This window comes from Ruegeria sp. BE1, from assembly GCF_056538885.1.
Map to the genome: position 1 here is coordinate 561,396 of NZ_JBQFTY010000001.1, position 113,495 is coordinate 674,890.

General features: G+C 59.5%; 109 protein-coding genes and 1 tRNA gene (2 of these 110 cut by a window edge). 72 read left to right on the forward strand and 38 right to left on the reverse strand.

Features of this window, described 5'->3' with window-relative positions; genetic code table 11:
- From cobS to ACR0J5_RS02800, 3 genes are all read right to left on the reverse strand, one after another.
- Positions 1-480: the beginning of a cobaltochelatase subunit CobS gene (gene cobS / locus ACR0J5_RS02790; protein WP_480650325.1), read on the reverse strand. 507 nt of this gene lie to the left of the window's left edge; 480 of the gene's 987 nt are visible here — the first part of the coding sequence; its start codon is at positions 478-480; its stop codon lies off the left edge, out of view.
- Positions 481-666: 186 nt separating this feature from the next.
- A complete protein-coding gene (locus ACR0J5_RS02795) occupies positions 667-1,176 on the reverse strand; it encodes an NYN domain-containing protein (RefSeq protein ID WP_480650326.1) in 510 nt (169 codons plus the stop codon).
- Positions 1,177-1,331: 155 nt separating this feature from the next.
- Complete coding sequence (locus ACR0J5_RS02800) at positions 1,332-1,958, reverse strand: J domain-containing protein (protein ID WP_480650327.1); 627 nt, start codon at positions 1,956-1,958, stop codon at positions 1,332-1,334.
- 107 nt (positions 1,959-2,065) lie between these two features.
- Here ACR0J5_RS02800 and ACR0J5_RS02805 point away from each other — a divergent pair, with 107 nt between their 5' ends.
- Positions 2,066-2,320 carry a BolA family protein gene (locus ACR0J5_RS02805; RefSeq protein ID WP_480650328.1) on the forward strand — a complete coding sequence of 85 codons (255 nt, stop codon included), beginning with the start codon at positions 2,066-2,068 and terminating at the stop codon, positions 2,318-2,320.
- Between the two features lie 28 nt (positions 2,321-2,348).
- Positions 2,349-2,573, forward strand: coding sequence for a GDCCVxC domain-containing (seleno)protein (locus ACR0J5_RS02810; protein WP_480650329.1), 225 nt, complete (start codon positions 2,349-2,351; stop codon positions 2,571-2,573).
- A gap of 6 nt (positions 2,574-2,579) precedes the next feature.
- On the opposite strand, the gene ACR0J5_RS02815 is transcribed toward ACR0J5_RS02810, so the two are convergent.
- The 5 genes from ACR0J5_RS02815 to pepN form a co-directional block, all read right to left on the reverse strand.
- Complete coding sequence (locus ACR0J5_RS02815) at positions 2,580-2,999, reverse strand: DUF4177 domain-containing protein (RefSeq protein ID WP_480650330.1); 420 nt, start codon at positions 2,997-2,999, stop codon at positions 2,580-2,582.
- Positions 3,000-3,143: 144 nt separating this feature from the next.
- A complete protein-coding gene (gene gatB / locus ACR0J5_RS02820; RefSeq protein ID WP_480650331.1) occupies positions 3,144-4,655 on the reverse strand; it encodes an Asp-tRNA(Asn)/Glu-tRNA(Gln) amidotransferase subunit GatB in 1,512 nt (503 codons plus the stop codon).
- Positions 4,656-4,725: 70 nt separating this feature from the next.
- Positions 4,726-5,931, reverse strand: coding sequence for a hypothetical protein (locus tag ACR0J5_RS02825; RefSeq protein WP_480650332.1), 1,206 nt, complete (start codon positions 5,929-5,931; stop codon positions 4,726-4,728).
- A gap of 185 nt (positions 5,932-6,116) precedes the next feature.
- Positions 6,117-6,545, reverse strand: a complete 429-nt coding sequence (locus tag ACR0J5_RS02830) for a hypothetical protein (RefSeq protein WP_480650333.1) — start codon at positions 6,543-6,545, stop codon at positions 6,117-6,119.
- On the reverse strand, positions 6,542-9,094 hold the full coding sequence (gene pepN, locus ACR0J5_RS02835) for an aminopeptidase N (RefSeq protein WP_480650334.1): 2,553 nt from the start codon (positions 9,092-9,094) through the stop codon (positions 6,542-6,544). The genes ACR0J5_RS02830 and pepN overlap by 4 nt, the downstream gene beginning before the upstream one ends.
- A 205-nt stretch (positions 9,095-9,299) precedes the next feature.
- On the opposite strand from pepN, the gene ACR0J5_RS02840 reads away from it, so the two are divergent.
- The 3 genes from ACR0J5_RS02840 (at position 9,300) to ACR0J5_RS02850 (ending at position 12,883) form a co-directional block, all read left to right on the forward strand.
- Positions 9,300-11,435 (forward strand): malate synthase G, encoded by a 2,136-nt coding sequence (locus ACR0J5_RS02840; protein WP_480650335.1) that lies wholly within the window; start codon positions 9,300-9,302, stop codon positions 11,433-11,435.
- A gap of 75 nt (positions 11,436-11,510) precedes the next feature.
- Positions 11,511-11,936 (forward strand): GlcG/HbpS family heme-binding protein, encoded by a 426-nt coding sequence (locus ACR0J5_RS02845; RefSeq protein ID WP_480650336.1) that lies wholly within the window; start codon positions 11,511-11,513, stop codon positions 11,934-11,936.
- A gap of 167 nt (positions 11,937-12,103) precedes the next feature.
- Complete coding sequence (locus ACR0J5_RS02850) at positions 12,104-12,883, forward strand: gamma-glutamyl-gamma-aminobutyrate hydrolase family protein (protein ID WP_480650337.1); 780 nt, start codon at positions 12,104-12,106, stop codon at positions 12,881-12,883.
- Positions 12,884-12,932: 49 nt separating this feature from the next.
- Here ACR0J5_RS02850 and ACR0J5_RS02855 read toward each other — a convergent pair whose 3' ends face one another.
- Both ACR0J5_RS02855 and ACR0J5_RS02860 read right to left on the reverse strand, forming a co-directional pair.
- Positions 12,933-15,173, reverse strand: a complete 2,241-nt coding sequence (locus ACR0J5_RS02855; RefSeq protein WP_480650338.1) for a xanthine dehydrogenase family protein molybdopterin-binding subunit — start codon at positions 15,171-15,173, stop codon at positions 12,933-12,935.
- A 3-nt stretch (positions 15,174-15,176) separates the two neighbouring features.
- Complete coding sequence (locus ACR0J5_RS02860) at positions 15,177-15,641, reverse strand: (2Fe-2S)-binding protein (RefSeq protein ID WP_480650339.1); 465 nt, start codon at positions 15,639-15,641, stop codon at positions 15,177-15,179.
- Positions 15,642-15,740: 99 nt separating this feature from the next.
- Between ACR0J5_RS02860 and ACR0J5_RS02865 the strand changes: the two genes are divergently transcribed.
- Complete coding sequence (locus ACR0J5_RS02865) at positions 15,741-16,319, forward strand: TetR/AcrR family transcriptional regulator (RefSeq protein WP_480650340.1); 579 nt, start codon at positions 15,741-15,743, stop codon at positions 16,317-16,319.
- On the opposite strand, the gene kynU is transcribed toward ACR0J5_RS02865, so the two are convergent.
- Positions 16,312-17,505, reverse strand: a complete 1,194-nt coding sequence (kynU, locus tag ACR0J5_RS02870; protein ID WP_480650341.1) for a kynureninase — start codon at positions 17,503-17,505, stop codon at positions 16,312-16,314. The genes ACR0J5_RS02865 and kynU overlap by 8 nt on opposite strands.
- A 204-nt stretch (positions 17,506-17,709) precedes the next feature.
- Between kynU and ACR0J5_RS02875 the strand changes: the two genes are divergently transcribed.
- The 7 genes from ACR0J5_RS02875 (at position 17,710) to ACR0J5_RS02905 (ending at position 25,642) form a co-directional block, all read left to right on the forward strand.
- On the forward strand, positions 17,710-18,159 hold the full coding sequence (locus ACR0J5_RS02875) for a methyltransferase family protein (protein WP_480650342.1): 450 nt from the start codon (positions 17,710-17,712) through the stop codon (positions 18,157-18,159).
- Positions 18,160-18,287: 128 nt separating this feature from the next.
- Entirely contained in the window at positions 18,288-19,859 is a 1,572-nt protein-coding gene (locus ACR0J5_RS02880; RefSeq protein ID WP_480650343.1) for a Re/Si-specific NAD(P)(+) transhydrogenase subunit alpha, read from the forward strand.
- 13 nt (positions 19,860-19,872) lie between these two features.
- Complete coding sequence (locus tag ACR0J5_RS02885; RefSeq protein ID WP_480650344.1) at positions 19,873-21,324, forward strand: NAD(P)(+) transhydrogenase (Re/Si-specific) subunit beta; 1,452 nt, start codon at positions 19,873-19,875, stop codon at positions 21,322-21,324.
- A gap of 151 nt (positions 21,325-21,475) precedes the next feature.
- Positions 21,476-21,832, forward strand: a complete 357-nt coding sequence (locus ACR0J5_RS02890) for a VOC family protein (RefSeq protein WP_480650345.1) — start codon at positions 21,476-21,478, stop codon at positions 21,830-21,832.
- Positions 21,833-21,937: 105 nt separating this feature from the next.
- Complete coding sequence (locus ACR0J5_RS02895) at positions 21,938-23,215, forward strand: DUF3422 family protein (RefSeq protein WP_480650346.1); 1,278 nt, start codon at positions 21,938-21,940, stop codon at positions 23,213-23,215.
- A 69-nt stretch (positions 23,216-23,284) separates the two neighbouring features.
- Positions 23,285-24,427 carry an MFS transporter gene (locus ACR0J5_RS02900; RefSeq protein WP_480650347.1) on the forward strand — a complete coding sequence of 381 codons (1,143 nt, stop codon included), beginning with the start codon at positions 23,285-23,287 and terminating at the stop codon, positions 24,425-24,427.
- A 51-nt stretch (positions 24,428-24,478) separates the two neighbouring features.
- Positions 24,479-25,642, forward strand: coding sequence for a M20 aminoacylase family protein (locus ACR0J5_RS02905; protein WP_480650348.1), 1,164 nt, complete (start codon positions 24,479-24,481; stop codon positions 25,640-25,642).
- A gap of 47 nt (positions 25,643-25,689) precedes the next feature.
- Here ACR0J5_RS02905 and ACR0J5_RS02910 read toward each other — a convergent pair whose 3' ends face one another.
- Positions 25,690-27,012, reverse strand: a complete 1,323-nt coding sequence (locus ACR0J5_RS02910; RefSeq protein WP_480650349.1) for a 3-deoxy-D-manno-octulosonic acid transferase — start codon at positions 27,010-27,012, stop codon at positions 25,690-25,692.
- Position 27,013: 1 nt separating this feature from the next.
- Positions 27,014-28,021 carry a GTP 3',8-cyclase MoaA gene (gene moaA, locus ACR0J5_RS02915; protein ID WP_480650350.1) on the reverse strand — a complete coding sequence of 336 codons (1,008 nt, stop codon included), beginning with the start codon at positions 28,019-28,021 and terminating at the stop codon, positions 27,014-27,016.
- Between the two features lie 90 nt (positions 28,022-28,111).
- Here moaA and ACR0J5_RS02920 point away from each other — a divergent pair, with 90 nt between their 5' ends.
- Complete coding sequence (locus ACR0J5_RS02920; RefSeq protein ID WP_480650351.1) at positions 28,112-28,528, forward strand: hypothetical protein; 417 nt, start codon at positions 28,112-28,114, stop codon at positions 28,526-28,528.
- Here ACR0J5_RS02920 and ACR0J5_RS02925 read toward each other — a convergent pair.
- The 4 genes from ACR0J5_RS02925 to glmU are packed head-to-tail and all read right to left on the reverse strand — an operon-like array spanning position 28,516 to position 32,927.
- Positions 28,516-29,205 carry a DNA alkylation repair protein gene (locus tag ACR0J5_RS02925; protein WP_480650352.1) on the reverse strand — a complete coding sequence of 230 codons (690 nt, stop codon included), beginning with the start codon at positions 29,203-29,205 and terminating at the stop codon, positions 28,516-28,518. The two genes, ACR0J5_RS02920 and ACR0J5_RS02925, sit on opposite strands and share 13 nt — an antisense overlap.
- The gene (locus ACR0J5_RS02930) at positions 29,205-29,747 is read right to left on the reverse strand and encodes a pyridoxamine 5'-phosphate oxidase family protein (protein WP_480650353.1); all 543 of its coding nucleotides are present in this window, start codon (positions 29,745-29,747) and stop codon (positions 29,205-29,207) included. Before ACR0J5_RS02930 ends, ACR0J5_RS02925 begins: the two co-directional genes overlap by 1 nt.
- Positions 29,748-29,750: 3 nt before the next feature.
- The gene (gene glmS, locus ACR0J5_RS02935) at positions 29,751-31,571 is read right to left on the reverse strand and encodes a glutamine--fructose-6-phosphate transaminase (isomerizing) (RefSeq protein ID WP_480650354.1); all 1,821 of its coding nucleotides are present in this window, start codon (positions 31,569-31,571) and stop codon (positions 29,751-29,753) included.
- 3 nt (positions 31,572-31,574) lie between these two features.
- Entirely contained in the window at positions 31,575-32,927 is a 1,353-nt protein-coding gene (glmU, locus tag ACR0J5_RS02940; RefSeq protein WP_480650355.1) for a bifunctional UDP-N-acetylglucosamine diphosphorylase/glucosamine-1-phosphate N-acetyltransferase GlmU, read from the reverse strand.
- Between the two features lie 134 nt (positions 32,928-33,061).
- Here glmU and ACR0J5_RS02945 point away from each other — a divergent pair, with 134 nt between their 5' ends.
- The 3 genes from ACR0J5_RS02945 (at position 33,062) to ACR0J5_RS02955 (ending at position 36,288) form a co-directional block, all read left to right on the forward strand.
- Positions 33,062-33,733, forward strand: a complete 672-nt coding sequence (locus ACR0J5_RS02945) for an HAD-IA family hydrolase (RefSeq protein WP_480650356.1) — start codon at positions 33,062-33,064, stop codon at positions 33,731-33,733.
- Between the two features lie 39 nt (positions 33,734-33,772).
- On the forward strand, positions 33,773-34,963 hold the full coding sequence (locus ACR0J5_RS02950) for a DegT/DnrJ/EryC1/StrS family aminotransferase (RefSeq protein ID WP_480650357.1): 1,191 nt from the start codon (positions 33,773-33,775) through the stop codon (positions 34,961-34,963).
- A gap of 161 nt (positions 34,964-35,124) precedes the next feature.
- Positions 35,125-36,288, forward strand: coding sequence for an isovaleryl-CoA dehydrogenase (locus ACR0J5_RS02955; protein WP_480650358.1), 1,164 nt, complete (start codon positions 35,125-35,127; stop codon positions 36,286-36,288).
- A 53-nt stretch (positions 36,289-36,341) separates the two neighbouring features.
- Here the strand turns inward: ACR0J5_RS02955 and ACR0J5_RS02960 are convergent, their stop codons facing one another.
- Positions 36,342-36,947 carry an OmpW/AlkL family protein gene (locus tag ACR0J5_RS02960; protein WP_480650359.1) on the reverse strand — a complete coding sequence of 202 codons (606 nt, stop codon included), beginning with the start codon at positions 36,945-36,947 and terminating at the stop codon, positions 36,342-36,344.
- A 135-nt stretch (positions 36,948-37,082) separates the two neighbouring features.
- On the opposite strand from ACR0J5_RS02960, the gene ACR0J5_RS02965 reads away from it, so the two are divergent.
- From ACR0J5_RS02965 to ACR0J5_RS03125, 33 genes are all read left to right on the forward strand, one after another.
- On the forward strand, positions 37,083-38,615 hold the full coding sequence (locus ACR0J5_RS02965) for an AMP-binding protein (RefSeq protein WP_480650360.1): 1,533 nt from the start codon (positions 37,083-37,085) through the stop codon (positions 38,613-38,615).
- Positions 38,605-39,030, forward strand: a complete 426-nt coding sequence (locus ACR0J5_RS02970; RefSeq protein WP_480650361.1) for a hypothetical protein — start codon at positions 38,605-38,607, stop codon at positions 39,028-39,030. Before ACR0J5_RS02965 ends, ACR0J5_RS02970 begins: the two co-directional genes overlap by 11 nt.
- 106 nt (positions 39,031-39,136) lie before the next feature.
- Entirely contained in the window at positions 39,137-40,741 is a 1,605-nt protein-coding gene (locus tag ACR0J5_RS02975) for a carboxyl transferase domain-containing protein (RefSeq protein ID WP_480650362.1), read from the forward strand.
- Complete coding sequence (locus ACR0J5_RS02980) at positions 40,741-41,166, forward strand: ASCH domain-containing protein (protein WP_480650363.1); 426 nt, start codon at positions 40,741-40,743, stop codon at positions 41,164-41,166. Before ACR0J5_RS02975 ends, ACR0J5_RS02980 begins: the two co-directional genes overlap by 1 nt.
- A 3-nt stretch (positions 41,167-41,169) precedes the next feature.
- Positions 41,170-43,098 carry an acetyl/propionyl/methylcrotonyl-CoA carboxylase subunit alpha gene (locus ACR0J5_RS02985; protein ID WP_480650364.1) on the forward strand — a complete coding sequence of 643 codons (1,929 nt, stop codon included), beginning with the start codon at positions 41,170-41,172 and terminating at the stop codon, positions 43,096-43,098.
- 78 nt (positions 43,099-43,176) lie between these two features.
- Positions 43,177-44,031: a hydroxymethylglutaryl-CoA lyase gene (locus tag ACR0J5_RS02990; RefSeq protein WP_480650365.1), complete on the forward strand. Its 855-nt coding sequence runs from the start codon at positions 43,177-43,179 to the stop codon at positions 44,029-44,031.
- A 3-nt stretch (positions 44,032-44,034) separates the two neighbouring features.
- The gene (locus tag ACR0J5_RS02995) at positions 44,035-44,823 is read left to right on the forward strand and encodes a crotonase/enoyl-CoA hydratase family protein (RefSeq protein ID WP_480650366.1); all 789 of its coding nucleotides are present in this window, start codon (positions 44,035-44,037) and stop codon (positions 44,821-44,823) included.
- 184 nt (positions 44,824-45,007) lie between these two features.
- The gene (locus ACR0J5_RS03000) at positions 45,008-45,373 is read left to right on the forward strand and encodes an NADH-quinone oxidoreductase subunit A (RefSeq protein ID WP_050602775.1); all 366 of its coding nucleotides are present in this window, start codon (positions 45,008-45,010) and stop codon (positions 45,371-45,373) included.
- A complete protein-coding gene (locus tag ACR0J5_RS03005) occupies positions 45,364-45,897 on the forward strand; it encodes a NuoB/complex I 20 kDa subunit family protein (protein WP_170494185.1) in 534 nt (177 codons plus the stop codon). Before ACR0J5_RS03000 ends, ACR0J5_RS03005 begins: the two co-directional genes overlap by 10 nt.
- A gap of 12 nt (positions 45,898-45,909) precedes the next feature.
- The gene (locus ACR0J5_RS03010) at positions 45,910-46,512 is read left to right on the forward strand and encodes an NADH-quinone oxidoreductase subunit C (protein ID WP_480650367.1); all 603 of its coding nucleotides are present in this window, start codon (positions 45,910-45,912) and stop codon (positions 46,510-46,512) included.
- A 3-nt stretch (positions 46,513-46,515) separates the two neighbouring features.
- On the forward strand, positions 46,516-46,692 hold the full coding sequence (locus ACR0J5_RS03015; RefSeq protein WP_480650368.1) for a hypothetical protein: 177 nt from the start codon (positions 46,516-46,518) through the stop codon (positions 46,690-46,692).
- A gap of 1 nt (position 46,693) precedes the next feature.
- Complete coding sequence (locus ACR0J5_RS03020) at positions 46,694-46,816, forward strand: hypothetical protein (RefSeq protein ID WP_480650369.1); 123 nt, start codon at positions 46,694-46,696, stop codon at positions 46,814-46,816.
- Positions 46,816-48,039 (forward strand): NADH-quinone oxidoreductase subunit D, encoded by a 1,224-nt coding sequence (locus ACR0J5_RS03025; RefSeq protein WP_480650370.1) that lies wholly within the window; start codon positions 46,816-46,818, stop codon positions 48,037-48,039. Before ACR0J5_RS03020 ends, ACR0J5_RS03025 begins: the two co-directional genes overlap by 1 nt.
- The gene (locus tag ACR0J5_RS03030) at positions 48,036-48,452 is read left to right on the forward strand and encodes a hypothetical protein (protein WP_480650371.1); all 417 of its coding nucleotides are present in this window, start codon (positions 48,036-48,038) and stop codon (positions 48,450-48,452) included. Before ACR0J5_RS03025 ends, ACR0J5_RS03030 begins: the two co-directional genes overlap by 4 nt.
- Positions 48,452-49,564: an NADH-quinone oxidoreductase subunit NuoE gene (nuoE, locus tag ACR0J5_RS03035; RefSeq protein WP_480650372.1), complete on the forward strand. Its 1,113-nt coding sequence runs from the start codon at positions 48,452-48,454 to the stop codon at positions 49,562-49,564. Before ACR0J5_RS03030 ends, nuoE begins: the two co-directional genes overlap by 1 nt.
- Positions 49,565-49,594: 30 nt before the next feature.
- Positions 49,595-49,816, forward strand: coding sequence for a DUF5337 domain-containing protein (locus tag ACR0J5_RS03040; RefSeq protein WP_480650373.1), 222 nt, complete (start codon positions 49,595-49,597; stop codon positions 49,814-49,816).
- Between the two features lie 12 nt (positions 49,817-49,828).
- Positions 49,829-51,127 carry an NADH-quinone oxidoreductase subunit NuoF gene (gene nuoF / locus ACR0J5_RS03045; RefSeq protein WP_480650374.1) on the forward strand — a complete coding sequence of 433 codons (1,299 nt, stop codon included), beginning with the start codon at positions 49,829-49,831 and terminating at the stop codon, positions 51,125-51,127.
- Between the two features lie 4 nt (positions 51,128-51,131).
- Positions 51,132-51,506, forward strand: coding sequence for a hypothetical protein (locus ACR0J5_RS03050; RefSeq protein ID WP_480650375.1), 375 nt, complete (start codon positions 51,132-51,134; stop codon positions 51,504-51,506).
- Between the two features lie 98 nt (positions 51,507-51,604).
- Positions 51,605-52,009: a DUF5333 domain-containing protein gene (locus ACR0J5_RS03055; RefSeq protein WP_480650376.1), complete on the forward strand. Its 405-nt coding sequence runs from the start codon at positions 51,605-51,607 to the stop codon at positions 52,007-52,009.
- A gap of 3 nt (positions 52,010-52,012) precedes the next feature.
- Positions 52,013-54,034 (forward strand): NADH-quinone oxidoreductase subunit NuoG, encoded by a 2,022-nt coding sequence (nuoG, locus tag ACR0J5_RS03060; protein WP_480650377.1) that lies wholly within the window; start codon positions 52,013-52,015, stop codon positions 54,032-54,034.
- 45 nt (positions 54,035-54,079) lie between these two features.
- Entirely contained in the window at positions 54,080-55,117 is a 1,038-nt protein-coding gene (gene nuoH, locus ACR0J5_RS03065) for an NADH-quinone oxidoreductase subunit NuoH (protein WP_480650378.1), read from the forward strand.
- Positions 55,114-55,281: a hypothetical protein gene (locus tag ACR0J5_RS03070; protein WP_480650379.1), complete on the forward strand. Its 168-nt coding sequence runs from the start codon at positions 55,114-55,116 to the stop codon at positions 55,279-55,281. Before nuoH ends, ACR0J5_RS03070 begins: the two co-directional genes overlap by 4 nt.
- Positions 55,278-55,772, forward strand: coding sequence for an NADH-quinone oxidoreductase subunit NuoI (gene nuoI, locus ACR0J5_RS03075; RefSeq protein ID WP_170397042.1), 495 nt, complete (start codon positions 55,278-55,280; stop codon positions 55,770-55,772). The genes ACR0J5_RS03070 and nuoI overlap by 4 nt, the downstream gene beginning before the upstream one ends.
- On the forward strand, positions 55,769-56,179 hold the full coding sequence (locus ACR0J5_RS03080; RefSeq protein WP_480650380.1) for a carboxymuconolactone decarboxylase family protein: 411 nt from the start codon (positions 55,769-55,771) through the stop codon (positions 56,177-56,179). Before nuoI ends, ACR0J5_RS03080 begins: the two co-directional genes overlap by 4 nt.
- Positions 56,176-56,778 (forward strand): NADH-quinone oxidoreductase subunit J, encoded by a 603-nt coding sequence (locus tag ACR0J5_RS03085; RefSeq protein WP_480650381.1) that lies wholly within the window; start codon positions 56,176-56,178, stop codon positions 56,776-56,778. The genes ACR0J5_RS03080 and ACR0J5_RS03085 overlap by 4 nt, the downstream gene beginning before the upstream one ends.
- Positions 56,779-56,786: 8 nt before the next feature.
- Positions 56,787-57,233, forward strand: coding sequence for a hypothetical protein (locus ACR0J5_RS03090; RefSeq protein ID WP_480650382.1), 447 nt, complete (start codon positions 56,787-56,789; stop codon positions 57,231-57,233).
- The gene (gene nuoK / locus ACR0J5_RS03095; protein WP_005984024.1) at positions 57,230-57,535 is read left to right on the forward strand and encodes an NADH-quinone oxidoreductase subunit NuoK; all 306 of its coding nucleotides are present in this window, start codon (positions 57,230-57,232) and stop codon (positions 57,533-57,535) included. Before ACR0J5_RS03090 ends, nuoK begins: the two co-directional genes overlap by 4 nt.
- A 7-nt stretch (positions 57,536-57,542) precedes the next feature.
- Positions 57,543-59,681: an NADH-quinone oxidoreductase subunit L gene (gene nuoL / locus ACR0J5_RS03100; protein WP_480650383.1), complete on the forward strand. Its 2,139-nt coding sequence runs from the start codon at positions 57,543-57,545 to the stop codon at positions 59,679-59,681.
- Positions 59,681-61,225: an NADH-quinone oxidoreductase subunit M gene (locus ACR0J5_RS03105; RefSeq protein WP_480650384.1), complete on the forward strand. Its 1,545-nt coding sequence runs from the start codon at positions 59,681-59,683 to the stop codon at positions 61,223-61,225. Before nuoL ends, ACR0J5_RS03105 begins: the two co-directional genes overlap by 1 nt.
- A gap of 15 nt (positions 61,226-61,240) precedes the next feature.
- Positions 61,241-62,683 (forward strand): NADH-quinone oxidoreductase subunit NuoN, encoded by a 1,443-nt coding sequence (gene nuoN / locus ACR0J5_RS03110; RefSeq protein ID WP_480650385.1) that lies wholly within the window; start codon positions 61,241-61,243, stop codon positions 62,681-62,683.
- 54 nt (positions 62,684-62,737) lie between these two features.
- On the forward strand, positions 62,738-63,487 hold the full coding sequence (locus ACR0J5_RS03115) for a biotin--[acetyl-CoA-carboxylase] ligase (protein ID WP_480650386.1): 750 nt from the start codon (positions 62,738-62,740) through the stop codon (positions 63,485-63,487).
- Between the two features lie 11 nt (positions 63,488-63,498).
- Positions 63,499-64,278 (forward strand): type III pantothenate kinase, encoded by a 780-nt coding sequence (locus ACR0J5_RS03120; protein ID WP_480650387.1) that lies wholly within the window; start codon positions 63,499-63,501, stop codon positions 64,276-64,278.
- A complete protein-coding gene (locus ACR0J5_RS03125; RefSeq protein ID WP_480650388.1) occupies positions 64,275-65,942 on the forward strand; it encodes a ribonuclease J in 1,668 nt (555 codons plus the stop codon). The genes ACR0J5_RS03120 and ACR0J5_RS03125 overlap by 4 nt, the downstream gene beginning before the upstream one ends.
- A 106-nt stretch (positions 65,943-66,048) precedes the next feature.
- Here ACR0J5_RS03125 and ACR0J5_RS03130 read toward each other — a convergent pair whose 3' ends face one another.
- Together ACR0J5_RS03130 and ACR0J5_RS03135 are read right to left on the reverse strand one after the other, a co-directional pair.
- On the reverse strand, positions 66,049-66,747 hold the full coding sequence (locus tag ACR0J5_RS03130; RefSeq protein ID WP_480650389.1) for an NUDIX hydrolase: 699 nt from the start codon (positions 66,745-66,747) through the stop codon (positions 66,049-66,051).
- A 25-nt stretch (positions 66,748-66,772) separates the two neighbouring features.
- Positions 66,773-67,171, reverse strand: coding sequence for a DUF983 domain-containing protein (locus ACR0J5_RS03135; RefSeq protein ID WP_480650390.1), 399 nt, complete (start codon positions 67,169-67,171; stop codon positions 66,773-66,775).
- A 200-nt stretch (positions 67,172-67,371) separates the two neighbouring features.
- On the opposite strand from ACR0J5_RS03135, the gene ACR0J5_RS03140 reads away from it, so the two are divergent.
- Genes ACR0J5_RS03140 through ACR0J5_RS03155 form a run of 4 tightly spaced genes read left to right on the forward strand, consistent with a single transcriptional unit; the run spans position 67,372 to position 69,270 of the window.
- The gene (locus ACR0J5_RS03140; protein ID WP_480650391.1) at positions 67,372-67,839 is read left to right on the forward strand and encodes an EF-hand domain-containing protein; all 468 of its coding nucleotides are present in this window, start codon (positions 67,372-67,374) and stop codon (positions 67,837-67,839) included.
- Between the two features lie 6 nt (positions 67,840-67,845).
- Positions 67,846-68,457 (forward strand): RNA polymerase sigma factor, encoded by a 612-nt coding sequence (locus ACR0J5_RS03145; RefSeq protein ID WP_480650392.1) that lies wholly within the window; start codon positions 67,846-67,848, stop codon positions 68,455-68,457.
- A complete protein-coding gene (locus tag ACR0J5_RS03150; protein ID WP_480650393.1) occupies positions 68,450-68,800 on the forward strand; it encodes a hypothetical protein in 351 nt (116 codons plus the stop codon). The genes ACR0J5_RS03145 and ACR0J5_RS03150 overlap by 8 nt, the downstream gene beginning before the upstream one ends.
- Positions 68,797-69,270 carry a periplasmic heavy metal sensor gene (locus ACR0J5_RS03155; RefSeq protein ID WP_480650394.1) on the forward strand — a complete coding sequence of 158 codons (474 nt, stop codon included), beginning with the start codon at positions 68,797-68,799 and terminating at the stop codon, positions 69,268-69,270. The genes ACR0J5_RS03150 and ACR0J5_RS03155 overlap by 4 nt, the downstream gene beginning before the upstream one ends.
- Before the next feature lie 5 nt (positions 69,271-69,275).
- Here ACR0J5_RS03155 and ACR0J5_RS03160 read toward each other — a convergent pair whose 3' ends face one another.
- Positions 69,276-70,688 (reverse strand): diguanylate cyclase, encoded by a 1,413-nt coding sequence (locus ACR0J5_RS03160; RefSeq protein WP_480650395.1) that lies wholly within the window; start codon positions 70,686-70,688, stop codon positions 69,276-69,278.
- Between the two features lie 76 nt (positions 70,689-70,764).
- On the opposite strand from ACR0J5_RS03160, the gene ACR0J5_RS03165 reads away from it, so the two are divergent.
- The 5 genes from ACR0J5_RS03165 to ACR0J5_RS03185 all read left to right on the forward strand — a co-directional run bounded on the left by ACR0J5_RS03165 (position 70,765) and on the right by ACR0J5_RS03185 (position 75,139).
- Entirely contained in the window at positions 70,765-71,049 is a 285-nt protein-coding gene (locus ACR0J5_RS03165; protein WP_480650396.1) for a DUF3572 domain-containing protein, read from the forward strand.
- A 27-nt stretch (positions 71,050-71,076) separates the two neighbouring features.
- Complete coding sequence (locus ACR0J5_RS03170) at positions 71,077-71,769, forward strand: HAD family hydrolase (protein ID WP_480650397.1); 693 nt, start codon at positions 71,077-71,079, stop codon at positions 71,767-71,769.
- Between the two features lie 119 nt (positions 71,770-71,888).
- The gene (locus ACR0J5_RS03175; RefSeq protein WP_480650398.1) at positions 71,889-73,448 is read left to right on the forward strand and encodes a trimethylamine methyltransferase family protein; all 1,560 of its coding nucleotides are present in this window, start codon (positions 71,889-71,891) and stop codon (positions 73,446-73,448) included.
- A 108-nt stretch (positions 73,449-73,556) separates the two neighbouring features.
- Positions 73,557-74,144 carry a heme NO-binding domain-containing protein gene (locus ACR0J5_RS03180; RefSeq protein WP_480650399.1) on the forward strand — a complete coding sequence of 196 codons (588 nt, stop codon included), beginning with the start codon at positions 73,557-73,559 and terminating at the stop codon, positions 74,142-74,144.
- Entirely contained in the window at positions 74,141-75,139 is a 999-nt protein-coding gene (locus ACR0J5_RS03185; protein ID WP_480650400.1) for a GGDEF domain-containing protein, read from the forward strand. Before ACR0J5_RS03180 ends, ACR0J5_RS03185 begins: the two co-directional genes overlap by 4 nt.
- A 31-nt stretch (positions 75,140-75,170) precedes the next feature.
- Here ACR0J5_RS03185 and ACR0J5_RS03190 read toward each other — a convergent pair whose 3' ends face one another.
- Genes ACR0J5_RS03190 through ACR0J5_RS03225 form a run of 8 tightly spaced genes read right to left on the reverse strand, consistent with a single transcriptional unit; the run spans position 75,171 to position 82,587 of the window.
- Positions 75,171-75,869, reverse strand: coding sequence for a CbiX/SirB N-terminal domain-containing protein (locus tag ACR0J5_RS03190; protein WP_480650401.1), 699 nt, complete (start codon positions 75,867-75,869; stop codon positions 75,171-75,173).
- Between the two features lie 59 nt (positions 75,870-75,928).
- Positions 75,929-76,861 carry an AEC family transporter gene (locus tag ACR0J5_RS03195; RefSeq protein WP_480650402.1) on the reverse strand — a complete coding sequence of 311 codons (933 nt, stop codon included), beginning with the start codon at positions 76,859-76,861 and terminating at the stop codon, positions 75,929-75,931.
- Positions 76,862-76,903: 42 nt separating this feature from the next.
- Positions 76,904-77,701 (reverse strand): MBL fold metallo-hydrolase, encoded by a 798-nt coding sequence (locus ACR0J5_RS03200; protein WP_480650403.1) that lies wholly within the window; start codon positions 77,699-77,701, stop codon positions 76,904-76,906.
- Positions 77,698-78,504, reverse strand: coding sequence for a TatD family hydrolase (locus ACR0J5_RS03205; protein WP_480650404.1), 807 nt, complete (start codon positions 78,502-78,504; stop codon positions 77,698-77,700). The genes ACR0J5_RS03200 and ACR0J5_RS03205 overlap by 4 nt, the downstream gene beginning before the upstream one ends.
- Positions 78,501-79,619: a DNA polymerase III subunit delta' gene (locus tag ACR0J5_RS03210; RefSeq protein WP_480650405.1), complete on the reverse strand. Its 1,119-nt coding sequence runs from the start codon at positions 79,617-79,619 to the stop codon at positions 78,501-78,503. Before ACR0J5_RS03210 ends, ACR0J5_RS03205 begins: the two co-directional genes overlap by 4 nt.
- Before the next feature lie 10 nt (positions 79,620-79,629).
- Positions 79,630-80,247, reverse strand: a complete 618-nt coding sequence (tmk, locus tag ACR0J5_RS03215; protein ID WP_480650406.1) for a dTMP kinase — start codon at positions 80,245-80,247, stop codon at positions 79,630-79,632.
- Positions 80,244-81,410, reverse strand: a complete 1,167-nt coding sequence (locus ACR0J5_RS03220) for a D-alanyl-D-alanine carboxypeptidase family protein (protein ID WP_480650407.1) — start codon at positions 81,408-81,410, stop codon at positions 80,244-80,246. The genes tmk and ACR0J5_RS03220 overlap by 4 nt, the downstream gene beginning before the upstream one ends.
- A 16-nt stretch (positions 81,411-81,426) precedes the next feature.
- Positions 81,427-82,587, reverse strand: coding sequence for an SPOR domain-containing protein (locus tag ACR0J5_RS03225; RefSeq protein WP_480650408.1), 1,161 nt, complete (start codon positions 82,585-82,587; stop codon positions 81,427-81,429).
- 204 nt (positions 82,588-82,791) lie between these two features.
- Here ACR0J5_RS03225 and ACR0J5_RS03230 point away from each other — a divergent pair.
- Positions 82,792-82,881 (forward strand) — tRNA-Ser (locus ACR0J5_RS03230).
- A gap of 88 nt (positions 82,882-82,969) precedes the next feature.
- Here the strand turns inward: ACR0J5_RS03230 and ACR0J5_RS03235 are convergent.
- The 8 genes from ACR0J5_RS03235 to ACR0J5_RS03270 all read right to left on the reverse strand — a co-directional run bounded on the left by ACR0J5_RS03235 (position 82,970) and on the right by ACR0J5_RS03270 (position 99,944).
- Positions 82,970-86,812, reverse strand: coding sequence for an amino acid adenylation domain-containing protein (locus ACR0J5_RS03235; RefSeq protein ID WP_480650409.1), 3,843 nt, complete (start codon positions 86,810-86,812; stop codon positions 82,970-82,972).
- The gene (locus ACR0J5_RS03240; RefSeq protein ID WP_480650410.1) at positions 86,772-90,881 is read right to left on the reverse strand and encodes an amino acid adenylation domain-containing protein; all 4,110 of its coding nucleotides are present in this window, start codon (positions 90,879-90,881) and stop codon (positions 86,772-86,774) included. Before ACR0J5_RS03240 ends, ACR0J5_RS03235 begins: the two co-directional genes overlap by 41 nt.
- Positions 90,882-90,929: 48 nt before the next feature.
- Entirely contained in the window at positions 90,930-92,084 is a 1,155-nt protein-coding gene (locus ACR0J5_RS03245) for a HupE/UreJ family protein (RefSeq protein WP_480650411.1), read from the reverse strand.
- A gap of 414 nt (positions 92,085-92,498) precedes the next feature.
- On the reverse strand, positions 92,499-93,830 hold the full coding sequence (locus ACR0J5_RS03250) for a nucleotide disphospho-sugar-binding domain-containing protein (RefSeq protein ID WP_480650412.1): 1,332 nt from the start codon (positions 93,828-93,830) through the stop codon (positions 92,499-92,501).
- A gap of 33 nt (positions 93,831-93,863) precedes the next feature.
- Positions 93,864-94,967, reverse strand: coding sequence for a TfuA-like protein (locus ACR0J5_RS03255; protein ID WP_480650413.1), 1,104 nt, complete (start codon positions 94,965-94,967; stop codon positions 93,864-93,866).
- 2 nt (positions 94,968-94,969) lie between these two features.
- Complete coding sequence (locus ACR0J5_RS03260; RefSeq protein ID WP_480650414.1) at positions 94,970-96,181, reverse strand: YcaO-like family protein; 1,212 nt, start codon at positions 96,179-96,181, stop codon at positions 94,970-94,972.
- 11 nt (positions 96,182-96,192) lie between these two features.
- Positions 96,193-96,501: a hypothetical protein gene (locus ACR0J5_RS03265; protein ID WP_480650415.1), complete on the reverse strand. Its 309-nt coding sequence runs from the start codon at positions 96,499-96,501 to the stop codon at positions 96,193-96,195.
- A gap of 143 nt (positions 96,502-96,644) precedes the next feature.
- A complete protein-coding gene (locus ACR0J5_RS03270; protein ID WP_480650416.1) occupies positions 96,645-99,944 on the reverse strand; it encodes an adenylate/guanylate cyclase domain-containing protein in 3,300 nt (1,099 codons plus the stop codon).
- A 194-nt stretch (positions 99,945-100,138) separates the two neighbouring features.
- On the opposite strand from ACR0J5_RS03270, the gene ACR0J5_RS03275 reads away from it, so the two are divergent.
- The 8 genes from ACR0J5_RS03275 (at position 100,139) to ACR0J5_RS03310 (ending at position 108,871) form a co-directional block, all read left to right on the forward strand.
- Complete coding sequence (locus ACR0J5_RS03275; protein WP_480650417.1) at positions 100,139-100,789, forward strand: NADPH-dependent F420 reductase; 651 nt, start codon at positions 100,139-100,141, stop codon at positions 100,787-100,789.
- Between the two features lie 214 nt (positions 100,790-101,003).
- Entirely contained in the window at positions 101,004-102,416 is a 1,413-nt protein-coding gene (locus tag ACR0J5_RS03280) for a radical SAM/SPASM domain-containing protein (RefSeq protein WP_480650418.1), read from the forward strand.
- Between the two features lie 206 nt (positions 102,417-102,622).
- Complete coding sequence (locus ACR0J5_RS03285; RefSeq protein ID WP_480650419.1) at positions 102,623-104,593, forward strand: hypothetical protein; 1,971 nt, start codon at positions 102,623-102,625, stop codon at positions 104,591-104,593.
- A 101-nt stretch (positions 104,594-104,694) separates the two neighbouring features.
- A complete protein-coding gene (locus tag ACR0J5_RS03290; RefSeq protein ID WP_480650420.1) occupies positions 104,695-104,982 on the forward strand; it encodes a hypothetical protein in 288 nt (95 codons plus the stop codon).
- Positions 104,983-104,986: 4 nt separating this feature from the next.
- Entirely contained in the window at positions 104,987-106,069 is a 1,083-nt protein-coding gene (locus ACR0J5_RS03295; protein ID WP_480650421.1) for a hypothetical protein, read from the forward strand.
- Positions 106,066-108,129, forward strand: coding sequence for a glycosyltransferase (locus ACR0J5_RS03300; RefSeq protein ID WP_480650422.1), 2,064 nt, complete (start codon positions 106,066-106,068; stop codon positions 108,127-108,129). Before ACR0J5_RS03295 ends, ACR0J5_RS03300 begins: the two co-directional genes overlap by 4 nt.
- A complete protein-coding gene (locus ACR0J5_RS03305) occupies positions 108,126-108,563 on the forward strand; it encodes a hypothetical protein (RefSeq protein ID WP_480650423.1) in 438 nt (145 codons plus the stop codon). Before ACR0J5_RS03300 ends, ACR0J5_RS03305 begins: the two co-directional genes overlap by 4 nt.
- 92 nt (positions 108,564-108,655) lie before the next feature.
- Positions 108,656-108,871, forward strand: a complete 216-nt coding sequence (locus ACR0J5_RS03310; protein ID WP_480650424.1) for a hypothetical protein — start codon at positions 108,656-108,658, stop codon at positions 108,869-108,871.
- A gap of 6 nt (positions 108,872-108,877) precedes the next feature.
- On the opposite strand, the gene ACR0J5_RS03315 is transcribed toward ACR0J5_RS03310, so the two are convergent.
- Entirely contained in the window at positions 108,878-109,342 is a 465-nt protein-coding gene (locus ACR0J5_RS03315; protein ID WP_480650425.1) for a putative molybdenum carrier protein, read from the reverse strand.
- Between the two features lie 199 nt (positions 109,343-109,541).
- Here ACR0J5_RS03315 and ACR0J5_RS03320 point away from each other — a divergent pair, with 199 nt between their 5' ends.
- The 4 genes in view from ACR0J5_RS03320 to ACR0J5_RS03335 are tightly spaced (each overlapping or abutting the next) and all read left to right on the forward strand, a layout consistent with a single transcriptional unit that may run on beyond the window.
- On the forward strand, positions 109,542-110,504 hold the full coding sequence (locus tag ACR0J5_RS03320) for a hypothetical protein (RefSeq protein ID WP_480650426.1): 963 nt from the start codon (positions 109,542-109,544) through the stop codon (positions 110,502-110,504).
- Positions 110,501-111,376, forward strand: coding sequence for a ThiF family adenylyltransferase (locus ACR0J5_RS03325; protein ID WP_480650427.1), 876 nt, complete (start codon positions 110,501-110,503; stop codon positions 111,374-111,376). Before ACR0J5_RS03320 ends, ACR0J5_RS03325 begins: the two co-directional genes overlap by 4 nt.
- Positions 111,373-112,557 carry a hypothetical protein gene (locus ACR0J5_RS03330; RefSeq protein WP_480650428.1) on the forward strand — a complete coding sequence of 395 codons (1,185 nt, stop codon included), beginning with the start codon at positions 111,373-111,375 and terminating at the stop codon, positions 112,555-112,557. The genes ACR0J5_RS03325 and ACR0J5_RS03330 overlap by 4 nt, the downstream gene beginning before the upstream one ends.
- On the forward strand, positions 112,554-113,495 hold the 5' portion of the coding sequence (locus ACR0J5_RS03335) for a hypothetical protein (protein ID WP_480650429.1). 159 nt of this gene lie beyond the right edge of the window; only the first 942 of its 1,101 coding nucleotides appear in the window; it begins with the start codon at positions 112,554-112,556; the stop codon falls past the right edge of the window. Before ACR0J5_RS03330 ends, ACR0J5_RS03335 begins: the two co-directional genes overlap by 4 nt.

The following is a 113,495-nucleotide window of genomic DNA, read 5'->3' on the forward strand; positions in this document are numbered from 1 at the left end:
ATGCTCCAGCACGCGCTGGATCACGAACATCACGTCGGCGCGGCCCGCATCGTATTCGTCGAAGACGATGGCGACGGGGTTACGCAGCGCCCAGGGCAGGATGCCTTCGTGGAATTCGGTGACTTGCTTGCCGTCACGCAGCTTGATCGCGTCCTTACCGATCAGGTCGATCCGGCTGATATGGCTGTCCAGGTTCACACGCACGGCGGGCCAGTTCAGGCGGGCGGCAACCTGCTCGATATGGGTCGATTTCCCGGTGCCGTGATAGCCCTGAATCATCACCCGGCGGTTATGAGTGAAGCCGGCCAGAATCGCCAGCGTGGTCTCTGGGTCAAACTTATAGGTCGGGTCGATGGCCGGAACCCGGTCACTGCGCTCGGCAAAGCCCTTGACCGCCATATCGCTGTCAATGCCGAACACGTCACGGACCGAGATATCCTCGGTTGGTTTTGCGTTGATGTCGATCGATCCGTCAGCCATGCGCCTTGTCCTTATCCTTTGGCCCGTCTTGCCGGGTTTGAACCCGTGTGTGGTGCAACATATTACGGGCAAGGGCAAGGGAAAGAGAGACCGTGCAGAAGCTGACCAGATGTTTCTTCGAAACTGGAGTTAAGATGACAGCGGGTCGAAGGGGTTTGCCCCCGGGATTACCACATTCTTTGGTCCCTAAAGCGATAACCACAGTTTCCCTTGTTTGAACCCGCCCCGGACCAGGCTGTTTTGGTGCACGCCGGGAAAATGGGTATCCCAATCGCGAAAACGATCATTTGTGACCACGCGTGCCTTGTGATCCTGTGCCGCCCGCAGGATCAGAGGGTCCGCTGGCGTTCCCTTTGGGGCAATCATGACGCAATCGACCGGCAGTTTGAGCAGTCTGGCGAAATCACGGTCATTCAGGTAGCGATCTGCGATCTTGTACCCGGCGTTGGCGTCGAACACGACCGCAGGCCGTAAACCTGCCGTCTTGAGCGCGGCAAGAACTTCGCGCAGCGTCTTGAGGTCGGGTTTTCCGTTCCTCCAATGCATCACATTCGAACCGTCGAGGATGATCCAGTCGCCAGAGGGCCCGCGCTGTTTGCGCCACGCCCGCAGCAGCAGGATCAGGCTTGCCACCGCGCAGGAAGAGGCCAGCAACAGCCATTCGGGCTGAGCGGGCAGGAAAATCGCGGCGGTCATTCCGCAGAGCGACGTCAAAAACAGGACAAAGGGCGTGCGCAATGCCGAACCTCGGGAAAGACAGGATTCAAATCGGTTCGACAATGGGGTTCAAATTCGGGATTTTCCAGCCCGAATTCGATAAAGGGTTGCGGCTTTTCGAAGGCGCCCGGGCCTTACTTAAAGTTCCGGCTGTCCTTGATCTGATCCCAGGCCCAGACGACCTCTTGCAGCTGTTCTTCCTGGCTGCGGTCGCCGCCGTTCATGTCAGGGTGCAGGACCTTGATCAGCTTTTTGTAGGCCTTGCGGACCTCGGCCTTGGACCAGCAGTCATTGGCTTCCAGAATCTCGATGGCACGGCGCTCGGTCGGGGGCAGGCGGCGGCCACCACCGCCCGATGTGCGGCCCTTGTTCTGGGTACTGTTCGACCCCAGAACCTGATGCGGGTCTTCGATGCCCAGACGGGCCCAGGCGCGGGCTTCGGGGTCGCCCATGGGCTTGGTCTCACGCTCCCATACCTTGTCCTTGGAGCGTTGCGCGTTAAGTTCAGCCTCGGTGGTGCCGTCGAAAAAGTTCCATTTCTGGTTATACTCACGCACGTGCTGCTGGCAGAACCAGAAAAAGTCGTCCAGCACATCCGGCGCTTTGGGCGCGCGGTACTTGCCTGGTTCTTCACAACCGGGATGATCACAGATTCGCACCGATGTCTCAGACGCGCCCGACATGCCCCGACGCCCGCGCGGGTTCTTTTTCTTGGCGCTGGAGACGGACATATCGAATCCGAAAGGGTCTGATTTCGTCATGCTGTGATCCTTAAGAACGCATCTTCTCGACTCGGAGGCAGCAGTTTAGTCTAAGCAGCCGAAAGTAGAAGAGGGGGGCGGTAAAATTTTTGCCGCTGAGCGAAAAAATGAGCGTGACCGACGAGATTAAAACCCGCCTGCAAGACGCCTTTGATCCGCATGAGCTTGAGGTGGTCGACGACAGCGAAAGCCACCGGGGCCATGCGGGCTTTCAGGAGGGGGGCGAAAGCCATTTCAACGTTCGCATCCGCGCCGCAGCGTTCGAAGGGCAGTCACGCGTTGCGCGACATCGCGCCGTCCATAAGGCGCTGGGCGATATCGTACCGCGCATTCACGCGCTGGCGTTGGATATCGGCGTGTAGGCGACAATTTACCTTCGGGAGGGGCAGGATGGTTAAAAAAGAGGCTGAGCTTTGTTTCGAGACTGTCCTGACCTGTCCGATTTGCGGCCATGTTGAACGGGAAACAATGCCCACGGATATGTGCCAGTGGTTTTACGAATGCAAATCCTGTCACACAGTGCTGAAACCCCAAAAGGGTGACTGTTGTGTCTTTTGTTCCTACGCAACGGTTCCATGCCCGCCGATACAAAGCGGCGCGGCGTGTTGCGGGTGACCCAGATCAGGGTTTCTCCGGTTGCTCAGCGGGGGCCTCGGCCCCTTTCAGCGACAAAGGCGGCTCTTTGGGGGCGGCGGCAATGGGGGCGGGGGGTGTCACCGCGTCCGGTCCGGGGATCGGTCTTGCTTTTACGACGTCTTCCTCGGTGTCTTCTTCTTGGACCAGTGCGCGCGTAGACACGAAATCAGCCAGGACCTCACGACGAAAGACCAGGACATTGCGCCAGTTCACGGTCGAACTGGTCAGGCCCGAGCGTTCCTCGCTGGGCAGCAACTCGGCGCGCTGGTATTCCCAGCCGTCCTGACCCATTTGGTTCAACACTTGTTCGATGGATGCGGCGAACCGGCCCTCGGCGGTTTTTACGCCCTTGGCTTTGGTGCCTTTTTGCGGGGCGGGGACGACTTTGTATTCGTAGCGCTGCATCGGATCTTCCTGATTGCCGGGTTCACGCAATCTAACATGTTGTTGGTTTTGGGAAAGTCATCATCTGCCAGAAACGGGCGGAAAAGAAAAACGGCGGGGATTTTGTGCAAAACCCCGCCGTTTCAATGTCTTTTGACGCGGTGTTTATCCGCCCAGCTTTTGGCTTACCAACTCGTTCACGGCCTTGGGATTGGCCTTGCCGCCGGTGGCTTTCATCACCTGACCGACGAACCAACCTGCCAGTTTCGGGTTCACCTTGGCCTTTTCGACCTGCGCCGGATTGGCGGCGATGATCTCGTCCAGAGCGGCCTCGATGGCGCCGGTGTCGGTCACCTGTTTCATGCCGCGTTCTTCGACGATCTGAGCCGGGTCGCCGCCTTCGGTATAGACGATTTCGAACAGGTCTTTGGCGATCTTGCCCGAGATGGCGTCCGATGAAATCAGGTCGATGATCCCGCCCAACTGCGCCGGAGAAACGGGCGAGTCGGTGATGTCGTGGTCTTCTTTCTTCAACCGGCCAAACAGCTCGTTGATGACCCAGTTCGCGGCCAGTTTACCGTTGCGGCCTTTTGCGACCTCTTCGAAATAGGCGGCGCTTTCGACCTCGGCAGTCAGAACCGATGCGTCATAGTCGGTCAATCCAAACGCTTCGATGAACCGTGCCTTTTTGGCGTCGGGCAGTTCCGGCAATTTGGCGGCGATGTCGTCCACCCATGCCTGCTCAATCTCAAGCGGCAGCAGGTCGGGGTCGGGGAAATAGCGGTAATCATGCGCTTCTTCCTTGGACCGCATGGACCGCGTCTCGCCCTTGTCCGGGTCATACAGACGGGTTTCCTGATCGACGGTGCCACCACCTTCGACGATGGCGATCTGACGACGGGCTTCGACCTCAATCGCTTGCTGGATGAACCGCATCGAGTTCATGTTCTTGATCTCACACCGCGTGCCCAGATGCGAGAAGTCCTGCGTTTCCTGGTACTTTTCATAAGCCCCCGGCAAACAGATCGAGACGTTCACGTCCGCCCGCAAGTTACCGTTCTGCATGTTGCCGTCGCAGGTGCCCAGATAGCGCATGATCTGGCGCAGCTTGGCGATATAGGCGGCGGCCTCTTCGGGGCCACGGATGTCGGGGCGGCTGACGATCTCCATCAGGCAAACGCCCGTGCGGTTCAGGTCGACAAAGGACATATGCGGGTCCATGTCGTGGATCGATTTGCCCGCGTCCTGCTCCATATGGATGCGTTCGATGCGCACCATGCGTGCGGTGCCATCGCCCATTTCGACCAGCACTTCGCCTTCGCCCACGATGGGGTGGTACAGTTGGGAAATCTGGTAACCCTGCGGCAGGTCAGGGTAGAAATAGTTCTTGCGGTCAAAGGCGGACTTCAGGTTGATATCCGCTTTCAGGCCCAGCCCGGTGCGCACGGCCTGTTCCACGCAATATTCATTGATCACCGGCAGCATGCCCGGCATCGCCGCATCCACAAAGGCCACGTTCGAGTTCGGCTCGGCCCCGAATTGGGTCGACGCGCCCGAGAACAGTTTGGCATTCGATGAGACCTGCGCGTGCACCTCCATCCCGATCACCAGTTCCCAATCGTGCTTGGCCCCGGCAATGGTTTTGATTTTGGGCATTTCGTATGTCAGGTCGAGCATGTCGCGCCTCATATCCGCAGAAGTCTAAGCCTGCGTATTAGGCGCGCTGCGCCAAAGGGGCAAGGGGGAATCAGTGCTGAGACAGTTGCAGGCCGGTGGGCGTAAAGGTCACGTCCATGCCGCTGCGCAATTCCTCGCGGAACAGATCGCCGATGGCACGCAACGCGTCGCGCTGGCCCCGGGCCGCGAACCGCTCGGCCGAGTTGATGCGAACCGAATTGTTGAATCCGCTGGCCGCATGCGCCCAGATCAGGGGATGCAGTTCGGTCATGTGATCGCGGATCAGCCACTGTGCGGCGTCATGAATTTGTGCACGGACAAGATCAGCCTTTTCGTTCAGACCGAGACCGTTCTGAATCGTGATGGCACAATAGGCAGACAGCATGTTGACCGTCTGCTGATCGGGGCGACGATGCAGAATGTCGTGCAACCCTTCCAGGAAGTATTCGACATCCAGCCGCGCGCAGGCTGCGGGGTCTTGCGTAATTGCATCAAACTGAACCCAGGTGTACCCGCCAGCGCCCCAGGTATCAGTGGTCCGGGCCGCATTGCGTAGCGCTTGCAGTTCCAACTCTTCGTAGCTGCCGAACCAGCGGGGCAGCAGGTGCGAGCCCATTGCCCGCATATGTCTGTGGTTCTGCGGGTCCAGTGTGATCAGCTTTTCATACTCATCGGCGACGCGGATTTTGGACTTGCGTTGACCGGCCAACAGGGCGCAGCTGGCCGCGGTCACCACCGGGCTGTTGGGGGCGGCTGCGCGGCACTTGGGCAAAAGCGCCGATGCCCGGTCGAAATGCGCGGCACAGCGTGATCGGTGCAGCGCGGGCAGGGTGGCGTCTGTACCGGTGCCCCGCCATGCCCAGGCCAGATCGATATGGGCCAGCGCAACAACCAGCGTGATCATCGGATCACTTCCATGCGCGCGCATCTCGTCTTCCAGCTCTGAGATACCGCCCAGCAGGTCATATTCGGACAGGGCGCTGCCGTCTGACAGGGCGTGTTCGACTGCCAGAACCACATCTGCGCGGGCCCCGAAAGCCAGTAAATCTGCAATCGGCATTCCGTCTGGCGCTGTGGCCCGGGCTTTGTCCGCCACACGCATCTGACGAGACAACTCGGACCAACGATCCTGTCTGGCCAGAGACCGTCCTTTTTCAATCGAGTCGCGCCCGATCATGTCTTCGGCAGCAATGCTGGCCAGAGGAATGTTCAACTGGCCGTGATCCGACAACATCGGTGCAAGGATGGGCTCTGCGCGCCGCGCAGTGCGTGACATTTGGTGGGAACGGGAAACAGACCGGGCCGATTTGGCCCTCAAAAACCGAAACATGGCAGACTCGAAACTTTTTAAAAACAGGTCGTTCAGATTGATAATTTGAACGAAAATCACTTCAAATTCAAGTTTGTTGACCCGGATTGCGGGGGTGTGATGTTCAATGATCGCGATGTGCTTTGATTGTTTCAAAGCACGTTGAAGTGGTGCCGTTCGGTTCGCAGGCCAGCCTTTTGAAGAATAACCTCAAATTCGTGGTGTGGTGGTGTGGCCTCTTCCGGAAGACGAATTTTTTTGCCGCTGGTCAAAACAACCGATGCGCGCACGGAAAAGTCCCAGCGGGTGTCGAATCGGACGTAATCTACCTCACTCAGCCGGATGTCAGCTGCGCGGCGACCCGAAAACCACGCGATCCGGTCCGCGTCCAAAGTCAGCCCTGCCCTGGTTGCGTGAACTACGTCCCAAAGCGCGGGCAGGGTGGCCAGACCGAACAAGCCGATCAGCCACCATGCCGCATCCAGCAGGACATGCAGGGCCGCAAGCACTATGTACACACAGATCAGGATCACAATGGTTCGCGGTGTCCTGTTGTGGCGTTCGAACGTGTAGGGCGTCATGCGTTCAGGATACGTGTCACCATCTCTGTGGTGTCGCGCGACAGATTGGGTGTATCCGCGATGCGGGTCAGTTGCGCCTGCATTGCGTGCTGACGGTCTGGGTCATACCGTTTCCATGTCTGAAACGCGGTGCACATGCGCGCGGTCGTCTGCGGGTTCACCGGATCCAGCCGGATCAGCCAATCTGCAAGCAACTCGTATCCCACCCCATCCGCGTGATGGAACCCGGCATGGTTCATTGCCAGCGCCCCCATGACGGCGCGGAAACGGTTGGGGTTCTTCCAGTTGAAATCCGCGTGTTTTGTCAGGTCACGTGCAATCCCGGCGGTGGTTTCCGGCGCAGCCGTAGTGACCTGCAGTCCAAACCACTTGTCCATGACCAGCCGGTCATGCTGCCATTGCTCATAGAATGCGGCCAGTTCCCGCTGGCCTGTACCCGACCGCAGTAGGCAGGCGAGGGCAGTCAGTTGGCGGGTCATGTTATTGGCCGCCGCATAGTCCTGAGCGGCCTGGGCACCGCCATCCAGTCTAGAGGTCAGGTACAGCGCGGCCCCGCCAAGCGCCCGTTTGCCCGCCTGATCGGCATCCGGACTAAAGGGGGCATCGATCAGGGTTTCGCTCAGCAAGCGCGGCAGCAGGTCCTGCATGTGTTGCGCCGTGGCCTGGCGCAGGGTTTCCACCGCTGTCCAGATTGCCATCGGATCCGGTGTATCTCCCTCATCAAACAGGGCAGCGGCCAGTTCGGACTGCGTCGGCAGGCCCAGCATCAGCGACCGGTAGGCCGGATCAAGGTCGCGATCGCGCAGCACCGTCAGCATGCCATCCAGATAATCCGTACCCGGTGCCTCGCCGGTGCGGATCATGCGCAGCAGGGTGCTTTGGGCCAGCGACCGGCCCGCTTGCCAGCGGTTGAACGGATCCGTGTCATGGGCCAGCAAAAAGGCGCGCTCGGCATCGGTGTGGTCATGCTCCAGAATGACAGGGGCCGAGAAGTCGCGCAGGATCGAGGCCACGGGCTTGGCCGCCAACCCGGTGAAGGCAAAGCTCTGTTTGGCTTCGGTCAGTTCCAGAACTTCGGTGGTCTGAACCTCGTCCCCGTCGGGGCCCAGCAGGCCTACGGCCACCGGGATCACCTGCGGCCGTTTCTCTGTCTGGCCCGGTGTGGGGGCGGTGTGCTGCGACAAGGTCAGGGTATAGGTGCCGTCGTCCCAACCTTCGTCCACAGTCACGCGCGGGGTGCCGGACTGGCTGTACCAGCGCTTGAACTGGGTCAGATCGCGGCCGGTGGTATCCTCGAACGCCTTGATCCAGTCCTCAATGGTGCAGGCCTGCCCGTCATGGCGGTCAAAATAGAGGTCCAGCGCGATCTTATACGCCTCATCGCCCACCAGACGTTTCAGCATCCCGATCAGCTCGGCCCCTTTTTCGTAAACCGTGGCGGTGTAAAAATTGTTGATTTCCTGAAAGCTTTCTGGCCGCACAGGGTGAGACAGCGGTCCGTTATCTTCAGGGAACTGGCGGGCGCGCAGGTCAATGGCATCATGGATGCGTTTGACCGGGGCCGAGCGCATGTCGGATGTGAACTGCGCATCGCGGAATACGGTCAGTCCCTCTTTGAGGCACAGCTGGAACCAGTCGCGGCAGGTGATGCGGTTGCCGGTCCAGTTGTGGAAATACTCATGCGCGATGATCGCTTCGATCCGTTCGAAATTGGCATCGGTCGAGGTTTCGGGGCTGGCCAGCACAGCCGAGGAGTTGAAGATGTTCAGCCCCTTATTCTCCATCGCGCCCATGTTGAAATCATCGACGGCCACGATGTTGAACACGTCCAGATCGTATTCACGGCCATAGACGTCCTCATCCCATTTCATGGACTTTTTCAGGGCCTCCATGCCGAAGGCACATTTGCCTTCATCGCCGGGGCGCACCCACAGGTTCAGGGCGACATCGCGCCCCGACATGGTGGTGAACTGGTCGGGATGGGCGATCAGGTCGCCGGCAACCAGCGCAAACAGATAGGCCGGTTTGGGCCACGGGTCGGTCCATTCGGCCCAGCCTTTGCCCTGACCGGACGGGTTGCCGTTTGACAGCAATACAGGCAGGTCGCCATGGATACGCACGGTAAAGGTGGACATCACGTCGGGGCGGTCGGGGTAATAGGTGATCTTGCGAAAGCCCTCGGCCTCGCACTGGGTGCAATACATGCCATTGGACATGTACAGCCCCTCAAGCGCGGTGTTGTTGCCGGGCTCGATCTCAACCTCGGCCTCCCAGATGAAGGGCGCGTCGGGGACCTGAGCGGTCAGGCCCTTATCTGTGACGTCGGGGGAAATCTCGGCCCCGTCGACCGCGGCGTGGATCAGGGTCAGATCCTCTCCATGCAGGAAAAAGGTACGGTCGGTGGCGTCCGGGTTGGGGCGGAAGGCCACACGGGACACGACGCGCGTTGCATGAGCGGCCAGATGAAAGGTCAAATGCACGCTGTCTACCAGATAGCCAAAGGGCGTGTAGTCTTTCAGGTAGATCGTCTTGGGGGCGGCGTCGCGCATATGGGGCCTCGCATCGGTTGGTGTCTGGCGCGACGTTATGGGCTGTGGCGGCGGGCTGCAAGCAGTGCGGTTGCAAGCGAAATGGGCGCTTTGGGAAATTTTGGTAAGATTTTTTTACCGAAATACCCCGGCCCATGTTGCCTATCGGAAACTTTCGTTCTAAATGCTGACAGCATACAACGGCGTACACCCGCGGGAGGTAAGGATGACCAGCAGACAAACACGCAGCGGACTTGAGGTTGATACGGTTCTGGCCACGTTCATCGAGGGCAAAGCTCTGCCCGGAACCGGTGTAACTGCTGAAGCGTTCTGGGATGGTCTGTCACGGATGGTGGCCGATCTGGGCCCCAAGAACCGCGACCTGCTGGCCAAGCGGGAAAAGATCCAGGGGCAGATCGACGCCTGGCATCTTGAGCGTAAAGGTCAGGCGCAGGACGCCGCCGCCTATCAGAGCTTTCTGCATGAAATCGGCTACCTGGTCGATGAAGGCGAAGATTTTCAGATCGACACGGCAAATGTCGACCCCGAGATTGCCGCCACTCCGGGTCCGCAGCTGGTTGTACCCATTACCAATGCCCGTTTTGCCCTGAACGCTGCCAATGCACGCTGGGGCAGCTTGTATGACGCGCTGTACGGCACCGACGCGATGGGCGATCTGCCCAATGCTGGCGGGTATGACGCGGCACGCGGCGTGCGGGTGATTGCATGGGCCAAAGCGTTTCTGGATGACGCGGTGCCGCTGGCTGCTGGTTCGTGGGCCGATGTTTCTGACCTGCGCGTCGACGGGGGCGTGTTGGTGCCTGCGTTGGCGGATGCTGCGCATTTTGTGGGGTTCGGCGGTGCGGCCGAGACACCGGATTTCGTGCTGCTGAAAAACAACGGCCTGCATATCAAGATCGTGATTGATGCCTCCAGCGACATCGGTGCTGCTGATCCGGCGGGCATTGCGGATGTCCATCTGGAATCTGCCCTGTCGACCATTATGGATTGCGAGGACTCGGTCGCTTGCGTCGATGCTGCGGACAAGGTCGTCGCCTATGGCAACTGGTTGGGCCTGATGAAGGGCGATCTTGCGGAAGAGGTATCCAAAGGTGGCAAAACCTTCACCCGCAGGCTGTCTGGGGATGTGGATTACACCACGGCGAGCGGCGCGCAGGCCACGTTGAAAGGCCGCTCGCTGATGCTGATCCGCAATGTGGGTCACCTGATGACCAACCCTGCCGTTATCGATGCCCAAGGCAATGAGATCGGTGAGGGCCTGATGGATGCGCTGTGCACCACTCTGATTGCGATGCACGATCTGCAACGTGAGGGCGGGAACTCGGTCACCGGGTCTGTCTATGTGGTCAAACCCAAGATGCACGGTCCCGAAGAAGTCGCCTTTGCGGTCGAGATTTTCGACATGGTCGAAGACATCCTTGGCCTGCCGCGTAATACCGTCAAGCTGGGCATCATGGATGAGGAACGCCGGACCTCGGCCAATCTGCGGGAGTGTATCCGCGCTGCAAAATCGCGGGTGGCCTTTATCAATACCGGTTTCCTGGACCGGACTGGGGACGAGATTCATACCTCGATCGAGGCGGGTCCGATGCTGCCCAAGGGCGACATGAAGGCGACGCCGTGGATTGCCTCTTACGAGGATCGCAATGTCGATATCGGTCTGGCCTGCGGCCTGAAGGGCAAGGCCCAGATTGGCAAGGGGATGTGGGCAATGCCCGACCGGATGGGCGATATGCTGGAACAAAAGATCGGCCACCCGCAATCCGGGGCCACCTGCGCCTGGGTGCCGTCGCCCACCGCAGCGACGTTGCACGCTACGCATTATCACAAGGTTGACGTTCTGGCCCGTCAGGACGAACTGGCCGCAGGCGGTGCGCGGGGCACGCTGGACGATCTGCTGACTGTTCCGCTGCTGGGTGGTCGCAACCTGAGTGCCGACGAAATCACCCGTGAAGTTGAGAACAATGCGCAGGGCATCCTTGGCTATGTGGTGCGCTGGGTCGATCAGGGGGTGGGCTGTTCGAAAGTGCCGGATCTGAACGATATTGGTCTGATGGAAGATCGCGCAACCTGCCGGATTTCCAGTCAGGCGCTGGCCAACTGGCTGCATCACGACGTTGTCAGCGAAGAACAGGTCATGACTGCAATGCAGAAAATGGCTGCGGTGGTTGACCGTCAGAACGAAGGGGACCCCGACTATCGCCCGATGGCCCCCGGCTTTGACGGTATCGCGTTTCAGGCGGCTTGCGATCTGGTCTTCAAGGGACGAGTTCAACCTTCGGGCTATACCGAGCCGGTTCTGCATGCGCGCCGTCTGGAACTGAAAGCAGCCTTGGGCTGAACGGCGAGTGCGGGAGCGAGGGGCCAGCCCCTCGCGCTCCCCGGGATATTTTTGGCCAGATGAAAGGGATCAGGAATGGCTGTTACGTTGCGCAAAGCCCGCACCATCATCCGCAAAGCTTTGGAAGAGGGGCGGCGGTTGGAGTTAAAGCCCCTTTCGGTCGTGGTTCTGGATGCAGGCGGCCATGTGATCGCGTTTGAGCGTGAAGACGGTGCCGCGCCCGGTCGGTTTGCGATTGCGCATGGCAAGGCTTACGGCTCGGTCATGCTGGGCATGGCCGGTAGCGCGCAAATGGCGCGGGCCGAGGCGCAGGCCTATTTCATGGCCGCAGTGAATGGCGTTTACGGCGGGCAGGTGGTGCCGGTTCCGGGCGGCGTTCTGTTGCGCGACAAAAAGGGGGCCGTGATCGGCGCGGTTGGTGTAACCGGTGACACCTCGGACAATGATGCAGCGGCTGCGTTGGTGGGGATCGAGGCGGCTGGTCTGGTCGGTGAAATCTAGGTGCATCGCCCCGCTTCGTGCTTGAAAAATGGGCTGCTGACCCTGTTTTTGGCGCGCTGTGCAGGGGTGAACAAGTACCTGCGCTGATACACAGGCTCTGTGCTATTGCGCGCGAGGGACCCTGCGGCTAGCTTTCCTGAAACCTTTCGTGTTCTAGGAAATCAGCAATGTCTCGGCCCGTCGTCGGTATCATCGGCAACTCTTACCTTATGAACGATGAATACCCGACCCATGCGGGCGGTACGATGAATTCAGATGCGGTTGCAAATGTTTGTGGCTGTCTGCCGCTGCTGATCCCCGCCGACCCGCGCTATGTCGAAGTGGAAGAGTTGCTGGAGGTCTGCGACGGCTTTCTGCTGACCGGTGGCCGGCCCAACGTTCACCCTGAGGAATATGGTGAGCCCGCGACCGAGGCGCATGGTGAGTTTGACCGCGCCCGCGATGCGATTGCCTTGCCGCTGGTACGGGCCTGCGTGGCGCGGGGGCAACCGTTCATGGGGATTTGCCGTGGCTTTCAGGAGGTCAACGTGGCCATGGGCGGGGCGCTTTATCCCGAAATCCGCGATCTGCCGGGGCGGATGAACCACCGCATGCCGCCGGATGGAACGCTTGAGGAAAAATTTGCCCTGCGTCACGTGGTGTCGCTGAGCGAAGGCGGTGTGTTTCACAAGCTTCTTGGTGCGTCAGAGGTCATGACCAACACCCTGCACGGTCAGGGCATCAAGCGGGTCGGGGACCGCGTGATCGTGGACGGATATGCGCCGGATGGCACGCCCGAGGCGATCTATATCAAGGATGCTCCCGGATTTACCCTGTCGGTGCAGTGGCACCCTGAATGGGACGCCATCAACGACCCGGTCTCGCGCCCCTTGTTCGAAGCCTTTGGGGCCGCTGTGCGCGCCTGGGCCGGTGGCACAAATGCGGGTCTGATGCAGCAAAGAGCCTGAAGTTTTTGCGCCGGCCCGCGAGAGGGGGTCTCGGACCGGCGCAGCGCGATCAGATCAGAAGATCGAACTGATTGATCAGCGGTAGAGAACGCGCACGTTCTCCGGTCAGGTCAAATAGCGCATTTCCAAGCGCAGGCATCGAAGGCGGCGTGCCGGGTTCGCCCGCGCCCCCCATATGCCGGTTGGTTTCCAGAACGCGAACCTCGACCTGAGGTGCGGTGTGCATGCGCAGGGCGTCATAGTCGGGGAAGTTAAACTGCTCGACCTCGCCTTCGCTGAACGTGATCTCGCCAAAACAGGCCGCCGACAGGCCGTACATCATGCCACCGAACATCTGCGCCTTGACGTTGTCGGGGTCCAGCGCCAGCCCCATATCGCAGGCGATCCACGCCTTATTGATGCGGATGGTGCCGTCTTCGTCCACCACCTCAATCACCTGAGCGACCGGTGTGCCAAAGCTGTAGGTAAATGCCACGCCGCGTCCGACGCCATCAGGCGTTTGTCCGGTCCAGCCCGACATCTCGCGCACGGCCTCCAGACATCCGGTCGAGGGCGCATGTTCGGATTTCATCAGCGCCAGCCGGAACTCCAGCGGGTCTTGTCCGGCGGCATGGGCCATCTCATCCATAAAGGTCTCATGGAAGAAGCCGTTATGGCTGTTGCCGACCGAGCGCCAGAATCCGACGGGGACATCCAGATTGGCGATGTGACCGGCCATCCGGTAGTTCGGGACCGCATAGGGTTGGTTGAAGAAGCCTTCGACCAGCACCTTGTCCGGGCCCGCGCCGGGCATGCCGGTATAACGCGTCACCGCCTGTTGCGTGCAGGATTGCGCGGCGACTTTGCCGTCGATCAGAACTGCCTTGCCGTCCTGCACCGCGCCGCGCATGCGGGCGATGGCGCCGGGGCGGTAATAGTCGTGACGGGTGTCTTCCTCGCGGCTCCAAGTGGTTTGCACCGGGGTGCCGGGCATGGCCATGGCGACCTTGGTCGCGATCTCGCCAAAGTCCAGTTCACCACGCCGACCAAAGCCGCCGCCCAGATAGGTGGTGTGAATCTGCACCGCCTCGGTATCCAGACCCGCAGTATTGGCCACGCGGAACCGGATCAGGGTCGGGGCCTGGTTGCCGCACCACAGCTCTAGCGCATCGCCGGTGAACAGCGCGGTGGCATTCATAGGCTCCATCGTGGCGTGGGCCAGATAGGGCAGTTGGTATTCAGCCGTGATCTCGGTCGCGCCTTCGGGCGTGACGCTGACATCGCCGTCGTCGCGCATGGTTGAGTTCGGGGCGTCATCGAACGCTTCGGCGATCTTGGCAAAGATACCATCTGTTTCGGGCGGATAGGGGGCATCGCCCCAGTCCACGTCGATGGCTTCGACCGCCTGATTGGCCAGCCATGTGTTGTTGGCGATCACCGCGACTCCGGTGCCCAGATCGACGATTTGTTCAACGCCGGGCATGGTTTTTGCTGCACTGTCATCAAAGCCGTTCATCGCGCCGCCCAGCTTTGGATTCATGCGCACGGCGGCGAATTTCATGCCGGGCAGGCGCACGTCGACGCCGAATTCCGCAGTGCCCGTCACCTTACCAACCATATCCAGACGTGGTTGGGTGCGGCCCAGATAGCGCCACTGGGATGGATCACGCAGCGCGACCTCGACCGGTTCAAGCGCTGCGGCATCCTCCGCCAAATCGCTATAGGCGATCTTGTCGCCATTGGGGACGATCACATGGCCCGAGGCAGTTTTCAACTCAGCCGGTTCAACGCCCAACCGGCTGGCTGCAGCGCGTTTCAAGGTCTCCCGCGCCGACGCGCCGGCCTGACGCATCCGCTCGAACCCGTCTTTCATCGAGGTTGAACCCCCGGTGACCTGCAGGCTGAGCGTTCGGCCCAGAACCCCCAGCATCTCACCCAGATTGTGCTGGAAGTCCGAGATGTCATAGCCCTTGTTGGGCAGACCCTCACCCACGAGGGCCGAGTTGTAGTAGGCCGCAGCAGCAGGTCCGTGCAGAACGGTGATCTGATCCAGATCGACATCCAGTTCTTCGGCGATCAGGGCGGCCCATGTGGTTTTGACGCCCTGACCCATCTCGGCCCGCGGGGCGAACAGGGTCACGCCGTTCTGGTCAATCAGGACAAACGGGTTCAGCGCGGCCTCACCCTTACCGGGGTTCAGAGGGTTCGGGGCGGGGCGGCTGACATAGTAACCACCAAAGGCCACACCGCCGACCACCGCAGCGGAGCCAATCAGGAAGGTGCGGCGGAGGATTTTACCAACAGATGCCATTGTTTACGCCTCCTTCAGCTTGCCAGCCGCATCGTGGATCGCGGCGCGGATACGGGGATAGGTGCCACAGCGGCACAGGTTGCCCTGCATCGCCTCGTCAATGTCAGTGTCTGAGGGGGCGGGGTTTTCGGCCAGCAACGCAGCCGCCTGCATGATCTGACCGGACTGGCAATAGCCGCATTGCGCGACCTGATGATCGACCCAGGCCTGTTGCAGCGCGTTCATCGCATTCGGCGTGCCGATCCCTTCGATCGTTGTCACATTGCCCCAGACATCCGACAGCGCCACCTGGCACGAGCGCACGGCCTCACCATCGATATGCACGGTGCAGGCCCCGCAGGCGGCGACGCCGCAGCCAAATTTGGTTCCGGTCAGGCCGACCTCATCCCGCAGCACCCAAAGCAGGGGGACATCGTCAGGCAGGTCAACCTGATGTTGCGTTCCGTTGATCTTCAGAGTGGTCGCCATGGCGTGCCTCGTTTAGCTGTGGCTGGTTTCTGACATGTTTATCGAAAAGTGTCAGTGTGTCAATTGACAAAATAGACAAAAACTGTCACCAGTTTCCTCATGACTGAGACGATTGACGATTCACGGCAAAAGGCGATCCTGAATTCGGCCTTTCAGGCCTTTGCCGCCTACGGGTACAAGAAGACCTCGATGGACGACATCGCGCGCGGTGCGGGCATGTCGCGTCCGGCGGTGTATCTGCATTACAAGAACAAAGAGGCGATCGTCAGCAAACTGACCGAGGTCTATTATGCTGAAAAAACCCAAGCCGTGGCGCAGGCGCTTGCCGAAGAAGGGCCCGTATCCGAGGTTCTGACCAAGGCCGTTCAGGTGCAGACAGCCGGGATCGCGACGATACTGGCCTCACCTCATGGGCTTGAGATGCTGGATAACACGAAATCCATGGCGGCCGATATTGTCGCCGCCGGAGAGGCACGGCTGGCAGAGCTCTACACAGACTGGCTGCAGCGGAAGGCGCAGGCCGGGCGGGTACGTCTGCTGAACGATGCTGAGGAAACCGGGCGCACGATTGCGGCCACGCTCAAAGGGCTCAAACTGATCGGCGCGGGGGCTGAGGTGTATGAACAACAGGTTGCGCAGATCGCGGCGCTGATTGGCACCGGGCTGGAAGTCAGGTAACCCGCTGACGCACCTTGTATTCCGGCGTGTCCCACAGGCGGTTCTGCATGATGTCGGCCAGAATATCGACGGCGCTTTCCACGTCCTGCTCATCAACATACAGCGGCGTGAACCCGAAACGCATGATATCGGGGGCCCGGAAGTCCCCGATCACTCCGCGCGCGATCAGGGCCTGCATGGCGGCATAGCCTTCGGTGAACCGGAATGAGACCTGACTGCCGCGCTGGTGCGGGTCGCGCGGGCTGGCCAATTCCAGCTCGGGGCAGGTGGCTTCGACGCGGGTGATGAAAAGTTCGGTCAGTTCAATGGACTTGGCGCGCACATCGGCCATCTCGGCCATGTCCCAGATATCCATGGCCGCCGACAGCGCTGTCATCTGAATGATCGGAGGGGTGCCGACCCGCATCCTCTCGATCCCGGTTCCGGGGCGGTAATCCAGATCAAACGCGAACGGAGATTCGTGACCCAGCCAACCGGACAGGGCGGGGCGCACCTGATCGGCCAGACGCGGCGCGACGTAGATAAAGGCAGGGGCACCGGGGCCGCCATTGAGGTATTTATAGGTGCACCCAACCGCGAAATCGGCGTTGCAGCCGGACAGATCCACAGGAATCGCCCCTGCCGAATGGGCCAGATCCCAGACGGTGACGGTGCCATTGGCATGCGCCAACTCGGTCAGTGCCTTCATGTCGTGCATCCGGCCCGAGCGATAGTCGACCTCGGTCAGCATCAGAACGGCGACGTCTTCGGTGATATGTGCCGCGACCTCTTCGGGCGCGACCACGCGCAATTCGTAATCCGGCCCCAGTGACCGCAGCAGCCCGTCCATCATATACAAGTCCGACGGAAAATTCCCGCTATCGGACAGGACAACTTTGCGGTCGGGGCGCAACTCAAGGGCTGAGGCCACGGCCTGATAGACCTTGATCGACAGGGTATCGCCCGTCACCACCGCACCGGGTTCCGCACCGATCAGCCGCCCGATGCGGTCGCCCAATCCAACAGGCAGCCCCATCCACCCGGCCTTGTTCCAGCCGGTGATCAGCATTTGCCCCCATTCTTTGACCAGCATGTCACTGACCCGTTCCCCAGCAGCACGCGGCAAAGGGCCCAGAGAGTTGCCATCCAGATAGATAACTCCGTCAGGCAGATCGAACATGGCTTTGGTTGCTTTGAAGTCGGTCATGAGTGCTCCGCTTTGGTGGTCAGCCTGCTTGTTGAAGATGGCTAACTGATGCGCATTGAACTGTCTACCGACGCATACGTTCCTTACCTGGGCGCAATAAATTGCTGCGACTATCTGGGGTTTTGATATTCGTGTCGGAAAGCGGTAGACAAACTGTCGAAAACGACACTTTCAGCAGAAGTGACACGCAGGTACTACGCACGCATGCAAAAAATTGACATCCCTCCAATCTGGCTTCTGGGGGCCGCGTGCCTTGCGTGGCTGCAATCGCGCTTTCTGCCTATGGGATTGTCTTTAGAGAGTTGGTTCACAGATCTTGCAAGCGGATTGCTGATTGGCGGTGGCATTATTCTGGCAGCGCTGGCAGTTGTCGAATTTCGTCGCCACAAAACAACGGTCTTCCCGCATCAGACACCCTCGCGGATGGTGCAAACGGGTATTTTCAAGCGCAGCCGGAACCCGATCTATCTGGGCGATGTATTGATCCTGACAGGTTTGATCCTTCGGTTCGATGCTGTTCTGTCTCTGGTTTTGGTTCCGATCTTTGTCTGGCTGCTGGAGCGCCGCTTTATCCTGCCGGAAGAGGATCGAATGCGCCGCACGTTTCGTGCGGATTTTGCCCGTTATGAAAAGCAGACGCGGCGATGGATCTGAAATGGACGTTAGTGACACAACGTAACAAATGCTGCAGTTGCGAAATAATCTTTCGCAAGTTAGATGGAGAATTGACTAAAAATGCGAAACGCGCGCGCGAACATATCGAATATTAGGGGGACGCACCGTTGAAGATAGGAACGCCAAAGGAAACTTTTGACGGTGAGAACCGGGTGGCGATGACGCCGGACTCGGCCCGTCAGTTACAAAAGCTGGGCTATGAGTGCCTGATCGAAAAAGGCGCAGGCGCTGCCGCCGGGTTTTCAGATGCAGCTTATGAAGAGGCCGGGGTCGAGGTCATCAAAACTGCGGCTTCGCTTTGGAAAGCGGCTGATATCGTCGCCAAGGTCCGTCAACCCAACGAAACCGAGCTGAAGCGTCTGACCAAGGGCAAGACGCTGATTTCTTTCTTCAACCCGGCCGGGAATGAAGAAGGTATGGAGCTGGCCAAATCCAAGGGCGCCAACGTCATCGCCATGGAGATGGTGCCGCGTATTTCGCGTGCCCAGAAGATGGATGCTTTGTCCTCAATGGCCAATATCGCGGGCTATCGCGCGGTGATCGAGGCGGGCAACAACTTTGGCCGTTTCTTCACCGGTCAGGTGACGGCTGCCGGTAAGGTGCCGCCTGCCAAGGTGCTGATTGTCGGCGCGGGTGTGGCCGGTTTGGCTGCCATTGGGACGTCGACCTCGCTGGGTGCGATCACCTATGCGTTCGACGTGCGCCCCGAAGTGGCCGAGCAGGTCGAATCCATGGGGGCTGAGTTCGTCTATCTGGATTTCGAGGAAGACCAACAGGATGGCGCGGCCACCGGCGGCTATGCCAGCGTCCAGTCCGAGGAGTTCCGTGAGGCGCAGCTGGCCAAGTTCCGCGAACTCGCGCCCGAGATGGACATCGTGATCACCACCGCGCTGATCCCGAACCGCGAAGCGCCAGAACTTTGGACCAAGGATATGGTCGAAGCGATGAAGCCGGGTTCGGTCATTGTGGACCTTGCGGCGGAAAAAGGCGGCAACTGCAAGCTGACCGTGGCAGATGAGAAGATCGTGACCGACAATGGTGTGACCATCATCGGCTATACCGATTTTCCCAGCCGGATGGCTGCACAGGCCTCGTCGCTTTATGCAACAAACATCCGTCACATGATGACTGATCTGACGCCTGAAAAGGATGGTCAGATCAATCACGACATGGAAGATGACGTGATCCGCGGCGCGACCGTGACCCATGAGGGTGAGATCACCTTCCCGCCGCCACCGCCGAAAGTGCAGGCAATCGCGGCCCAGAAAAAGCCCGAGGTCAAGGAGCTGACCCCGGAAGAGAAAAAGGCGCAGGAGATTGCCGCCTTCAAGGCGCAGACCAAACAGCAGTTCACCCTGCTGGGCGTGGGTGGCGTGCTCATGCTGCTGGTGGGGCTGGTGGCTCCGGCCAGCTTCATGCAGCACTTCATCGTGTTCGTGCTGGCGGTGTTCGTGGGCTTCCAGGTGATCTGGGGCGTGGCGCACAGCTTGCACACTCCGCTGATGGCGATCACTAACGCGATCTCGTCGATCATCATCGTCGGGGCGCTTATGCAGATCGGATCGGGGTCGTTCCTGGTCATTCTGCTGGCAGCGCTGTCTGTTTTCATGGCCGGAATCAACATTTTCGGCGGCTTTCTTGTCACCCGGCGCATGCTCGCCATGTTCCAGAAATCTTAAGGAGGCCGGGTAGATGGAAGGCTTTACCACTGCCGCGTATGTTGTTGCGGCTGTTCTGTTCATTCTTTCCCTCGGCGGTCTGTCGAACCAGGAAAGCGCCAAGCGCGCTGTCTGGTACGGTATCGTCGGTATGGCGCTGGCGGTGTTCGCCACGCTGGTTGGTCCGGGTTCCGGTCTGTGGCTGTTGTCGCTGCTGCTGATCGCGGGCGGGGGCTTTATCGGCCAATATGTCGCCAAGCGCGTGCAGATGACCGAGATGCCGCAGCTGGTCGCCGCGATGCACTCGCTGGTTGGTCTGGCTGCTGTGTTCGTGGGGTTCAATGCGCATTTCGAAATCCAGAACGTGGCCGAGGTGTTTGCAATTGCCGATGCCGCAAAAGAGGTCGAACTGTCAGGTCTGGGTGATTTTGCCCAGTTGATCGCCAAGAAAACTCCGGCGGAGCTGGCGATCCTGCATGTGGAACTGTTCCTGGGTATCTTTATCGGTGCGATCACCTTTACCGGATCGGTTGTGGCGTATGGCAAACTGGCGGGCAAGGTGACATCCGTGGCCACGAAGCTCCCCGGCGGTCATGCCTTGAACGCGGCAGCTGCGGGTCTGTCGTTCATCTGTCTGATCTGGTACACCAGTTCGGGCGGGTTCTTCCCGCTGTTCCTGATGACACTTGCGGCGCTGTTCATCGGCTATCACCTGATCATGGGTATCGGCGGTGCCGACATGCCGGTGGTGGTGTCGATGCTGAACTCGTATTCGGGCTGGGCAGCTGCGGCGATTGGTTTCAGCCTTGGCAATGACCTGCTGATCGTTGTCGGCGCGCTGGTGGGCTCGTCGGGTGCGATCCTGTCCTACATCATGTGTAAGGCGATGAACCGTCACTTTGTCAGCGTGATCCTGGGCGGCTTTGGTGGCCCGCAGGGTGAACAGATGGCGGTTGAAGGCGAACAGGTGGCCATTGATGCTGATGGCGTTGCGGCGGCGCTGAACGACGCAGACAGCGTGATCATCATTCCGGGCTACGGTATGGCGGTAGCGCAAGCGCAGCAGTCGGTGTCCGAGTTGGTCCGTAAATTGCGCGCCAAGGGCAAAGAGGTGCGTTTTGCGATCCACCCCGTTGCAGGTCGTCTGCCAGGCCACATGAACGTTCTGCTGGCCGAAGCAAAGGTGCCTTATGACATCGTGCTGGAAATGGATGAGATCAACGAAGACTTTCCAGACACGGATGTGGCCATCGTCATCGGTTCGAACGACATCGTGAACCCTGCGGCGCAGGAAGACCCAAACAGCCCCATCGCCGGGATGCCGGTTCTGGAATGCTGGAAGGCCAAGCAGGTGTTCGTGTCGAAACGGGGTCAGGGTACCGGCTATTCCGGCATCGAAAACCCGCTGTTCTTCAAGGAAAACACACGGATGTTCTATGGCGACGCAAAACAGTCGCTGGACAAGCTCTTGCCGATGATCGACTGATCTGAGGCCGTTATCAAAATGCAAAGGGCGCCTGCGGGCGCCCTTTTCTTTTTTGGTGGTGATGGGGGCTTTGCCCCCAAACCCCCAGGATATTTTTGGCCAGATGAAGCAGGCGGAGTAGTATGGGCGCGTGTCGCGTTAGGAGGGTGGGATGCAGAAGGTGAATGGAATTGGCGGAGTGTTCTTTCGTGCGCGTGACCCTGAGGCTTTAACTGCGTGGTACGAGGAGCATCTTGGTGTATCGCATTACGATCCGGTGCCGTGGCGGCAGCGTGAGGGGTATACGGTTTTTGCGCCGTTTCCCGAGGATACCGATTATTTTGGGCGGTCGGATCAGCAGTGGATGATCAATTTCCGCGTTGATGATTTGGAGGCTCTGAGCAGGCAATTGGAAAGTGCGGGTATCGCGGTTGAAAGCAAGCCGGAATGGGACAGTGAGGTTGGAAAATTCGCCCGTATTCACGATCCCGAAGGCAACCCCATCGAGTTGTGGCAGCCAAATCAATGACCTGATTGGCGTGTATACTGTCGTATTCTCGCAAGTTCATGAAATGGAAGAGAATTGATGTCTCTGGCATTGCTCGTATAGTGCCCGCAGGAGACGGAGCCCTGAATGACGCCTATTGATGATCACCCGCTGCGCTATGCGCTGGCCAATGAACTGCATGCCCGCCCGTTTCCTGTGGCGGCGGCGCCCTGTACGGTGGTTTTTCTGGCGATTAAAAAGCCGGATGCTGCGGTGGCGCGGGACCGGGATCAGGACCTGGCCCATCTGATCCAGCTGCTGGATCGGCATGGCGCACCACATCCGCAGCCCGAGGCCACACATTACGCCGGACAGATCGGGCGGTATTGGCTGAAATGGGAACAGCATACTGAGTTTGTGACCTATACCGCGATTGCGCAAAACGTCAGTGACCGGGCGTTTAACCCGGCAGATTTTGAGGTGTTTCCTGCCGACTGGTTGGCCGCCAGCCCCGGACAACGGTTTACTTCGGCGATGATCCGTGTGGTGGAGCGTGAGGCGGATCAAAAGGTTGAGTCTGCGCTGGCGGATTGGTTTGAGCCCGAAAGCCTGGCCGTGGCGCGCGTATTGGATGATGCTGCGATCTGTGCCAGCGATTTCCGCATCGATCCCGCAGGGCATGTGCGGTTTGCGCTGTTTATCCCTGAGGGGACCGGGCGCCGCAGAACAGGGCGGCTGATCCAGCGTCTGTGCGAGATTGAGACCTATAAAGCGATGTCGATGCTGGGCTTTGCCCGCGTTAAGCAACTGACGCCACGGATCGGAGAGTTGGACGGGCAACTGACCCAGTTGATGGGGCAGATGTCGGGCAACTCGGCGCATCCGGATGAGTTGCTGCAACGGCTGCTGTCGACTTCGATCGAATTGGAGACGCTGTCGGCCCAATGTTCGTTCCGGTTTGGGGCGACAGGGGCCTATGAGGCCATCGTGAACCAGCGGGTCACAGTGCTGCGCGAAGAGCGGTTCAAGGGCCGTCAGAGTTTTGCCGATTTCATGATGCGCCGGTACGATCCGGCGATGCGCACGGTGAAATCGACCGAGCGCCGCCTGCAGGCGCTGTCGGACCGGGCCATCCGTGCGGGTGAGCTATTGCGGACGCGGGTTGATGTGGAACGCAGTGCACAGAACCAGGCGTTGCTTGAGAGTATGGACCGCCGGGCCGATCTGGCCTTGCGCCTTCAACACACGGTCGAAGGTTTGTCGGTGGTGGCGATCAGTTACTATGCGGTCTCGCTGGCTAGCTATCTGCTGTACCCGTTGACCAAGGCGGGGATCAGCAAGGGGATGCTGACCGCGGCGGTGACTGTGCCCGTTGTTCTGGCGGTCTGGTTCGGCATCAGGCAAATCCGTAAACGACTGGAGTGATCCGCGTTTGCCAAACCGGGCGCAAGCTGTAGAACTGACGCAACTGGCGTTGTGTTCAAAGGAAACCCCGTGATCGGACTCTGGGCTGCGTGGCGTGCTGTGGCGGCCATGTTCATTCTGAATGGTGCGCTGTTTGGTATCTGGGCGTCCCGTATTCCTGCGGTACGGGACAGGCTGGACCTGACGCATGAGGCGCTGGGCTATGGACTTTTGTTCATGGCGGCGGGGGCTGTGTGCTCGTTCCCGGTGACAGGGCGGCTGACCGACCGGTTCGGAGCCGTTGCGCTGACGCGGATCATTGCGGTTCTTTACACTGCGTCGTTGATCCTGCTTGCGCTTGCCGATGGGTTCTGGGCGTTGGCGGGATTTCTGTTCATATTCGGGGCCTTTCACGGATCGATGGATGTGGCCATGAACGCCTGGGCGGCTGAGGTCGAACAGACCTATGACAAGCCCGTCATGTCATCCTTTCACGCGATGTGGAGCCTTGGGGCCGGGTTGGGCGCGCTCAGCGGCTATGGTGCAGTGCAGATGGGCCTGTCGGTGATGCAGCACTTTTTACTCGCAGGGGGCGTGGTTGTTGCGCTGGCGCTGGCCTTGTCATGGGTCAGGTGGACGTCCCGTCGGGCTGAAACGCACGGCGGCGCGGTGTTTGCTTTGCCATCCGGTGCCTTGGTTCTGGTTGGCTTTACAGCGCTCTGCGGTGCGCTGGGCGAAGGGGCCGTGGCGGATTGGAGCGCGATTTTTCTGCGGGATGTAACTGGCGCGGCTGAGAGTGTCGCAGCCCTTGGATACGCTGTGTTTTCTGTGACCATGGTGGCGTTTCGATTGGCTGGGGGTTTTGTGATTGCGCGGTTCGGCCCCGTCGTGACGGCTCGTTTTGGCGGTGTTTGTGCAGCGCTGGGGGTACTGGGCGTGGTCACGGCTGCCGAGGCGGGTTTGGCGCTGGCCGGCTTTGCGTTGATGGGGGTGGGCTATGCCATGATCATGCCCTTGGCCTTTAGCCGGGCGGCCAATGATCCGAATGTGCCGCCCGGGCAGGCCATCGCCAGCGTGGCAACGCTGGGTTATGGCGGGTTGTTGATCGGCCCGCCGCTTATTGGGTTTTTGGCAGAGATGCTTACATTACGCTTGGCCTTTGCGGCGCTGCTGCCTCTGGCGGTGCTGATTGTCCTGCTGTCCGGCGCGCTGCGGCCTGCGCCTTTGGATTGACGACTACCCGCCGGGGCGTCTCCGGCGCAATGAACTGACTGGGAGAGACCTATGCCAATCAAAAACCGTTTTGCCGAGTTGCAGAGTGAAATCACCGAATGGCGTCGTGACATTCACGAAAACCCTGAAATCCTGTTTGAGACCCACCGCACCAGTGCCCTAGTCGCCGATAAGCTGAAAGAGTTTGGCTGTGACGAGGTCGTTACCGGCATTGGTCGCACGGGCGTTGTGGGGGTGATCAAGGGCAAGGTTGATACCGGCGGCAAGGTGATCGGTCTGCGGGCAGACATGGATGCGCTGCCCATCCATGAGGCGACGGGTCTGGACTATGCATCCAAGACCGATGGGGCCATGCATGCCTGCGGTCATGACGGTCATACGGCGATGCTGCTTGGGGCGGCGAAATACCTGTCGGAAACCCGGAACTTTGACGGCACCGTTGTAGTGATTTTCCAGCCTGCCGAAGAGGGCGGCGGCGGCGGTCGTGAGATGTGCGAAGACGGTATGATGGACCGCTGGGGCATTCAGGAGGTTTATGGCATGCACAACTGGCCCGGTCGTCCGGTGGGCAGCTTTGCCATTCGCCCCGGCGCGTTCTTTGCCGCCACCGATCAGTTCGACATTGCGTTTGAGGGCAAGGGCGGACACGCGGCCAAGCCCCATGAAACCGTTGATACGACCGTGATGGCTGCTCAGGCAGTTCTGGCCCTGCAAACGATCGCTGCGCGCAATGCGGACCCGGTGGATCAGGTGGTGGTGTCTGTGACGTCGTTCGAAACCTCGTCCACGGCGTTCAACGTGATCCCGCAGAAGGTGCAGTTGAAAGGGACGGTGCGCACGATGAGCCGCGAGATGCGCGATCTGGCTGAGGTACGTATCAAAGAGATTTGCGCGGGCGTTGCCGCGACCTTTGGGGGGGCGGCGGACGTAACCTATTACCGGGGCTATCCGGTGATGGTAAACAGTGATGCGCAAACCGATTTCGCGGCAGAGGTTGCACGCTCGGTGTCGGGCAATTGCGACGAGGCGCCGTTGATCATGGGCGGCGAGGATTTCGCCTTTATGCTGGAGGAGCGGCCGGGGGCCTATATTCTGGTTGGCAATGGCGATACTGCTGCGGTGCACCATCCCGAGTATAATTTCAACGATGAGGCCATTCCCGCCGGGTGCAGTTGGTGGGCTGAGATTGTTGAACAGAGGATGCCTGCGGCTTGAACGGACGCGCCGGGTGGGGGCTCTGCCCCCACACCCCCGGGATATTTTTAGCCAGATGAAGAGGGATCCTGGCGCGTCAGGTCGAGCTGGGCGCATAGGGTTTCCACCACGGCGTCGAGGGCCGATTGTTGGGTGTTGACGCAGGATTTGGCGGCTTGTTGTGCCGTGTTCAGGGCGTTTGGGTCGGAGAGCCAGTCTGACACGGCTTGGGTAAGGTCTGCGGCGGATTGTACTTGGATTGCACCGCCTGCCTTGATGAGAGGCGCGAAGGTCTCAGCAAAGTTGAAATAGCCCGGCCCGGTGATCACGGCTGCTCCGGCCTGGGCGGTTTCAAAGGGGTTGTGGCCTCCGATCTCTTTTAGGGAGCCGCCGAGGAACACGATGGGGCAGAGCGCGTACCATGTGCCGGTCTCGCCCAGCGTGTCGGCCACGTAGATTTGGGTGTCTTTGGTGATTGGGTCGTTTGCGGACCTGAACGCTGTCGTTTGCCCGGCGGTCTGGATCAGCCGTGCTACGTCAGCGCGGCGTTCGGGGTGGCGGGGGATCAGCAATAGCAGCAGGTTCGGCCAGCGTTTGAGCAGGTCCGCATGGGCGGCCAGAACCGTTTCCTCTTCGCCCGCATGTGTGGAACTGGCGATCCAGATGGGGCGGTCGCCAATCTGGGCGTGGATGTCGGACAGGGTGGACTGGTCCACCGGCAGAGGGTCGGACATAGACTTCAGGTTCGTGCCGGGTTGAACGCGCGCGGGCTGTGCGCCCATGTCGATCAGGTTTTTGGCGGTTTTGTCGTTCTGGGTCAGGAACAGGCGAAAGTGGTCCAGAATGAAGCGGGCCGTGTCGGAGCGTTTTTTCCAGCCTGCGACGGATTTATCCGACAGTCGGGCGTTGAGCAGGGCCAAGGGTATCCCGCGCCTCGCGCTTTCAATAATCAGGCGCGGCCAGATTTCGCTTTCGACAAAGATCCCCGCATCCGGCTGCCAGTGATCCAGAAAGCGCCGCACCGGGCCGGGCATGTCAAGCGGCGGGTATTGATGGCGGGCACGCGGTGGCATGCGTTTTTCGATCAGCGCCGCAGAGGTGGGTGTGCCCGAAGTGATCAGAAACGAGGCATCGGGCAGCCGTTCACCCAGCCGCTTGATCAGGCTGATGACCGACAGGGTTTCGCCCACGCTGGCGGCGTGGAACCAGATAATGCGTCCATCGGGGCGGGGCAGGCTGGCATGGCCCAGCCGTTCTTTTTGGCGAACACTGGGGACATCCGCGGCCTGCAGCTTTTTGCGAACCGCGCGCCAGACCAGAGGGCCCGCAACAGCGGTCAGACCGCAATACAGATGGTAGAGCAGCGTCGGTCGGCCAGAAGGGGCGGCCATATCAGCCGCCTGTGTGGCTCATGTGGCGGCTCATCTGGCCGTCGACCGCCTGACGGGAATAGTCGAAATCGTGCCCTTTGGGTTTGAGATTGATCGCAGCGCGGATCGCATCCTCAAGCGGTTGTTCGGTGTCGGGGTGGTCGCGCAGGGCACCGCGCAGATCAGCCATGTCCTCTTGCCCGAGGCACATATACAGCTCACCGGTGCAGGTCAGGCGTACGCGGTTGCAACTTTCGCAGAAATTATGGGACAGTGGCGTGATAAAGCCGATCTTTTGGCCCGTCTCCTCAAGCCGTACATAGCGGGCAGGCCCGCCGGTCCGCTCGGCCAGATCGGACACCGTATAGTGGTTCTCGTATTCCTTGCGCACGTCTTTCAGCGACCAGTACTGATCAAGCCGATCCTCGTTGCCGATATCGCCCATGGGCATGACCTCGATCCAGGTCAGGTCCATGTCACGCTCGGCACACCATTCGGTGATGCGGGGCAGTTCGGGTTCGTTAAAGCCTTTCAGGGCCACCGCGTTGATCTTGATCCTAAGACCGGCCTTTTGTGCAGCATCGATCCCATTCAACACCTGTTTCAGCCGACCCCAGCGGGTGACCTTGGCGAACTTGTCCTCATCCAGCGTATCCAGCGAGACATTTACCCGCCGCACCCCGGCCGCATACAGATCATCAGCAAAACGATGCAGCTGTGAGCCATTGGTGGTCAGCGTCAGTTCTTTCAGCGCGCCGCTGTCCAGATGGCGGGTCATGCTGTTGAAAAACGTCATGATACTGCGGCGCACCAGCGGCTCACCACCAGTGATCCGCAGCTTTTCCACGCCCATCTTCACGAAGGTCGAGCACATGCGGTCCAGCTCTTCCAAGGTTAGCAGGTCTTTTTTAGGGAGGAACTTCATATCCTCTGACATGCAATACACACAGCGGAAATCGCAGCGGTCCGTAACGGAGACGCGGAGATAGGTGATGGCACGTGCGAACGGGTCGATAAGCGGAGCAGTCATGCGTTATAGGTAAAGCCGGGACATGGCTTGGACAAGGGCGAAGTTTCCTTTGCGCTGGTACAGATGCGCACAGGGCGATAGGCTGTTGGTATGAAATATGCGCTAGTTGCCTTGATCGTTCTGCTCGCCGGGTGTGAAACCGTTAGGTCCACCACCGATCGTGTTTTGAAAACCGATAAGACTCCGCCCGAGGCTGAGGAGGTCGCGACCGAAGAGGTTGTCGAACCAGAGCCTGCTGTTGCAACGCGCGAAAGCTGGGTCGGGGCAAAGAAAACAATCGCTGGTTTGGGCGATCCGAGCACACCCGGTCGGTGGCTGCAGACACCACTGGTTGAAACTGAATTCACGGGGCGCGTCGTCGTGCCCAGAACCGGGGCGCAGGCCTACATTACTCTGGTGCCCGTCCCGGGCCCCGAAGGTGGCGGCAGCCGCTTGTCACTGGATGCGATGCGGGCCTTGCTGCTGCCGTTCGATGAACTGGTCGAGCTTGAGGTCTATTCTAACTGATCTTTGAGGTATTTTCCCGCTTCGCGGCGGGCAAAGGGTTTCATGTCCGCGCCGTGCCGGGACAGAAAGGCGATGACGCGGTCTGCGTCGTGCTTTGACAGCTCGCGCAGCCACCAGGCGATTGCTTTCTGGATGAACCAATCGCGATCATGGACGTAATCCGCAGCCCATCCCAGAATGCGATCCCTGCGCGCCAGATCGTCAGGTTTGGGATGGTTTTGTTTGGTCCACGGCAAAGTCGCAACCAGCGCCGCGCGCCGTGTCCACATGTGATCTGACGCCGTCCAGCGTTCGACCTGATCCAGCCGCGCAGGATCGGCTGACAGGCGTTTCTGCATTGCCATGCAGGCGTGGTCGGCCACGGCCCAGGCGTCAAAATCCGGCAGCCAGCTTTGCAACAGATCCCAAACCGCGTCATCCGGGCGAATGCGGGCCTGTGTCAGCAACTTTGCAGCGGCAATGCGGGCTTCGTGGATGTTGGTTTGCCAAAGAGCATCTGCCAGTTCGACCCGCGAGGGCACATCCAGATCCTGACGCCAGCTTTTGCTCAGGTCGTTCAGGATGGGGTTCCCAACGCCCAGATAGGGGCGGTCGACCTTGTGATAGGCGGCCATCTGCGCGCCGCGCTCGGTATCTGCATGGGCCTTGATCTGATTCAGATAGGTTTCAGGCACCATCAGCTTGGAACACCGGTCGGCTTGCCGTCGATCGTCTGTTGGTTCTTTTCCACCCAATAGGCGCGGATGTCGTCATCCGTTTTGCCATCCACCCATTTCTGCATCGTGTCACGCTCGGCCCGGTAGTCCATGAAGGGCACCGCATAACCGCAGGATGTCTGAACCAGATCAATATCCAGATCATAGATTTGCCGCGCGCTGCGGTGGTCCGGGAACAGCTTGGCCAGTGCGTCCCAGCCTTCGTCGCCCGCATGCAGGGTTTGCGCGGTCCCATAGGTGCGCAGAATCAGCGGGCGCGTGGTGAAGGAACACCACATCAATGTCATGCGGTTGACCTCAAGCAGGTGCCCCGCGGTTTCATTGCCGCTGCCGGTGATGTTCATCCACACGATCCGGTTCGGGCCCAGCACCCGCAGGGAATCCATACCCTTGGGCGAGATATTGACCCGCCCCTCTGCCGCCGCTGTGCCGACAAAGAACATGTGCTGATCTTCGATGAACTTGCGCTGTGCGTCATCCAGTGATGGGAACTGCTTGGCCATGTTTCACTCCACGGTTACAGATTTTGCCAGATTGCGGGGCTGATCCACATCCGTGCCCTTGGCGACGGCTGTATGATAGGCCAGCAACTGCGCCGGGATCGAATAGAGGATCGGGACAAGGCTGGGGTGTACATAGGGCATGCGGATCGTGTTCCAGACGCCGTCTTCGGCCTGCGCGATGCCGTCATCATCGGATACCAGAATGACCTTGCCCTTGCGCGCCATCACCTCTTGCATGTTCGAGACCGTCTTGTCGAAAACCGTATCGCTGGGGGCCATGACCACCACCGGCATGTGTTTGTCGATCAGGGCGATAGGGCCGTGCTTTAGCTCGCCCGACGCATAACCTTCGGCGTGTATATAGCTGATTTCCTTAAGTTTCAGCGCGCCTTCCATGGCCAGAGGATACATCAGGCCACGTCCCAAAAACAGAACGTCGCGCGCCTCCGACAGGCGTTGTGCGGATTTCTTGATCGATCGGTTCTGATCCAGAGCGGTATTCAGAACGGTGGGCAATCCACGCAGGGCGGCGGCGTGATCGGCCAGTTCTTCGTCGCTTAGCGTGCCCCGGTCTGCGGCGGCCTTGAGAGCCAGCATCAGCAGCACGCTCAGTTGGCAAGTGAACGCCTTGGTCGAGGCCACCCCGATCTCAACCCCCGCATGAATGGGCAGGGCAATATCGCTTTCCCGCGCGATCGAGCTTTCGGGGACGTTGACCACCGACACGATCTTGTCGGCCTTGCCCTCGCAATAGCGCAGGGCCGCCAGTGTGTCGGCTGTTTCGCCGGATTGGCTGACGAACAAGGCCGCTGTGCGCCCGGTAATGGGAGGTTCGCGATAGCGGAATTCGCTGGCGATATCGACTTCGACGGGCATCTGGGCCAGCTGCTCGAACCAGTATTTTGCCGTCAGGCAGGCATAGAAGGCCGTGCCACAGGCCACCATCGTCAGCCGGTCCAGCTTGGTGAAATCCAGATCGCCGGGCAAGACGACATCATCCCCGCCGGTGGGCAGGTAGGATCGGATGGCTTCGGCGATTACCACGGGCTGCTCGGCAATTTCCTTGGCCATGAAATGCTTATAGCCGCCTTTGTCCGCCCGCGCCTGATCCAGCTTGATCTGCCGGGTCTCGCGATTGGCCAGTTCACCGGCCTCGTTGCGGATTTCCAGCGAGGTTCGGGTCACGACCGCGCGGTCGCCTTCCTCAAGATAGGTGATGCGGTCGGTCAGCGGGGCCAGGGCAATCGCATCCGAGCCTATGAACATCTCACCATCGCCGTGCCCAATGGCCAGCGGAGAGCCCCGGCGGGCGGCCACGATCAGATCGTCCTCACCATCGAACAGAAAGGCCAGCGCAAAGGCCCCGTTCAGACGGTTGATGGTCTCGAAGGCAGCTTCGACAGGCGGTAGCCCGGATTTCAGATAGTGCTCGGCCATCAGCGCCACGGTTTCCGTGTCGGTCTCGGTCACGAAATCCACGCCATATCCGGCCAGTTCGGCCCGAAGCTCGCGGTAGTTTTCGATGATACCGTTGTGAACCACGGCAACCGGTCCGGCCTTATGCGGATGCGCATTGGTCACAGAAGGCACGCCATGTGTGGCCCAACGGGTGTGACCAATGCCGGATTTCCCGGGCAGCGGATCATGCACCAAAAGGTCGCTCAGGTTGACCAGCTTGCCCACCGCACGGCGACGCCCCAGCGCGCCATTGTTGACCGTCGCGATACCCGCGCTGTCATAGCCGCGATATTCAAGCCGTTTCAGCGCCTCGACCAGCGTGGGCGCGGCTTCGTGCTGCCCCAGAACACCTACGATACCACACATGTCTTAGCTTCCTTTATCGCGACGAGCTTTCTTCGCCTTCAACATCTCAAACAACTTGCTTGCATAACCGGGTTTGTTGTCCTGCTTGGCGCGGGCAACGGCCAACGCGTCGGGCTCAACATCACGGGTCACAACCGTACCGGTCGCCGTCATTGCGCCATTGCCGACGGTCACAGGGGCCACCAGCATTGTGTTCGAGCCGATGAACACGTTCTCACCAATGGTCGTCTGATGCTTCATCACGCCGTCATAGTTACAGGTGATCGTCCCTGCGCCGATATTCGACGCAGCCCCGACCGAGGCATCGCCGATATAGCTGAGGTGATTGACCTTGGCGCCTTCGGCGATCTCGGCGTTCTTGATCTCGACGAAATTGCCGATGCGGGTGTTTTCGGCCAGTTCCGCGCCGGGGCGCAGACGGGCATAGGGGCCGACCACGGCACCGCGGCTGACATGGCAGCCCTCCAGATGCGAAAACGCCCGGATCGTCGCGCCGCTTTCGACCGTGACGCCGGGGCCAAAGACCACATTCGGTTCAATGACCGTGTCGCGTCCGATAATCGTGTCCGCCGCCAGATAGACCGTTTCCGGGGCCATCAGGGTCACCCCAAGCTCCAACAACTCAGTCCGGGCGCGGGTTTGAAAGACGGCATCTGCTGCGGCCAGATCTGCGCGGGAATTGACGCCCAGCGTCTGCGCCTCGTCACAGGCCACTGCGGTCACGTTCAGATCACGGCTGCGGGCGATTTCGACGACATCGGGTAAGTAATACTCTCCGGCGGCGTTTTCGTTGCCCACCGCGTCGATCAAAGAGAACAGCGTCTGTGCGTCACAGGCCAAAAGACCAGAGTTACAAAGGGATATGGCGCGTTCTTCTTCTGATGCGTCCTTGAATTCGACGATCCTCTCCAGCCGGTCGCCATCCATGACCAGTCGGCCATAGCGGGCGGGGTCTGCGGCCTCAAACCCCAGAATGACCAGATCGTTTTGCGCGCGCGCCTCAATCATACGCTCAAGCGTGTCGGGCTGCAGGAACGGCGTGTCGCCATACAGGACCACGACGTCGCCGTCGAACCCGTCCAGCGCGGCACGGGCCTGGGCAACCGCATGGGCGGTGCCCAGCTGTTCTTCCTGAACGGCGATCTGCGCAGTTTCATCCTCGGCCTTGGCGACCTTTGCGACGGCCTCGGACCCGTGGCCGGTGACGATCACGGTGCGTTCGGGCGACAGAACAGCCCCGGCGCGCATCGCGTGGACCAGCATCGGAGCCTGAGCGATGGGATGCAGTACTTTTGGAATATCCGAATTCATTCTGGTGCCTTTACCAGCGGCCAGGATGACAAGAGCAGTACTCATGAAAACGATTTCTCTTTGTGTTTTGTTGCGGCCCGTTTTATCCGCTGATGGCAAAGGCGCAAGCGGTTAGCTCATCAAACTAGATTGCCGTTTGCAACATCTTATGGCGGGAACCTGCCGAGCAAGGAGGCACAATGCGCACCGTGATCTTCGATCTGGACGGAACTTTGGCGGATACGTCGGGCGATTTGCTTGCGGCCGCCAATCACTGTTTTCGTGAAATGGGTCATGGCGATGTGCTGGTCCACGGGCAGGATGCGGGTATTGCCCTGCGCGGCGGGCGGATGATGCTGACCCATGGGCTGAAACGGGTCGGGGCCTATGACGAAGACACGGTTCACGCCTATTACCCGACGCTTCTGACCGCTTATGCGCAGGCGATCGACACCCATACGCAGTTTTACCCCGGCGCACTTGAGGCGGTCGCGCTTTTGAAATCGGCAGGCTATGGCGTGGGGATCTGCACCAACAAGCCCGAGGCGCTGGCCCATCAGTTGTTGACCCGGATGGGAGTGCGGGACCAGTTTGCCTCGCTGGTTGGGGCAGACACACTGCCGGTGCGCAAACCCGATCCCGAACCGCTGCGCGAGGCGGCGCGGCGGGCAGGGGGGCACCCGGACCTGTGTGTGTTGATCGGCGATTCAGATACCGACCGCAATACGGCGCGCGCTGCTGGTGTGCCCTCGGTTCTGGTCACGTTTGGCCCGTCAGGCGACGACATGGCGGCGCTGGAGCCCGAAGCCCTGCTGCATCACTTTGACGATCTGCCTTCCGTGGTCGAAGGGCTGATCGGTGCGGCGGCGTAGGCCCTTGACCGAAACCCAATGGCGCATCAGAACAAACCTATGACCGAGATATTCAATGGCAGTTTCACCCAGCAGGAACCCATCCCCGACGAGGCCATCGAGGCCGCGCTGGCCGTTCTGCGCCATGGCCGCCTGCACCGCTATAACGTAGCGCCCGGAGAGCTGGGCGAGACCGCTTTGCTGGAACAGGAATTTGCTGCGCAAACGGGGGCGAAGTATTGCCTTGCTGTGTCGTCTGGCGGTTACGCTTTGGCAACGGCCTTGCGGGCGGTCGGAGTGCAGCCGGGTGAGCCGGTTCTGACAAATGCCTTCACGCTGGCGCCGGTGCCGGGGGCCATTGCCTCGGTCGGGGCAAAGCCGGTGTTCGTAGGTGTAACTGAGGCGCTGACAATCGATCTCGACGACCTTGCGGCCAAGCTGGATCAGGCGCGGGTGCTGATGCTGAGCCACATGCGCGGGCATCTGTGCGACATGGATCGGCTGATGCGGATTTGTGATGCGGCGGGCGTCACGGTGATCGAGGATTGCGCCCATACGATGGGGGCCGCGTGGCGCGGGCAGCTTTCGGGGCGGCAGGGGGCGATAGGGTGCTATTCCTGTCAGACCTATAAGCATGTGAACTCGGGCGAGGGTGGTCTGCTGGTCTCCGACGACGAAGAGCTGGCCGCAAAGGCGACGATGCTCTCTGGCTCCTACATGCTCTATGAACGTCATCTGGCCGCGCCGGGCCCCGAGGTGTTCGAGCGGATCAAATACACCACTCCGAATGTGTCAGGCCGTATGGACAATCTGCGTGCGGCGATTCTGCGCCCGCAGCTGCGCGATCTGGATCGGCAGGTGCAGCGGTGGAACGAGCGTTACGATGAGATTGCCGCCGGGCTGCGCGGAACTCCGGGCCTGACCTCGGTCGAGCGCCCGCCGGAAGAGAGCTATGTCGGCTCGTCCATCCAGTTCCTGTTGCTCGATTGGACGCCCGAACGCATTGCTGAGGTGATCCGGCGCTGTGCGGCCCGCGGGGTTGAGATCAAGTGGTTCGGCGGGGCCGAGCCCACCGGGTTCACATCGCGTTATGACAGTTGGCGCTATGCGGATAGCGAACCCTTGCCGGTCAGTGACAGAATTTTGGCAGGCATCATGGATATGCGTGTGCCGCTGACCTTGTCGCTGGAAGATTGCCGGGTGATCGCGCGGATCATCCGCGCCGAGGTCGGCACGGTCTATCAATCGTAATCCAGCGGAGTGCGCTTGCAGCGCACGCTCTATCTGTTTTGAAACGCCGCCCCTTGGGGCGGCGTTTGCGTTCGCACATCCGCCATCGTTGACCGGGGCAGGATTCGCTGTTATCTGTTTATTGAACACTTGTTCATTAACCGTGGAGGAGGAGCCCGCAGATGTTCATGGCCACAATGCAATTCGATCTGGGGGATGAGGTGAATGCCCTGCGGGACATGGTGCATCGCTGGGCGCAGGATCGGGTCAAGCCGATGGCGGCCGAGGTCGACAAGTCAAACGCTTTTCCCAATGAGCTGTGGCAAGAGATGGGCGATCTGGGCCTGTTGGGGATCACGGTGTCCGAGGAATATGGCGGCGCGGGCATGTCCTACCTTGCTCATACCGTCGCAATTGAGGAGGTGGCGCGGGCCTCGGCCTCGGTTTCGCTGTCGTACGGCGCGCATTCGAATCTATGTGTCAATCAGATCAAGCTGAACGGCACCGATGAGCAAAAGGCGAAATACCTGCCCCGTCTGATCTCGGGTGAACATGTGGGCGCGCTGGCGATGTCCGAGGCGTCCGCCGGCTCCGACGTGGTGTCGATGAAGCTGCGGGCGGAAAAGCGCAACGATCACTACCGTCTGAACGGCAACAAATACTGGATCACCAATGGGCCGGATGCGGATACGTTGGTTGTCTATGCCAAGACCGACCCGGATGCGGGGTCGAAAGGGATCACAGCCTTTCTGATTGAGAAAGAGATGACCGGTTTCTCGACCTCCCCCCATTTCGACAAGTTGGGGATGCGCGGATCGAACACCGCCGAGCTGATTTTCGAAGATGTCGAGGTGCCGTTCGAAAACGTTCTGGGCGAAGAGGGGCGGGGCGTCGCGGTCCTTATGTCCGGTCTGGATTATGAACGGGTCGTGCTGGCCGGGATTGGTACGGGCATAATGGCTGCCTGTCTGGATGAAATCATGCCCTATCTGGCCGAGCGCAAACAGTTCGGCCAACCCATCGGCAGCTTTCAACTGATGCAGGGCAAGATTGCGGACATGTATACTGCGATGAATTCCGCCCGGGCCTATGTCTATGAGGTCGCCAAGGCATGTGATCGGGGCGATGTCACCCGTCAGGACGCGGCGGCCTGCTGTCTATATGCGTCCGAACAGGCAATGGTGCAGGCGCATCAGGCCGTGCAGGCGATGGGCGGGGCGGGCTTTCTGGCAGATTCCCCGGTCAGCCGCATTTTCCGCGACGCCAAGCTGATGGAGATTGGTGCAGGCACCAGCGAAATTCGCCGGATGCTGGTTGGACGGGAATTAATGAGCGAAATGCTGTGATGAAAAAAAACGCCCCGCACCCGAGGGAAGTGCAGGGCGTTCTTTGGAAGGTATCAGAAACGATGGACGTAGGTTACGCCGACCAGCCAGGGATCGATCTCGGCTTCGCCGATATCGGCACCGTTCAGCGACACGTCCGAGTCGATGTCAAACCAGCGCACGTTCAGACGCACAGAGCCTTTCTCGGTCACGGCGTAATCCAGGCCAGCCTGCAGGGCGAGACCGACCGAATTGTCCAGTTCGAGGTCACCCAGAGCCGAGTTTTCATCGAAGAAGATGGTGTAGTTGATACCGGCACCGACATAGGGCGTCCATGCGCTGCCTGTGTCGAAGTGGTAATTCAGCGACAGGGTGGGCGGCAGGTGCTTGAGGCTGCCTGCGTCGATGTTGCCACCCAGTGTGACTTCGTGGCTGAACGGCGTTGCGGCCAGCAGTTCGATGCCCAGATTGTCGCGCACAAAGTACTCGACGGTGAAGATGGCGCTGACGTCGGAATCGACCTCGGCATCAAGCCCGGCCAGAGTGCCGTTGTTGGATTTGGGGTCCAGATAGCCGGCACCGATACCTACGGTCCAGTCACCTTGGTTCTGAGCGAGAACAGGAGAAGCCAGCGCAACAAGCGCGGTGGAAAGTGTCAAAGCGGCGAGTTTTTTGGTCATTTTACAGCCCTTGAATTTGTTGATGACACGCTTTTGACCCAGCCAAGTGTTGCGAACTCTGATCTGTATCAAGTTTTCGTTATTGCCCGTGGTCCGGTGTGTTCGGAAAACAACAAAGAAATCGGGGGTTAGCGCATGAGCCCCGCAAAAAGCATGGCGGATATGCAAAAACCTGGGGTCTGGGACATTCCTGATCGTCTCAACATGGCCCAGCAATGCCTCGCTCAGTCCGCTGAACGGGTCGCTATCATCGATCTAACCGGGGATGCCCGAGAAGATGTGACGTATGCCCAGCTCAAGCGGATGACCGATGGTATCGCGCGGAGGCTGCAGCCACAGGTCCGCGCGGGCGATCGGGTCGGTGTATTGCTCAGCCAGTCCCCGTGGTGTGCGGCAGCTCATCTGGCGATCTGGAAACTGGGTGCGATCTCGGTGCCGCTGTTCAAGCTGTTCAAACATGACGCGCTGGCCTCTCGGGTGGGCGATGCCGGGGCGCAGGTGGTTCTGACGGATGCCGAGGGAGAGGCGCTGCTGGGCGATCTGGCGCGTTCATTGCGGGTTGATCAGATCGCGCCCTCGGATGATCCGTTGCCCTGCGCAGATACCGGCCCTGAGGACCCGGCGGTGTTGATCTATACCTCCGGCACCACGGGCAGTCCCAAGGGGGCCTTGCACGGGCACCGCGTCCTGACAGGCCACCTGCCGGGCGTTTCGATCAGCCACAACCACCTGCGCGACGGTGACTGTCTGTGGACCCCCGCCGACTGGGCCTGGATTGGGGGGCTGTTCGATGTGTTGATGCCGGGCCTCGCGCTGGGCATTCCCGTGGTGGCTGCGCGGCTTGAGAAGTTCGCCCCCGAGGCCTGCGCCGATGTGATCGCGCGCGGCGGCGTGCGCAACGTATTCTTTCCGCCCACCGCGCTGCGGATGCTGAAAGCGGCGGATCAGAGCATCCCCGGCCTGCGCTCGGTCGCCTCGGGCGGTGAGCCGCTGGGGGCCGAGATGCTGGCCTGGGGGCAAAAGGCGTTCGATCTGACGATCAACGAATTCTACGGGCAGACCGAATGCAACATGGTCGTGTCCTCTTGCGCGCAGGATTTCCCGGTGCGCCCCGGCTGTATCGGCAAACCGGTGCCGGGGCATGACGTGGCGGTGATCGACGAGACGGGGAACCCGACCAGTGAAGAGGGCGACGTTGCCATCCGGCGCGGCTCGGCCTCGATGCTGCTGGAATACTGGAACCGGCCCGAAGAGACCGCGCAGAAGTTTCGCGGTGACTGGCTGATCACCGGCGACCGCGGCGTGTGGGAGGATGACTATCTGCGCTTCGTGGGGCGCGATGACGACGTGATTACGTCCGCCGGATATCGGATTGGCCCTGCAGAGATTGAGGACTGCCTGCTGACCCACCCGGCGGTGGCAACGGTGGGCGTGGTCGGGAAGCCTGACCCTCTGCGAACCGAGATCGTGAAGGCCTATGTGGTGTTAAAACCGGGGGCTGAGGCGTCTGGCGCGGAGTTGCAGGACTGGGTCAAGGAACGTCTGGCGCAGTATTCCTATCCACGTGAGGTGGCGTTTTTGGAGGAATTGCCGATGACGGTGACAGGGAAGGTTATTCGGAAGGAATTGAAGGTGCGGGCGACGAGGGAGGTTGAAAGTGGCTGCTGATACTTTTCCAAACCGTCTGAATTGGCTGATCTGGCAAGCTATTCGGCATCCTTACATGACCAAGTGTCCCGTATGCGCTGCCAAAATTTCACAGAATATGTTGTTCAAAGCTCTCCGCCGAAGCAAACGCTTGGGCAAAAAGGAAGGGGCGGCATGCCCATCATGTAACACTATTTTGCAGTTTGAGAGAGGGCGCCGTTACAACTTTGTTCTAACTCTAAGCGTTTTCATGTTTGTGTTCGGTGGTGGTGTTGGCGCGGTTTTTTTCTCACAGTTTGGCGCAACCAGCTATTTTCACGAAGCGAGAGGAGGCGTTGAACCGAATTTCCTCGGCTTCTTATTGTTGATTATCCTGTTCGCTTACCCAGCAGCCGCGATGACGTGCAAATTGCTTAAAGTAGAGGCCATCGAATGAGAGCTTTCGCTGATCAGGTCGCCGTTCATCTCTTGTCCTTCGGCGAGAAACTTAGAAGTAGCCTGATATCTAGGACCTTTGTGCCCGCTGCACCTCAGGAGGATCAATGAAACTCACATCCAAAGCCATGCCCGCCTCTGAGGGCTTCAAGGCAAACCGCGCGGCCCACCTCGACGCCCTCGCGCAAATCTCAACAGCTGCCGAGGCCGCCCGCATGGGCGGCGGTGAGAAATCCCGCGCGCGGCATGAATCTCGGGGCAAGATGCTCCCCCGGCGCAGGGTGGCGAACCTGCTGGACCCGGGATCTCCGTTTCTTGAGATCGGCGCGACGGCGGCGCATGGGATGTATGGCGACGCCGCACCTTGTGCCGGTGTGATCGCGGGGATTGGCCGGGTACAGGGGCGTGAGGTCATGGTGGTCTGCAACGATGCCACCGTGAAGGGCGGTACGTACTACCCGATAACCGTCAAAAAACACCTCCGCGCGCAGGAGATTGCTGAGGAGAACCATCTGCCCTGCATCTATCTGGTGGATAGCGGCGGCGCGAACCTGCCCAATCAGGATGAGGTGTTCCCCGACCGCGACCACTTTGGCCGCATCTTCTATAACCAAGCGCGGATGAGTGCCAAGGGGATTGCTCAGATCGCTGTGGTCATGGGGTCATGCACGGCTGGCGGGGCCTATGTGCCCGCGATGTCGGATGTGACGATCATCGTCAAGGAACAGGGCACGATCTTTCTGGCCGGGCCGCCTTTGGTCAAGGCCGCGACGGGTGAGGTCGTCAGCGCCGAGGATTTGGGCGGAGGTGATGTGCATACGCGCCTGTCCGGTGTCGCGGATTATCTGGCCGAGGATGACGCCCATGCGCTCGCGCTCGCGCGGCGGGCGGTGGGATCGCTGAACCTGCGCACACCGCAGAGTGTGGATTGGGCCAGCCCCGAGGACCCGGCCTATGACCCCGAGGAAATCCTCGGTGTGGTCCCCGCCGATCTGCGCACGCCCTATGACATTCGCGAGGTGATTGCGCGGCTGGTCGATGTCTCTCGGTTCGATGAGTTCAAGCCTCGGTTCGGTGAGACACTGGTGACCGGGTTCGCCCATGTCAAAGGTTGCCCGGTGGGGATCATTGCGAATAACGGCGTGCTGTTTTCCGAGGCCGCGCAAAAGGGCGCGCATTTTGTGGAGCTGTGTTCGCAGCGCCGCATCCCTCTGGTGTTCCTGCAGAATATCACCGGGTTCATGGTCGGTCGGAAATACGAAAACGAAGGCATCGCGCGGCATGGGGCCAAGATGGTGACGGCGGTAGCGACAACCTCGGTGCCCAAGATCACAATGCTGGTCGGAGGCTCGTTTGGTGCGGGGAACTATGGCATGGCCGGGCGGGCCTATCAGCCGCGTTTCCTGTGGACATGGCCGAACTCGCGGATTTCGGTGATGGGCGGGGAACAGGCGGCGGGAGTGTTGGCCACCGTCAAGCGTGACGGGATCGAGCGGCAAGGGGGCACGTGGTCTGCCGAGGAAGAGGCCGAGTTCAAGCGCCCGACACTGGAGATGTTCGAGGAACAATCGCACCCGCTTTATGCCTCGGCACGGCTGTGGGATGACGGCATCATCGACCCGCGCAAGTCCCGCGATGTGCTGGCATTGTCGCTGAGCGCTGCGTTGAACGCCCCGATTGAGGAGACACGTTTCGGCGTGTTCAGGATGTGATGCGTATGACCTTAAAAGATGTCTTGGCCCAATACCCTGGCGCGCAAACCTTCAAATTTGGTGACGGCGCGGCCTTGAGTGCAAAACTTTTGGCCCTGGTGCGTACAGGTAAGAAAACCGCAACCTGCGGTGCGTTGCGCGATTATCCCGAAGGCAGCGCGGACACTCCGGTTGTAGGGCGGCGCGATATCGCTCTGGAATGGGATGGCCGACCGGCTTTAGTCATCGAAACAGTCAAGGTCTCGATTTGTCGATATTGCGACGTGACCGAGGATTTCGCGTTGGCTGAGGGTGAGAATGAAACGCTTGAGGGATGGCGCGCGGATCACCGCCGGTATTTCGAGCGAAATGGCGGGTTCGATCCCAAGATGGAACTGCTTTGCGAGCGGTTTCGTCTTGTCGAAGATCTGGCTGTTGAGGGGTAGGCCATGTTCAACAAAATCCTGATTGCCAACCGGGGCGAGATCGCCTGCCGTGTGATCGAAACCGCTCAGAAAATGGGGGTGTCCTGCGTTGCGGTTTATTCCGATGCTGATGCCTCGTCCAAACATATGCAGATGGCCGATGAGGCTGTGCATATCGGCGGCGCGGCTCCGGCTGAAAGCTATCTGAAAGGCGACGTGATCATTCAGGCCGCCTTGGACACTGGCGCGCAGGCGATACATCCCGGCTATGGCTTCCTGTCCGAGAACCCGGATTTCGTGGATGCGGTTGAGGCGGCAGGGCTGACGTTCATCGGTCCATCCGCGGATGCGATCCGCAAGATGGGCCTCAAGGACGCGGCCAAGGTGCTGATGGAACAGGCGGGTGTGCCGGTCGTGCCAGGCTATCACGGCGACAATCAGGACGCCGAGCATCTGGCCGGTGCTGCCGAGGCTATTGGCTATCCGGTGCTGATCAAGGCGGTTGCGGGCGGCGGCGGCAAGGGGATGCGGCTTGTCGAGCGGCCCGAAGATTTCCTGCAGGCGCTGGACAGCGCGCGGGGCGAGGCGCGGACGGCCTTCGGCAATGATGCGGTATTGGTTGAGAAATTCGTTGCCAAGCCGCGCCATATCGAAGTTCAGGTCTTTGGTGACGGCACCCATGCCGTGCATCTGTTCGAACGGGACTGTTCGTTGCAGCGGCGGCATCAGAAGGTGATCGAAGAGGCCCCGGCCCCCGGCATGACCGCCGAAATGCGGCAGGCGATGGGGCAGGCAGGGGTGCGCGCGGCTGAGGCCATTGGCTACAAGGGTGCGGGCACGGTTGAGTTCATCGTCGATGCCTCGGACGGGCTGCGGCCTGACCGGTTCTGGTTCATGGAGATGAACACCCGCTTGCAGGTCGAACATCCGGTGACCGAGGCGATTACAGGGATTGATCTGGTTGAGTGGCAATTGCGGGTCGCTTCGGGTGAGGCACTGCCGAAGTCACAGGGAGAGCTGGCGATTGACGGCCACGCCTTTGAGGCGCGGCTTTATGCCGAGGATGTACCCAAGGGGTTTTTGCCGGCAACGGGGACTCTGACCCATTTACAGTTTCCGCGTGCCTGTCGTGCCGACAGTGGCGTACGTGCGGGTGATACGATCAGCCCGTGGTATGATCCGATGATTGCAAAGGTCATCGTACACGGTCCAACGCGCGCTGTGGCGCTGGAACAATTGCACCGAGCCCTGCGTCAGACCGAAGTGGCGGGTACGGCCACCAATCTGACCTTTTTGGGCGCGCTGACCCGTCACAAGGGATTTGCCGCCGGAGACGTGGATACCGGGTTGATTGGGCGGGATCTTGAGGAACTGACGCAGGACAACCCGGTAACGGCAGAACTGTGCGTGGCCGCTGCCATGACCGCGCTGGATTTGGTTGAGCCTGCGGAGGAAACAGGGTTCTCGCTATGGGCGCCGCTGCACCGCGCCGTTCAGCTAAGGGGGGATGAGCTGATCGATCTGGACGTGCAGGTCGAAGGCCCGAACCGGCAAGTCTGGCAACTGGGCGAGCAAACAGTTGTGGCGCAGCGCAGCGGGCAGGTTTGGACCATTGGTGGGGCCCCCATGCCGCGCGTGTCGCTGGCGGGCATGCGGGTGACTGTTTTTGACGGATACGGTTGCAGCTTTGACATCGTTGACCCGCTGGACCGCGACACCAGTGCCGCCGGCGATACCAATGTGATCGAAGCGCCTATGCCCGGTTTGGTGAAGACGGTGTTCGCCTCGGTCGGACAGGCGGTGAAAGAGGGCGACAGGCTTGCCATTCTTGAGGCCATGAAGATGGAGCATTCGCTGCTTGCTGCCCGGGATGGTGTGGTGGCCGAGGTGCTGGCCGAAGATGGCGCACAGGTTGAGGCCGGAGCAGCTTTGGTTCGGTTGCAAGAGGATTGAACTGTCCCGACGTCGCATTGCGTGGCACAGTCGGGTTATCCGTATTTGGAACGAGAAGAAGCTGGGAGGGAAGCGCAGATGAAAGAGCGGGTTGAGATTTTCGAGGTGGGTCCGCGCGATGGCCTGCAAAACGAGCAGCGCGAGATCCCTGTGGCCGAGAAAGTGGCCCTGATCGATTGTCTCAGCAAGGCCGGGTTCAACCGGATTGAGGTCGCCAGTTTCGTGTCTCCGAAATGGGTGCCGCAGATGGCAGGCAGTGCCGAGGTGCTGGCCGGGATTACGCGGGCAGAGGGCGTACGCTATGGTGCGCTGACGCCGAATATGCGCGGCTATAATGACGCGCTGGCGGCGAAGGCAGATGAGATTGCAGTGTTTGCGTCGGCGTCCGAGGGGTTTTCGCAAGCCAATATCAATGCGTCTGTCGCCGAATCCATCGAACGGTTTACCCCCATTCTGGAAGCGGCCCGCCATATCGACCTTCCGGTTCGCGGATACGTGTCCTGCGTCACTGATTGCCCTTACGATGGCCCCACGCCGCCCGAAAAAGTGGCCGAGCTTGCCGACAAGCTGTTCGCGCTGGGGTGTTACGAGATTTCGTTGGGGGACACGATTGGGAAGGGCACGCCTGACACGGTCGCGCATATGCTGCTTGCAGTGCGAGAGAGGGTGCCAGTCACGCGGTTGGCCGGTCATTTCCATGACACAAACGGGCGGGCTATCGACAATATTGATGCCGCGCTGGCGTTGGGCGTGCGCACATTCGATTCTGCCGTTGGAGGGTTGGGGGGATGCCCCTATGCGCCTGGTGCGTCGGGCAATGTCGCGACCGAATCCGTCGTCTCGCATCTTGAACGGTTGGGATATGAGACGGGGATTGATTTGGCCGTCGTTGAAGAGGCCGCACAGATGGCCCGCGCCATGAGAGCGGAGTAGTCAATGTTCGAAACGATTTCAGTTACCCAGGACGGGCGGGGTGTTGCGACGCTGACACTGAATCGCCCGGAAAAGCATAATGCCATGTCCGCACGGATGATCTCCGAGTTGACGCAAGCGGCCGGGCAGCTGGGTACGGACGCATCGGTTCGGGTGGTTGTTTTGACCGGCGCAGGTAAGAGCTTTTGCGCCGGAGGCGATCTGGGTTGGATGCAGGATCAGATGGCGGCCGACTCTGAGACGCGGTTTATCGAGGCGCGTAAGCTGGCGGAAATGCTGCAAGCGCTAAACACGTTGCCCAAGCCACTGATTGGCGCGCTGCAGGGCAATGCTTTTGGCGGCGGCGTCGGTCTGGCTTCGGTCTGTGATGTCGCCGTTGGAGTCGAGAGCCTGTCTATGGGGTTGACCGAAACCCGGCTGGGGCTGATTCCCGCGACCATCGGGCCCTATGTCATCGCCCGCATGGGTGAAGCGCGCGCGCGGCGTGTGTTCCTGTCTGCGCGCGTGTTCGATGCGGCCGAGGCGGTCGATTTGGGCCTGCTGGCCAGAACGGTTTCCGCAGATGATCTTGCGCAGGCGGTCGAGGAGGAAATTGCACCCTATCTGGCCTGTGCGCCCGGGGCAGTTGCCATAGCCAAGCGACTTGTTCGTGAGTTGGGTCCCAAGATTGACGATCAGACCATCGATCACACGATCCGGTCACTGGTTGAGCGATGGGAAACCGACGAGGCGCAGGAAGGCATCGCCGCATTCTTTGAACGGCGTAAACCTATGTGGAACAGTCAAGATTAACTGTTTCCTTACTTGGTTCTGTCAGTTGGTGTGCAAGTCGTCATTTAACCGCAGGTCACCAGAATATTAGCGCCCTGCGCGGTTCTGGTCAGTTGACCCTCTGCCCCCACAAGGATAGAGGAAGTGACGTCATCACGCCAATTGACGGCGCATCCCCTGAGGACGCGCAGGAAAGGAGCTCTACGTGGAAGACCTGTTGCGGGAGTACCTCCCGATTCTGGTGTTTCTGGCAGTTGCTGTCGGCCTCGGAATCGTTTTGATTCTGGCCGCCGTCGTACTGGCCGTTCGTAACCCCGACCCCGAAAAAGTCAGCGCATATGAATGTGGCTTCAACGCCTTTGACGATGCGCGGATGAAATTCGATGTCCGATTCTATCTGGTCTCGATTCTCTTCATCATCTTCGATCTTGAAATCGCATTTCTGTTTCCCTGGGCTGTCGGCTTCAAGGACATCAGCGATGTCGGGTTCTGGTCCATGATGGTGTTTCTGGGCGTTCTGACCATCGGCTTTGCCTATGAGTGGAAGAAGGGGGCCCTGGAATGGGAGTGATGACGGGAGCAAACACCGCTGGCGTCGACAAGGAAGTCGCCACCCAGGCCCTGAACGCCGAGTTGCAGGACAAAGGGTTCCTGCTGACCTCGACCGAGGACATCATCAACTGGGCGCGCACCGGGTCGCTGCACTGGATGACATTTGGTCTGGCCTGCTGCGCGGTTGAGATGATGCACACTTCGATGCCGCGCTATGATGCGGAACGGTTTGGCATCGCCCCGCGTGCGTCCCCGCGGCAGTCGGATGTGATGATCGTGGCCGGGACGCTGACCAACAAGATGGCCCCGGCGCTGCGCAAGGTTTACGACCAGATGCCCGAGCCGCGCTATGTGGTCTCAATGGGATCCTGTGCGAATGGGGGCGGGTATTATCATTATTCCTATTCAGTCGTGCGTGGATGTGACCGGATTGTGCCGGTGGATATCTATGTCCCCGGCTGCCCTCCGACCGCTGAGGCGTTGCTGTATGGCCTCATGCAGCTGCAACGCAAAATCCGCCGTACCGGCACCATTGTGCGCTGAGGGAGAGGGCAGATGAGCGAAGCACTCAAGGAACTTGGCGCCCAGCTGGAATTGAAGCGGGCCGATTGCGTTCTGTCCTGGGATGTGACCCATGGTGAGCTGAACGTGGATGTGGCGCCGTCCAGCATTGTGGAATTCGTTGAATTCCTGCGGTCTGACCAGAATTGCAAATTCTCGACACTGGTCGACATCACAGGCGTGGATTACCCCGAACGGCCCAAGCGGTTCGACGTGGTCTATCACTTCCTATCGATGTACCAGAACCAGCGCATTCGCCTGCGGGTTTCGATCCGCGAAGAGGATATGGTGCCCTCGATCGTTGACGTTCACCCCTCGGCCAACTGGTTCGAGCGTGAGGTGTTCGACATGTTCGGCATTCTGTTTTCGGGCCACCCTGACCTGCGGCGTATCCTGACCGACTATGGTTTTCGTGGCTATCCGCTGCGCAAGGACTTCCCGACCACGGGCTATACCGAGGTCCGCTATGACGAGGCGGAAAAACGCGTCGTGTACGAGCCGGTCAGCCTTGTACAGGAATACCGGCAGTTTGATTTCATGTCCCCGTGGGAGGGCGCGAATTACATTCTGCCCGGGGATGAGAAACAGGAGACCTAAGTCATGTTTGAGTTCCTGATCTGGATCGCTCTGGTTGTGGCAACGGTTGTTCCGATGCTGAAACTGCTGCCTCATTTCGGGATCAACAAGAACTGGGCCTTTGCCTGCGTGATTTCTCCGGTTGTGATCGTCCTGCTGTGGATGATGGCGATGAAGCTGCAAGAGATGGAGCGCCGCTGACATGATGGGTGAGCTGATCATTCTGGGCGCATTGGGCGTTCTGCTTGCAGGGGCCGCCGCCAAGGCGGTTGAGGCTGAAAAAGTCCGGGTTCGGGCGGAAGCAAAGAAGAAACGGGGGCGTTGATGGACGGCTCAAGATACGATGACGGCAGCACCGACGCGCTGAGCGGCGAGCAGAAGATCCGTAACTTTAACATCAACTTTGGCCCGCAACACCCTGCGGCGCATGGTGTTTTGCGCCTTGTGCTTGAGCTGGACGGCGAGATCGTGGAACGGTGTGACCCGCATATCGGCCTGCTGCACCGTGGTACTGAAAAGCTGATGGAAAGCCGGACGTACCTGCAGAACCTGCCGTATTTCGACCGTCTGGATTACGTGGCTCCGATGAATCAGGAACATGCCTGGTGTCTGGCGATTGAGAAACTGACCGGGGTTGAGGTGCCGCGCCGGGGCTCGTTGATCCGGGTGCTGTATTCCGAGATCGGGCGCATTCTGAACCACCTGCTGAACGTGACTACTCAGGCGATGGATGTGGGGGCGCTGACACCGCCGCTATGGGGTTTTGAGGAACGCGAAAAGCTGATGGTTTTTTATGAGCGTGCCTGCGGTGCCCGCCTGCACGCCGCCTATTTCCGCCCCGGCGGCGTCCATCAGGACCTGCCGGACGATCTGCTGGACGATATTGAGGCCTGGAGCCACGAATTCCCCGCCGTTCTGGACGATATCGACGGTTTGCTGACCGAAAACCGTATCTTCAAACAGCGTAACGCCGATATTGGCGTGGTGACCGAGGATGACATCCAGAAATACGGCTTCTCGGGCGTCATGGTGCGTGGCTCGGGCCTCGCATGGGATTTGCGCCGCGCTCAGCCCTATGAATGCTATGACGAGTTCGAGTTCCAGATTCCCGTGGGCAAGAACGGCGACTGCTATGACCGCTATCTGGTGCGCATGGAAGAGATGCGCCAGTCATTGCACATCATCCGACAGGCCATCGCCAAAATCCGCGAATGTCCGGGCGACGTACTGGCGCGCGGCAAGATCACTCCGCCGAAACGCTCGGACATGAAGACCTCGATGGAGAGCCTGATCCATCACTTCAAACTGTATACCGAAGGCTTCCACGTCCCCGCGGGCGAGGTTTACGCCGCCGTCGAGGCCCCCAAGGGCGAGTTCGGCGTCTATCTGGTCGCCGACGGCACCAACAAACCCTACCGCGCCAAACTGCGCGCGCCTGGGTTCCTGCACCTGCAAGCCATGGACCACGTTGCCGGAGGGCACCAACTGGCCGACGTTGCCGCCATCATCGGGACGATGGACGTTGTGTTTGGGGAGATTGATAGGTGACTAAGTTGCTTGTTTCTGCCTTGGCGCTCCTACCCATAACGCACTCAGCTTTCGCTGCCCCTTTGAGCGATTTTTGCATCTTTTTTTCGTCTGATGTAGTGCAGGAGGCATCTGAATGTTGGGTTGCCGCTGATTGCGATCCATTAGAAGAGTTTCCTGAGTTCTATGAGCGCTACGAAGCCCTCGAAACACGTGCTGCAAACTATGTTTTGAGCAAATTAAGCTCATCAGAAAGCTGCATGGCGTATCCCAATCTTTTGGCTGGATCGGGCGTAGAAAACTGTTCCGCCGGACAAGAGCCATTTGTGTGGGCCATTTTCGACCTTGTGGACGCTAAATTGATTTCGTCCAATAACTCAAATGATCCCGAGTTTTGGAAACTTGGAATGGCAGAAAATGGGGAATGTGCTTAATGCTCCGCCGCCTTCACCCCGAACAACCCGAGAGCTTCGCCTTCACCGCTGCCAACCAGAAATGGGCCGAAGCGCAGATCACCAAATACCCCGAAGGCCGTCAGGCCAGTGCGGTGATCCCTTTGCTGTGGCGCGCGCAGGAGCAGGAGGGCTGGCTGTCCCGTCCGGCGATTGAAGCCGTCGCTGATATGCTGGGTATGGCCTATATCCGTGTGCTTGAGGTGGCCTCGTTCTACTTCATGTTCCAACTGCAACCGGTTGGATCGGTGGCGCATATTCAGGTCTGCGGCACGACCTCTTGCATGATCTGCGGGGCTGAGGATCTGATCGCGGTCTGCAAGGACAAGATCGCCTCCAAACCGCACGCGCTGTCCGCCGATGGCAAGCTGAGCTGGGAAGAGGTGGAATGCCTCGGCTCATGCACCAATGCGCCGATGGCTCAGATCGGCAAGGACTATTACGAAGACCTGACCGCCGAGAGCTTTGGCAAGATCATCGACGATCTGGCGGCGGGCAATGTGCCGGTGCCGGGCCCTCAGAACGGGCGCTATGCGGCGGAACCGCTCAAGGGCCTCAGCAGCCTGTCCGAGTATGAGGCCGGGAAACCGCAATACAATGCCAGTGTCGAATTGGCGACCGATCTGGGCGATACGGTCAAGCGCATCGACGGGACCGAGGTTCCGATCCTGACGCCCTGGATGGGCAAGGACGGAAAACAGGCCGGGGCCTCAGCCGCAGCAGAACCGCCCAAAGCGCCTGAACCTGCGAAACCTGCGGTGAAACAGGTGGCTGAAGCCAAAGCTGCGCAGGCCGAGGTCAAAGAAGACAAACCCCGGACGCTGACCGAGGCGCGCGGGAGCTTACCGGATGACCTTAAGCTGCTGAAAGGCGTTGGGCCCAAGCTTGAAGAGACATTGAACGCACTGGGCTTCTATCACTACGACCAGATCGCGGCCTGGACGCCGGAACATGTGGCCTGGGTGGATGCGCGCCTCAAGTTCAAGGGCCGGATCGAGCGGGATGGCTGGATCGAACAGGCGGCCAAGCTGGCCGCAGGTGTGGAAACCGAATTTGCCAAACGTGCCAAGGAAGACGGCACATACGAAGACTAAAACGGGTGCCCGTTGGGGCATCGGGGGAAGATGGACAAGGACAAGGAACTGGCCATAGCCCGAAAGGGCCGTCACATCGGCATCGTCATCGTCGCGACGATGGTGATCTGGCTTGCCATGAACATGTTCATCGGCCCGGCACTGGGTTTGACGGCCCGGTATGCGCTGCTGTTTGATTTCGCTGCCTTGGCGGCGTTCATCTATGCGGGCGTCAACATATTTCAACTCTGGCGCATGCGTCAGGACAGCTGAAGGTAACACGCGATGCTGAAGGATCAGGACCGGATCTTTACCAACATCTACGGGATGCATGAGCGCACGTTGCGCGGCGCGCAGGCCCGGGGGCATTGGGACGGCACCGCTGGCCTGATCGATAAGGGCCGCGACTGGATCATTCAGACGATGAAGGATTCGGGCCTGCGCGGACGCGGCGGGGCGGGCTTTCCCACCGGGCTGAAATGGTCGTTCATGCCCAAGGAAAGCGACGGTCGACCGGCCTATCTGGTGGTGAATGCGGACGAATCCGAGCCCGGCACCTGTAAGGACCGCGAGATCATGCGCCATGATCCGCATACGCTGATCGAGGGCTGCCTGATCGCCTCTTTCGCGATGAACGCGCATACCTGCTATATCTACTTGCGCGGCGAATATATCCGCGAGCGTGAGGCGCTGCAGGCCGCAATTGATGAGGCGTACGACGCCGGGCTGCTGGGCAAGAACGCCGCCGGTTCGGGCTGGGATTTCGATCTGTTCCTGCATCACGGGGCTGGGGCCTATATCTGCGGTGAAGAAACCGCTCTGATCGAAAGCCTTGAGGGCAAGAAGGGTATGCCGCGGATGAAGCCTCCGTTCCCGGCGGGCGCGGGTCTGTATGGCTGTCCGACCACCGTGAACAATGTGGAATCGATTGCCGTTGTTCCGACGATCCTGCGCCGTGGCGCGGATTGGTTCGCAGGCTTTGGCCGTCAGAACAACGCGGGCACCAAGCTGTTTGCGATCTCGGGCCATGTGAACAACCCCTGCGTCGTCGAAGAGGCGATGTCGATTTCCTTTGAGGAACTGATCGAAACCCATTGCGGCGGCATTCGTGGCGGTTGGGACAATCTGCTGGCGGTAATTCCGGGTGGGTCCTCGGTGCCGTGTGTGCGTGGTGAGAACATGCGCGACGCGATCATGGATTTCGACTATCTGCGCAACGATCTGGGATCGGGTCTGGGCACAGCGGCGGTGATCGTGATGGACAAATCCACCGATATCATCAAGGCGATCTGGCGGCTGTCCAAGTTCTATAAACACGAAAGCTGTGGCCAGTGTACGCCGTGCCGCGAAGGCACCGGCTGGATGATGCGCGTGATGGATCGTCTGGTACGTGGTGAGGCCGAGCTGGAAGAGATCGACATGCTGTTTGACGTCACCAAGCAGGTCGAAGGCCACACGATCTGCGCTTTGGGTGACGCTGCCGCCTGGCCCATTCAGGGCCTAATCCGCAACTTCCGTGATGAGATTGAAGACCGTATAAGAGCGCAGAAATCGGGCCGAACGGGCGCGATGGCAGCGGAGTAAAAGAATGAAAGTTTTCAACGGATACGGTCGCCTGGTGACTTCGGCCAAGATCGCGATTGCGGCGTTGACGCTGGTTTCGGCCTGCGGGATCGCCAATTCGCGCGCGGACCGGGTTCAGTTTGATGGTCAGTATTTTCGGACCAAGGTGAAATCCGTGGACAAAAAAGCGACGCCAGCAGAATTCACTGTGGTTGTAAATGGGGTTGCGTCTTCGTTGGATGGCGCGCGCGAGGCAGGTCGGTTTGAAGCCACCAAGTTCTGCATCAAGAACTTTGGATCCTCCAGAATCGACTGGAACGTTGGACCGGATACCGAGCCGCAAAACCTGCGCATTGCCGATGATCAACTGACCCTTTCGGGGAAATGCCTGCGGCCATGACATTTATTTCTTCATATCAGACCAGGGCGCAGGCGGTGTTATTGCATAGCGCCCCGGCTGCCGGTCGTCTTGGGTTTCCCAAGACGAAAGGACCTGTCATGTCTGGTGTGAAGAAACTTGCCCTGCTGTCATTGCTTGCATTGCCCACGGTTGCGGATGCCAAACCGCCTTTGCGCGATGTCAAGGAAATCGACAATGAGCTTTATTACATCGCAATCGCAAATGAGATTTCGGAATACTGTTCCTCGATCAGCGGGCGGCGTCTGAAAGCGATCAGTGTGATGTGGGGGCTGCGATCCAAGGCCAATGATTTGGGCTATACCGACAAGGAAATCCGCGCCTACGTGGAATCGGATACCGAAAAAGACCGGATGCGTGCCAAGGGCGAGGCGTATCTGGCGCAAAACGGTGTCTCTTACGACAATCCAAATTCCTTCTGCACGTTGGGGCAGAAGGAAATTGAAAGAAACAGCGCCATTGGCGTGTATTTGAGGGCGAACTAGATCATGTCTGACCTTCGCAAGATCAATATCGACGGCCACGAGATCGAAGTCGATGGCGCGATGACCCTGATCCAGGCCTGTGAACAGGCAGGGGTCGAGGTGCCGCGTTTCTGCTATCATGAACGCCTGTCGATCGCCGGGAACTGCCGGATGTGTCTTGTTGAGGTCGTGGGTGGCCCGCCGAAACCTGCGGCTTCCTGCGCGATGCAGGTGCGCGACCTGCGCCCGGGGCCGGAAGGGCAGCCGCCTGTGGTCAAGACGAACTCGCCCATGGTCAAAAAGGCCCGCGAAGGGGTGATGGAGTTTCTGCTGATCAACCACCCGCTGGATTGCCCGATCTGCGATCAGGGTGGTGAGTGTGATCTGCAGGATCAGGCCATGGCCTATGGTGTCTCGGGCTCGCGCTTTAAAGAAGCCAAGCGGGCGGTGGATGATCTGGACCTTGGGCCTCTGGTCGGCACGGCGATGACGCGTTGCATCAGCTGCACCCGCTGTGTGCGCTTTACGACCGAAGTGGCCGGGATCACCCAGATGGGTCAGACCGGGCGTGGTGAGGATGCCGAGATCACCTCGTATCTGAACAAAACACTGCAATCGAACCTGCAGGGCAACATCATCGATCTGTGCCCGGTTGGCGCTCTGACCTCGAAGCCCTATGCCTTTACGGCGCGCCCCTGGGAGCTGACCAAGACCGAGAGCATCGATGTGATGGATGCCCTGGGCTCGAACATCCGAGTGGATACCAAGGGCCGTGAAGTGATGCGGTTCCTGCCGCGCAACCATGACGGCGTGAATGAGGAATGGATCAGCGACAAGACACGGTTTGTTTGGGACGGCCTGCGTCGTCAGCGTCTGGACAAACCGTATGTGCGCGAAAACGGCAAGCTGCGCCCGGCGACGTGGCCCGAGGCGCTGACCAAGGCAGCCGAGGCACTGAAAGGGGCTGAAAAGCCCGCGGGCATCGTCGGCGATCTGGCCCCGGTCGAGGCCGCGTTTGCGCTGAAGCAGATGATTGAGGGGCAGGGCGGCGTTGTCGAATGCCGCACAGACGGGGCCAAGCTGCCTGCGGGCAATCGCGGGGCCTATGCCGGAACCGCTGCGATCGAAGACATCGACTCGGCCGAGCGCATTCTGCTGATCGGCACCAACCCGCGCGATGAAGCGCCGGTGCTGAACGCGCGCATCCGCAAGGCTTGGGCGCATGGGGCCGAGGTGGCGCTAGTCGGCCCTGCGGCCGATCTGACCTATGAATACCACCACATGGGCGATGACCGCGCCGCGTTGCAAAAGGTTGTCGACATGGGCGGCGATGATGAGATCAAGGGCAAACGCTCATTGGTCGTCGTCGGGCAGGGCGCCCTGCAAGAGGCCGATGGCGCAGCCGTTCTGGCGGCCGCGCAAACCGTTGCAAAAAATACCGAAAGTGGCCTGATCGTCTTGCATACCGCTGCCGCGCGCGTGGGCGCGATGGATGTGGACGCGACCAATGATGCCGGGATGGAGGCAATCAGTGCCGCTGATGTGATCTATAACCTCGGCGCAGATGAGGTTGAGATCGGCGAGGGGGCCTTTGTGATCTATCAGGGCAGCCACGGGGATCGGGGTGCGCACCGCGCCGACGTGATCCTGCCGGGCGCGGCCTATACCGAGGAAAACGGTTTGTTCGTGAACACCGAGGGCCGCCCGCAATTGGCCATGCGCGCCGGTTTTGCACCCGGTGAGGCCAAGGAAAACTGGGCCATCCTGCGCGCCTTGTCGGCCGAGCTGGGGGCGACGCTGCCCTTCGACTCGCTGGCGCAGCTGCGCAATGCTCTGATCGAGGCGGTACCGCATCTGGCCCGTGTCGATGAGGTGATCGAAAATGAGGTTCAGACGCTGGAGGCAGGCGCCTTGGGCGACGCGAGTTTCCGAAATGCGATCAAGGATTTCTATCTGACCAATCCCATCGCGCGGTCCTCGCAGCTGATGGCCGAACTATCGGCGCAGGCGCTGGCCCTCAAAAACGACAGGATTGCCGCAGAATGATCCGATACGCTGACCCATCCACGACGACCCACGGTGTGAGGACCAATGGCTGATTTCTTTAACACCCCAGGCGGAATTGCCATCATCATTCTGGCGCAAGTGCTTGCAGTCGTTGCCTTTGTGATGATTTCGCTGTTGTTCCTTGTGTACGGCGACCGCAAGATCTGGGCCGCTGTCCAGATGCGCCGGGGCCCCAATGTGGTGGGTGTCTACGGCCTGCTGCAATCGGTGGCCGACGCGCTGAAATACGTGGTCAAAGAGGTGGTGATCCCCGCCGGTGCAGACCGCACGGTCTTCATGCTGGCACCGCTGACGTCATTCGTATTGGCAATGATCGCGTGGGCGGTGATCCCGTTTAACGATGGCTGGGTTCTGTCCGATCTGAACGTTGCGATCCTCTATGTCTTCGCCGTGTCCTCGTTAGAGGTTTATGGCGTGATTATGGGCGGTTGGGCGTCGAACTCAAAGTATCCTTTCCTGGGGTCTCTGCGCTCTGCGGCGCAGATGATTTCCTATGAGGTCTCCATCGGCCTGATCATCATCGGTGTCATCATCTCGACCGGTTCTATGAACTTCGGAGACATCGTGCGCGCGCAGGACGGCTCGTTCGGGTTCTTCAGCTGGTACTGGCTGCCGCACTTCCCGATGGTTTTCCTGTTCTTCATCTCGGCGCTGGCCGAAACCAACCGGCCCCCGTTTGATTTGCCCGAGGCGGAATCGGAACTGGTCGCAGGCTATCAGGTCGAATACTCGGCCACGCCCTTCCTGCTATTCATGGCCGGGGAATACATCGCCATCTTCCTGATGTGCGCCCTGACCACACTGCTGTTCTTCGGTGGCTGGCTGTCGCCAATCCCGGGGCTGCCGGATGGCGTTCTTTGGATGGTCGCCAAGATGGCGTTCTTCTTCTTCCTCTTCGCGATGGTCAAGGCAATCACGCCCCGCTACCGCTATGATCAGCTGATGCGGCTGGGCTGGAAAGTGTTCCTGCCGTTCTCGCTGGTCTGGGTGGTCTTCGTGGCCTTCGCGGCACGGTTCGATTGGTTCTGGGGCGCGTTTGCCCGTTGGAGCGTGGGGGGATGATTGTGGAAAAAAAGTTACCTACCCAAGCCGAGCTTGCCGACCATTTCAAGCGAACCGAAGAAACGCTTGATGGAATACAGAGATCATTGAGCGATATAAAGGCCGGGATAGCTCAGGCAATAGAATTGGTAGAGCGCAAAATTCAAGAGGAGGGAAAGAAGTGACCCAAATCGACTATACCCGTGCTGCCAAGTACTTTCTGCTGCAGGACTTCTGGGTCGGCATGAAGCTGGGGCTGAAGTACTTCTTCGCCCCCAAGGCTACCGTGAACTACCCGCACGAAAAGGGCCCTCTTTCGCCACGGTTCCGGGGCGAGCACGCCCTGCGCCGCTATCCGAACGGCGAAGAACGCTGCATCGCCTGCAAATTGTGTGAGGCGATTTGCCCGGCCCAAGCCATCACCATCGACGCCGAACCGCGCGAAGACGGCAGCCGCCGCACGACGCGCTATGACATCGACATGACCAAATGCATCTATTGCGGCTTCTGCCAGGAGGCCTGCCCGGTTGATGCCATCGTCGAAGGTCCGAACTTCGAATTCGCCACGGAGACCCGCGAAGAGCTGTTTTACGACAAGCAAAAACTGCTGGATAACGGCGAACGCTGGGAAGCCGAGATCGCCCGCAATCTGGAAATGGACGCGCCGTACAGATGAGTGACACGCCGACTAATCCGTTTGAGCTGATGATGAAGCAGGCGCAGGACATGGCCAAGGCGATGAACCCGGCGATGGAGAATTTCTCGCCCAAAGGGTTCGAGGCGCTGTGGCCAACCATGCCGAAAGAGGTCATGGAGATGATGTTTGGCAACACCGTCAACACCGACGGGCTGGACGCCAAGACCCGCCTGCTGCTGACGCTGGCCGGGCTGACCTGTCAGGGTGCTCAGGCAGACACCGCCGTGCGGCAGACCGTGCGTCATGCGTTGGAGGCGGGCGCCAAGAAACAAGAGATCGTGGAAACGATCGGGCAGATGTCGGTCTTTGCCGGCATCCCGGCCATGACCCGCGCGCTGGATCTGGCGCAAGAGGTTCTGGCCGATAATGAGGATGAGGATCAATGACCGTCTTTGCCTTCTACCTGTTTGCCATCAGCGCCATAACCGGAGGGCTGTTCACGGTGATCAGCCGCCAGCCGGTGCACTCGGTGCTGTGGCTGATCCTGGCGTTTCTGTCCGCGGCGGGGCTGTTCGTGCTGCTGGGGGCCGAGTTCGTGGCGATGCTGCTGATCATCGTCTACGTGGGCGCGGTCGCGGTGCTGTTCCTGTTCGTGGTGATGATGCTGGACGTGGACTTTGCCGAGCTCAAGGCCGAGATGGCGCGCTATATGCCGCTGGCCCTGCTGATCGGTCTGGTCATCCTGATGCAGTTCGTCATGGCCTTTGGCGCATGGGATAGCGCGCAGGGTATCGAGGCCAATCTGGCGCAACCGGTCCCGACGGACCGTCACAACACCGAGGCGCTGGGTGTCATTCTTTACGATCAATACTTCCTTCTGTTCCAACTGGCGGGCCTGATCCTGCTGGTGGCCATGATCGGCGCCATCGTCCTGACGCTGCGCCACCGTCAGGACATCAAGCGTCAGGACATCATCGGCCAGATGATGCGCGACCCGGCCAAGGCGATGGAGTTGAAGGACGTGAAACCGGGGCAGGGGTTGTGAGATTGGCGATGGCTTTTTCTGCACTAATTTTCTCGGTTTCGGCGTTAAGCGCCGAAGATGCCGAAGGTTTGGAGCCGCTTCCTCCTGAAGCGTGCATTGGCTTCGATGGTTCTTTCGATTTCAGTGTTCCGGGTGTCTACGATTGGTGGATTGCTGAAGAGGTTGGTTGCCCGAACCCCGGTTTCCATTGGACCGTAATGTCATGCACATCGGGTGAAACGCTGGATGTCAGAATTAGCGGTAAGCGATCGGACGGGCAGCAGATTGATTTCAATCCCGAGATACAAGAATTGCGGGAAAAATATGCCAATCTGGATACCCCGCCTGACATCAACACTGTTTTTGATGATCTTACGGCTCTTGGCGCGGAACCGATTGTTCGCGGAGAGAGATTCGATCCGGGGAAATTCTGCAAAACGGGAACAGTCTCAGATCAAGGCGAGGCGAAGTTATGATCGGACTTGAACACTATCTTACGGTCGCGGCCACGCTGTTCGTCATCGGCATCTTCGGTCTCTTCCTGAACCGCAAGAACGTGATCATCCTGCTGATGAGCATCGAACTGATGCTGTTGGCGGTGAATATCAACCTCGTGGCGTTCTCCAGTTTCCTCGGCGATCTGGTCGGGCAGGTGTTTACGCTGTTCGTGCTGACCGTTGCGGCGGCCGAGGCGGCGATCGGGCTGGCCATTCTGGTCTGCTTCTTCCGCAACCGTGGCACCATCGCGGTTGAAGACGTCAATATGATGAAGGGCTAAGAGAACTATGGAAACCACCATCCTCTTTGCCCCGCTGGTGGGCGCGTTGATCTGCGGTTTCGGCTGGCGGTTCATAGGTGAGAAAGCGGCCATGTGGACCGCAACGGGCCTGCTGTTTCTGGCCTGTTTGCTGTCGTGGATTGTGTTCTTCACTTTCGATGGCGTCACCCAACAGATCGAGATCATGCGCTGGATCGAGAGCGGCTCGCTGTCGACAAGCTGGGCCATTCGTCTGGACCGTTTGACCGCGATCATGCTGATCGTGGTGACGACGGTCTCGGCGCTGGTGCACCTCTATTCCTTTGGCTACATGGATCACGACCCGCAATGGCGCGAGGGCGAGAGCTATAAGCCGCGTTTCTTTGCCTATCTGTCCTTCTTCACCTTTGCCATGCTGATGCTGGTGACGGCGGACAATCTGGTGCAGATGTTCTTTGGCTGGGAGGGCGTGGGCGTCGCATCCTACCTGCTGATCGGGTTCTACTATCGAAAACCTTCGGCCAATGCCGCTGCGATGAAAGCCTTCATCGTCAACCGTGTGGGTGACTTTGGCTTTGCGCTGGGTATTTTCGCGCTGTTCCTGCTGACGGACAGCATCAACTTTTCGGATATTTTCGCCTCGGCCCCGGCTTTGGCCGAAGAGAAGCTGCACTTCCTGTGGGGTGAATGGACCGCGGTTGAGGTCATATGCGTGCTGCTGTTCATCGGCGCGATGGGGAAATCGGCGCAGTTGATCCTGCACACATGGTTGCCGGACGCGATGGAAGGCCCGACGCCCGTTTCGGCCCTGATCCACGCCGCGACCATGGTGACGGCGGGTGTGTTCCTTGTCTGCCGCATGTCGCCGCTGATGGAATTCGCGCCGGGTGCGACCGGTTTCATCACTGTGCTGGGGGCGACGACCGCGTTCTTTGCCGCAACCGTGGGTCTGGTGCAGACCGACATCAAGCGCGTCATCGCCTATTCGACCTGTTCGCAGTTGGGCTATATGTTCGTGGCCGCAGGTGTGGGCATGTATTCGGCGGCGATGTTCCATCTGTTCACGCACGCCTTCTTCAAGGCGCTTTTGTTCCTTGGCGCAGGCTCGGTGATCCATGCCATGCATCATGAACAAGAGATGACCGAATATGGCGGTCTGCGTAAAAAAATCCCTTACACCTTCTGGGCGATGATGATCGGGACGCTGGCCATTACCGGTGTCGGCATTCCGCTGACCACGTTCGGGTTTGCCGGGTTCCTGTCAAAGGATGCCATTATCGAAAGCGCTTATGCAGGCGGGTCTGCCTATGGGTTCTGGCTGCTGGTGGTTGCTGCGGCGTTTACGTCTTTCTATAGCTGGCGTCTGATCTTCCTGACCTTCTATGGTGAGCCGCGCGGGGACAAGCACACCCATGACCACGCGCATGAAAGCCCGATGGTCATGCTGGTGCCGCTTGGGGTTCTGTCGCTGGGGGCCGTCTTTGCGGGTATGATCTGGTACGGCAATTTCTTTGGTCACGCGGATAAGGTCGGTAAGTTCTACGGCATTCCGGTGGCCGAGGCGTCCGAGCATGCCGAGGCAGGTGATCACGGTGCAGCCGACGCGCATGGCGATGACAGCCACGCCGAGGATGGCCATGATGCGCATGCTGATGAGGGCCATGGGGAAAAAGAGGCCCATGGCGATCACCACTATGCGTTCGTGGGTGAACCGGGTGAGGGTGCGCTGTATATGGCACCGGACAACCATGTGCTGGACGATGCACACGCTGCGCCGAAATGGGTCAAGGTTTCGCCCTTTGTCGCCATGTTGCTGGGCTTTGTCATGGCCTATTGGTTCTACATCGTGAATCCGTCGCTGCCGGGACGTCTGGCGCAGAACCAGCGGCCGCTCTACCTGTTCCTGCTGAACAAGTGGTATTTTGACGAGATTTACAACGCGATCTTGGTCAAACCCACAGTGGCGCTTGGCCGGTTCCTGTGGAAGCGCGGCGATGGCAACACCATTGATGGTTTCCTGAATGGAATTGCCATGGGCGTTGTTCCCTTCTTTACCCGCCTCGCAGGCAAGGCGCAGACGGGCTACATCTTTACTTACGCCTTCTGGATGGTCTTGGGCATCGCGGCCCTCGTCACCTGGATGTCGATCGGCGGAGGCGCACACTAATGGATAATATCCTCTCGATCGTCACCTTTATCCCTGCTGTGGCAGCGGCCATATTGGCCCTGTTTCTGCAGGGCGACGATGTGGCCGCGCAGCGCAACGCGAAATGGGTTGCGCTGGTGGCGACCACGGTGACCTTCCTTGTGTCGATTGGCATCTACACAGGCTTTGATCCCAACGATACCGGCTTTCAGATGGTGGAAGAGGGTGAGTGGCTGCTGGGCCTGAAATACAAGATGGGCGTGGACGGGATCAGCGTCCTGTTCGTGCTGCTGACCACCTTCATCATGCCGCTGACCATTCTGGCCAGCTGGAACGTGACCGACCGGGTCAAGGAATACATGATCGCCTTCCTGCTGCTGGAAACGCTGATGCTGGGCGTGTTCATGGCGCTGGATCTGGTGCTGTTCTACCTGTTCTTCGAGGCCGGTCTGATCCCGATGTTCCTGATCATCGGAATCTGGGGCGGCGCGAACCGTATCTATGCCAGCTTCAAGTTCTTCCTCTATACTTTCCTCGGCTCGGTGCTGATGCTGGTGGCGATGGTCGCGATGTATGCGGATGCGGGTACCACGGATATCGAAGCACTGATGAGCCATCAGTTCTCCTCCGAAAGCTTTAGCGTTCTTGGCGTGTACGTTGTAGGCGGGATGCAGACGCTGATGTTCCTGGCCTTCTTCGCCTCGTTTGCGGTGAAGATGCCGATGTGGCCGGTCCACACGTGGTTGCCCGACGCGCACGTTCAGGCCCCGACGGCGGGTTCGGTCGTTCTGGCGGCGATCCTGCTGAAGATGGGCGGTTATGGCTTCCTGCGATTCAGCTTGCCAATGTTCCCTGTGGGCTCAGCCGTGATGACGGACCTGGTGTTGTGGATGTCGGCAATCGCGGTCGTCTACACCTCGCTGGTGGCGCTGGTGCAGGAGGATATGAAAAAGCTGATCGCCTATTCTTCGGTCGCGCATATGGGCTTTGTGACCATGGGGATATTTGCGGCGAACCAGCAGGGCATCGACGGCGCGATCTTCCAGATGCTGAGCCATGGGTTCATTTCCGCCGCGCTGTTCCTGTGTGTTGGCGTGATCTATGACCGGATGCACACCCGTGACATCGACGCTTATGGCGGTCTGGTCATTCGGATGCCCGCCTATGCGCTGGTCTTCATGCTGTTCACTATGGCCAATGTTGGCCTGCCGGGGACGTCTGGGTTTATCGGCGAATTCCTGACACTGATGGGTGCCTTCCAGGTTAACACATGGGTAACGGCGGTGGCTGCAACCGGCGTGATCTTCTCTGCCGGGTACGCGTTGTGGCTGTACCGCCGCGTGGTCTTTGGCGATCTGATCAAGGAAAGCCTCAAGGCGATGACTGACATGAGCTCGCGCGAGCGGCTGATCTTTGCACCGCTGATCATCATGACCATCCTGCTGGGCGTCTACCCGTCGCTGGTGACGGATGTGATCGGCAATTCGACCGCCGCGCTGATTTCGAACTATGACACGGCTCTGGCCGCGGCTGAGGCCGTGACCCAGACAGCCGCTTCGCATTAAGGAGGCTTTGGAGACATGATCCAAGCTGATCTGACAATCATCCTGCCAGAGATCGTTCTGGCCGTATATGCGATGGCGGCGCTGATCGGGGCTGTCTACACGACCAAGGACGGGCTGGCCCCGGTTCTGGTCTGGTCGACCTCGGGCCTGATGGCGCTGTTGGCGATCTGGATTGCCACCAATGGTGACGGTGTAAACGTAGCCTTTAACGGCATGTTCGTCGATGACGGGTTCTCGCGCTTTGCCAAGGTGGCGATCCTGCTGTCTGCCGCAGCTGTCTTGCTGATGAGCCAGGAATATATGTCGCGCCGTGGGCTCTTGCGGTTCGAATACCCTCTGCTGGTGGCCTTGGCCGCTGTGGGTATGATGATGATGGTCAGCGCGGGCGATCTGATGTCGCTTTATATGGGGTTGGAGCTGCAATCGCTGGCGCTGTATGTCGTGGCCGCCCTGCGCCGTGACAGTGCGAAATCCACTGAGGCTGGCCTGAAATACTTCGTTCTGGGCGCGCTCAGTTCGGGTCTGCTGCTGTATGGTGCCTCGCTGGTTTACGGCTTTACCGGCACCACGCTGTTCTCGGGGATCATCCAGACCGTCCATCACGGCGATGTCTCGGTCGGGTTGCTGTTTGGTCTGATTTTCCTGATCTCGGGTCTGGCCTTCAAGGTCTCTGCTGTGCCGTTCCACATGTGGACACCGGACGTGTACGAGGGCTCGCCCACGCCGATCACCGCCTTCTTTGCCACTGCGCCGAAAGTGGCGGCAATGGCGCTGTTTGCGCGTCTGCTGCATGACGCCTTTGGTGGCGTGGTCAAGGATTGGCAACAGGTGATCGTGTTGCTTTCGGTCCTGTCGATGCTGCTGGGTGCAGTGGCCGCGATTGGTCAGCGCGATATCAAGCGGCTGATGGCGTTTTCGTCGATTGCCCATATGGGGTATGCGCTGATCGGTCTGGCGGCGGGTACGGAAATGGGCATCAAAGCGATGCTGATGTATCTGGCGATCTACGTGACCATGAATATCGGCACCTTTGCCTTCATCCTGATGATGGAGCGCGATGGCAAACCCGTCACCGATATCGACGCGTTGCGCCAGTACTCCCGACGTGATCCGGGCAAAGCGCTGGCTGTGCTGATCCTGATGTTCAGCCTTGCGGGCGTGCCGCCGATGCTGGGCTTTTTCGCCAAGTTCGGCGTTTGGCAGGCTGGTGTCAGCGCGGGTCTGACCGGGTTGGTGATCGTGTCGGCCATCGCTTCGGTCATCGGGGCCTTCTATTATCTGCGGATCGTGTTCTACATGTATTTCGGTGAGGAAAACGAAGACCCGATTGAAACCCATTCCACCCCGGTTCTGTGGGTTGCTTTGATGGGGTCGGCGGCCTTGATGCTTGTGGGCGTTTTCTATCAGTTCGGGATTGAGGGCGCAGCGGCTGCTGCGGCGGCGACGCTTGTCAATTAACCATGGACCCATCGTGAACAGGGGGGCTCGGTCGGTGGACCGGGCCTTTTTACCATGACAGCCTGGCCGCAAGGATATGGCCTGCACATCGTGCAAGAGGTCGACAGCACCCTGAATGAGGCCGCCCGGCTTGCGCCGACCGCGCCCGGCCCTGTCTGGATCATGGCGCATCACCAGACGGCCGCACGTGGGCGGCGGGGCAGAGCCTGGGCCAATCCCAAGGGCAATCTGGCCACGACGCTGTTGATGAGACCTCAGGGCAATCCGGAACAGGCGGCGCTGCGCAGCTTTGTGGCGGCGTTGGCTTTGTTTGACGCCTGTGTTGCGGTGACAGGACGGGCCGCAGGGCTGTCGCTGAAATGGCCCAATGACGTGCTGCTGAATGGCGGCAAGCTGGCCGGTATCCTGCTGGAAAGCACCGGGCAGGGGCGGCAGTTATCTCATCTGGCCATCGGTATTGGCGTGAATCTGTCCGAGGCCCCGCCCGCCTATGCGGTTGAACAAAGCGCGGTGCGGCCCGTTTCGTTGCTGTCGGAAACCGGCGCGGCTGTGATCCCCGAGGATTTCCTGACCGAACTGGCTGTGGCCTATGCGCGCTATGAAACCCAATTCGTGACCTATGGGTTCGAGCCGATCCGCACCGCCTGGCTGGCCCGCGCGGCGCGGCTGGGAGAGGTGATCACCGCCCGGACCTCAACGTCCGAGACGGTGGGAACCTTTGAAACCGTGGACTCGGGCGGCAACCTTGTCCTAAAGACCGCCAAAGGCCGTGTCAGCATCCCTGCGGCGGACGTGTTTTTCTGAAGGAGGCGCAGATGCTTCTGGCAATTGACTGCGGCAACACCAACACCGTGTTCTCGATCTGGGATGGCGAGAAGTTTCTGTGCACCCTGCGGACCTCGACCCATCATTCGCGCACGGCGGATGCTTATTTCACCTGGTATTCAACGCTGGTGAAACATTACGGGATCGAGGCGGACATTACCGATGTGATCATCGCCTCGACCGTGCCGCGCGTGGTGTTCAACCTGCGTATCTTTGCAGACAGGTTCTTTGGCTGTCGCCCGCTTGTTGTGGGCAAACCCGATTGCCTGTTGCCGGTGCCGCCCCGCGTGGATGAGGGCACTGTTCCCGGCCCGGATCGTCTGGCCAATGCCGTTGCGGCGTTTGACCGGCATGGCGGTGATGTGGTTGTGGTGGATTTCGGCACGGCGACGAATTTCGATGTGGTTGCCTCGGACGGGGCCTATGTGGGGGGCATCATCGCGCCGGGTGTGAACCTCAGCCTTGAGGCGTTGCACCAAGGGGCGGCCGCGTTGCCGCATATCGACATCACCCGGCCGGAAAAAGTAATTGGCACAAATACGGTTGGCTGTATCCAATCCGGCGTGTATTGGGGCTATTCCGGATTGATCGAGGGGCTGATTGCCCGCATCAGGGCGGAATACGGCATGCCGATGAAAGTGGTTGGCACCGGCGGGCTTGCGCCTTTGTTCGATCAGGCGGATGTCGGGTTTGACGTGATCGAAGATGATCTGACGATGCACGGGCTGACCGTGATCCATCGCTATAACAAGGAAAATGGCTCAACATGAGCAGCGAACGACTGATCTATCTGCCGCTGGGCGGCGCCGGTGAAATTGGCATGAATGCCTATGTCTATGGCTATGGCAAGCCGGGGCAGGAGCGTCTGATCCTGGTGGATCTGGGCGTGACTTTCCCCGATATGGACACCACTCCGGGCGTTGATCTGATCTATGCGGATATTTCGTGGCTGCAAGAGCGCGCCGATCAGCTTGAGGCCGTGTTTGTCACTCACGCACATGAGGATCATGTGGGTGCAGTTGCGCATTGCTATGAGGCGTTGGGCGCGCCGATCTATGCGCGGGCGTTCACCGCGAATATCGCCCGCCGCAAGATGGAAGAACACGGCCACTCCGAGGATGCGGTACATACAGCCTCGGCCTGGCCCGAGCAAATCTTGGTCGGCCCGTTCAAGGTCGGGTTCCTGCCGGTGTCCCACTCGATCCCCGAAAGCGCCGCGCTGGTGATCGACACACCCGAAGGGCGGATCGTGCATTCAGGGGATTTCAAGCTGGACACCAACCCGGTGGTGGGTGAGCCCTTTGACCCCGATCTCTGGGCCGAAGTTGCCAAGCCCGGCGTCAAGGCGCTGGTGTGCGACAGTACCAACGTGTTCTCACCCCATGCTGGCCGTTCGGAATCCGAGGTCGGCCCCGAGATCACCAAGCTGGTCGAAAGCGCCGAGGGCATGGTTGTGGCGACAACCTTTGCATCGAACGTGGCGCGCGTGAAAACGCTGGCCGAGGCGGGCGAGCGGGCAGGGCGCTCAGTCGTGCTGCTGGGTCGGGCCATGCGGCGGATGATTGAGGCGGCAACGGAAACCGGCATCCTGTCCGACTTTCCCAAGGTTATTAGCGCCGAAGAAGCCGTGGAGCTGCCGCGCCAGAACCTGATGCTGATCGTGACCGGCAGCCAGGGTGAGCGTCGCGCCGCCAGTGCGCAACTGGCGCGGGGCAAATATCGCGGGATTGAGTTGAAAGAAGGCGATCTGTTCCTGTTTTCCTCCAAAACCATCCCCGGCAACGAACGCGGTGTGATTTTCATCATCAACCAACTCAGCGAAAAGGGCGTGGATGTGGTGGATGACAGCTCGGGCCGCTACCACGTGTCCGGCCACGCGAACCGCCCCGATCTTGAAAAGGTCCACGGTTTGATTAACCCACAGATCGTGATCCCGATGCATGGGGAGCATCGCCATCTGCGCGAGCATGTCAAACTGGCCGAGGCCGGTGGTCGCACCGGCGTTCTGGCGGTGAACGGCACGATGCTGGACCTGACGGGCAATGCGCCGAAAGTGACGGATTACGTTGAGACCGGGCGCACCTATCTCGATGGAACGGTCAAAGTCGGCGCGCTGGACGGGATCGTGCGGGATCGTATCCGCATGGCGCTGAACGGGCACGTGACGGTGACGGTCATTCTGGACGAGGAAAACGAGCCGCTGGGCGAGCCGTGGTGCGATACGATGGGCCTGTCCGAGATCGGCACCTCCAAGGCGGCATTGGTCGAGGTTTTGGAAGAAGACCTGAACCAGTTCCTGATGCGGGCGGATGCCAAGACCCTGCGCGATGATGACAAGCTGGAAGAGGCGATGCGCCGCATCGTGCGTCAGACGGCCCGGGCCGAGATCGGCAAAAAGCCCGAAGTCACAACAGTGATCAGCCGGATGAAGTGACGCCTAAAGCGTTTCGGATTTTACCTGAATCACTCTGTGACACGAATGTCCCGAGAACGCCGCAGGCGTGGCAGGGTATTCGTGTCTCAAGTTAAACCCGAACGCTTTAGTCAGCGTCTGGCATGGGATAGCCTTTGAGCTGGAGGAACAGGCTTTGTTCCTCTTTATGCAGATACATGGGCACTGTTTCCGGCGGTTCGGGGGTTGCGACCCGGGCCGCGACTTCGGCCAGCACCACTTCGGTGATGAACGGCAAGTCCAGATCGCGGGCGCGGTTCAGCGGAACCCATTGCAGATGCGATAGCTCATCCGAGGCGCGGCTGAAGTCGTCCAGATCGCCTTGGATCGCATCCGCATCCACCAGAAAGAACCGCGCGTCAAACCGACGGGGACGACCCGGAGGGGTCACGGCCCGGAACACGAATTGCAGCGCGTCTGCTGCCGGACGGAACCCCATTGACGCGAAACCCTGCCAGTCTTGAGGCGGGGTATCCCAAGTGCCGGGCAGGCCAAGGATCAGGCCGGTCTCTTCCCACAACTCTCGGATCGCGGCTGCGGCCAAGGCGTTTTCCAGCCCCGGTTCCGATCTTTCGCGCAACCGATCCTGACACAGCTGTGGCAGCGCGCTGGCCAGCGGAATGGCTGCGTCCTCGGCGTCGACCGCGCCACCGGGAAAGACGAATTTATTGGGCATGAACGCGGCTTTTGCGCCGCGCTGTCCCATCAGAATCGATGGATTAGTCTGACGGTCCCGTAAAACGATGACCGTCGCTGCGTTTCGTATCGCTGTTTTGTCTTCTGACATAGGTTGGTTGATCCGAATGTGCGGATCAGTCCGCCTTTTCAAAGCCATGCATGCGGCGCGCCCATTGATAGGCGACAACTGCGCCTTTCAATCGCGGCAGCAAAAACAGCGATAGCGCGGTACAGCCGATGGCGAAAATCAGGAACATGGTCATCGGTTCGGGGCGGAACTCGACATAGGTGACGTGCAGGGCCGGGGCCAGCAGGTGACCGACCAGCAAAATGGTCAGATAGGCCGGGCCATCGTCGGCGCGATGGTGGAACAGCTCTTGCCCGCAACTGTCGCAATTGTCACGGACCTTCAGATAGCCCTGCAAAACCTTGCCTTCGCCGCATTTCGGGCAGCGGCAGCGAAACCCTTTGACAAGGGCAGGCCATGTGGGCCGATCATCTTCGGCCGTGGTGTCGATCACTTGATCTGTCATTTTGAAACTCGCGCGTTTGATTGGTGCAGATAATGCGCCGGATTGGGCCTGTAGAAAAGGGGGGTGCGTCGCTTTGTGCCGCGATGCGCAGCAGCAGGGCGCAGAACTTTTTTCAGATTTTTGCGACGGAACGCGCCGCCCGGGCCGTTTTAAGATTTGTAAGACGCGGCGATGGGGCCGCTAAGCAAAGGAAAATCAACATGAAAAGCGCCAAATTCATTCCTGCCATCGTGATCTCGGCTGTTGCAATCACCGGAACCTCCGCTCTGGCTGCCGGGCCGAAAGATCGCGAACCTGTGAGCTTTCAGGAACTGGACGCAAATGCTGACGGTCAGGTGACGCAAGAGGAAATGGAAGCACATCGCAATCAGCGTTTCACCCAAGCCGATACCGATGGTGATGGCCAGTTGAGCGTCGACGAGATGCAGGCCGCCGCGCAGCAAAAAGCCAATGAGCGTGTGACGAAGATGTTCGAAAAACACGACGCCAACGAAGACGGTTTTCTGAGCGAAGACGAGTTGCCCAAACCCCGCCGCGCTGGCAAGATGTTTGACCGTATCGACGCGGATAACAACGGGACGATCTCAGAGCAGGAATATGCAGATGCCAAGGACCGGATGGGCCGCAAGCACAAGAAGCACAAAAAGTCGGACTCTGACGACAGCTGATGAAGGATGGAGGATCTGACCTCCCCCCTGCAAGAGGCCCGCGGCGTGTGCAACGTCGCGGGCGCGTCTGATGACGCGCTGCTGGGTCAGTTTGCCGAGGGCGATGCCGCCGCGGCGCGGGAATTGACCGAGCGGCTTGCACCCAGATGCCTGTCGGTGGCCATGCGGATGCTTGGCAACCGGGCCGAGGCCGAGGATGTGACGCAGGACGCGATGATGCGGCTGTGGCAGATGGCGCCGAACTGGGTGCCGGGGCAGGCCAAGGTGTCGACATGGCTGTATCGAGTGACGCTGAACCTGTGTGTGGACATTCAGCGCAAGAAACGGCCGGGTTGTCTGGATGATGTGCCTGAGCCCGAAGATGATCAGCTGAGCGCGGCGGATCGTTTACAAGAGGCCGCCAGACGGGATGCTTTGCAGGATGCGTTGGCGCAGTTGCCGGATCGCCAGAGACAGGCGGTCATATTGCGGCATATCGAGGAATTGCCCAACCCCGAGATCGCGGGGATTATGGGAGTTTCGACCGAAGCGGTGGAAAGCCTGACCGCACGTGGCAAACGGGCCCTGGCCGCCATTCTGGCCGGACGGCAACAAGAACTGGGGTATGACGATGGCTGAGAATGAAATGGACCTGGATCAGTTGTTTGCCCAGGCGCGGCAAGCCAGACCCGAGCTGCCGGATGATCTGGCAGTGCGCATTCAGACGGATGCCGAATCCGTGCGCTTGGATCGTTTGAAACCCCCGGCGCCGCAACGGTCGGTTTGGGGGCGGTTTTTGGACGGGCTTGGAGGCTGGCAGAGCATGGGTGGACTTGTTGCAGCCAGCGCAGCGGGGGTTTGGATTGGCTTTTCGGCTCCTGCCTTTTTGCCGGACCCGGCGACGATCTTTTATCCGCAGGACATCAGCTTTGTGACCGCTGATCTGGGTTTGGACACAACTTTTCTGGAGGACGCCGAATGAGCGATAGCACCAAACCCAAACGGCGGTGGGTGACGGTCTTGCTGGCCGTGTCGCTGGCGCTGAACCTGCTGATTGTTGGCGTTGCTCTGGGCACGGCCTATCGGGTCAAAGGGGGCGATCACGGTAAAGCCCCGCCCGGATTTGGCTCGGCGCTTTATAAGGCACTGCCGAAAGAGGACCGCAAGGCGCTGCGCAGTGAACTGTCAGACAGGCATGTCAGAGGCGCAAAAATGAGGTCGCAGGACTTTGCCGCGCTTGAGGCCGCCCTGCGGGCCGAACCGTTTGATCCCTTAGTGGTTGAGGCTTTGTTGCAGCAGCAGGCGCAATCCATGGCCGAGCTGCAAAACGCCTTGCAGGACGAATGGCTGGAGCGGATCACCGCCATGTCAGATGCTGAGCGTCAGACCTATGCGGACCGGCTGCAAGAGGTGGTCAACCGCAGGAAACACGGGCGCAAGCACAAGGACTGACCGTCTCAGGCGGCGATCTGCTGTGCCCGGACCTGATTGCGCCCTGCTAATTTTGCGGCATAAAGCGCGCTATCGGCCGATTTGATTAATCTTTCCATCTGAGAAGGCTGGTAGGATCGCGCCGATGTGCCGGGGGTGATTGCGATTAACCCGATGCTGATCGTAATAGGGATCGTGTCGGTTGCGTCGGGCAGGTTAAATGGCTGCTCTCCAATGCAATCGCATAGGTTACGCGCCATTTTCAGAGCGTCGGCCTGTGTGGCTTCGGGCAAGCCGATCATGAACTCCTCACCTCCGATCCGGGCCACGAATCCTGCAGGCCCCAAGGCGGTTTTCATGCGCATGGCGGCCTCGGTCAGGACGCGGTCTCCGCCCATATGCCCAAAGGTATCGTTGATCGATTTGAAATGATCCAGATCAGCCAACATGATCGCAAAGCCTTTGCCGTTGCCTCTGGACTGCTGTGCAATGTGGTCAATCGCCCGCATGGCATAGCGGCGATTGTGCAACCCGGTCAAAGGGTCGACCCAAGAGTCGACCAACCCGCGCCGCAGCGAGGCGCGTAGCTGATCCTTTTGATTTTTCTGGGCAATCTGGCCTTTCAGCCGCAAAACAACCTCATCCGCGCAGAACCCGTCCAGGCAGACGGCATCAGCACCGCGATCCAGCGCCTCGGAAGCGGCCGCGGCGTTCTTGTCGGACAGTATTCCGATCAGGGCCGTGTGCCGTGTTGTGCTGCGGGATTTCAGGTCAGCCAGCATATTGAGGCTTGCCGCCCCGGCGTTGATTTCGAATACGATTGCGTCCGGCACTGGTCCAGACAGAATGTCCTGCAGGTTTGTCGCTGTGTGTACGATCAATTTATGCTCGGTCGTTTTGGTCATGGCGTTTTGCCAAAGCGCTCCGATGCGCGGCGTACTTGTCAGGACAGCCACACGCGCGGGTTTCGGCGGTGATATGGGGGCGGCACCATGTTCTGCAAAGCCGATGGGATGAGAACTGTTGCCAATGTGCAAATCCTGAGTCTCGGCGCGGGCACGCAGCAGGCTGCGCACGCGCGCCAACAGGAAGGTATCTTTGAAAGGATGCTCCAGAACGTCATCCAACCCGTCTGACAAGGCTTTCAACCGGGCGGCTTTGTCATTTTGCGCGGCAATCGCGACAACAGGCACCCCGGCCAGATCGGGGTTGGCCTGAACCAGCCTTTTGACATCCGCAGCCGTGCCGTCTGGCAGGCTTTGAGATGTCAGCACCAGATCAGGCTTGGACCGCCGCAACAAACCGGCAAGACCATGTAGGCGCTCGCCTTGCACCACGTGGTACCAGGCGGCCGTTAACTGGACCTTCAGCATAATGCGATTGGTAGAAGTCCCGTCCAGGACAAGGATCGTTCCCTGTACCGACATATCAGTCACCATTGATTGCATGCGTTGCCAAAGTGTTTATGAGTCTGGTTAACAAACCCTTTCCAAGACCTGATTTAGGGGCTTCTTTATGGCGCTCTCTGCCCAATCTGCCGAAACCCTGGCGCTGAAGGTGCTAAGCTGGCTGGTCGGTAACGATGAATTACTGCCTGTTTTTCTGGGGTCTACGGGCGCATCTGCCAGTGACCTGCGGGATCGGGCGGCTGAGCCCGAATTTCTGGGCTCGGTGCTGGAGTTTCTCATGATGGACGATTCGTGGGTGATTTCATTTTGCGATGCGAATGCTGTCGCTTACGACTTGCCGGGGCAGGCCCGCGCGGTGTTATCTGGCGGTGCCGACATCCACTGGACCTGAGCCGCCTTTCTTTATCAGGAGCACTTTATGCCCATCGACGCGATCCTGTTCGACAAGGACGGAACCTTATTTGATTTTGCCAATACCTGGGGCGCTTTTGGCCGCAACATGGTGTTGCGGTTGGCCGACGGTGATCCCGCGCGTGCAGCTGAGCTGGGACAGATCATCGGCTTCGATCTGGAGAGCGTGAGCTATTCTGCAGACAGCGTGGTCGTTGCGGGCACGGTCGAAGAAATCGCCGAGGCTCTGGCCCCGCATCTGCCGCATATGACGCAGGATGCGCTGGTCGGTGTGATGAACACCGAATCAGCCGCCGCGCCGCAGGCGCAGGCGGTGCCTTTGGTGCCGTTTCTGGAGGGGTTGCGGCAGACCGGGCTCAAGCTGGGTGTGGCGACGAATGATGGCGAAATGCCCGCGTTGCAGCATTTGGAGTCGGTCGGTATCCGGGATCATTTCGATTTTATTGCCGGGTATGACAGCGGGCATGGGTACAAGCCGGGTCCGGGCCAGCTGCTGGCCTTTGCATCCCATGTGGACGTATCGCCCGAGCGGATCGCTATGGTGGGTGACAGCTTGCATGATTTGCAGGCCGGGCGTGCCGCCGGTATGGCGACAATTGGTGTTTTGACGGGGATGGCCTCGGCCGAAGTGCTGGCGCCCATGGCCGATGTTGTGTTGCCGGATATTGGGCATATTCCCGGCTGGTTGGCAAAAAACTGACCGGATAAAGATAATTTTCGGCGCTTTGCGTTTGAAAACCGACATTTTCGGTCGCAGACAGAGCGGCCACGGCCGGACTTCGGGGCTTGCATGGGGATATGTAAGTGCCGGAGGACCACATGGCTGACAGAACATCACGCAGACGTCGCAGCGGAGGACGGGCCGGCGCGGCCGAGCGTCGAGGCACCGCAGTGATCGATCAGATGCCATGGAACCCTCCGGTCAATATCGACCGCCCGACCGAGCCGCTGGATCAGGCGGGGATCGAGGCGATTCACGAAGGGGCCATGCGCATCCTCGAAGAGATCGGGATCGAGTTCTACAACGAAGAGGCCATCGGTATCTTGCGCGAGGCCGGGTGCACGATTGATGGCGACAATGTTCGGATGGGCCGTGATTTCGTTATGGAAATGGTGGGTAAGGCCCCGTCCAGCTTCACCATCACGCCGCGCAACCCGGATCGAAAGATCGAAATCGGTGGACGCAACATCTTGTTCGGAAACGTGTCTTCGCCTCCGAACTATTGGGACCTGGAAACCGGCACCAAGGTGCCCGGCAATCGTGAGATGTGCCGGAACCTTTTGAAGCTGACCCAGTATTTCAACTGCATTCACTTTGCCGGGGGCTATCCGGTTGAGCCGGTCGATCTCCATGCCAGCATCCGCCATCTGGATGTTCTGTATGACAAGTTGACGCTGACGGATAAGGCGATGCATGCCTATTCGCTGGGCAAAGAGCGTGTCGAAGACGTGATGGAGATGGTGCGCATCGCCGGTGGTCTGAGTCACGAAGAGTTCGAGGCCACGCCGCGGATGTATACCAACATCAACTCCACCTCGCCGCTAAAGCATGACCATCCGATGATTGATGGATGTTTGCGTTTGGCGCGACGGGGACAGGCGATTGTGGTCACGCCCTTCACGCTGGCCGGGGCCATGGCGCCTGTGACAATGGCCGGGGCGGTGGCGCAATCGCTGGCCGAGGCGCTGTGCGCGATTGCCCTGTTCCAATATGTGCGTCCGGGCATCCCTTGCGTGATCGGGACATTCACCTCGAACGTCGACATGAAATCCGGCGCGCCTGCCTTTGGAACGCCCGAATACATGCGTTCAACCCAGATGACCGGGCAGATGGCGCGGTATTACGGCCTGCCCATGCGGTCTTCGGGCGTGTGCGCGGCGAATGTCCCTGACGGGCAGTCGGTGTGGGAGACATCGAACTCGCTCTGGGCTGCTGTTCAGTCTGGCACCAATGTGGTTTACCACGCCGCCGGATGGCTTGAGGGCGGGCTGATCGCCAGCCCCGAGAAATTCATCATGGATTGTGAAATATTGCAGCAAATCCAACGCTATATGCAGCCGGAAATTACTGCGACGGGGGAGGATGAAATTGCGCTGGAAGCCATTCGCGCGGTTGGAAATGACGGCCATTTCTTTGGCATTCAGCACACGCAGGACAGGTACACCACTGCCTTCTATCAGCCCTTCCTCAGCGATTGGAGGAACTATGAGGGTTGGAACGTTGCGGGCGGTATCTGGACGCCGCAACGTGCGCATCACATGTTCAAGGAAATCATCACCAGTTTTGAACCGCCCGCTATGGATGATGGGATTCGCGAGGAACTCGCCGATTTTGTCGCCAGACGTAAGGCCGAAGGGGGCGCTCCGACGGATTTCTAAGGCGTCGAAGCCGTCTTTTGGGCATGTCGGCCTTTGGCCCGGACGATCTTGGCGTTTTGTTAAGGATTGTCGGGCCAGATTAGGCGTGAAACCAATCTGGGGCATCCTATGCATGGTCTGATCAATCGGGCTCTACAGTCATTTGTATGCGCGACCTATGGGCAATCGTGCTGGCTGCGTGTGACTGAGGCGGCAGATTTGGGCTTTGTCGAGTTCGAGGCCATGTTGGTTTATGACGACGATCTAACCGGGCAGGTCATGGACGCACTGTGCACGCATCTGAACCGGCCCCGTGCTGAAATCCTCGAAGACTTGGGGACTTATCTGGTCTCACACCCGAATATGGAGGATTTGCGCCGCCTGCTGCGCTTTGGCGGTGTGACCTATGTTGAGTTTTTGCATTCCCTCGATGACTTGTCCGACCGTGTCCGCCTGGCGGTGTCGGATCTGACACTGCCGATGCTTGAGCTGCTGGAGGTCAGGCCGACGGAATACCAGTTGCTCTGCCATCCCGGCCTGCCGGGCTATTCCATTGTAATGGTTGGGGTTTTGCGCGCCATGGCGGATGACTACGGCGCTTTGGCCATCCTGTCCCATGACGGGCAAGAGGGGGAGGCCGAAGTGATCTCGGTCGTTCTTGTGGAAAGCGCCTTTGCCGAAGGGCGCCATTTCGATCTGGGGGCACGGAAATCATGATGGAAACCTGCGAACTGGCAGCTTTGCTGGATACGCTGTGCCCGATGTATGTTCTGGTCGATGAAAGCGGGCAGATCACACGGGTGGGGCCGACCCTGCAAAAACTGCGCCCCGACCAGCCACTGGCGGGCCAAAAGTTCCTGAATGTATTCGAACTGGTTCGTCCCCGCGCGGTAACGACGCTTTCGGCGCTGTCATCTCTGGCAGGGGCGAAACTGCACCTGAAATTTCGGGATACACCGCGTACCGCGCTCAAGGGGCTGATTGCGCCTTTGCCCAATGGAAGGGGGGCGGTTATCAACCTGTCTTTCGGTATCTCGATCCTGGATGCGGTGCGCGATTACGCCCTGACCAGTGCCGATTTCTCGGGCACCGACCTCGCGATTGAGCTTTTGTATCTGGTCGAGGCCAAATCCGCCGCGATGGAGGCGTCGCGTTCGTTGAACCTGCGGTTGCAGGGGGCGATGCTGGCGGCCGAGGAACAAGCGGTTACCGATACACTGACCGGGCTCAAGAACCGGCGGGCAATGGATGTTTTGCTGGGGCATCTTGTGGCGGGCAATGCGCCCTTTGCGCTGATGCATATGGATTTGGATTTTTTCAAATCGGTCAACGATCAATATGGGCATGCGGCAGGGGATTACGTGTTGCAGCAGGCGGCGCGCATCATGGTCGAAGAAACGCGCAGCGATGATACCGTTGCGCGTGTCGGCGGGGATGAGTTTGTCATTATCTTCAAGGGATTATCCGACAAGAACGTGCTGTCGGCAATCGCGTCGCGCCTGATCAAACGGCTTCAGATACCCATGGTGTACAAGGGGCAGACCTGCCAGATTTCTGCAAGCATCGGCTCGGCGTTGTCTCCTCAGTTTCCATCCCTGAAACCCGCCGAAATCCTTAACGCGTCCGATCAGGCGTTGTATGAGGCCAAACGGGCAGGCAGGTCGCGCCATTGCCTCTATTCGGACCTGATCGGGAAACAACACAGCGCGTGACGGCATGGCGCCACGCGTGTCCTGCTGAGTGTCAGGCCCCCTCGAACACGCGCGAGAGGGTGTTGGCAATGTGATGACGGGTTCGGGTCAGCTCACCCACAACTGGCAGGGCCTGTCCTTTGAATGCGGCGGCCTTCAGCTCTTGAGGGACGTCCTCAAGCACATGGCCGCCAGTGCATGCAAAGAAGGGCAGGCACAGGGATTGGGCAGACAGGTCTGCGGCGGCCTCGGCAATGGAAGGGGTTTCCTCGACAAAACCGGGGCGGATGGAGCGGAACGGCAGATGCTGGGCGATGGCTTCGGCGAACTGATACACGACCGTCGACGGGTTGCGGCTGCGCCCGGAACCGTGGGCCGCCAGAACCAGATCAGTATCTTGCGCCTGCCAGTTCTTCTGCGCCAACTCGTCGCTCAGGGCGGCTGAAACCAGGTCCGGAAGGTCGGGATCAACGCCCAGAGGATCCAGAATCCGCAGCTCTCTGCCCGCCAGCCGTTTTGGCAGGGCGCTGGTCACGAACCATCCCTTGGCCATGAACAGCGGGTAAATGACGGCGTCATCCGGCAGTTCGGACACGCGGTGTTCGAACATGCCCGGCGCGGCCAGAGTCGCCGATCTGACGGTCACACCATTGCACAGTTTGTCCACCTCATCCGCATAGGCGGCCAGCGATTGCTCGGCGGGCGCGGGGGCTGAGGGTTGGCCGTGGGCAACGATAAGGGCGTGGGGCATTCTGTTGGTCCTGTCTGCTTTCCCGATAGGTGTTGTTCAGACGGGCAAAGTCAATCCAATCAGCCCAAAACTGTCAGCCAGAACCACACGGACAGGATCGACACAGCCGTTCCCACCAGCACGGATGAGGCTGCGACCCGTTTGGCGTGACCATACATGTTGGCAAAGATATAGGCATTGAACCCGGGCGCCATCGCAGCCGTCAGAATGCCCGAGCGAAACAGGTCCTGTGGCAGGCCCGCCGTTGTGCCGAACAGCCACACAAGGCCCGGATGCAGCATTAGCGCGATGGCGCAGACAAAGGCAATTGCGCGCAGGTCGCCTTCGGGCTTGTATTTGACCAGCACCCCGCCCAATGCAAACAGCGCGCCGGGCAGGGCCGCGCGTGTGATCAGCGCCAGGGCGTCGTCGACGACATTGGGTACTCCGACCCCCGACAGGTTGACCGCAAAGCCCAGTGCGATGCCAAGGATCAGCGCATTTCGAAACATCGCCGACAGAACCGAGCGTAGCATCCGCGCGCCGCCATTGCCGCGATTGCGCACAACCTCCATCACGGTGATACCGACGCCATAGCAAAACGGGGCGTGGAAGGCGATGATGGCATAATTGCCCGCCAAACTCTCGGGGCCATAGGCGCGTTCCGTGATCGGCAGGCCCAGCAGGACCGAGTTTGAGAACAGGCAGCAGAAGCCGATGGCGACGCAATCTTCCCATTCGCGACCAAAGATCAAACGGGCACCGAACAGACCCGCGGTGAAACACAGGCCCGCCGCGATGTAGAAACTGGCCAGCAGACGCGGATCAAAGCTGGCGCTCAGGTCCAGATGCGCGATGGCCATAAACAGCAGGCAGGGGATGGCAAAGCCTTGGGTGAATTTCATCAGCCCATCGATATGGGCCTCTTTGAAATACCCCAGCGCCGTGGCTGTGTATCCGGCTCCGATGACCAGAAAGACCGGCAGGATGACATCAATCAGGCTCTGCAGCATCTAGCCACCCCTGGGGGATATGAAGGGCAGCACGCGCAGAGGTTACAGTGCCTGATGGATCACCAGACCATCATAGGCTGGGGTGACATGTTCAGGGGTCTCTGCCTCAACCGTGGCATAGTCCAGATCGATATGCATGTTGGTCAGAACAGCACGTTTGGGCTGCAGCTGATCGATCCAGCCCAGCGTCTTTTCCAGATGCGAATGGGTGGGGTGGGGCGTTCGGCGCAGGGCGTCGATGACAAGGCAATCCAACCCCTCCAATAGCGGCCATGCGTCGTCGTAAATCTCGGCAACATCGGGAAGATAGACCAACTTGCCGATCCGGAACCCAAGTGCGTCGATCGTGCCGTGGTTCACCTTGATAGGATGCAAAGGGATCGCGCCTCCAGGGCCGTCGATTTCAAACGGGCCGTCAATGGTCTTGAGGTCCAGGATCGGCGGGTAAGGAGAGCTGTCGGGCTGGATGAACGCGTATCCGAACCGACCCAGCAGATCGTTCTGCGTGTCTCCGTCGGCCCAGACAGGAACGCGGGTTTTCATGTTGAACACGATCATGCGCAGGTCGTCGATGCCGTGCACATGGTCCGCGTGGGAATGGGTATAGACCACCCCGTCCAGCCGCCCGGTGCCCGTACTCAGCAACTGGCTGCGCATGTCGGGGGTGGTGTCGATCAGGACCGAGGTTGTGCCGTCCGGCCCGTCGCGTTCCACCAGCATGGAGCAACGGCGGCGGATGTTTCGGGGGTTTTCGGGATCACAATCGCCCCAATGCCCGCCCAGCCGCGGAACGCCGCCAGAGGACCCGCAGCCAAGGATGGAGCAGCGCAGCTGGGTCATGCAGCTGCCTTGTAGGTCGCGGCCTTGGTGAAAAGCCGGTCGAAATTGGCCTGCGTCTGGGCGGCGAAATCGGCGTAGTCCATGCCAAAGACCTCGGCCCCTTTGCGGGCGGTGTGGGCGGTATAGGCGGGTTCGTTCCGTTTGCCGCGATAGGGCGGCGGGGCCAGATAGGGGGCGTCGGTTTCCACCAGAACGCGGTCAACGGGCGCGGTGGCGAAGATGTCGCGCAGCTCCTGGCTTTTGGGGAAGGCGGCGATGCCGGACATCGACAGGTAAAAGCCCAAATCCAACGCAGCCTTGGCCAGCGCAGCCGAAGATGAAAAGCAGTGCATCACGCAGGAATAGGGTGCGTTGCGGTGTTCCTCGGCCAGAATGCGGGCCATGTCGTCATCGGCGGCGCGGGCATGGATGATCAGGGGCAGACCCGTGCGCTGGGCGGCCTCGATATGGATGCGCAGGGATTGCTTTTGAACCTCGGCGCTGTCGGCGGTGTAGTGATAGTCCAGCCCGGTTTCGCCGATGCCCACGAATTTGGGGTGTTGGGACAGCGCCACCAGCCCGTCAACGCTGGCCATCGGTTCATCCGCCGCGCTCATGGGATGCGTTCCGGCGGCGTAGAAGACGGGTGCGTGGGCCTCGGCAATGGCGCGGACGCTGGGTTCGTTGCGCAGGCGCGTGCAGATCGTGACCATGCGGGTGACGCCCGCCTCAGCCGCGTTGGCGACGATCTGGTCCAGTTGGCCTTCGAAATCGGGGAAGTCCAGATGGCAATGGCTGTCGGTAATCTGGGGGGTATCGCTCATCTGCTCTGACCGGCGGTTTCCTGTATCTTGAACACCGTATCTAGGACCAGAGCGGCAGGGTCAAGGTTCACCGCCTGACCATGGCGTGCGCGGGCTGTGATTGTCGCCGCAACCTCGGCCCACCGGCGCGCTTGTTGCGGGGACGCGGACAGGCGGGCCAGCGTTTCCGCCTCATGCGGGGCGGCCTCGGGCGCGGGGGGGGTGCCGGTTGCGCCGGTCAGGGCCAGACGCGACAGGGCCACGTCGATTAGGGTCAGCAGCAGTTCAAACCGCTCAGCCGCGCCGCGTTGCGCGGCGGCTTCGGCCAGTGCAAGTGCGCGCTGACGGTCCATCCGGGGCAGGGTGCCCAGAATAGCGATCAGTTCCGCGTAAATCTCTAGCCCGCCCAGATTGATCAGCCGCACCGCATCGCCCACGGACCCGGCGGCCAAAGCGGCCAGATGATCGGTTTGCGCTGGCATTTCGGCCCCGGTTTGGGACAGGGCGGCCTGCATATCCTCGGGCCCCAGCGGCGACAGCCGCAGGGTTCGGCAGCGCGAGCGGATCGTCGGCAACAGGCGCGATGGCTGATGCGAGACCAGCAGCAAAGTCGTGCGGGCAGGCGGCTCTTCGAGCATTTTCAGCAGGGCGTTGGCCGCGCTCACGTTCATTTCATCTGCCGAGTCGACGATGACCACACGTCGCCCGCCATCCGCCGAGGACAGGCCGAAGAACTTGCCCAGCTTGCGGATGTCATCCACCACGATCTCATTCCGCAGCCGTCCCTGATCGTTCACCGAGCGGGTGATGGCGGCCAGCCCCGGCTCGGCCCCGGCGAGAATGCGGTGGGCGACCGGGTGGTCGGGGTCAATCGCCAGTGTTTCGGGGGGCGGTGGGGCACCGAACAGCCCATCCTCAGCCGGAGGTGTCGCCAGCAGGAACCGGGCGATCCGCCAGGCCAGCGTTGCCTTGCCCACCCCGCGCGGGCCGGTCAGAAGCCAGCCGTGATGCAGCCGGTCCGAGGTATAGGCGCCAAGGAACGCCTGCTCGGCCTCGGTCTGGCCAAACAGCTGTTGGGTTTCACGCGGGTGCGGGGCTCCGGGGGCCTGATCCGGGGTAGGGGTGTCGTCGCTCATCTATCGTCTGTCACAAGGATTGCAGAACGATATCTGTCACATCCTGTGCAACGCTGTCCATGTCCCGATTGCCATCGATCACGCGGAACCGGCCCGGGAATTCGTCCGCCAGCGCCAGAAAACCCGCGCGCATCTTTTCCTGAAGGTCGATGCCGAAATCTTCGAACCGTTCTTCGGTGCCCTGTCGGCCTTTGGCGCGGGCCAGCCCGAGCTTGGGGTCCATGTCGATCAGCACCGTCAGATCAGGTTCGCGTCCGATCATCAACTCGTGCAACTGATCGACCACCCCGCGCAGATTGCCGCGTGACAGGCCCTGATACATGCGGGTGCTGTCGGCAAAACGGTCACAGATCACCACCTTGCCCGCGGCCAAGGCGGGTTCAATCGTGCGCTCCAGATGATCGCGGCGGGCGGCGGTGAACAGCAAGAGCTCGGTCTCGGCCGACCAGCGATCCGGGTCGCCCTCAAGAACCAGACGGCGGATTTCTTCTGCCCCGGCAGATCCGCCGGGCTCGCGGGTCAGAACAACCTCGTGGCCCAGATCACGCAAATGGTCCGCAAGCCTGCGTGCCTGCGAGGATTTGCCTGATCCGTCAATGCCTTCGAAGGTCAGAAACACTCCGGTCACAAGGCGTCCAGCGGATTGCCGATCACGTCGGTCAGGACGATACCGCCCACGGTCATCATGCGCACGACAAAGCCGCCGGCGGGCACGCTTTCCGCGGCGACCAGAGGGCGGCGGATTTCGGGCAAACCCTCGGGCTTGATTACCAGTTCGGCCAGTTGCTGGCCTTTTTCGACCGGCGCATTGATGGGGCCATCATACACAACCTCGGCCTCGACATTCTTGTCACCAAGAACCGGGAACAGCAGCGACAGATCCTCTTGGGGAACAAGGTCCACGGTCTTTTGTGCGCCCATCCAGATTTTGGCCTGCGCTATTGGCGTGTCCGCGTTGGCAACTGTCCTCTCGACAAAATTTCGAAACGACCAGTTAACCACGGCCTCAGCCTCCTCTGCGCGCTGGCCGGTGCTGTCCAGCCCGGTCAGAACGAAGATCACCCGGCGGTCGCCCTGTTTGGCGGATCCGACCAGACCATAGCCTGCCTCTTGCGTGTGGCCGGTTTTCAGACCGTCCGCCCCGATCCCAAGCCGCAGCAACGGGTTGCGGTTGCGTTTGTTTGACGGCGCGCGGCCATCAAACTCGAACTCTTCCTCGGCAAACAGAGGATAATATTCCGGGAAATCCGAAATCAGACGGTCTGCCAGCACGGCCAGATCATGGACCGACATCATATGGCCTGCGGCGGGCCAACCGTTGGAGTTGGCAAAGTTTGAAGCGTTCATGCCCAATTGCTTGGCGCGTTGGGTCATGTAGCGGGCAAACCCGGCCTCGGTTCCATCCGGGCTGAGCGCCTCGGCGATCACCACGCAGGCGTCATTGCCTGATAGAACGATAATGCCGCGCAGCAGATCCTCGACCGAGACACGATCCTGTGTGTTCAGGAACATGGTCGATCCGCCATAGCTCATCGCATGTTCGGACACGGGCAGGGTTTCATTCAGTGTCAGACGGCCATCGCGCAGCGCCTCAAACGCTACATAGAGCGTCATCAGTTTTGACATCGATGCGGGTGGAAGGGGCTGGTCTGCATCTTTCGATAACAGAACGGTTCCTGTTGTCTGATCGATCACATAGGCCGCGCGGGCCTGCGTATCAAAGGCGTGAACGGGAAGGGCAAACAGCGCCAGCCCGAGGGTCAAAACAGATGATCGCAATGAGGACAGCATGGCGGCCTCCTTTGTTTCAGTTTTTGACAGTGAACGCGTCGCTAAAGCCCAGGTCTTTGACGTCGCTCTGGATGGCGTTGCGTTCGGCGCGGGTTTGGGCCGGGCCGACAAGCACGCGCCAGACTGTTTTATCGTCGGTCTTCAACTCACGAATGCTGGCGGAAAGTCCGTTGCGTTCAATCTTTGAGACCGCGCTTTGGGCGTTGGCTTCGACGTTGAAGGTGCCCACTTGCACAAAGGGTTTGGTCAGCCCGCGCTGCGCCGTCCCTTCGGTGGCCGCAGCCGTGGCCGCGACCGGAGTGGGTTCCGCTGCTTCAATAGCCGCCGCGGCCCCTTCGATGGGATCGAGGGGTGTTTCCGTGATCGCGTCGGGTTCTTTCTTTTGCCACCATTTGCGTTTCGCTGGCTTTTCTTCGGGTGGGGTGACTTCGGGGTCGGTCAGCGTGGGGGCTGGCGCCGCCTGAGCCGCCGTTTCCGTCACCTCTTCGACCGCCTCAGCTGCGGTGTCAGTTGCGGCGGCTGTGGCTGCAGTAGCAGCGCCCGCTGCAGCAGCGGTTTCCTTCTTTTGCCACCATTTCCGCTTGGCGGGTTGTTCGGTCTCTGCTGTGTCTGCCGGGGCATCGGCCTGCTGCGCAGTATCTGCCGGTTTTTCCTCGGCCACCTCGGTCTGCGGTGTTTCTTCGGGCTCGGGCGCTGTCTCTTCAACCGGTTTACGTCGCAGGGCCGTGACCTGAACCTGTGTCGGCGCACCGGGCAGGATACCCAGCTTTTCAGCTGCCTCTGACGAAAGCTGCAGCGCAGGTCCGGGCAGATCCCGTTCGCGACGGAACAAGGCGCCCGTCGTGGATTTGTTGTTTTTGGGGTTCTTGATCACCACACGCTCGGGCTTGGTGACGTCCGGATGGGCGACCCATGTCCCGCCCAGCGAGGGGCGACCGTCCCAAAGGCCAGCCTCAACCGTGTTGAAGGCTTCTGGTGCCTCAACGGTTTCACCCTTGTCGCTGTTGTAGCCGGGGAACAGTTCAATGGGTTCGTTGGCCTGCGCGGCAATATCCGCGCCGTCCGTGGTTGCCTGATCTGTCGACAGGGCCTCTTCACATCCGGACAGCGCTGCCAATGCAACGAACAGCACCGCTAATGATCGCGGGTTTGCGCGTGTCTCAGTCGCTCGTTTCATTTCGTCATCCCTTGCCTGAAGGGGGGTGCGTTTTACCTTGCCCCCGCCGCCAATCGCCGGTTCTGTTTTGCCGGTCTATTGCGGTCCTCGTGGAAACAATAACGCGAGCGAAGTGTCATGGAAAGACCGCTGCGCCTGCTTAGGCGAGATTTCCCTATTTGCTCTTGCCACCGTTTCAACTTGGCCTTAGACCCGGCCCCACGCGGGGAGGTGGCAGAGTGGTCGAATGCGGCGGTCTTGAAAACCGTTGGGCGTGAGAGCGTCCCCAGGGTTCGAATCCCTGTCTCCCCGCCACTTCATGAAATTACCGCTCCCGTGCCAGTTTGGCCTTGCTTGCAACGCCCAACAGATGGCGGTCACCCGATCCATGCTCCGCAAGGTTTCAGAAATGCGCAATCTTTGACGCGATGAAAGAGAACACGTCTGACCGCTGCATCAGCTCATCATGCTGCATGTCCAGAGGGTAAAGCTGTTTGTGCGGCAAATGCGTATCCAGAACGTCGCCACGTATCAGGGACGGGTTGTTCTGTGTCAGGAAAACATGGGTGGGCTTGTTGAACACTGGCGCGCGAAACCTGCTGATTGCTACTTCATTTGCAATTTCGGCGCCTTTAGTCCTGACCTGTTGAGCAGGTTGCTCAGCTGACAGAGATTTCTGAATGTCCGGCAAGGCACGCCGGGCGCGATTGCGGCGTTTCCAGCCGTTCAAGAAATACCGCCAGCGCTTGTAAGTGCGATAATAGAACGGCTGCAAAGAGGGTTCGGCCCCGATCATTTTGAAGGGTGGGTCCAACAGAACCATGCCCAGAACGTTTTTCTGACCAACCTGTTCTGCAATCTCCATCACCAGCGGGCAACCAGCGGAGTACCCGCAGAGAGCAAACGGTCCAGCAATGTTGGATTGCGGAATGTGAGAGATCGCGTCTGCGGCCCGTTCCGCAATAGACTTGTCGAATGAAATCGCGATGCCGTCTGTCAGGTAGCTGGGGATATGCAGGATCGTGTAATCTGACCCAAGATTGCGTGCCACGTAACGGCTGAATTCGAAAGAGCAGTCGGCAATAATCACAGTGGTCTTGTTCGGGCCCGGATTGAGGACTTGGACCGTGCCCTCTTGTGTTTTTACCACAATGCCCGCCTGCCGTTCGGCGACGCGTCGGGCCAGATCCGCGACTGTCGGGAACGAAAACAGGTCCGTGGGTTCAAAGTGCAAGCCCGTTTCCTGCGCCATTGCATAAGCGGTTATCGTGGTCAGACTATCCCCGCCCAGATCGAAGAAATGCGCATCCCGCGTGTCGCAGGGTGTCTTGAGCGCTGCCGAAAACAGTTCGGCGATCTTCCGTTCCAGCGGACCTTTGGGCGGCTCTCCTGTGTTTTGGCTGTCCTGCTCAGCGATCTGGTCGATCAACGCGCTCTGGTCCAGCTTGCCGTTCGGCAGGGTCGGAAAACATTCGATGCCGATGACCTGATTGGGATGAAAAGGTTCCGGAAGGCTCGCCTTTACGTGTCGCTCAACATGGGTGCAAAGGGGATCGTTTGACTCGCACTCAAGAGCCAGAACGATCTTTTTGGGCCCGCTTTGTTGCAGCACCACCGCGGCGAGTCGCAGGGTGGGGGCGACCGTACGTGCGGCCTCTTCTATCTCGGTCAGTTCAACACGGTGCCCGCGGATTTTGACCTGTTTGTCCTTGCGACCCAGAAAGGTGATGCTCCCTTCGGCATCTGCAACGCCCAGATCGCCCGTTCTGTAGGCTGGGATTTGATCTGGACCCAATCCGAAGAACTGTGCGCGGGTTTGGTTGGTGTCATGCAGGTATCCATCCGCGACCGTCCCGCCCGCAACGACGATTTCGCCGACCTCGCCGGGTTGCGCAGGGCCATCGTCCAAATCAACGATCCCCACCCAAGTGCCCGGGATCGCAGTTCCAATCGGAATGGCGGTTTGGTCGGTTTGGTCGGTGGCGTCAAAGGCCGTGCACCACACGGTGCCTTCGGTGGGCCCGTATTCGTTGACAAGTCGGCATTGGGGGCACGTCAGGCGCAACGCCTGTGCTACGCTGGGTGACAGGGCCTCGCCTGCGGCGATCAAGACCTTGAGGCTTTGCAGGTCCTGTTTCGGAACGGTTGTCAGCAACGCTTGGGCCAACCCCGGCAGGCACAGCGTGTGGGTTATGCTGTGGCGGGCAATCAGCTTGCCCAGTTCCTTTGGCTGTTGCTCGGCCCGCTTGGGCGCAATGACCAAATGCCCGCCAGTGCACAGAGTCCAGTAAAGACCCGCGACGGAGCTGTCGAAGGCCAGCGACGAAAGCAGAAGATATGCCTGGGGCCGTGCGTCATAGACGGCGTCCCGCGCGGCGGTCGAAAGCGCCAGCGCAGAATGTGAGATCATTACCCCTTTTGGCTTGTTCTCGGACCCCGAGGTGAACATGACATAGGCGCGCGGGCCGGTTTCGACGTTGTTCAGCGCCTCTGACAGGTTCTCGAGGAACACGGGCTGCGCTGTCGATTTGGGAAGGTGTTCAGTGACCTTTTGCGTTGTCACCAGAAACCGAGGACGGGCTGTTTCAAGCATTTGGGCCAACCGGGCCTGAGGGTAATCCAGATCCATGGGAACATATGCAGCGCCGGACATCATCACGCCCAAAAAGCCCGCAATCGCATCAACACTGCGGGGTAAGGCCACCGGAACGATGTCATCGGGTTGAACACCTGCTGCGCGCAGCGCAAAGGCGATTTGACGCGCGCGATGGCTGAGTTCGGCATAGGTCAGGGATTGTTTACCGTCGCTTATGGCCCGGGATTGCGGGCTGCGCTCGGCCTGTTTCAGGAACCGTGCGATGATGTTTTCGGTCTTGGGGGCAGGGGCCACCGAAACCGACGCGTATTCGCCCGACAGCAAATCACGGATTTGCGTTTCCGGCGCAGCCGTGATCTTCGACAAAATGCGCTGGTATGTTGTCACGAGGTTGCGAACCGCGTTCTGTGGGATGCGAGTGGGATCAGAATAGACTTCGACCCCTAATTCGGAATGCGGTGAAACCAGCATGGCCAAGGGGTAATTGCTGAACTGTGTTGTTTTCAGGCCCGAGATGTGAATGTCGCCGAACTCATACTCACGCCTTATCACTCCTTCATTGACAAAGAGCGTGTCGAACAGGGGGCCCTGGTCGGCGCAGGGCGCACAGGTCTGCACCTCGGCCAAAGACGCATACTCATGCGACAACCGCTGGGTTTCGGCGCGGGCGTGATCCTGCAGGAATTGCTCTACGGGTTGCGATGGATCGATTTTCAGACGCATCGGCAACGTGTTGATATAAGCGCCAATGGATCGCGACACATTTGGTATCTCGGGTGGACGACCGGCTGTCGTTGTCCCGAAAACAACATCGTTCTGCTTTAGATACCTGCGCAGAACCAACGCCCACGCCGCCGATAGCAGAGTGTTGGGTGTGATTTTCAGCCGGGTCGAGATGCCCCTGACGCGGTGCATCAAATCCTCGCCCAAAGACACAGAATGTGAAACCTGAGACGCGGGGGCGCCTGGATGCTCGGGAACCGGCAATACGCAAGGTCCTTCCAGCCCGGCAAGGTAGCCGGTCCAATAGCCGGTATCTGTCAGGGGCGCGCGTTTGTGCAGCCAGGTCAGATAAGTCTTGAAGCTGGAGGCCGGGGCAAAGGGCCTGTCGGTCCCGGCGTAGCGGTTGAAAAGGTCCTGAAAGGCAACTCCGGTAGACCAGCCATCACTGATCAGGTGGTGGATTGTCCAGACAAAGTGCCATTTATCCTTCGCACCCCTGATAAGGGTCGCCGCCATCAAGGGCGGTTTTGTCAGATCAAACTGCCTGAGCTGTTCCACCTTCAAAAGCTCGGTTAGGCGGGCTCCAGGGTTTTCTTCTTCGGTCCAGTCAAGCTCGGTCCAGGGGATGGTGCCCTGTTCCTGCACAACCTGAACCGGTTGCTTGACACCTTTCCAGACAAAACCGGCGCGTAACGCGTCATGCGCATCAAGCAGATCGCACATTGCGGATTTCAGGCGGTCAGGGTCCAAAGGCCCGCGCAATGTGCACCGGATCACGGCGACATATTGGCCGCAGATATGCCTGTCGCCTTCAACATGAAAAAGCATACCACGCTGCGCGGCGGTCAAAGGAAGAATATCTGCAACGCCCTTGGGATATGCCACGTCAGCCCAGCGCCTCGGAAATGCCGGACAGATCGTCGTCATCCAGTTGGATCAGGGCATCGTCGCTATGGTTCTCGATACCAGCTGACGCCAGACCATTGGCATAGACCGCCAATGACCGAATTGTCCTGTGCTCGAACAAGGCTGTTGCGGGCAGGGGCAATCCGACCTCGTTGGCTTTCATGGCGATTTCGATGGCGGCAAGGCTGTCGATGCCCAGGTCGAAGAAATCGTCCGTTACCCCGAATTCAGATGTTCCGATAACCGCCGCGACGCAGGTCGATAGAGTACGCTCTACATCCGTTTCCGGCCCGACACGATTGGTTTTTCCGGGGCCTCGTCCACGCCCTTTGGGCAGGCTGGACGTATCAACTTTGCCATTGGCGTTCAAAGGCATGTCTTCCAGCAGCGCCACTTCGTCAGGCAGCAAGCCACGTGGAAAATGCGCCTCTAACCGCTGCCAGATTTCCTGCTCAGACAGGTTCCGTCCGGCCACATATACCGACAGTTTGTTCTGTTGAACCGGTTCGTCAAAGCCAATGCGCTCAAGCATATCCGCAACCCGGGAGACGTCGATGGAGTCATTCAGTTCCTCCATGGCTTGTTCGGGCGTCTTGTGCCCCATACGAACATCCCAGGAATAGGGCAGGGCGTAGTTATGATACCCTTCGCGCGCTTTATGCACATGGATTCCGGCATCATTGATCAGGCAATTGGTCGATCTGCCGGTGTCCGAGGGCCTTTGCCAGGATGTCCGCCGGTCGAGATAGTCATAGATTTCAGAAACAGGCACATCAATATAGCGGTATATGTCCAGCACTTCGATCTGGTTCAGAAAGCGACCGTCTTTCAGGTCGTCGGTCTGCAAAAGTCGGGACAGGGCATCATCTTCGGCGTGGTACGCTTTGCGTGCTTTCGTGACCATCTCATCCAACTGCGCGCAAGTGGGCGCCGCGTTTCGGAACAGATCGGGGGTCAGGCGGGTTTCAAAGAACTGGCCGCGGGACAGACCGGTGACAACCATCGCTGCCCCCTCGGCCAAGGCGGTGCGGAAGGCGAGGGTATAAAGCGCCTTGAAACAGCCCTGACAGACATTGGAATGGGATTTCAGGCTGTCGACAAAGATCTGGTTCATCTTGTCGGTTCTGAGATAGCGATGATCCCACCCCAGATCAGCGACCACCCGTTGAATGTTTGCCTTCGCCTGTTCTGAGATAAAGCCATTGTCCAGTGTCACCGCAAGCACACGCGAGGTATAGTCGGACAGGCGATAGGCTGCATAGGTACTGTCCTTGCCACCGCTCAGCATCATGACGGCATCATAAGATCCGGTGCTGGTTCGCGCGGCGTGGTCGATCCGCCGTTGCAACGCAGGTTCGTCGCGAAAATAAGCCTGCGCCCGGTCTTTGTAGCCATAGAATTCCAGGCAAATGTCGCATTGATCTGTTTGCGAAAAGGTCACACCGGGCACTGCGTCTGTCAGGCCACATTTCTTGCAGTGTTGCCGCTGTTCCACTTTGGCCCCTGAGGGCCCATACGCCACATGGACTGCATCAACGCCGGGTATCTGGCGTAGCACGCGGTCCATCTCGGCAACTTCAAAGCGGACGCCGCCGATTTTGACCTGCTGATCCGCGCGGCCGAGATATTCGATACTGCCGTCGCGATTCATCCGCCCGATATCGCCGGTGCGATAGATGCGCCCCTGCAGGTTTTGCGGGTCGTCCAGAAACTTTTCAGCGGTTGTTTCGGGCGCTGCCAGATATCCCTTGGCCAGCCGCCCACCAATGATGATTTCGCCGGCAACCCCCAAGGGGCAAAGGGTCAGGCCCGCGTCCCGGATACTGATCGATACGCCCGCTGCCGGCACGCCTATCTGAACCGAAGGGCTGGTGTCGATCCGGCTGTCAAAGAGATGATGCATGGCCCCGACAACAGCTTCGGTGGGGCCATATTCGTTGATCAGCCGCAGGGACGGCGACAAGGTTTCCCGCGCTTGTCTGCACAATTGGCTGGTCAGGTTCTCTCCGCCAAGGATCAGGGTCTGAATACGGTCGACAGCACGCTTTTGTTTGCAGGTCAGCGCCAGATGAGAGGGGGTCAGCTTGACTACATCCACGGCGTCTTCGGCAAAGACATCCAGCACCGCAAGATCCGGGTCAGAGCGTTCGGGATAAACGCGGATCGACCCGCCGGATACCAGCGGGGCAAACACCGATGTCACGGTCAGATCGAACGAGAGAGAGGAGAAAAGCGCGTATCGGGCAGGTTGATTGTCACCAAAGGTCTGCGCGGCCCAATGAACATAGCGGGACAGGCCGGAATGACTGACCTCAACGCCTTTCGGGATGCCAGTCGAGCCGGAGGTGAACAGTACGTACGCAGTGGCGTGCCCTTCGGGCAAGCGGGTACGGGGGGCGTGGCCCGCCTCGACCAGCGTGATGTCGAGCTTTTGACACCCAAATTCCCGGTCGTCTTCTGGTGTCAAAAAGACCGCTGCTGCGCCAGAACCGCTGACGATGTCTTGGGCACGCTCAAAGGGCATGTTGGCCGCGATGGGAACAAAGCTGCACCCGGCCTTCAGTATGCCAAGGATGATCATCACGACCTCTGCCGAGCGCGGCATGTGTATCGCGATGGGCGACGCGCCAGGGATGCTCTGAGCGGTGATACCGCTCGCGATTTGGTCACTGCGCTGATCAAGTTCTTTGTAAGTGATCCGCGTTTTACCGCAGGAAATCGCCAGGGCATCGGGCGACGCGGCGACCCGGGCAGCAAAGGATGTCAAGACGGTTTGCGGGATCTCTGGCGGCTCTGTTGGACCATAGGTTAGCGATCGGTCACTGCCTTGTGCGCCCAAATCCATCGCTGCAACGGGTGTGTCAGGGGCCCGCAGGGTTGTGTTCAGGACGGTCAGAAAATGGTGACGAAGGCAATCCGCAGGGACAGCGTCAAGAACCGTATCATGAACATCCAAGTACAGTTCGGGCCTGCCTGTTTTGGCGAAATCCAGAATATGCAGGCGCAGTGCGTGGGTGACGTCATGCGCGCCACTGTGCAGCCATGTCACGGCGACCGGGCGGCCTGCAAAAGCTCCGAAATCGGCCTGAATGTAGTTGCATACCGCACTGATGCCCGAATTGTCTATGCGCGCGACAGCGCCGGGTTTAGCCTGCCTGAGAAAGTCGCCAAGACCCGCTTTGACCTTGGTGTGAAGGTCCAAAAGACTGTCCTGGGCGCTGACCGGAATGGTAAAGGGCAGCACTTCTACAAATGGCCCAAGGGTCTGTTTATCCCGTGCTGACAGGCGGTTGTGAAAAGGCAGGCCGATCGTCAACTGCTCATCACCGGTGATCCGGTGCAGGTAAGCGAGATAGGCGGTGAGGTAGAGCGCAAGCCGCGACAGGTCAGGCGTCAGCAGGCGAAACTCGGGTCGGGCCAAGGCCACATCGAGCGCCCCGTTCACCTCAGCGGGCACAGGCACTGCAATCCGCGTGGATGAGGGTGGTCGGCTGCCCGCGCTTCCATAAGGCGGGGAAACGGGGAGAGGTGCTGTGACGGTTGGAGTCTCTGTCTCCGCTGCTTGTACTGGTGGGCTTTCAAAAAAGCGCGGCGATGGTTCGAGCGGATCGGAGCCATTGCGTTCCAAAGCCGCATAGCGCCGGGACACCTGATCAAACAGCACGGTGTCAGAATGGGCATCGCAGGTGATGTGATGTTGGCACAGGGCCCAAACCCAGTGATCCCCGGAAAGCTCGATCAACTGGCTGCGCAACGACCCGCGTTCCAGATCAAACGGTGTCCTGACCCAATGATCCAGGTGCTGGTCCAGCGCGTTTTGCGCATCGTCGGAGGGCTCAAGTTGGATCACCTGCAGCACATCATCCTGATACGGCAAAACCGTCTGATACGGCGTTTCCCCGTCGGTGCGAAAAACAACCCTGAGGATTTCGTTTTCATCAATGGTTTCGCGAAAGGCTCGGCGAAACAGGTCCGGTTGCACTTTAAACTTCAGATCAAACCGCCATGCCACATTATACAGTGGTACGTCCGGCTGCAGCTGCTGGCCCTTCCAGAACCGAAGTTGGCTGTCTGACAAGCGGTGGGACATGAGTTGCCTCTCAGTCAGAAACGTTTTGCTGTGACGGGCGCGGGCGCATTACTGTGCGACCATGGCCAGGGTTTCGCCGAACTGTGGAAACCAGCCGATGGTCCGCTCGTAAAACCAGAAAACTGCGATAGCGATCAGCGCGACCGAGCCGAATTGCAGGCCGATGACACGATAGGCGGTCAAGCGGCGCAGGGCGAAGAAGATCGGGAACAGCAGCAATACGATGGCCAACTGGCCCACCTCGACCCCGATATTGAACGTGGCCAGCCCAAGTGCCTTGCGCGCGGGATCAAGGCCAAGCGGTTCCAGCACATTGGCAAAGCCAAAGCCATGGAAAATCCCGAACAGGAAAACCACTTTCCATGAACTGGTGTGAAACCGCGGCACAAGGTTGCCGATGGCCACCACCGCAATCGAGAACGCGATTACGGCCTCAACCAGCGTGATGGGCAGGGTGATAACCTCGAACGTAGCCAGACACAGCGTGATTGTGTGCGCGATGGTAAAGACCGTCACGATCTTCACGGTTTCAAACATACTGGCGCGCAGGCTTTCGGATGGGACCCAGTGGCGGTTTTCGACACGCATGACGGCCCCAAGCAACAGGGTCACCAGAAACAGAACGTGATCGAACCCTAGCCAGATATGCCAGACGCCATGCACAAAGAAGGTTTTGGCAATGTCTTTGGTGGGTTCATCATTCAGGTACAGGCTTTTGAAACCATCCCCCGGCGAAAAGATCAGAGAGATATAGGCCTCATTCTCATCCATGCCGTTTCGTGTGTTGGTTGCGATCAGGGCATACCCCCGGTGCGTTGGATCGATGTCCGAGAACAACCCATCATATGACATGTCGATCGTGGTCGGTGTCACGTCCGTTCCAAGAACTTCGAAATGAAGCTGAGCAAACTTTCCAACCTCGGATGGGAAAAAGGTTATGTCATCGAATTCGACGCCCAGCGGCTCACCATCAAGCGCCAGTTGCATGCGATCTTCGAAGTAGGTGAAGAACGCGTCCTGTGCCTCAAGGACCTGCAGTTCGGTCAGTGGTTTGTCGACCTCAGCAGTTCCGGCCTGAACGCGGGCCAGATCTGCCATTGTCACTTCGATCCGACCGCTCAGCGTGTCTTCGGTGACGTCGAAATAGACATAGCTTTCATTAAACCGGTGCGCCTGTGTGACCGTTGGCAGGCTCGCCAACACCAACAGAGCAAGCCAACGGAGCCACGCTCGTGCCATACTTGGCGTTGGATCGCAGGATACATGAGAATGGCGGCGTGGCGCGTTGAACAGATGCATTAGATGAAGTCCCCCAATTCCGTTGGCCTTGGGTTTACGCCCAAGTTCCGGAGTCTAATTTGCTTTTTGTTTAAAACGGGATGTGCCCGGTCGGGCACCCTGCGCGTGCCGCCGTAGCGTCGGTCGACCATAGTTTTCGGTCTGGCTGATAGAGGCCGTGAAACGAGTGCGCCGCCGCGAAAGATATGGATGTATTTGTCGCTCACTATCGCGCTATTCTTGTTCGTCTTCACCAAAGGTACGGACAAAAACACCGCGTGGATCACAATAACTTGTATCAGACGTTACCCCAATTCCGCTGATGCGGGCGCAAGACCCCTAGCGCGGTGTCGCGGACCCATTGCCGATCAGGCTCCTCAGATAGCGGTCCAGGGCCCGGTTTTCCGTGTCAGCTTGGCAGGCGGCCTGCAGGGTCGCGCAGGTCTTTGGCACCCCGGGATTTTTCAGAAGCGCCTGAATGTCGGCTTCGATCCTGTCCGCAGTATCTGTGCGCGCGCCTTCCCGCCCGATCCCATGATATACGACCCGCGCGGCGTTGCCGTGCTGGTCATTCACATGAGGGTAAAGCAGCATGGGCGTTGCCGCCTCGACCGCTTCGACGACGCCACCGATACCTCCATGCATGATGGCCAGATCGGCATGTCGCAGCACCTGATGCTGCGGGGCCCATTCGACGATATCAACGTTGGGGGGATAGCCCACGCCGTCCGCATCTTGCCAGTTTTTGCCGGCTGCAAACAGAAACTGCCATTCGGGGTGCTTACCGGCCACGGTCCACAGGTGGGCGAGGAGGGCGCTTTTGGGTTTCATCATCGTTCCGAACCCTACGAAGATCCGCTTGCGGGTATCGCCAGCTCTGCAAAACCGATGGATCTTTTCCCGATCATGCGCCCTTTCAGGACGGTCCGTCAAAATCATCGGCCCCAGGTAGGTGAAATCATCAGGAAGCTGTGTCGGCAGGTCCAGCGCCTTGGGCAGTAGAAGTACGGTAGGTATCTTATAGGTCCATGGCATTTGCCAGCAGATCAGACGGAGCTTTTGTGCCAGCGGCACACCGGTCCGGCGTGCCAATTCCCGATGCACAGTGGCATAGTCAGCCCCTTTGAACTTAATCCTGTTGCGCAGAATCTTACTGAATTTCCACAGAAAAAAACGCGCCCATAGCAGGGAAACCCCAAATCGGCTGCCCGGTAAACCGTACCCGGGATGGGCGCGTTTGTTCAAAGGTGGGGCGCGGGTTCCGGGGGGCGATATGAACATGTTGCTGTATTGAACGACGGGTACATCAAGCGACAGCGCAACGATGATATGGGCGTGCAGCTCAGCGTCGATGAAAATGGCATCTGGGGCAAATGAGGTAACCGCGTGCGCAAACCCCTCGACCCCCAATGCCTCAATTGACGCATCCCGTCGCGCCTTGGGAGAAAGCGCCTTGATCTCGGCGCGGCTGAGCAGCGGGGAAAAGGCATCCACATGGGGCGGAGGGATCACGTGATGCGCGAAGCCACAATGCGCAATAAGTTCTGTGGCCCATTCAGGTGCGAAAAGCCTTACCTCATATCCCAGCGTTCGGGCGCGTTGGGCGAACTCCAACGCACTGCTAAGCGGGCTTTGAAAGCCGCTTGATACTATTGCCAGACGTTTCGCCATCACCCGCATCAGATGTTGCGTCCGACGCTCTGGTCAAGCGTCGTTTTGGGTGCCACCTGCAAACATCAATAGGTTCCGCATGCGGTCGTCCAGCTTTTCCCCGACGCTGCGGCGGGCGCGGGCGATACGGGCATTCTGTTCCAATTGCTGGGACAAGGCATCTATGTCCAGATTGTGAGAGGTCAGCCATTGCATCAGGGCCGCCTGATCATGAAGGCCATGGGCCTGCCGGAATTCTGTAACCTCACGCGCCAAATCGGCGCCAGACATGGGCAGGGTGGACACACGTTCCAGCGCCAGAGCCAATTCCGCGCTTTCCGCGCTGCGCCTGAGCAATTCGAACCGGTCGGGCATTGCGACGCGCATCCGCTCTAAGACATCGGGATCGTTGGGGTCCGCGTTCGACAGAACTTCTTGCAGCAGAGATTCAAAGGCGTCTGAGTGCTGGAATTTGAAATCTGTCTGCACAGTGTCCTGACCTGTTTCCATATCGGCAGCCACGCGGGACAGGCACGCCAGTGCATCACGGTTTTTCTGGTCGATTTTTCCATCAGGCAGCCACGCGTGCAGCCTGTCATGGGCATCGGGGTCAACCTCGGCGCAATGGGACAAAAGCGCGGTGTAGGTACGGTCCGGATAGAAGGTCTGGGCGGCATGATCCAGCAGCTGTGTTGCCGTGTCGGGGGGCAGAACCCGCGCTTCGACTGCGGCGGTCAGAGTCCATCTGATGTTGACCAGTGGCTGGGACAGATAGGCGTATCCCACCTCTTTTGGGGCGTGGATCAGCGCGACCTCGTCATCCCGGTCAAGTGTGCCATGGGCAAAGGCTTGGAAGATCTCACCGATGCCGATCATGCCGAAGGCTTGCAGTTCCGCCGCCCGCAAAGCCCCGGTCGAGGCCGCCCCATAGACCGGAATTCCCGCGTCCAGCGCCCACAGGATTTCCTTGTGATAGACCGCCGGATACGCTTCGAAATAGCCGTCTATAAGTACGATTGCCCGGGGGTGCAGCATTGCCGCGCGCAGCACGTCCCCCTGGGCCGCAGGACCGAGGCGTTGAACCGGCAGGTGGCGTTCGGCCTCGCAGGGCTGCGGCAGCGAAGGGCCGGCGAACACGATGATCTCGGGGCGGGTCATGGTCATCCTCGCAGGGCGCGTGCGCGTGCACCGGGGGCATAGCCCGGCGCATCTGACGTGCCTTCCAAGCCGGGCACGATGACCCGCACGACCGAAGCCGGGAGGTCTGGCACGGACAGGTCGATCACGATCGGCGAACTCAGACCAGCGGTGTTTAGGGCGCTCAGCATGCAGGACAGACTTTGATCAACCGTTTGCACAGCGTGAGTGGCCACGTCCTGAAACCGCAGGGGCAGGGCGGCATTGATGATCTCGGACCGGTGCGCGGCCAGCGTTCCGCTTTTTCGCATTGATTGATAGTAGGATCGGGACCGGTCGTCCCGCGCGCCAGAGATCAGCGTCAGGCGGCTTTGGGCGGCTTCGGTCAGGGCGCGCATCAGGGCGACGCCGCGCTTTGGATGACAGCCAGAGCCCGAGGCCGCGTGCAGGCCGCGCCGGTCCCCATCCTGTTGGTCGATGATGGTTGTGAAAAACGCAGGAATACCAAGATCGGATGTCACGTCCCAGATGGCACAGGCGACACCGGCCCTGGCAAAACGGTCCAGAAGGTCGGCACAGGTCGGGTCGTCCACGCTGTTGGGATCGACCCGGCGCGCGATGCGCCCGTCAGGGGTTTGGTGCCACAGGGTGATGGCATCTCGCTCCAACGTTTCGGCAATGGCCTGCGCAACCGCCTCTTTATAAGTGCTGCCCGAGGCCAACCCGGTGGAGGACATCAGGAAACATCCCAGACGCGGTGGCAGGGGCAAGCTATAGTCCATATGAACAAGCTCATACGGCACCCAGACCGGGTGATCCCCTTCCAAGGTCTTACCTTGGGCCCAAAGCGCTCTGCGCTCTGTCGGAATTGTCTGATTCTCCATCAGAGGCAGGCTTTTAAGGTCGATGAGCGTACCTTCGGCAGACAGGGCCGAGGCTGTCGCCAGCCGCAATGGCAGAGATGGCGTTTCGGCACAGCTGAGCTCTACCGCTTCCATCAGGGCCGAGACTTTGGCGTCTGCGACAGACGGCCCTTTGCCTTGCGTCACGGCCAGTGAGCGCGCATTGGGGCGATGTGCGGCGCAAACGGGAATTCCGATGCAATCCAGCCCGGTCAGATCGGCCAACCGCGTGACACCGATCTTTTGCAGATGCGGCAGGATGCGTTCTATTACGTCTTTCGAGGACGCGACATGAACAGCCACGTCCTCGCAGGGTTCAGCAATCTGCCCCATCGTCTGTTGTGTCAGTCTCTTTCGCGGATGAAAGTATGATTCTGTTTCAGGCCATCGATATTGACCAGATAGCATGTGCCCATCGGTTCGATCTTGGTGGTCGATTTCGGCAGGTAGTCAAAGGGCGGAACGGTTGCAAGATTCACACCGCAGCGCAGCAGGTTGCGAATGACTTCCCAGCCATCATGGCTTTCGAACTGATCCGGGTCGACCCGGTATTTGTCGTTGTCCCAGACTTCACGAGGTACACACAGCACCGAGCCATCTTCGGTTGCAATAATCAGGTCGTGCTTGAAGCCTTCGAGTTTACTCTCGGACATCGTGTTCTCCTCCAGTCATGATATTAGGTTCGTTCGGTTTAAATCGATTGGTTTGCAGCAAGTTATTAATAACTTAGCGATTACAGACTGCGTGATCGTTAACCATATTGCAACCCGCTTGGGGTAGTGGCCTTTCAATTGGCTCAGTGGAAATCGGAATCGCGCGCTGCGGTCAAAAGCGCGGCGATGCCGTCGCGAATGCGTGTGGGTTCCTCGGTTTCGGACATCTCGCACAGCGTGTGGATTCTGGATTGCAATTCAGCCGGCAAAACCTGTTGGCTTTGATCCAGCATGCGGGCGCATAGGGCCGGAACTTTGCACAGGTCGGCATCGGAATCTGCGGCGGCAATCAATGGCAGGATTGCGGACCATTCGAAGGGATATGCAATTCCGGTTTTCCCAAATTGCTCCAGCGCCGTTTGCGCATGGGTGCGGGCCTCAAGGAACGCACCACGCGCCCAAGCCTCCCATGCAAGGTTCGAGGTCGCAAGCGCCACGTATTCATGCATGTGCAACTCCTGCGCCAAGGCGATGCTGTTGCGGGACAGCTCAAGCGATTCCGAGGCCTGATTCATGCGCCGGTAGACAAAGGCAAGATAGGTCATGCACCGCAATTCTATCTTGCGGTGGCCGGACTGGCGCGCGGCCTCCAGACCATCCTGCATGGCGGCTGCCGCCTGAGGCAAGCGATGGCTGTGTAGATTCACGAACCCCAGAATGAACTTTGCCGAGGCGATGATCGCCAGATTCGAGGTCTCATTCGCGGCTGAAACATAGTTCTCAGCCGTTTGGATCGTCTCGGGCCCCGGATCGTATCGCGTGGTTCTCAGATCCCGCAGGACAAGCTGATCGAAATACTCGGCGCGCTGTTCGGCCGTCATATGCGCGACATACGCGGCCAGAGTATCGGCCAGTTCCGACATCGCCTTGCCGTCACCGCTCCAGTAGTGGACGTTCAGGATGTTCAACTGCACGTCGATCCACTCACCCCGCAGGGCCGGATCGGTTTGCCAGTTGTTGTCTTCCAGAACATGTTCGGCCGCAGTCAGTTCCGCCAGCGAACCCGAGCGGTTTTGCTGTAAGGCGTTGCCAGCCAGCCGGTGCAGCCGGGCGATGCGCTGTGCGTCTGAACCTGCGTTGTTTATGGCGCGCCTGAATGAGGCCACCGCATCGTTCAGGTCATGCACAAGGGTCAGGACGGTGCCCAGATGCTCTAACACATCAACGCGGTTGGGCAGGGTGCTTGGGTCGGAAACCTGTTTTAGGTCCACCTTTTCCAGATGCGTCAAAGCGGTCTGGTAATAGGCTTTTGCCTCGGTATTGGCGTATCTCGACCGGGCCAGATCTGCGGCTTGATTGTAACAACGCGCCGCGGCCGCGTGATTGCCCGACAAGGCCCAGTGATTGCCCAGCACGTGAGACGGGGTGGCCTTGCGGAAATTTGCGTTCAGTACGGATGCCACCCGTGCATGCACCATCACGCGCACGGATCGCAGCATGTTTTCATAGGCCGCATCACGCATCAGTGCGTGGCGAAACGAATACATCCCATCCGCATCCGGTTTCGGGACGATGATCTGGGCCGACACCAGCGACTCCAGGTGAACCATCAGGCCTGAGCGGGTTTCTTCGATCACCGCACACAGGACCTCAAGCGAGAAATCCCGGCCAATTGCGGCGGCGGTCTGCAAAATCCTGCGCGATTCCGGGTGGCGATCCAGACGGGCCACCAATAGATCGTTCAGCGTCGTCGGAACCGAGGTCGTATCGATCGGTTTGACTGTCCCAGCGTTGTGATCAAATACGCCGGATTCGATGAAGGATTTCGATAGCTCTTCGGCAAACATCGGGATGCCGTCAGAGCGGTCCTCGATCAGTTCCAGAACGCGCTCCTGCAGCGGATGCGCATCATAAATCTGCGAAGCGATCTCACCGATCTCAGTGTTGGAGAGACGGCTCAGCTCAATCCGTTCGAGGCGCTCATGGGTTTCCCATGCGGCCTCGAATGTGGGGCGGCAGGTGAATACCAGCATGGCACCTTGGGTTTTGAACGTTTCAATGACCCGGCCCAAAAGCTCTTTGGTTGTCGGATCCATCCAGTGCAGGTCTTCGAAAACCATCAGCACATTGCGGTCTGAAACATACCATTCCATCACCTCGATCAAAGCCTGAAACGTGATCTCTTTCCGACCCAGCGCATCCAGTTTGACGGCTGAACCCCCGCTATTTTCCCGAAAAGACACCAGTTCTTCGATCAAAGGCCCTGATTTATTCTGATCCAGTGAGGTTGATGAAAAGAATTCCGCCAGCGCAACGGTTTTGTCACCCTTGCCCAGTCTTTCGTCGGCCAATATCCGGGTCCAGATATGGGTCAGAACCGGGTAGAGCGCGTCGTTGGTGTGAAAAGGCGAGCATTGAAACCGCAATATCTTGCCGCCTGCACCTTGCACCTGAGAGACAAATTCATCCACAAGGCGCGATTTACCGATGCCCGGTTCACCCGACACCAACACAGAACGGGTGTGACCTTGCTGAGTCTGCTGCCAGGTGTTTTTCAGGCGTGCGAACTCGTTAACCCGGTTCACGATCGGCAAGTCAGCCTGGTTTGCTGCGTCGGTCAAATCCAAAAGACCATCCGACGTCCCGTCGACGCGCCATAGCCGTATGTCACCTTTGAACCCCTTGAGGGTGTGGCCGCCCAGATCAAAGAACTCGAATTTATTGGCCACGATCCGTTTGGTTTCATCCGAGATGACCAACGTGCCAGGCGCGGCCATCGATTGAATCCGTGCAGCCAGATTGGGGGCGCGGCCAACGGCCTGATCCTCTTCGATATACGTGTTTCGGATCAGGTCACCGACCACAACATTCCCAGTGGCGATACCCACCCGGCACTTGACTTCAAGCCCCTGCTGCTTGCTGAGCGATTGCATCGCCTCGGTAATCGCAAGGCCAGATCGTATGGCGCGCTCAACATCGTGCTCGTCCGCCTGAGGCCAGCCGAAATAGGCCAGAACCCCATCGCCCAGATACTGAGAGATAAAGCCGCCAAATTTCTCGACAACTTCGGTGACAATGCTTTTGTAGCCGCTCAAAAGGGCTGACAGCTCTTCGGCGTCAAGTTGTTCGGACAGTTGGGTCGAGCCCACCAGATCGGTGAAAACAACCGAAAGCTGACGCCGCTCTTGCGAAGCGATGCGTTCCGCATCGGTACGATGCACCTCACCTGCGGGTTTGTCCTGATTGGGCAGTTGCCCGGTTCTTAGCTGCGCGATTGCATCCAGTATCCGGCGGCGATGGCCCACCGATGAGATGCCCATATCCTTGAGGTCTTCAGCCGTGATCGATGGCAGAATACTGACGTCGACGTCGTTTTCGCGAAACACGTCTGAATAGCGCTCCATCCCCAGCGCGCAAAGCCAGTCATCGATGTTGATTGCCATCTATCGACTTACCACTTGCCTCGTTTGTGTTCCGCCGCGGGCCCGGAACTGGAACGCTTGGGCCCATGCGCAGTGCTGTAGATTTCGCCCCAAGTCGGAGCGCTGCCGGGATAAGGTTGTTAAAACCCGTATCATCGCAGCTTGCTTTCTACTATGCTCGCCGCTGTAACATTATCAAGAGAAAGAAAGAAATCGTGCCCAATTCCCAAAATCTTCTGATCGTTGGTACTGGTAACGTTGCGTGCGCACTGGCCCGCCGGTTTGCTGCGACCGATCATTCTGTGTTTCTCGGCTCGCGCGAAACAGGTCGCGGTACCGAGGCTGCCGCGCAGTACGGCGTGGAAGGTGGCGCAGCCGTCGACCGCGTGGCCGATGCGGATGTTGTGTTCATCGCTGTCCCGTTCACGGCGCTGGATGAAACGCTGGACATGCTGGGGCCGCTGGATGGCAAGATCGTCGTGGATTGCACTAACCCTCTGACAGACGATTACATGGCGCTGACGATGGGGCACGACACATCGGCAGGGGAATACTGTCAGGCCAAACTGCCCGGTATCCCGGTTGTCAAAGCATTCAACGCTGTCTTCGCTGATGTGGTTCAAACTGAACCGACCTACGGGGGTGTAACGCCTCAGGTCTTTTTGGCTGGCGATGACGCTGATGCAAAGGCGGTGGTGGGTTCACTGATCAGCGCGATTGGGTATGAGCCGGTCGACAGCGGCGCGATCCAGAATGCGCGGTATCTTGAGCCTCTGGCCGAGCTGATCATTCAGCTGGCCTATGTTCAGGGCGAAGGCACAAGCATTACACCTGTCATACTGCGCAGCGACGCCAAGCCCGACTGATCTGGTAACCAGCAGGGAAACAGGGCGGGGCCGACGCGTCGCTCTGTTTCGCGAAGCGCCCGGATCGATGGCCGGTCGTAGGTATTTGCATTGAATAAAAAATAATTAATTTCAGCGCCTTGGCCCGGAAAGTGGGCGGCAATGCGCACTGAAAGCAGCCTGTTTTTAGCGCAGGCTTGATTTGCAACCGGGCTGTGTCACAATTGCGCCCGCGATGCAGACAGCTAATTCCGACTCCAAATGGACCAGCGAGACCAGCGATACAGTTTGTGTCGCACTCATCGATTCCCTCACGGAACAAAACACCACATATCTCAGACGGCGCAGGCTGTTGGACGGGCCGAACGCGCATGCGCAGGACTTGGTGGTCGAGACTGCCACAGTCATTCTGAAGGAAAACGGTCCGGCTGTGCTGGACGATCTGATCGCTCAGGTATCCGAGGACACGACCGAGCATGCGATCTTCACTGTTTTGGTTGTCGCCTGGATCGAGCTCCAACGCGAACACTGGCAGGCGACCGAGGCGCTGGGGCGGGAAGTGGTCAGCCGTGATCATCATGACCTGATGGCCCAGCGCCTGATCGATGCCGCGCGCGAAAAGTCCAAAAGCCTTGAAGCCGAGATGGACCGATGGCTGCAGACCCGCACCTGTCCGGCGCCTTTTTCGGAAATGGAAACCCGGACGACGGGTGAGGTGCATTTTTGTTGCTCGGCCTGGCAGCCCGCCCCGATCGGGCGGCTTGAATCGGACGGAGAGGGCGGGTTCTGGAATTCAGACCGTGCCCGGGAAATCAGGCGGTCCGTCCGCGACGGAGACTTTTCGCATTGCAGCCGATGGCATTGTCCAAAGATCGCAGGCCGCAGGTTGCCTGCTCGCACCGATGAGACACAGAAGCTGAAACTGGAACTGCAGGAAGGCCCGGACCGGGTAATCCTGTCCCATGACCGGTCGTGCAATATTTCCTGCCCCAGCTGCCGTATCCAGTTGATCAACCTGCCGCACAAAGAAACCGAATGCCTGAACGCGGTGTTTGAGGATCATCTGCTGTCTCTGGTCAGCAAGGCCACGAAAATCAAGGTCACCGGGTCTGGCGATCCGTTTGGCAGCCGTCATTTCCGGCATATCCTTGGGCGTTTGACCCAATCCGATGCGCCGGGTCGGCGGATACAGATTCACACCAACGGGCTTTTGGCCAACGAACGCGCCTGGAACGATCTGGGCTTATGGGAGAACGTCTCATCGGTCTGGGTTTCCATTGATGCAGCAGAACCTGAAACCTATAGCGTTTTGCGCCGAGGTGGGAATTTCGCGACGTTAAAGAAGAATTTGCAGTTCCTTGGGGAATTGAACGCAAGGGGCGATATCGACACGCTGCGGTTGGATTTTGTGGTTCAGACGGCAAACTTCCGGGAAATGCCTGCCTTCGTCGATCTTGCCAAAGAGGTGAAGGCGGATGGCGTATACTTCCTGCGATTGCGCAACTGGGGGCATGTCGATCCGCAAGAGTTCAAAACTCAGGATGTCTGCTCGTCCGATCACCCGGATCACGACGAGCTTCTGTCCATCCTCGCCGATGCACGCATGGGGTGGAGCGGCGTCGACCTTGGCAGCTTGAACTCTATTTGACGTACCCAAGCATCAGTGCCCGTGAGAAGCGGGTTTCCTGTTCTGTTACCACTCAAATCTGCTGGCCTTAGCTGACTTGTTTTAGAGCCGCCGATTTTTTATAATCCACCCAGTATATTTTTGTTTTTTGTGTGCTCAGGCGATTGTTTGGTTAATCCGAATTTTAACTGCTTGCAGCGTTATGAGTGACCCGTTGGGGGTAGTGTATGACAAAGGCTAGCGGTCCTAAAAAGCGACCTCATGTTGCCAAGAATAACGCCAACCAGGCGGCTGGTGTATATGATTTCGTGCAGTCTCCTGAATGGCAAAAAGTCCTTGAAAAAGCGCGTGTTGAACAAGAAAAGGGCGGCGCTGAAAAGGCCCGGGCCGGTCAGCAGGCACAGCCCGCCAAACAGGCCCGGACAGCAGCGAACCAGCCATCCCAAAACCAGCAGTCTTCGGTCGCGCAACGGGCGCGGTCCGAGCATCTGGAGCAAGCCAAGCAGAACCAAAATGCCGGGATCAGCGCGCAGACTGGTGAGTCGGACACGCCTCCTTCAGGCGACCCAGCAGCTGACGAAAATCGCCCACCTGCTGAAACTGAGGCTGGTGCCCAACCGCAATCGTCAGGGCCGGATGGGCTTCCGTTTGATCCCAGCCGGGACCCGGCGGAACAGGAAGCAGACCTCAGTCTGCGGCTGACGACGGAAGAGATCGACTATCGCCTGTCCAAAAAACTGCTGCAAAAGCTTGAAGACCAGCGGCAGATGCGCCATCGGGTTCGGCTGGGTCTGGTCGCAGGTGGTTGCCTGTTTGGGGTGGTTGCATCGTCGGCCGTTTTTTTGATCGCGTCCGGGGTCAAATCGTTGGAATCCGACGCAATGCTTGCGTTAGAGGGTACGGCACAGGATTTCGCAGGCATCGCGTCGACGCAGGGTGAGCCCGTTTTGGCGTCCGAGCCAGCGCCGCTTGTCACCCCGGGCGTTGTTGACGGGGAAATTGTGATCGCGTCGGACTTGTTCGACACCCGGCCAAACGAGCCGGAAACACCTCTGGTTGAGCCCGAGGACCTGGATAGTGCCGCCGCTGCAACGCCGCCGCTGTCGGATTCGCTCGAAGATACCCCATTGGCTGAGATCGGGACGCCCCGGTTGGCCCCCGCTGTCCTGTCTTACGTTCCGGCGCTGGAGTTGCCGCTTTTCCCGGTCGGCGTTGCCGGTTACCTGCCGCGGCAGGAGGCCAATCCAAGTTTCCTGCCTTATGATGCTGCACCGGAATTCTTTGTTTCGGTGGCTCATCTGGCCGATGTGCAATCGACTGAGTTTGAGCCGGTTGAGATTTCTGTTGCAGCGCTGACAGCTCCAGCCCCCAGCCCGAAACTCTTGGCTCTACCTGTGACCATCAAGGTTCCGCCAGCTTTGCCATCTGTCGCTCAGCCCGCATCCGTGTTGAACGCCATTCCTTTGCGTCAGGCGGATACGCGACCCTTGGCAGCATCGGAAGAAATTGAGCTGTTCACGGTGTCGCTGCAGCCCTCAACCCAGGGCGACTATCCGGAGTTGAGCGCAGAGACCATGACAGCACCCATCTTCACGCCGCGCCCTGCGACGCCGCCGGTTTCGACAGAGGTTGTGGCCTTGCCTGATGAGATCGCCCCGACTGCTGAGCTACCGCCGGTTTCGACAGAGGTTGTGGCTGTGCCTGATGAGATCGCCCCGACTGCTGAACTACCACCAGCCTCGACACAGATCGTGGCCGTGCCCGCAGAGATCGCCCCCCCGGTCGAGCCCGCAGCGCCAGCGACTGGCGCACAGTTCCGGCTATATGCACCTAACCGGCTTTCTGAAAGTTCGGTTAATGCAGTGGTGGCCGATCTTGCCAATACAGGTCATGCGCTAAGCGGAACGGCCCGCGTTGGCTACAAGGTCAGTCAATCCAACGTTCGATATTATCACGCCCAGGACGCGGCCCGGGCCGCGGCTTTGGCTGAGGATGCGGGCGCCTTGCTGCGCGACTTTACCGGAGCGAACTCCAAAACACCGACCGGCCTTGTAGAATTGTATCTGGCCGGAGAGGGGGGCGGGGCTGCGCCGGTCCGGCGTGCCACGCAAAGAACCAACCGAAATTCCGCTGCAACCAACCGAACCAGCCAGCTGAGAAACCAGGTTCTGAAAAAGCTGAGGGCCACGACGAATTGACGGGGGCGGTTTTTGACCGCGGAGAAGTAGAACGATCTGTGAATGTAATTGACGAGTTTTAAGGGTTTGAACAGATGATTGACGGCAGACTAGTTGGCATCGTGACTGCGCTGCTCCTTCTTGCGGGGGCAGGCGGGGCGCGTGCTGAAATCACACTTGAGCATCTGATCGCGATTGATCAGATGTTGTCCACCAACGACATGGCGGCATTGAAGGATTACCTCGATAAAAATCCGGGCCTGCTGACCGGAGATGATGAGCTGTCAAACGAGCTGCGCGATTTCCACGATGCAGCCTCCAACGGCAGCGTGAACTACGGCTATACCGCCAGCGCAACGGATGCCTCTGTGGATGACGCGTCGGCGCGTGAAAGCTCGTTCCAGCACTAAACGCATGCCCGGATACGACTCAATCACGCAGTCCGGCCGCCCCAAGGTTGCCTATGTCATCGAGCCACGTTTCTCGGGTGGTACGTCTGCGGCTGTCGCGGCCGAACTGCAGGTGGCCGTGAAATTCGCCGAACTTGAGGTACATGCCGTCACCTCGAAAACCTTTGGCGAAACTCAGCATGTTTCACCCTTGTTGCGGTCGGTGCTTGCGGATTTGGGCATTCCCCTTATCTGGGATGCGCCGCGGATCAGCGCCGATTTCGTGATCCTGCACAACCCCGCCTTTCTGAAATTTCACGGCGCGTTGGACACCCGGATTTTCGCCAACGAGCTTATCGTTGTAACACATGAGAACTTTCTGAGGCCCGGCGGTGAAGAAGGGTTCGATGTTCTGTCCTGCCTGGGTCAGATCGAGGCCGCAACCCTGTCGGTCCGGAAAACACTGGCTCCGATTTCACAGCATAACCGCAAAACTGTGTTGGACTGGCTGGCGGTACGCCCGATGGTGCGACAGTGGGGGGTACTGCAGACGGATTGGTTCAATATCTGTCAGACCGATACGCAAGATCCTTGTGATGCTCCGCAGGATCGGCGCGGCAGGCATTCACGTCCGGGGTTCGAGAAATTTCCGGTGCTGTCCGATCTTGATCTGTGTTTTCCCAATCATGCGCAAAGCAATGTAATTCTGGGTGCAGATGCCCTGTTGAACGCAGGGGTTCTGCGGGCCCATTGGACTCTGTTGCCCTTTGACACGATCACTGTGGAAGAGTTCTTTGAAAGGATAGACTTTTTTGTCTATTTCACGGCGCCGACTTGGCAAGAAAGCTTTGGCCGCGTGATCGCCGAAGCCTTGCGCGCCGGTAAGGTGGTTTTGACAAATGCCGAGACAGGCAGAACCTTTGGTGAGGCGGTTCTGGCTTGTCGACCGGGCGAGGTGGACAAGATCATCGCCAAGCTGATCGCGCAACCGCATCTGTATCACGAGCAGGTTGTCCGTTCACAAGCGGCCCTTTCACGTTATTCTGCCCAAAGTTTCGGGATGATGCTGTCTAATGTGTTGTCTGCCGACAGTGAGGTGCTGCAATGATTTATGTCGAGGCGGGGACGCGGTCTTTGCGGTCCTTCGATGCTCAGCTTGCCTTTGCCGAGCAGCTTTCGGCCCGAGGGTATACTGTTTGCATCGACGCCGCCTATCTACCGGACGATCCCGGTCGCGGTCGGGCCTATGATGCCGCAAATTTTCTGGTCGATCCGGTCGAGCATGCGGTTGATGCGGTCTTTGTTCTGGGGGCCGAGGATATCGACGACAGTCTGCTTGCATCGTTGCGGCAAAAGCAGCTGAATGCCGAAGTTCCGGTGATCGCAACGGGCCGTTTTCAAACCCAGCAGAGCTTTATCGGGGCCAAGGCTCGGTTGGCCTATGCGCTTGGACGCGAGGCTACGGTCATTGATCTGACGGAATTCCAGCCTCGCCCTCTGTTGACCACGTGTGCCAGCCCGCTGGTTGCAGACATCCGAAAAACCCCCAGACCGCCACGAGCCTTACCGAATGTGACTGTGGTTCTTGGGTCTATGGAACTGGATAACCCCGAGACGCTCTCGTGTTTCTCCCGAATGAGCAACCAGGGCAGGTACAATCTGCGGCTCATCGTCAGTGGCGCCCAGAACGAGGTGATCAACGCATCGCATTTCCATGATTTGCCGACCAATCTCTATACCGATCTTTCGCCGCTGACTCTGGCGAATTCAACAGATGTGCTGGCAATGTTCGGCCACGGGATCGCTGGTGTCCGCATCGCCGCGCTTGCTGTTGAGCTTATCGCGGCGGGCGGCATAGCGATTGACTGCACTGAGGATGAAGCGCTGGTTTCCTCTGGCGCGCCTGCGTTGCTTGGGCCGAAAACGCCTTTCGCACTGGACGGGTATCTGACGGGGAAGATTCTGGCCAATATCTCGCAGATCGCGGAACAAGCCTCGCTGTCGCAGTGGCTGCATTCGGTGGACCTGTCCCGCTTGGAGGCTGAGGCGGGGCTGAAAACCCCGGAACGTCCAGAGGAACGCGCGACACCTAGAACCCTGTTTCTACCGACCAACGGGGTAGGTCTGGGGCATGCGCAGCGCTGCTCGGTGATCGCCCGAGAATTGCCCAAGGACCATCCCCGACTTTTTGCGGCCTTTCCCAGTTGCGTGCCGTTGGTGCGGCGCGAAGGCGTGGATTGTATCCCGTTGGTTTCGCGCATCGACGCCATGGATAGCACCAATGGCAATGATATCCTGACCTATCGTCGGCTTGGCGCCGCGACGCAGCCAGGTGATACGCTGGTGTTTGACGGCGGCTACGTGTTCGATTCAGTCTATCGCACAATTCTGGAACGGAACCTTTCCGCTGTGTGGGTGCGCCGGGGCCTGTGGCCCGATGGGCGGTCGCGGCAAACCATGTTGGCCCGCGAAGGTGTGTTCGACCGGATTATCGTGCCATCAGAAGCCTTTGAAGAACTCAATGACGCGTATAGCTATGGCGATCATGTGCATTATGTCGGCCCGATTGTGCGCCGGACGGAGCAGTCCGACGACGCGCGCGCGGACCTAAGGGCTCGGCTGGCCGAGCGGTTTGGAATAGACTTCAAGCAATTGGTGGTCAGCATGCTGGGCGGCGGCGTCGCCTCGGATCGCTCAGCCCAGCTTCAGGCGATCTCCGGAATGCTTGAGGATCGATCAGACTGCCTGCATCTTGTCGTGACCTGGCCGGGCAGCACGGTTCAGCCAGCCGCGTTCGGGTGGTCGAATACCCGTGTCGTTCAGACGTTCGAGGCCACATCCTTGTGCTTGGCAGCGGACCTCATGATCTCGGCCGCAGGGTATAATTCGGTGTTGGAGGTGCTGTATCACAAGATACCCTCCATTCTGATCCCGCAATCCGCACCCTATCTGGACAATCAGGAAAGACGCGCCCGCGCGCTGGCGGATCGGGACCTCTGCGCTATCATCACCGACAAAGAGTTTATGCAATTGGAACGCACGGTTTCGGGCTGTTTGGACCATGGCGATGTTGAGGTTTACCGCACCGCCCTGAACAGGATTGAACTGCCCGATTCAGGGGCAGCAAAAGCGGCGCAGATCATTGCCGGGGCGGGGGGCGAAAAATGACGGACATGCTGTGGCTGGATATTCTAAGCCGGACCTCACCCAAAAGGCCGGTGCAACTGGATGCAGTGATATTGGGCGACGGCCCAAGCAAGCCTCAGGGCAAAGTTGTATTTCCTGACAGCGGGTTGGCGCCTTCTGCCGCGCTATGGGAACGGGACGAGGACGGCCCCACCTATATCGGCATTCGAATTCTGAAAGCGCCGGAAGCCCCGCATAAAACCGCAAGGCTCTTGGCTGCCGCTGCGCTGGAGCGTGAGGTTTATCCCGTCATCCTCAGCAGGCTGGATCATTGTGGGTTCGAGCAGTTCGGTTTCCGTGTCGAGCGTATTCCGGATGATCCTGTTGCCGCAGAGGCTGCCGAGGAAGAAGCCAGAAAATTCTGGGACTTGGCGATCATTGTTGATGGCGCGGATGTAGGGCATTGGTCGGGTTAACCGCCGGGCAGACGCGAGCCTTTGTCGATCTTCGAAAAAGTGATTTGGCCCATGCAGCCAAGAAAGGGTTCAATGCGCATAGGAGGGGTGCCATGCAGAATCCCAAAAGCTTTGAAAAATTCTATTTCGCCAAGGTCGGTTTGGGCGAAGCCTGCGGGTGCGCCGAGCGGGTTATTGACGTTTACGAATTCAACCGCAAAGGCGGTGAGGCTTCCAGACAAGGGCTGACGCGAAAGGCGCGCAAGCGGTCTTCTTTCCGGTCCTGGGCCTTGAAATACGGATTGCTCAGCCGCAAGCCCCGGGCCTGACGCTCTTTAAGTGTTGAGCAGGTCCATCAGACTTTCCAAAATAGCGCGGACCTGAGCGTTGATCTGCGGTGCCTCCGAGGCGCGGGGACCGGCGATGTTCAGAACGTTGATGTGTTGGGTGTCCAGCCAGGCCCGCACGCGTTGCGAACAGACATCAGCGCCCTCGCGCACGTCCACCAACAGAAAGGGTTTGCTGGCCTCTTGCGCAAAAGCGACAGTCTTATCCGTGCCGGGGCTGGTTGAGCCATCAATGAAGATCAGAGTGGCATCGCTGTTAACCACGTTGCAGCGGGTCCTGATCGCGACGTCGGTCGAGGTTGTTTCACTCAGACCAGTGAAGTGATCCGGAATGCGACCATCCTCGTTGGTGCGCCCCAGCGGAACCCAGCCGCCGTAATTCAGACCATGATGGCGTGCGACGTCCAGCGCGGCCATATCGACGCCGGTTTGCCCGCCACAGACAATTTTCATCTCGAACGTCCTTTTGGTTGGGGCCAGCTTAACGCGGCCACGCGGGTCGCGGAACTGGTGGATTTCTGGACTTGCGCAAGCCCATGCCAATCCGGTTCAGTCCGTCCTGCGGATCACGATCCAAAGAGGCACGCCGTACCTTAGTTTTGTCATAAAGCTATTCATATTTGGCAATGAGAAGTCAGAGCAGGAACAGCATTTGTTAAGCGCCATACTCAGCGCCGCGTCTCAGCGGTACATGGATGTTCGTCTGAACGCCTCGGGCGGGTACAAGGTTCGCATCGTCGAACGGCCCGGCCTGTGGATGTCGCCGGACCAATTAGAGGCGCTGGTGTCGGATCTGCGCACGGTTGCGTCCAAGACATTGCCGGCGGGTGAGCTGGAGTACGGCGTTTTTGCCGGGGACAGTGATCGCCTTGCGCAGTCGGTCATCACGCTGGTCTCGCGCCGTGCGGATCAGGCTCCGGTGGCGTTCAATGCGCTGGCTTTGATGGATGTCGATCTGGGGCATCGCTCCGAAGAGGTTCTGCACCTGGGGTTGGTGATGGTGGACCCCGATCTGCGCAGTCAGGGGCTCAGCTGGGTGCTCTATGGGCTGACCTGCGTGCTGATGCTGTTTCGCAATGGCATGCGACCGCTTTGGATTTCGAATGTTACGCAGGTGCCTGCGGTTGTCGGCCTTGTCGGTCACGGGTTCGCGCGGGTCTTTCCGGTGCCGGGTGGCGGCGCGCAGAATCGGCGCAGCCTGCTGCATCTGTTGCTGGGGCGCGAGATCATGCGCCATCATCGCCATGTCTTTGGCGTTGGCCCCGAGGCTGGTTTTGATGAGGAACGGTTCGTGATCACCAACGCCTATACGGGCGGCTCGGATCATCTGAAGAAAACCTATGACGACGCACCCAAACACCGGGATCAAGCCGTAAACGACTATTGCCGGGATCAGCTGGACTATGATCGCGGCGATGACGTTCTGCAATTGGGGCAGATGGATATGCCCACTGCGCTGTCCTACGTCGGGCGCGAGGTTCCGCGCGGGTCTTTTGCCGCCGTCGCGCTGGCCGTGGTCGCTGCTGTGATACAGCGTTTGGCGATGCCTGTGTGGCAATGGGCCGATACGCATCGGGATTTCGGCATCTTACGGGCCAGAGGGCAGGAGAAATGAGCATGTTCTCGTATCAGGACTTCACCACGCGTAATCTGGGCTTTGTCTCGGAACCCGAACAAGAAAGGTTGCGCGGCGCTTGTGTCTTTGTCTGCGGGACCGGGGGGATGGGCGGCAGCGCCATCATGACCCTGATCCGCGCCGGGGTCGGGCGCTTGATCCTGGCCGATCTGGACAGTTTCGAGGTCTCGAACCTGAACAGGCAGCTTTTCGCGACGCTGAAGACGGTCGATCAGGACAAGGCGCAGGCGACCCGCGATCAGTGCCTGCAGATCAACCCCGAGGCCGAGATTGAGGTGCTGGGCGCCGAATGGCCGGATCACGTGGAGCGGCTGGTTGAAGCGGCGGATATTGTCATCAATGGCACCGACGATTTGGGGGCCAGCCTGCTGCTGTACCGCACCGCGCGCGCCAAGGGACGGGCGGTGATTGATGCCTACGCCTCGCCCCTGCCATCGGTTTACGTGACAGGGCCCGGCGATCCGATGCCGGAAGAGCGTCTGGGCTATACCACGCAGGGCACGGGTTGGAACGAGCTGACGTCTGAGATGCGCGATGCCGCAGCAGCGGCTGAGGCTGAATATGTGCTGACCCATTCCTCATCCCGTCACCATGTGGATCTGTCCTTGGCCGGAGAGGTGATTGCCGGAACCCGTAGTCGCATGTCCTTTGCGCCGATGGTGATCATGGCGGGAACCCTGATGGGGGGTGAGGCGCTGCATGGCCTGCTGGGTCGCCCGCATGGCGCAGATTTTCGCGGTTGGTTTCTGAACCCGCATACCGGCAAGGTTGAACGCCCTTTGCCCGGTTTTGTCGCTGCGGTGATGCGGCCTTTGGTGCGGCGTCAAATGAACAGGTTGCTGGGCTCATGATGGATACGGCGGCCTATTTGGCGGATACTTGGGTGGCCATATGTGCCGCGCTGGGCGCAGTGGTTGTGTTGCTGCATATAGGTGATCTGGTGCAACGGCCTGAGATTGCGCGGCGGTTTCGGTTCTGCCTGTGGGTGCTGATCGGCCTGATGCTGGCCCGTGTCGGCCATTGGGACGGCTGGGGCTGGCTGTTCTCGGCGGTGGCCAATTGCTGTGCCGCACTGGTGCCCCTTGCCGCGCTTGTTCTGGCCGAAGGTTTGCTACGCCGTCATGCGCCTCCGCTCCTCAAACAGACCTGCGCATGGGGTGCCTTGGGGCTGAGCGTGATGGGGTTGATACAGTTCAGCAGCCTTGAGCCGGTTCGCCTTTCCGCGTTGCTCTTGTTCCAGCTCATCGCTCTCAGCGGTGTAGCCCTGTTTGTCTGGCGCAGGGACCGGGCTAGCCTGTCGCCGACGGAAAACAGGACCATCAACCGGATCGGCCTGTCATTCGTCCTGATCCTGCCGTTTCTGGCCACGGATTACATGCGCGAAACGGTGATAGACGCGCCGGTCAAGCTGGGCGGTGTGGCGGTTCTGGTGCTGTGCTGGCTGGCGATCGGGATGAACCGCCCCGGCCTGCGCGCCGCTGATATTCTGCGCAGCTTCGGGATCGTTTTCTTGGTGACCGTTTTGGTGACCCTGATCCTGTCCGCTCTGGTTTCACTGGACCTGCGGACCGGCGCTCAGGTCACGGCGATTGTCGTCTCGGCGCTGATCCTTCTGGCCATCTGGCAGGCCGCCGTGGCCTTGCGCATCGAAGACCGCCAACTGATCGCCCTGCGCGAAATTGCCGAGGCACAGGGGCAGGGGGCTGAGGCCGGCCTTGCTCTGCTGCGCCGCGCCGCCGGGGCCCCGGATGCGATGTTGCTGACCGAGGCAGACCTGTCTGACATGGAGCTGGACGCGCTGCGGTCCAGCTTTGCAGCATTGCCGGTGCAGCACCTTGGCGCGGCTCAGGACGAGCAAATCAACTGGTTGTTTTCCCGCTATGACGCCACCCATGCTGTGCGGTTGTCGGATCATCCCATGATGATTGTGTTGCTGAGCAGCCCGGCGATTGCTGGTCAGGACAGCACGGGCGCGGCCCTGCGCGCGGTTCAGCGAATGGCGCAGCTGATGGCAGCTGAGGGGCGGACATGATCGAAATTCAAGAGCGGCATTTCCCCAGCTTTTTCGCGGCCCCGTTCCACGCATACGGCTTGGACACAAATTACGTGTCGCCGATGAAGGCTGATTTGAAACGGTTTCTGTCGGTCAAGAACCCGCTGTTTTCATCGGATTCTGACTTCACCTATTTCACGGCACTGCGTCAGGGCGCGCCTGTCGGGCGGATCACGGCCCATCTGCATCGCGCATCGAATGATCTGTATGCCGAGGCGAGGGGCTGCTTTGGGTTCTTCGATTGCGCAGACGATCCTGCCGCCGCAGCCGCATTGCTGGGCGCGGCAGAGAGCTGGGCACGGGCCAAGGGGCTGACCCGCCTGACGGGGAACTTCAACCTGACCGCAATGCAGCAGGCCGGTATAATGACCGAAGGCTTTGATCGGGCGCCTTATACCGATCAGATATGGGGACCGCCCCATTTGCCGAAACTGTTAGGGGAAAACGGCTACAACCGGCAGTTTCCGATGACCACCTTTGAACGGCGTCTGGACAGGGCGCCGACGCTTTTGCCGGACGCGCAGCGCGCGCAATTGCTGGATCAGGGGTTCGCCTTTGCTCCGGTCAACCGCGCAACCATTGCTGAGAGGTTGGAAGATGCCCGCACAATCCTGAACCGCAGTTTCAGGAACAACCCGATGTTCGTGCCGGTCACCGCCGAAGAGTTCCACTTTCAGGCCAAAGACATGAAATGGATCATGGACCCTCGGATTTCCAAAGTGGTGCACTACAAGGGGGAACCCGCCGGGGCGGTGATCGCCATACCTGACCTCAACCCTTTGTTGCGGCGGCTGGGGTCGCGGATGCGCCTGTCCCTGCCGTGGCACTATCTGCGCTACAAAGCGCGGCGGGACCGCGCCGTGGTGATTTTTCAGGGTGTTATGCCCGAATATCAGGGTCGGTCCGTCAATCCTTTG

Coding starts and splice junctions, on each gene's coding strand:
- ACR0J5_RS02795 (WP_480650326.1), bottom strand. CDS start 1,176: ATGACCGCCGCGATTTTCCTGCCCGCTCAGCCCGAATGGCTGTTGCTG.
- ACR0J5_RS02800 (WP_480650327.1), bottom strand. CDS start 1,958: ATGACGAAATCAGACCCTTTCGGATTCGATATGTCCGTCTCCAGCGCC.
- ACR0J5_RS02805 (WP_480650328.1), top strand. CDS start 2,066: ATGAGCGTGACCGACGAGATTAAAACCCGCCTGCAAGACGCCTTTGAT.
- ACR0J5_RS02810 (WP_480650329.1), top strand. CDS start 2,349: ATGGTTAAAAAAGAGGCTGAGCTTTGTTTCGAGACTGTCCTGACCTGT.
- ACR0J5_RS02815 (WP_480650330.1), bottom strand. CDS start 2,999: ATGCAGCGCTACGAATACAAAGTCGTCCCCGCCCCGCAAAAAGGCACC.
- gatB (WP_480650331.1), bottom strand. CDS start 4,655: ATGCTCGACCTGACATACGAAATGCCCAAAATCAAAACCATTGCCGGG.
- ACR0J5_RS02825 (WP_480650332.1), bottom strand. CDS start 5,931: ATGTCACGCACTGCGCGGCGCGCAGAGCCCATCCTTGCACCGATGTTG.
- ACR0J5_RS02830 (WP_480650333.1), bottom strand. CDS start 6,545: ATGACGCCCTACACGTTCGAACGCCACAACAGGACACCGCGAACCATT.
- pepN (WP_480650334.1), bottom strand. CDS start 9,094: ATGCGCGACGCCGCCCCCAAGACGATCTACCTGAAAGACTACACGCCC.
- ACR0J5_RS02840 (WP_480650335.1), top strand. CDS start 9,300: ATGACCAGCAGACAAACACGCAGCGGACTTGAGGTTGATACGGTTCTG.
- ACR0J5_RS02845 (WP_480650336.1), top strand. CDS start 11,511: ATGGCTGTTACGTTGCGCAAAGCCCGCACCATCATCCGCAAAGCTTTG.
- ACR0J5_RS02850 (WP_480650337.1), top strand. CDS start 12,104: ATGTCTCGGCCCGTCGTCGGTATCATCGGCAACTCTTACCTTATGAAC.
- ACR0J5_RS02855 (WP_480650338.1), bottom strand. CDS start 15,173: ATGGCATCTGTTGGTAAAATCCTCCGCCGCACCTTCCTGATTGGCTCC.
- ACR0J5_RS02860 (WP_480650339.1), bottom strand. CDS start 15,641: ATGGCGACCACTCTGAAGATCAACGGAACGCAACATCAGGTTGACCTG.
- ACR0J5_RS02865 (WP_480650340.1), top strand. CDS start 15,741: ATGACTGAGACGATTGACGATTCACGGCAAAAGGCGATCCTGAATTCG.
- kynU (WP_480650341.1), bottom strand. CDS start 17,505: ATGACCGACTTCAAAGCAACCAAAGCCATGTTCGATCTGCCTGACGGA.
- ACR0J5_RS02875 (WP_480650342.1), top strand. CDS start 17,710: ATGCAAAAAATTGACATCCCTCCAATCTGGCTTCTGGGGGCCGCGTGC.
- ACR0J5_RS02885 (WP_480650344.1), top strand. CDS start 19,873: ATGGAAGGCTTTACCACTGCCGCGTATGTTGTTGCGGCTGTTCTGTTC.
- ACR0J5_RS02890 (WP_480650345.1), top strand. CDS start 21,476: ATGCAGAAGGTGAATGGAATTGGCGGAGTGTTCTTTCGTGCGCGTGAC.
- ACR0J5_RS02895 (WP_480650346.1), top strand. CDS start 21,938: ATGACGCCTATTGATGATCACCCGCTGCGCTATGCGCTGGCCAATGAA.
- ACR0J5_RS02905 (WP_480650348.1), top strand. CDS start 24,479: ATGCCAATCAAAAACCGTTTTGCCGAGTTGCAGAGTGAAATCACCGAA.
- ACR0J5_RS02910 (WP_480650349.1), bottom strand. CDS start 27,012: ATGGCCGCCCCTTCTGGCCGACCGACGCTGCTCTACCATCTGTATTGC.
- moaA (WP_480650350.1), bottom strand. CDS start 28,021: ATGACTGCTCCGCTTATCGACCCGTTCGCACGTGCCATCACCTATCTC.
- ACR0J5_RS02920 (WP_480650351.1), top strand. CDS start 28,112: ATGAAATATGCGCTAGTTGCCTTGATCGTTCTGCTCGCCGGGTGTGAA.
- ACR0J5_RS02925 (WP_480650352.1), bottom strand. CDS start 29,205: ATGGTGCCTGAAACCTATCTGAATCAGATCAAGGCCCATGCAGATACC.
- ACR0J5_RS02930 (WP_480650353.1), bottom strand. CDS start 29,747: ATGGCCAAGCAGTTCCCATCACTGGATGACGCACAGCGCAAGTTCATC.
- glmS (WP_480650354.1), bottom strand. CDS start 31,571: ATGTGTGGTATCGTAGGTGTTCTGGGGCAGCACGAAGCCGCGCCCACG.
- glmU (WP_480650355.1), bottom strand. CDS start 32,927: ATGAGTACTGCTCTTGTCATCCTGGCCGCTGGTAAAGGCACCAGAATG.
- ACR0J5_RS02945 (WP_480650356.1), top strand. CDS start 33,062: ATGCGCACCGTGATCTTCGATCTGGACGGAACTTTGGCGGATACGTCG.
- ACR0J5_RS02950 (WP_480650357.1), top strand. CDS start 33,773: ATGACCGAGATATTCAATGGCAGTTTCACCCAGCAGGAACCCATCCCC.
- ACR0J5_RS02955 (WP_480650358.1), top strand. CDS start 35,125: ATGTTCATGGCCACAATGCAATTCGATCTGGGGGATGAGGTGAATGCC.
- ACR0J5_RS02960 (WP_480650359.1), bottom strand. CDS start 36,947: ATGACCAAAAAACTCGCCGCTTTGACACTTTCCACCGCGCTTGTTGCG.
- ACR0J5_RS02965 (WP_480650360.1), top strand. CDS start 37,083: ATGAGCCCCGCAAAAAGCATGGCGGATATGCAAAAACCTGGGGTCTGG.
- ACR0J5_RS02975 (WP_480650362.1), top strand. CDS start 39,137: ATGAAACTCACATCCAAAGCCATGCCCGCCTCTGAGGGCTTCAAGGCA.
- ACR0J5_RS02980 (WP_480650363.1), top strand. CDS start 40,741: ATGCGTATGACCTTAAAAGATGTCTTGGCCCAATACCCTGGCGCGCAA.
- ACR0J5_RS02985 (WP_480650364.1), top strand. CDS start 41,170: ATGTTCAACAAAATCCTGATTGCCAACCGGGGCGAGATCGCCTGCCGT.
- ACR0J5_RS02990 (WP_480650365.1), top strand. CDS start 43,177: ATGAAAGAGCGGGTTGAGATTTTCGAGGTGGGTCCGCGCGATGGCCTG.
- ACR0J5_RS02995 (WP_480650366.1), top strand. CDS start 44,035: ATGTTCGAAACGATTTCAGTTACCCAGGACGGGCGGGGTGTTGCGACG.
- ACR0J5_RS03005 (WP_170494185.1), top strand. CDS start 45,364: ATGGGAGTGATGACGGGAGCAAACACCGCTGGCGTCGACAAGGAAGTC.
- ACR0J5_RS03010 (WP_480650367.1), top strand. CDS start 45,910: ATGAGCGAAGCACTCAAGGAACTTGGCGCCCAGCTGGAATTGAAGCGG.
- ACR0J5_RS03015 (WP_480650368.1), top strand. CDS start 46,516: ATGTTTGAGTTCCTGATCTGGATCGCTCTGGTTGTGGCAACGGTTGTT.
- ACR0J5_RS03020 (WP_480650369.1), top strand. CDS start 46,694: ATGATGGGTGAGCTGATCATTCTGGGCGCATTGGGCGTTCTGCTTGCA.
- ACR0J5_RS03025 (WP_480650370.1), top strand. CDS start 46,816: ATGGACGGCTCAAGATACGATGACGGCAGCACCGACGCGCTGAGCGGC.
- nuoE (WP_480650372.1), top strand. CDS start 48,452: ATGCTCCGCCGCCTTCACCCCGAACAACCCGAGAGCTTCGCCTTCACC.
- ACR0J5_RS03040 (WP_480650373.1), top strand. CDS start 49,595: ATGGACAAGGACAAGGAACTGGCCATAGCCCGAAAGGGCCGTCACATC.
- nuoF (WP_480650374.1), top strand. CDS start 49,829: ATGCTGAAGGATCAGGACCGGATCTTTACCAACATCTACGGGATGCAT.
- ACR0J5_RS03050 (WP_480650375.1), top strand. CDS start 51,132: ATGAAAGTTTTCAACGGATACGGTCGCCTGGTGACTTCGGCCAAGATC.
- ACR0J5_RS03055 (WP_480650376.1), top strand. CDS start 51,605: ATGTCTGGTGTGAAGAAACTTGCCCTGCTGTCATTGCTTGCATTGCCC.
- nuoG (WP_480650377.1), top strand. CDS start 52,013: ATGTCTGACCTTCGCAAGATCAATATCGACGGCCACGAGATCGAAGTC.
- nuoH (WP_480650378.1), top strand. CDS start 54,080: ATGGCTGATTTCTTTAACACCCCAGGCGGAATTGCCATCATCATTCTG.
- ACR0J5_RS03070 (WP_480650379.1), top strand. CDS start 55,114: ATGATTGTGGAAAAAAAGTTACCTACCCAAGCCGAGCTTGCCGACCAT.
- ACR0J5_RS03080 (WP_480650380.1), top strand. CDS start 55,769: ATGAGTGACACGCCGACTAATCCGTTTGAGCTGATGATGAAGCAGGCG.
- ACR0J5_RS03085 (WP_480650381.1), top strand. CDS start 56,176: ATGACCGTCTTTGCCTTCTACCTGTTTGCCATCAGCGCCATAACCGGA.
- ACR0J5_RS03090 (WP_480650382.1), top strand. CDS start 56,787: ATGGCTTTTTCTGCACTAATTTTCTCGGTTTCGGCGTTAAGCGCCGAA.
- nuoK (WP_005984024.1), top strand. CDS start 57,230: ATGATCGGACTTGAACACTATCTTACGGTCGCGGCCACGCTGTTCGTC.
- nuoL (WP_480650383.1), top strand. CDS start 57,543: ATGGAAACCACCATCCTCTTTGCCCCGCTGGTGGGCGCGTTGATCTGC.
- ACR0J5_RS03105 (WP_480650384.1), top strand. CDS start 59,681: ATGGATAATATCCTCTCGATCGTCACCTTTATCCCTGCTGTGGCAGCG.
- nuoN (WP_480650385.1), top strand. CDS start 61,241: ATGATCCAAGCTGATCTGACAATCATCCTGCCAGAGATCGTTCTGGCC.
- ACR0J5_RS03115 (WP_480650386.1), top strand. CDS start 62,738: ATGACAGCCTGGCCGCAAGGATATGGCCTGCACATCGTGCAAGAGGTC.
- ACR0J5_RS03120 (WP_480650387.1), top strand. CDS start 63,499: ATGCTTCTGGCAATTGACTGCGGCAACACCAACACCGTGTTCTCGATC.
- ACR0J5_RS03125 (WP_480650388.1), top strand. CDS start 64,275: ATGAGCAGCGAACGACTGATCTATCTGCCGCTGGGCGGCGCCGGTGAA.
- ACR0J5_RS03130 (WP_480650389.1), bottom strand. CDS start 66,747: ATGTCAGAAGACAAAACAGCGATACGAAACGCAGCGACGGTCATCGTT.
- ACR0J5_RS03135 (WP_480650390.1), bottom strand. CDS start 67,171: ATGACAGATCAAGTGATCGACACCACGGCCGAAGATGATCGGCCCACA.
- ACR0J5_RS03140 (WP_480650391.1), top strand. CDS start 67,372: ATGAAAAGCGCCAAATTCATTCCTGCCATCGTGATCTCGGCTGTTGCA.
- ACR0J5_RS03145 (WP_480650392.1), top strand. CDS start 67,846: ATGGAGGATCTGACCTCCCCCCTGCAAGAGGCCCGCGGCGTGTGCAAC.
- ACR0J5_RS03150 (WP_480650393.1), top strand. CDS start 68,450: ATGGCTGAGAATGAAATGGACCTGGATCAGTTGTTTGCCCAGGCGCGG.
- ACR0J5_RS03155 (WP_480650394.1), top strand. CDS start 68,797: ATGAGCGATAGCACCAAACCCAAACGGCGGTGGGTGACGGTCTTGCTG.
- ACR0J5_RS03160 (WP_480650395.1), bottom strand. CDS start 70,688: ATGGTGACTGATATGTCGGTACAGGGAACGATCCTTGTCCTGGACGGG.
- ACR0J5_RS03165 (WP_480650396.1), top strand. CDS start 70,765: ATGGCGCTCTCTGCCCAATCTGCCGAAACCCTGGCGCTGAAGGTGCTA.
- ACR0J5_RS03170 (WP_480650397.1), top strand. CDS start 71,077: ATGCCCATCGACGCGATCCTGTTCGACAAGGACGGAACCTTATTTGAT.
- ACR0J5_RS03175 (WP_480650398.1), top strand. CDS start 71,889: ATGGCTGACAGAACATCACGCAGACGTCGCAGCGGAGGACGGGCCGGC.
- ACR0J5_RS03180 (WP_480650399.1), top strand. CDS start 73,557: ATGCATGGTCTGATCAATCGGGCTCTACAGTCATTTGTATGCGCGACC.
- ACR0J5_RS03185 (WP_480650400.1), top strand. CDS start 74,141: ATGATGGAAACCTGCGAACTGGCAGCTTTGCTGGATACGCTGTGCCCG.
- ACR0J5_RS03190 (WP_480650401.1), bottom strand. CDS start 75,869: ATGCCCCACGCCCTTATCGTTGCCCACGGCCAACCCTCAGCCCCCGCG.
- ACR0J5_RS03195 (WP_480650402.1), bottom strand. CDS start 76,861: ATGCTGCAGAGCCTGATTGATGTCATCCTGCCGGTCTTTCTGGTCATC.
- ACR0J5_RS03200 (WP_480650403.1), bottom strand. CDS start 77,701: ATGACCCAGCTGCGCTGCTCCATCCTTGGCTGCGGGTCCTCTGGCGGC.
- ACR0J5_RS03205 (WP_480650404.1), bottom strand. CDS start 78,504: ATGAGCGATACCCCCCAGATTACCGACAGCCATTGCCATCTGGACTTC.
- ACR0J5_RS03210 (WP_480650405.1), bottom strand. CDS start 79,619: ATGAGCGACGACACCCCTACCCCGGATCAGGCCCCCGGAGCCCCGCAC.
- ACR0J5_RS03220 (WP_480650407.1), bottom strand. CDS start 81,410: ATGCTGTCCTCATTGCGATCATCTGTTTTGACCCTCGGGCTGGCGCTG.
- ACR0J5_RS03225 (WP_480650408.1), bottom strand. CDS start 82,587: ATGAAACGAGCGACTGAGACACGCGCAAACCCGCGATCATTAGCGGTG.
- ACR0J5_RS03235 (WP_480650409.1), bottom strand. CDS start 86,812: ATGACGACGATCTGTCCGGCATTTCCGAGGCGCTGGGCTGACGTGGCA.
- ACR0J5_RS03240 (WP_480650410.1), bottom strand. CDS start 90,881: ATGTCCCACCGCTTGTCAGACAGCCAACTTCGGTTCTGGAAGGGCCAG.
- ACR0J5_RS03250 (WP_480650412.1), bottom strand. CDS start 93,830: ATGGCGAAACGTCTGGCAATAGTATCAAGCGGCTTTCAAAGCCCGCTT.
- ACR0J5_RS03255 (WP_480650413.1), bottom strand. CDS start 94,967: ATGACCCGCCCCGAGATCATCGTGTTCGCCGGCCCTTCGCTGCCGCAG.
- ACR0J5_RS03260 (WP_480650414.1), bottom strand. CDS start 96,181: ATGGGGCAGATTGCTGAACCCTGCGAGGACGTGGCTGTTCATGTCGCG.
- ACR0J5_RS03265 (WP_480650415.1), bottom strand. CDS start 96,501: ATGTCCGAGAGTAAACTCGAAGGCTTCAAGCACGACCTGATTATTGCA.
- ACR0J5_RS03270 (WP_480650416.1), bottom strand. CDS start 99,944: ATGGCAATCAACATCGATGACTGGCTTTGCGCGCTGGGGATGGAGCGC.
- ACR0J5_RS03280 (WP_480650418.1), top strand. CDS start 101,004: ATGCAGACAGCTAATTCCGACTCCAAATGGACCAGCGAGACCAGCGAT.
- ACR0J5_RS03285 (WP_480650419.1), top strand. CDS start 102,623: ATGACAAAGGCTAGCGGTCCTAAAAAGCGACCTCATGTTGCCAAGAAT.
- ACR0J5_RS03295 (WP_480650421.1), top strand. CDS start 104,987: ATGCCCGGATACGACTCAATCACGCAGTCCGGCCGCCCCAAGGTTGCC.
- ACR0J5_RS03300 (WP_480650422.1), top strand. CDS start 106,066: ATGATTTATGTCGAGGCGGGGACGCGGTCTTTGCGGTCCTTCGATGCT.
- ACR0J5_RS03305 (WP_480650423.1), top strand. CDS start 108,126: ATGACGGACATGCTGTGGCTGGATATTCTAAGCCGGACCTCACCCAAA.
- ACR0J5_RS03310 (WP_480650424.1), top strand. CDS start 108,656: ATGCAGAATCCCAAAAGCTTTGAAAAATTCTATTTCGCCAAGGTCGGT.
- ACR0J5_RS03315 (WP_480650425.1), bottom strand. CDS start 109,342: ATGAAAATTGTCTGTGGCGGGCAAACCGGCGTCGATATGGCCGCGCTG.
- ACR0J5_RS03325 (WP_480650427.1), top strand. CDS start 110,501: ATGAGCATGTTCTCGTATCAGGACTTCACCACGCGTAATCTGGGCTTT.
- ACR0J5_RS03330 (WP_480650428.1), top strand. CDS start 111,373: ATGATGGATACGGCGGCCTATTTGGCGGATACTTGGGTGGCCATATGT.